Consider the following 115343-nt stretch of genomic DNA (forward strand, 5'->3'; position numbering starts at 1 on the left):
TGTAGGAGCTGCGGCACGCTGCGATCTTTTGATCCTGTTCTTCCAAAATCAAAAGATCGCAGCCTCGTTGCACTCGACAGCTCCTACCTGGATGGGTATCGGGCAAGCGGCACGCTCTCCTGTAGGAGCTGCGGCACGCTGCGATCTTTTGATCCTGTTCTTCCAAGATCAAAAGATCGCAGCCTCGTTGCACTCGACAGCTCCTACCTGGATGGGTGTCGGGCAAGCGGCACGCTCTCCTGTAGGAGCTGCGGCACGCTGCGATCTTTTGATCCTGTTCTTCCAAAATCAAAAGATCGCAGCCTCGTTGCACTCGACAGCTCCTACCTGGATGGGTGTCGGGCAAGCGGCACGCTCTTCTGTAGGAGCTGCGGCACGCTGCGATCTTTTGATCCTGTTCTTCCAAAATCAAAAGATCGCAGCCTCGTTGCACTCGACAGCTCCTGCAGGGTTGGGTGTCGGGCAAGCGGCACGGTCTACTGTAGGAGCTGCGGCACGCTGCGATCTTTTGATCCTGTTCTTCCAAGATCAAAAGATCGCAGCCTCGTTGCACTCGACAGCTCCTGCAGGGTTGGGTGTCGGGCAAGCGGCACGGTCTTCTGTAGGAGCTGCGGCACGCTGCGATCTTTTGATCCTGTTCTTCCAAAATCAAAAGATCGCAGCCTCGTTGCACTCGACAGCTCCTACCGGGGCTGTGCCGGGCGATGGGGAAATCCGCGTTTTGCCTCCCGCCTGACAGTTGTTCTCATTCGCTAATTTTTCCGGTCTGGATTCGTTTTATAGGGACGACGTGCCTTTGTGCTTCCTGCCTACTGATCCGGATGCTAAGAAATGAATGCTGAAGACTCCTTGAAACTCGCTCGCCGGTTTATCGGGTTGCCCCTGGAAAAGCGCCAGATGTTTCTGGCCGCCCTGAGTAAGGAAGGGGTGGATTTTTCCCGGTTCCCGATACCCGCCGGTGTCGAGGTCGAGGATCGTCAGGCGTTGTCCTACGCCCAGCAGCGCATGTGGTTTCTCTGGCAGCTGGATCAGCACAGCGGCGCGTACAACTTGCCCGGCGCGGTGCGGCTCAAGGGGCGTTTGAACAAGGCAGCGGTGGAGCAGGCGTTCGAAAGCCTGGTGGCGCGCCACGAAACCCTGCGCACCGTGTTCGAGCGCCAGGCCGATGATCGCTTGCAACAAGTGCCGGCCAGCGTGCCATTGCGCGTCGAGCAGATTGATCTGCGCGATCTGCCGCAAGCAGCCCGTGAGCAGGCGGTGCTGCGCGAGGTCGAGGCGCAATCCGTGTTGCCGTTCGATCTGGCGCAAGGGCCGTTGCTGCGGGTCAAGTTGCTGCAACTCGCCGAGCAGGAACACGTCCTCCTGCTGACCCTGCACCACATCGTTTCCGATGGCTGGTCGATGAACGTCCTGATCGACGAGTTCACCCATTGCTACGACGCCCATGATGCTGGCGCCGAGCCGCAACTGCCGGCGCTGCCGATCCAGTACAGCGACTATGCCCTGTGGCAGCGCCGCTGGCTGGAAGCGGGCGAGCAGGCGCGGCAACTGCAATACTGGCAGGCGCGTCTGGGTGACGAGCATCCAGTGCTGGAACTGCCGACCGATCACTCGCGCCCGGCCATGCCAAGCTATCGCGGCACCCGCCATGAATTCGCCCTCGACCCTGAACTGGCAGAGCAACTGCGCAGCACCGCGCGCCAACACAACGTCACCTTGTTCATGTTGCTGCTCGGCGCCTTCAACGTGTTGCTGCATCGCTATACCGGGCAAAACGATATCCGCGTCGGCGTGCCCATCGCCAACCGTAACCGCGCGGAAGTCGAAGGACTGATCGGCTTCTTCGTCAACACCCAAGTGCTGCGCACCGAACTGGATGGCCAGACCCGCGTCGATGAATTGCTACGCGCGATCAAAGACACTGCGCTGGGGGCGCAGGCGCATCAGGATCTGCCGTTCGAGCGTCTGGTCGAAGCGCTCAAGCTTGAGCGCAGCCTCAGCCACACGCCGCTGTTCCAGGTGATGTACAACCATCAGCCGCAAGTCGCCGATATGTCTGCGCTGACCACCGCCTCCGGCCTGCAGCTGAGTGCGCTGGACTGGCAGAGCCGCACCACCCAGTTCGACCTGACGCTCGATACCTATGAGCAGGGCGGCAAGCTGCGTGCGGCATTGACCTACGCCAGCGACCTGTTCGACGCCGCGACCATCGAGCGCATGGCGCGGCACTGGACGCGCCTGTTGCAGGCGATGGTCGGCGATGCTTCTCAGCGTATCGGCGAACTGCCGCTGCTCGATGCCGACGAAGTGCGAGTGCTGGTCCACGACTGGAACAACACCGCGCAAAACTACCCGACCGAACACTGCATGCACCAGTTGATCGAGGCGCAGGCACTGCGCACGCCGGACGCCACGGCGCTGGTGTTCGGCAACGTCGAATTGAGTTACGCGCAACTGGAGGCGCGGGCCAATCAATTGGCCAATCTGTTGCGCGAGCAAGGCGTCGGCCCGGATGTGCTGGTGGGCATTTCGCTCGAGCGCTCGATTGAAATGGTCGTCGGCCTGTTGGCGATCCACAAGGCCGGCGGCGCCTACGTGCCGCTCGACCCGGAATACCCGCAGGAACGCCTGGCCTACATGATCGAAGACAGCGCGATTGCCTTGCTGTTGACCCAGAGCAGTCTGCTCGAACGCTTGCCGACCCAAGGCGTAAGCGTCATCACCCTCGATCAGGACGGCGACTGGCTGGAGCGCTACAGCGATGCGCGTCCAGCGGTAGCGATGGACAGCCTCAACCTCGCTTATGTGATTTACACCTCCGGCTCGACCGGCAAACCGAAAGGCGCCGGCAACAGCCATGCGGCGCTGGTCAACCGTTTGTGCTGGATGCAGCAAGCGTACGGCCTGGATCACCGCGATGCGGTGCTGCAAAAGACTCCGTTCAGTTTCGACGTGTCGGTCTGGGAGTTCTTCTGGCCGCTGATGAGCGGTGCCCGTCTGGTGGTAGCGGCGCCGGGCGAACACCGTGAACCGGCGCGCCTGATCGAGACCATCGGCCGTCATCAAATCACCACGCTGCACTTTGTGCCGTCGATGCTCCAGGCGTTCATTCATGAGCCGGGCGTCGAGGCGTGCAGTAGCCTCAAACGCATCGTTTGCAGTGGTGAAGCATTGCCGCTCGACGCGCAGTTGCAGGTGTTCGCCAAACTGCCGAACGCCGGTTTGTACAACCTCTACGGGCCGACCGAAGCGGCCATCGACGTCACCCACTGGACGTGCGTCGACGAAGGCGCCGACAGCGTGCCGATCGGCGAACCGATCGGCAACCTGCGCACTCACGTGCTGGACGCGCAATTGCGCCCGGTGCCGGCCGGTGTTGCCGGTGAGTTGTACCTCGGCGGTGCCGGTCTGGCGCGCAGTTACCACCGTCGCCCGGCGCTGACCGCCGAGCGTTTTGTGCCGTGCCCGTTCCACGACGGCGCGCGCCTCTATCGCACCGGTGACCGTGTGCGCCAGCGTGCCGACGGCGTGATCGAATACCTCGGTCGTCTCGATCATCAGGTCAAGCTGCGCGGCCTGCGCATCGAACTCGGTGAAATCGAAACCTGCCTGACCCAGCATCCGCTGGTTCGTGAAGCGGTGGTGCTGGTGCAGGGCGGCAAGCATCTGGTGGCGTATCTGGTGCTGGAAGGTGCCGAGCCCGAGGCGCAATGGCAGCAGACCCTGAAAGCCTGGCTGCTCGGCAGCCTGCCGGAATTCATGGTGCCGACCTACCTGATGCCACTGGCCAAATTGCCGGTAACCGCCAACGGCAAACTCGACCGCCGCGCCTTGCCCGAGCCGGAAGCGGCGGTGCAACAAGCGTTCGTCGAACCGCAGGACGCGATGCAGACCGCCCTCGCGGCGATCTGGCAGCAGGTGCTGGGCGCCGAGCGCATTGGCGTGGAAGACAACTTCTTCGAGCTGGGCGGCGATTCGATCATCTCGATTCAAGTGGTCAGCCGTGCCCGTCAGGCCGGGATTCGTCTCAGCCCACGGGATCTGTTCCAGTACCAGACCGTGCGCAGCCTTGCGCTGGTCGCCAGCTTCGAACAGCAGACCACGCAGGATCAGGCGCCAGCCACGGGTGCGGTATTGCTGACGCCGGTGCAGCATTATTTCTTCGAGCAGCCGATGGCGGTGCGTGGGCACTGGAACCAATCGCTGTTGCTGACGCCACGGCAGACGTTGCAGGCGCCATTGCTCGAGCGTGCGCTGAGCCAATTGCTCAATCAGCACGATGCCTTGCGTCTGCGTTTCAACCAGGACGCACAAGGCTGGCAGCAAACCTATGCCGACGTCGTCAGCGAGTCCGGTCTGTGGCTGCGTCAGGCTGATGGTGAGGAGGCGCTCGCCGGGTTGTGCGATGCAGCCCAGCGCAGCCTCGATTTGCACAACGGTCCATTGTTGCGGGCAATGCTGGTGGAGATGGCCGACAACACTCAACGCCTGTTGCTGGTGATTCATCACCTGGCGGTGGACGGCGTGTCGTGGCGGTTGTTGCTGGAAGATCTGCAACAGGCTTACACGCAACTGGAAAGCGGCGGCGGTGTGGTGCTGCCGGCGCGCACCAGCGCCTATCAGGCCTGGGCCGAACGCTTGCACGAGTACGCGCCGCAACTGCACGCAGAATTGCCGTACTGGCAGCAACAAGCGGCGCGCGCCGAACTGCCGTGCGAGCGTGCGCAAGGCAGTCTGGAAAATCGTTTCGGACAGAAAATCGAAGTGCGCCTCGACAGCGAGTCGACGCGGCAGTTGCTGCAAAGCGCCCCGGCGGCGTATCGCACGCAGGTCAACGATTTGCTCCTGACCGCACTGGCGCGGGTGATCTGCCGCTGGAGCGGACAGCCTTCGACCTTGATTCAACTGGAAGGCCACGGTCGCGAAGACCTGTTTGATGACCTCGACCTGACCCGCACGGTGGGCTGGTTCACCAGCCTGTTCCCGGTCAGCCTGCAACCGGCCGAAACGCTGGCGGCGTCGATCAAGGCGATCAAGGAACAACTGCGCGGGGTACCGGGCAAAGGCCTCGGTTACGGCTTGTTGCGTTATCTCGGTGAACCGGCGGCGCAACAGGCGCTGGCAGCGCTGACACCGCCGCGCATCACCTTCAACTACCTCGGCCAGTTCGATCGCCAGTTCGACGAGGCAGCCCTCTGGGAGCCGGCCCGCGAGCGCAGCGGCACGGCGCAGGATGAGCGCGCGCCGCTGGCCAACTGGCTGACCGTGGAAGGCCAGGTGTATGGCGGCGAACTGGCGCTGCAATGGGGCTTCAGCGAGCAGATGTTCGATGCCGCAACGATTGCGCAGTTGGCCGCTGCCTACACCGCTGAACTGAAATCGTTGATCGAACATTGCTGCGCGACGCCGGCCGGCCAGGCCACGCCGTCCGACTTCCCGTTGGCGCAGGTCAGCCAGCAGCAGCTCGATGAACTGCCGCTGAGCCTGGCGGCTGTCGAGGATCTCTACCCGCTGTCGCCGATGCAGCAGGGCATGTTGTTCCACACTCTGTACGAGCCGCAGGTCGGTGCGTACATCAACCAGTTGCGCCTGGATATCCACGGCCTCGACCTGACGCGTTTCACCCAGGCATGGCAAGCGGCGCTGGCGCGGCATGACATTTTGCGCAGCAGTTTCCACTGGCTGGGTTTGCACAGCGCGCATCAGGCGATCCATCGTCAGGTCGAGCTGCAATTGCAGGTGCTCGAGCAGGCCGACGCCGACCTAGATGCGCTGGCCGACGCCGAGCGTGAGCGCGGTTTCGAGTTGAGCGCAGCGCCACTGTTTCGTCTGCAACTGGTGCGCACCGATGCGGATGCCTGGCACCTGATCTACACCAGCCATCACATCCTCATGGACGGCTGGAGCAACGCGCAATTGCTCGCCGAAGTGATCCAGCATTACGCCGGCCACGCGCCGGGCAAACCGCTGGGCCAATACCGCGACTACCTCGGCTGGCTGCAACAGCAATCGACGAGTGCCGGCGAGCAGTTCTGGAAGGCTGCGCTGGCGCCGCTGGACACGCCGACCCTGCTCGCCGAAGCGCTGCGTCCGCCGGTCGACGGCCACGGCAGTGATGAGCTGCGAGTATCACTCGACGAACAGACCACCCGTGCTCTGGCGGATTTCGCCCGCCAGCAGAAAGTCACCCTCAACACCGTGATGCAAGCGGCGTGGGGGCTGATGCTGCAACGTTACACCGGTCAGGATTGCGTGGCGTTCGGCGCCACGGTCGCCGGGCGTTCGGCGGCATTGCCGGGCATCGAGCAGCAATTGGGCCTGTTCATCAACACCTTGCCGATGGTCTGCGGCGCTTCGCCGGAGCAGTCGTTGGGCCAGTGGCTGGGCGAACTGCAAGCCTTGAACCTGAGCATGCGCGAGTTCGAACACGTGCCGCTCTACGATATTCAGGGTTGGGCCGGTCAACAGGGCACGGCGCTATTCGACAGCCTGCTGGTGTTCGAAAACTTCCCGGTGGCCGAAGCGCTCAAGCGTGGAGCCCCGGCCGGTCTGTCGTTCGGCGAGATGCACAACCACGAGCGCACCAACTATCCGCTGACCCTCGGCATCGAACTGGCGGCGGGCCTGAGCCTGGAATTCAGCTACGACGCCGCGCGCTTCAGCGCTGCACAAATCGCCCAACTGAGCGGCAACCTGCAACACCTGCTGGCGCAAATGGTCGCGACGCCGGACATCCGTCTGGGCGCCTTGCAACTGCTCGATGACGCTGGCCGCGCCGCCGTGTTGGCGGCCAGTCAGCCGCTGAACCTGCATCTGCGCAGTGACGCGCTGGTGCATCAGCGCTTCGCCGCGCAGGCCGCCGCCACCCCGCATGCGTTGGCCTTGCAGGTCGGTGCGCAGCAACTGAGTTACGCTGAGCTGAACGCCCAGGCCAACCGTCTGGCCCATCGTCTGCTGGCGCAGGGCGTGACGGCGGGGCAGCGTGTCGGTCTGGCGATGCGCCGTGGCCCGCAACTGATCGTCAGCCTGCTGGCGGTGCTCAAGAGTGGCGCGGCGTACGTGCCGCTCGACCCGAAATACCCGGCCGAACGTCTCGCCTACATGATCGACGACAGCCGTCTCGACCTGTTGCTGTGCGAAGCCGGTCTGCTCACCGATCTGCCGTTGCCGGATAGCCTGGCGCGCCTGAACATGGTTGATCTGGACGCTGAACTGGCTGGCTATTGCGACAGTGATCCGCACAACACAGCGGTGCCCGCCGACCTCGCGTATGTGATCTACACCTCCGGTTCCACCGGCCAGCCGAAAGGCGTGGCGATCGATCATGGCGCCTTGCGCGAGTTCTGCCAGACCGCCGCCGAATATTCGGCGCTGACCGCCGAAGACCGCGTGTTGCAATTCGCGACCTTCAGCTTCGACGGTTTTGTCGAGCAGTGCTACCCGCCGCTGTGTGTCGGCGCGGCGCTGATCATGCGCGGCGACGATCCATGGGACGCCGGGCAAATGGCCGCGGAAATCGTCGCGCACAACGTCACTCTGGCGGACTTGCCGGCGGCTTACTGGTACTTGCTGGCGCGCGAATGCGCCAATGGCACGGTGACCAGTCTCGGCCAGTTGCGTCAGGTCCACGTCGGTGGCGAGGCAATGTCGGTGGAAGGCTTGCGCCTGTGGCACGAAGCCGGTCAGGGCCATGTGCGCCTGATCAACACCTACGGCCCGACAGAAGCGACCGTGGTTTCCAGCGTGCACACTTGCCGCCTGGAAGATGCCAGCGACACCTTCGGCATTCCGATCGGTCAGGCCACCGCCGGCCGCGCGTTGTACGTGCTGGACGCGGCCGGTGAACTGTTGCCGGCCGGCGGCGTCGGCGAATTGTGCATTGGTGCACAGGCATGCCTGGCGCAAAGCTACTTCGATCGTCCGGCGCTGACTGCCGAACGCTTCCTGCCGGATCCGTTTGCCACGCAACCGGGCGCTCGCCTGTATCGCAGCGGCGACCTCGCGCGCTACAACGCGGCCGGTGCGCTGGAGTACGTCGGGCGTATCGACCATCAAGTGAAGATTCGCGGTTTCCGCATCGAAATGGGCGAAATCGAAGCCTGCCTGCAAGCCCTTGAACAGGTGCGCGAGGCAGCGGTGATTGCACAGGATGGCCCGGGCGGCGCGCAACTGGTGGCGTATGTGGTTGCCACGGACGCGGCGTTGTTCACGGCAGAAGCAACGCTGCAAGCGGCGTGGCTCGAACAACTGAAAAGCGTGCTGCGCCAGGCGCTGCCGGAATACATGGTGCCGGCGCATCTGTTGTTGCTGGCGGCGCTGCCGCTGAACAACAACGGCAAGCTCGATCGCAAGGCATTGCCGAAGGTCGATCTGCATCAAAGCCAATACGCCTACGTGGCGCCGCACACCGCGCTGCAACAAGACTTGGCAGCGATCTGGGAAGCGGTGCTGCAAGTGGCGCCGATCGGTCTCGCCGATCAGTTCTTCGAGCGCGGCGGCCACTCGTTGCTGGCGACCCAAGTGATTTCGCGGGTGCGCCATGAACTGAAACTCGACGTGCCCCTGCGCGTGTTGTTCGAACAGCCAAGCCTCGACGGTTTCGCCAAGGCTTGTGCCGAACTGCAAACCAGCCACACGCTGCCAATGGTTGCACTGCCGCGTGGTGAGCCGATGGCATTGTCCTTCGCTCAGGAACGCCAGTGGTTCCTCTGGCAGCTGGAGCCGGACAGTGCGGCGTATCACGTGCCGACCGCGCTGCATCTGCGCGGGACGCTGAACAGCGCCGCGCTGGATCAGGCCTTCCAGGCGCTGGTGGCGCGTCACGAATCGCTGCGCACGGTGTTTGTCGAAGAGTCGACGCAAACCCTGCAAGTGATTCGCCCGGCCGAACACCTGCTGATCGAGCGCGCAAGCTTCGACCCGCAGGCCAGCGAGGCGCAACTCAAGGCGCGGGTGGAAGCGGAAATCCAGCGCCCGTTCGATCTGCTCAACGGGCCGTTGCTGCGGGTGTTGTTGCTGGAACTGAGCAGCAGCCATCACGTCCTGGTCATCACTGCGCACCACATCATTTCCGATGGCTGGTCGATGCAGGTCATGGTCGATGAACTGGTGCGCCTGTACGGCGCGTTCAGCGAGGCCCGCGATGCACAACTGCCGGCGTTGCCGTTGCAGTACGCCGACTATGCCGTGTGGCAGCGTCAATGGATGAACGACGGCGAAAGCGCCCGCCAACTGGCCTACTGGCGCGAGCGCCTGGGTGGCGAGCAGCCGGTGCTGGAGTTGCCGTTCGACTTCCCGCGTCCGGCTCAGCAGAGTTTCCGTGGCGCGCGTTTCGACTTCGCGCTGCCAACCGATCTGGCGCAGGAACTCAATGCTCTGGCGCAACGTGAAGGCGTGACCTTGTTCATGCTCTTGCTGGCGTCGTTCCAGACCTTGCTGCAACGCTATAGCGGGCAGCGTGACATTCGTGTCGGCGTGCCGGTGGCCAACCGCAATCGCCTGGAAACCGAAGGCCTGATCGGCTTCTTCGTCAACACCCAAGTGCTGCGTGCCGAGATCGAACCGCAGCACGGTTTTGACCAATTGCTGCAGCAGGTTCGCCAGGCGGTGCTGGACGCGCAGGCTTATCAGGACCTGCCGTTCGAACAACTGGTGGATGCGGTACAACCGCAACGCAGCCTCAGCCACAGCCCATTGTTCCAGGTGCTGTTCAATCACCAGAACCTTGAGCGTCAGCCAAGCTTGCTTGCGGATTTGCACATCGAAGGCATCGCCTGGGACAGTGCGGCGGCGCAGTTCGACCTGACGCTGGACACCGCAGAAGTGCAAGGCGGGTTGGCCGCATCGCTGACTTACGCCACCGATCTGTTCAAGCGCGAGACCGTCGAGCAGCTGTCGCGGCACTGGCTCAATGTGTTGCGCGCGGTCAGCCGCCAGGCATCGCAGTGCATCGGCGATCTGCCGCTGCTTGACAACGCCGAGCAGCAACTGATCATGGCCGACTGGAACAGCCATGAACTGCCAGAATCGACCGATCACACTCTGCAGGCGCTGGTCGAGGCGCAAGTTGCGGCCACGCCGGATGCGTTGGCGATGATCTTCGGCGAACAACAGTTGAGCTATCGGCAGTTGAACAACCGCGCCAATCGCCTCGCGCTGCAATTGCGCGACTATGGCGTGGGCGCCGAAGTGCGCGTTGGCGTGGCGCTGCCCCGTTCGACGGAGATGATTGTCGCCTTGCTCGCCGTGCTCAAGGCCGGCGGCACCTACGTGCCACTCGATCCGAGCTACCCGGCCGAGCGTCTGAGCTACATGCTCGAAGACAGCCGCGCCGCGTTGTTGCTGGTGGGTGTCGATGGTGAATTGTCGTCGCTGGCGACGCCGGGCCTGCGCGTGCTGGCGGTGGCGCCGGAGGCGGATGATCTGCCGGACGTCGGCAATCTGCCGCCAGTGAGCGGCGCGGACAACCTCGCCTATGTGATTTACACCTCCGGCTCCACCGGCAAGCCCAAGGGCGTGGCGATCACCCATCGCAACGCTGCGGCACTGATCCAGTGGGCGCATGGCGTCTACAGCCAGGCCGATTTGCAAGGCGTGTTGGCATCGACCTCGATCTGCTTCGACCTGTCGGTGTGGGAACTGTTTGTCACCCTGGCCGGCGGCGGTTTCTTCGTTCTCGCGCAAAACGCGCTGGAGCTGCCGGATCTGCCGGCGCGCGATCGGGTCAGCCTGATCAACACCGTGCCGTCGGCGATTGCCGCGTTGCAACAGGCCGGGCAGATTCCGTCGAGCGTGCGCATCATCAACCTCGCCGGCGAACCGCTGAAACAGTCGCTGGTCGATGCTCTGTACGGTCAGCCGACGCTGCTGCATGTCTACGATTTGTATGGTCCGTCCGAAGACACCACGTACTCGACTTATGTGCGGCGTGAGGCCGGTGGTCAGGCCACGATCGGCCGGCCATTGGCGGGCACCGATAGTTTTGTCCTCGATGCGCGTCTGCAACCGGTGCCGCTGGGTGTGGTCGGTGAGTTGTACCTGGCCGGCGCCGGGCTTTCCCGGGGTTATCTGTTGCGCCCGGAATTGACCTGCGAGCGCTATGTGCCGAACCCGTTCAGCACCAGCGGTGAGCGGATGTACCGCACCGGTGACCTGGTGCGTTACCAGGCCGATGGCCAGATCGAGTACCTCGGTCGGGTCGACCATCAGATCAAGGTGCGCGGCTTCCGTATCGAGTTGGGTGAGATCGAAAAACGCCTGCTGGCGCACCACGCCGTACACGAAGCGGTGGTGGTGGCGCGCGACAGCGGCCATGGCACGCAATTGGTCGGTTACGTGGTCAGCGCCAGCCAACCGCAGGCAGCAGCGCTGGATCAGGAGCTGCGTGCATGGCTCAAGGAAACCCTGCCGGAATACATGCTGCCGGCGCAGTTGATGTTCCTTGAGCAACTGCCGCTGACACCGAACGGCAAGCTCGACCGCAAGGCGCTGCCGGAACCTGATTTCAACACTGCCCAAGCCAGCTATGTGGCGCCGCGCAATGCTGTGGAGCAGGCGCTGGTGGCGATCTGGCAAGACGTCCTCAAACTCACGCAAGTGGGCATCGGCGAAAACTTCTTCGAACTCGGCGGCGATTCCATCGTGTCGATTCAGGTGGTCAGCCGCGCACGTGCGGCGGGCATTCACTTCAGCGCCAAAGAGCTGTTCCAGCATCAGACCGTCGAGGATCTGGCGCGGGTCGCGCGGCAGTCGGAAGCGCTGGCCGTCATCGATCAAGGCCCGGTGCGTGGCGCGACGCCGCTGCTGCCGATCCAGCATGACTTCTTCGCCCAGGCGATTGTCGAGCGTTCGCACTGGAACCAGTCGCTGTTGTTGCGTCCGGCGCAGGCGTTAAATGCACTAGCGCTGGAGCAGGCCTTGCTGGCCTTGCTCGGACATCACGATGCCTTGCGTTTGGGTTTCGAAGCTTCGGCGCACGGCTGGGATGCCTTGCACCTGCCGCTGGACCCGCAAGCCAGTGTGCTCTGGCAAGCCGATGTCGCCGACGCGGCTGCGCTGGAGGCCTTGTGCGAAAAAGCCCAGCGCTCGCTGGACATCGAAAACGGGCCATTGCTGCGCGCGGTACTGGCGCATCTGGCGGATGGCTCGCAACGCCTGTTGCTGGTGATCCATCACCTGGCGGTCGACGGTGTTTCGTGGCGCATCCTGCTGGAAGATCTGCAAAGCGCCTACGGCCAGTCCGTGGCCGGGCAAACCGTGCAATTGCCGTTGAAGACCAGCGCTTTCAAAGTGTTCGCCGAGCGCATGCAAGCCTACGCCGTGACCGCGCCGTTGCAGGCCGAACTCGGTTATTGGAAAGAGCAGGGCGCACTGGCCGAGTTGCCGTGTGACAACCCTGACGGCAGCCTGGAAAACCGTCACGCGGTGATTGTCCAGAGCCGTCTCGACTCAACGTTGACCCGGCAACTGCTGCAAGACGCGCCGAGCGCCTATCGCACCCAGGTCAACGACCTGCTGCTGACCGCGCTGGCACGGGTGATCTGCCGCTGGAGCGGGCAACCGGCAACCTCGATTCAGCTCGAAGGCCATGGCCGCGAAGAGCTGTTCGACGACGTAGACCTGACCCGTACCGTCGGCTGGTTCACCAGTCTGTTCCCGTTGCGCCTGACCCCGCAAAGCGATCTCGGCGCCTCGATCAAGGCGATCAAGGAGCAACTGCGCGGCGTGCCGAACAAAGGCCTGGGCTTCGGTGCCCTGCGCCATTTGGGCGACAGCGCAACGCAAGCGGCACTCGGCGCAGTGGCGATGCCGCGCATCACCTTCAACTACCTCGGCCAGTTCGACAGCCAGTTCGACGAGCGCTCGCTGTTTGTCCCGGCCACGGAAAAATCCGGCGCCGAACAAAGCGACAGCGCGCCACTGAGCAACTGGCTGTCGCTCAACGGTCAGGTGTATGGCGGCGAGTTGAGTCTGGACTGGAGCTTCAGTCGCGAGATGTTCGACGAGGCGAGCATTCAGCGCCTGGCGGATGACTACACCAGCGAGCTGAGCTTGCTGGTCGAGCATTGCCTGCGCGGCGAACACGGCGGCTTCACACCGTCGGACTTCCCGCTGGCCGCGCTGCAGCAGGCGCAACTGGACGGTCTGGGCCTCAGCGCCCGTGACATCGAGGACATCTATCCGCTGTCGCCGATGCAGCAGGGCATGCTCTTCCACAGCTTGTTCGCGCAAGGCAGTGGCGACTACATCAACCAGATGCGCGTCAGCGTGCAGGGCCTGGATGTCGAGCGTTTCCGTGACGCCTGGCAAGCCACCGTGCAGGCGCATGCGGTGCTGCGCAGCGGTTTCCTCTGGACCAGTGAGCAAGAGCAACCGGTGCAAGTGGTGCAGCGCCATGCCGTGCTGCCATTCAGCGTGCACGACTGGCGCGGCCAGGCCGCACAGGCGCAGGCGCTGGAAGATCTGGCAAGTGCCGAACGCGAGCAGGGTTTTGTCTTGAGCGCGGCGCCGTTGTTGCGTCTGGTGCTGGTGCAGACGGCCGATGATTGCCATGAGCTGATCTACACCAGCCATCACATCCTGATGGACGGCTGGAGTAATTCGCAGCTGCTCGGTGAAGTGTTGCAACGCTACAGCGGCCAGGCCTTGCCAGGGCGTGTCGGCAGCTATCGCGATTACATCGGCTGGCTGCAACGCCAGGACGGCGCTGCGGCTGAAACCTTCTGGAAAGGCCAACTGAGCCTGCTTGACGAGCCAACCTTGCTGGCCCGCGTCTCGGCGGATCACACGCCGCTCGACAGCCACGGGCATGCCAACCACACCCAGTTGCTCGACAGCCAGCAGACCCGTGGCCTGAGCGAATTCGCCCGGCGCCAGAAGGTCACCGTCAACACCTTGGTGCAAGGTGCGTGGCTGTTGCTGTTGCAACGCTACACCGGGCAATCCGCCGTCGCCTTCGGTGCGACGGTGTCGGGGCGTCCGGCGGATTTGCCGGGTGTCGAGCAACAGATCGGTCTGTTCATCAACACCTTGCCGGTGATCGCTGCACCGCGTCCGGAGCAGGCGTTGGGTGCATGGCTGCAAGCCTTGCAGACGCAGAACCTGGCATTGCGCGAGTTTGAACACACGCCGTTGTTCGACATTCAGCGCTGGGCCGGGCAGGGCGGTGAAGGCCTGTTCGACAGCCTGTTGGTGTTCGAAAACTATCCGGTCTCCGAGGCTCTGGACAAGGGCGCGCCGCAAGGCATGCGCTTCGGTCAGGTGTCGAGCCACGAGCAGACCAACCTGCCGCTGACCGTGCTGGTGGACCTGGGCGATACGCTGTCGTTGCAGTTTGCCTATGCGCGCCAGCACTTCAGCGAGACGCTGATCGCGCAGATGGCCGAGCAGATGCAGCACCTGTTGCTGCAATTCAGCCAGGCGTCGACAGAGACATCGATCAGCCGCGTGCAACTGATGGATGCCGCGCAGCAGCAAGCGGTCTTGCAGGACTGGAATCGCCACAGCGCGGCCTTCGCGCAAACCGCCAGCCTGCATCAGTTGATCGAAGCGCAGGTGCAGCGCTCACCGCAAGCGATTGCCGTGACCCTCGACGAGCAGCAACTGACCTACGCCGAGCTGAACAGCCGCGCCAATCGCCTCGCCCATGCGTTGATCGCGCGTGGCGTTGGCCCGGACGTGCTGGTCGGTCTGGCAGCCGAGCGTTCGCTGCAGATGATTGTCGGCTTGCTGGCGATCCTCAAGGCGGGCGGCGCTTACCTGCCACTCGATCCGCAATACCCGGCCGAGCGTTTGCAATACATGGTCGAAGACAGCGGCATCAGCCTGCTGTTGATGCAGTCTGGGGTGCTGGCGCACGTGGACTTGCCGGCAGCGGTCGAGACCTTGCTGCTGGGCGAGGAACCGGCGGATTACCCGACCTGCGATCCACAGGTGACAGTCGACAGCGATAACCTCGCCTATGTGATTTACACCTCCGGTTCCACCGGTAAACCGAAGGGCACGCTGCTGGCGCATCAACAGGTGTTGCGCCTGTTCGCTGCCAGTGAGCATTGGTTCAATTTCGGCCCGCAGGACAGCTGGACGCTGTTCCATTCCTACGCGTTCGACTTTTCGGTCTGGGAAATTTTCGGGGCGCTGCTGCACGGCGGGCGTCTGGTGATCGTGCCGCACGCGGTCAGCCGTTCGCCGGAAGAGTTCTATGCCTTGCTCTGCCGCGAGCAGGTCACGGTGTTGAACCAGACGCCTTCGGCGTTCAAGCAACTGATGCAGGTGGCCACGGATGCGCGGCAGACCGCGCAACCGTCGCTGCGCTATGTGGTGTTCGGCGGTGAGGCGCTGGAAGTGAAGAGCCTGCGGCCATGGTTCGAGCGCTTCGGCGACAGCGCGCCGCAACTGATCAACATGTACGGCATCACCGAAACCACCGTACACGTCACCTACCGGCCGTTGTCACTGGCGGACTTGCACAACGAGGCGGGCAGCCCGTTGGGCGAGCCGATCCCGGACTTGTCCTGGTACGTGCTGGACACCGATCTGAATCCGGTGGCCAAGGGGTGCATCGGCGAACTGCACGTCAGCGGTGCCGGGCTGGCGCGCGGTTACCTCAACCGCGCCGACCTGAGTGCCTTGCGTTTTGTGCCGAACCCGTTCAGCGGCAATGGTGAGCGGCTGTATCGCACCGGCGACCTGGCGCGCTATTGCGCCGATGGCCGGATCGAGTACGCCGGACGCATCGACCATCAGGTGAAGATCCGTGGTTTCCGCATCGAGCTGGGCGAAATCGAAGCACAACTGCTGGCGGTGCCGGGCATCCGTCAGGCGGTGGTGCTCGATCAGCCGGGCGCCGGTGGCGTGCAACTGGTCGCCTACCTCGTGGCGACGCAGGCGGTAGAGCCAGCGGAGCAGGGGGCATGGCGCGATCAGGTGCGTCAGGCGCTGAAAGGCAATCTGCCGGATTACATGGTGCCGGCGCACTTGCTGCTGCTCGACAGCCTGCCACTGACGGCCAACGGCAAGCTCGACCGGCGGGCCTTGCCGCAGCCGGACGCGCACCTGTTGCAGGGCGCCTACGTGGCGCCGGTCAGCGCGTTGCAACAGCAGATCGCCGAAGTCTGGGGCGACGTGCTGAAACTCGAGCGGGTGAGCCTGACTGACAACTTCTTCGAACTCGGCGGCCATTCGTTGCTGGCGACCCAGGTGGTGCTGCGTTTGCGCGAAGTGCTGGGCTTTGAAATCCCGCTGGCGAGCCTGTTCGGCAGTGCCGATCTGGCCGCGTTCAGCGATGCCGTACAAGCCCTGCAACCCGATTTGCAGCCCGTTCATGATGTTTTGGCTAAATCCTTGGAGGCTCTCAATCGTTTATCAGCAGATGAACTTGAAAAACTGATTTCCTAAGAGGACCACGGCATGCAGCAGTTGATTGAATCGGTAGGCGCGCTTTCTCCCGAGAAACGCAAGGCGCTGGCGATTCTACTGGGCAAACAGGGGGTCAATCTCTACGGCATCGCCCCGGTTTTCCGGCGTGGTGACGCAGAGCCCCTGTTGCTTTCCTATGCTCAGGAGCGGCAGTGGTTCCTCTGGCAAATGGAGCCGCACAGTGCGGCTTATCACATCCCCACCGCCCTGCGTTTGCGCGGGGCGCTGGATCTGCCGGCGTTGCAGGCCAGCTTCGCGGCGCTGATCGAGCGTCACGAAAGCCTGCGCACCGGCTTCGCCCTCGATGAGCAGGGCAAGGCGTTGCAGGTTATCCACGCACCTTTCGCACTGGCTTTGCCGGTGCAGGATGTCCAGGGGATTGATGAGAAGGCGTTGAAAGCGCTGATCCAGACGGAAATCGCCGAGCCGTTCGACTTGCTCCAGGGCCCGCTGCTGCGGGTTCGGGTGCTGCGTCTGGGGGCCGAAGAACATGTGCTGGTGGCGGTGCAGCACCACATCGTTTCCGACGGCGTATCGATGCAGGTGATGATCGATGAGCTGATCCAGTTGTACGCCGGCCGCCGTCGCGGTCAGGCGACAGCGCTGGCGCCGTTGCCGATTCAGTACGCCGACTACGCACTGTGGCAACGCAGCTGGATGGAGGCGGGCGAGCGCGAACGGCAACTGGCTTACTGGACCGAACGTCTCGGCGGCGAGGCCTCGGTGCTGGAATTGCCGCTGGATCATCCGCGTCCGGCGAGCCAGAGTTTCCGTGGCGCGAGCCTCGACATCAGCCTGCCCGTTGCCATCAGCAAAGGTTTGCAGGACGTCGCGCGGCGCGAAGGCGTGACCTTGTTCATGCTGTTGCTGGCGTCGTTCCAGACCTTGCTGCATCGCTACAGCGGCCAGAATGACATTCGCGTCGGCGTGCCGATTGCCAACCGCAACCGCAAAGAGACCGAAGGCCTGATCGGCTTCTTCGTCAACACGCAGGTGTTGCGCGCCGAACTCGACGAGCAAATGCCTTTCAACCAATTGCTGCAACAGGTCAAACAGCATGCCCTTGGCGCGCAGGCGCATCAGGACTTGCCGTTCGAGCAACTGGTCGAAGCGCTCGCGCCGACCCGCAGCCTCAGCCGCAGCTCGCTGTTCCAGGTGATGTTCAACCATCAGACCGCCGCAGCGGCCGAGCAGCAATCGGTGCAGATGCCTGGGCTGAGTGTCGAGCCGGTGAGCTGGGACAGTCACACCGCACCGTTCGACCTGACGCTGGACACCTACGAGTCCGCCGCTGGCCTCAGCGCTTCGCTGGTCTACGCCACCGATCTGTTCGATGCGGCGACCATCACGCGCATGGCCGCTCACTGGCAAAGCCTGCTGGCCGCCATCGTCGCTCGCAGCGATCAGCGCATCGGTGAATTGGCGATGCTCGGCGGCGATGAATTTGCCCGACTGCAACAGAGCAATGCACTGGTGGAACTGGATCGGCTGCCGGTGCACGAACGTTTTGCGCGCATGGCGCAGGCACAACCGCAAGCGCTGGCCGTGCGGTGCGCCGATCAGCAACTGACCTTCGCCGAACTCGACGCCGAGGCCAATCGCCTCGCCCAGCGCCTGCAACTGGACGGCGTGGGGCCAGAAGTGCGCATCGGCATCGCCTTGCCGCGCAGCCCGCAAATGCTTGTAGCAATGCTCGCGGTGCTCAAGGCCGGTGGCGCTTATGTGCCGTTGGACGCCAGTTATCCGCGCGAGCGTCTGGCTTATCTGATGGCGGATTCGGGCATCGCCCTGTTGCTGAGCGATTCGACGCTGATCGGCCAATTGCCGCTGCCGGAGGGTTTGCCGAGCCTGTGCCTCGATACGCTCGACACCGCTGAATTCGCGGACACCGCGCCTGCCGTTGCAGTGCACGAACACAGTCTCGCCTATGTGATTTACACCTCGGGTTCGACTGGTCAGCCGAAAGGCGTTTGCGTAGCCCATGGCCCGCTGGCGATGCATTGCCAGGCGATCGGTCAGCGCTACGCGATGACGGCGGATGACTGCGAGCTGCATTTCATGTCGTTCGCCTTCGACGGTGCGCATGAGCGCTGGCTGACCCCGCTGACCCACGGTTCCAGCCTGTTGCTGCGTGACGACAGCCTGTGGACAGCCGAGCAGACCTACCGCGCCATGCAGCGTCACGGCGTGACCGTGGTGGCGTTTCCGCCGGCCTATCTGCAACAGTTGGCCGAGTTCGCCGAAATCGCAGGCAACCCGCCCAAGGTGCGCATCTACTGCTTCGGCGGCGATGCGGTGCCCAATGACAGCTTTGAACGGGTGCGTCGCGCCCTGGCACCGCAACACATCATCAATGGCTACGGCCCGACCGAAACCGTGGTCACGCCGCTGTTGTGGAAGGCTGACCGTGACACCCGTTGCGGCGCGGCCTATGCGCCGATCGGTGAACGTGTCGGCGAGCGCAGCACTTGGGTGCTCAGTGCCGAACTCAACCCGCTGCCGCAAGGCGTGGCCGGCGAGTTGTACCTCGGTGGCTACGGCGTGGCACGCGGGTATCTGGATCGTCCGGCGCTGACCGCCGAGCGCTTCGTTCCCGATCCGTTCGGCGCGCCCGGTGCGCGCCTGTACCGCAGTGGCGATCAGGTGCGCCTGCGCGCCGATGGCGTATTCGATTATCAAGGTCGCGTCGACAATCAGGTCAAGGTGCGTGGCTTCCGTATCGAGCTGGGTGAAATCGAAGCGCGGCTGATGGCGCTCGACTCGGTGCGCGAAGCGGTGGTGCTGGCTCAGGACGGTGCGAACGGCGCACAACTGGTCGGCTACATCGTTGCCGCGCAACCGGTCGAGGCGGCGCAACACGGCGCTTGGCGCGAGCAGATTCGTGCCAGCCTCAAACACAGCCTGCCGGACTACATGGTTCCGGCGTACCTGATGGTGCTGGAACACATTCCGCTGACGCCGAACGGCAAGGTCGACCGCAAGGGTTTGCCGAAACCCGAAGCCAGCCTGATGCAGCAGGACTATGTCGCGCCGCTCACCGGACTGGAGCAGCAAACCGCGCAGATCTGGGCCGAAGTGCTCAAGCTCGATCGCGTTGGCATGACCGACAACTTCTTCGAACTCGGCGGCCACTCGCTGCTGGTGACTCAAGTGCTGTCGCGGGTGCGCCAGACGTTGCAACTCGACGTGCCACTCAAGGCGCTGTTCGAACACAGCACGCTGGGTGGTTTCTGTGGCCATCTGGCGCAGGCTGCGAATGCCGCGCAGCAACCGCCATTGGTCGCGCTGGAACGTGGCGCGCCGCTGGTGCTGTCGTACGCGCAGGAGCGTCAGTGGTTCCTCTGGCACATGGATCGGCACAGTTCGGCCTACCACATTCCGAGCGCGCTGCGCCTGCACGGGCCGCTCGACCGGCAAGCGCTGCAACGCAGTTTCGACACGCTGATCGCCCGCCACGAGAGCCTGCGTACACGCTTCCTGCAAGAGGCCGACGGCACCCGTCAGTTGATTCTGGCGCCGTTCAGCCTGCCGATCGAATCGCGCACCCTCGCCGCCGACAGCGATGACGCCGCGCTCAAGTCACAGGTCGAAGCCGAAATCCGCCGGCCGTTCGACTTGCAGGAAGAGCCGCTGCTGCGCGCGACCTTGCTGCAACTGAGCGCCGAGGATCATGTGCTGGTGCTGATCCAGCACCACATCGTTTCCGATGGCTGGTCGATGCAGTTGATGGTCGATGAACTGATTCGCCTGTACGCCGCCTTCAGCCGGGGTGAACAGCTGAGCCTGCCGGCGCTGCCGATCCAGTACGCCGACTATGCCGTGTGGCAGCGGCGCTGGATGGAGGCGGGCGAGCGCGAGCGCCAACTCGATTACTGGCTGACCCAATTGGGCGGCGAGCAACCGGTGCTGGAACTGCCGCTGGATCGTCCGCGCCCGGCCACCCAGAGTCTGCGTGGTGCACGTTTCGAACTGGCGCTGGACGCGCCGTTGAGTGAGGCGCTGAACAACGTCGCCCGCCGTGAAGGCGTGACACTGTTCATGCTGTTGCTGGCATCGTTCCAGACCTTGCTGCACCGCTACAGCGCGCAGGACGACATTCGTGTCGGCGTGCCGGTGGCCAACCGCACGCGGGTCGAGACCGAAGGGCTGATCGGCTTCTTCGTCAACACCCAAGTGCTGCGCGCCGATATCCACGGCGGCCTGCGTTTCAGCGAGCTGCTGCAACAGGTTCGCCAGACGGCGCTCGGTGCGCAGGATCATCAGGACTTGCCGTTCGAGCAACTGGTGGAAATGCTGCAACCGGAACGCAGCCTCAGCCGCAGCCCGCTGTTCCAGGTGATGTTCAACCACCAGGCCAAGGCCCGTCGCAGCACGGCATTGGCCGAGCTGGAGGGGTTGCAGATCCGCGAGGTCGACTGGGACAGCCTGATGGCGCAGTTCGACTTGACCCTCAATACCGAAGAATCCGCCGAGGGCATCTTCGCCTCGCTGGTCTATGCCGCCGACCTGTTCGACGCCTCGACCATTGCGCGGATGGCCGAACATTGGCAGGCGCTGTTGCGCAGCATCAGCGCGCAACCGCAGCAATTGATCGGTGAACTGTCGATGCTCGCGGCTGACGAGCGTCAGCACAGTATCGAAGACTGGAACCCGGCGCCGCAGACCTGGAACCCACAACAACCCCTGCACCGCTTGATCGAAGCGCAGGCGCAGCGCACGCCCGAGGCGGTTGCCGTGACGTTCGGCGAGCAGCATCTGAGCTACGGCGAACTCAATCGCCGCGCCAATCGCCTGGCCCATGAACTGATTGGCCGTGGCGTTGGCGCCGACGTGCTGGTCGGCCTCGCCACCGAGCGTTCGCTGGAGCTGATCGTCGGCCTGCTGGCGATCCTCAAGGCTGGTGGCGCCTATCTGCCGCTGGATCCTCAGTACCCGGCCGACCGTTTGCAATACATGATCGAGGACAGCGGCATTCGCCTGTTGTTGAGCGGTGCCGGGGTGCTCGATCACGTCGCCATCGACGCGCAGGTCAGCCATCTGCCGCTCGGCGATGACTATGCTGCGCAAGCGCAAAGCGATCCGCAGATTGCGCTCGACACCGCCAATCTGGCTTACGTGATCTACACCTCCGGCTCGACCGGCAAGCCCAAGGGCACGCTGCTCAGCCACGCCAACGCGTTACGCCTGTTCGAAGCCACCGAGGGCTGGTTCAACTTCGGCGCCGATGATTGCTGGACGCTGTTTCATTCCTACGCGTTCGATTTCTCCGTTTGGGAAATCTTCGGCGCGCTGCTGCATGGCGGTCGTCTGGTCATCGTGCCGCAGGACGTCAGCCGTTCGCCGCAAGAGTTCTTTGCCTTGCTCTGCGCCGAACGCGTCACGGTACTGAACCAGACGCCGTCGGCGTTCAAGCAGCTGATGCAGGTGGCGTGCGCGGCCGCGCCCGCGCTGCAACCGTCGCTGCGCTACGTGGTGTTCGGTGGCGAAGCGTTGGAGGTGAAGAGCCTGCGCCCATGGTTCGAGCGCTTCGGCGACCGCGCGCCGCAACTGGTCAACATGTACGGCATCACCGAAACCACCGTGCACGTCAGTTACCGGCCGCTGTCGCTGGCCGACCTCGACAATGCCGCCGGCAGCCCGTTGGGCGCGCCGATTGCCGACCTGGCGTGGTACGTGCTGGATGCCGACCTCAACCCGGTCGCACGCGGCTGCATCGGTGAGCTGTACGTTGCCGGCGCCGGTCTGGCCCGTGGTTACCTCAACCGCAGCGACCTCAGTGCCCTGCGTTTTGTCCCCAACCCGTTCAGCGCCGAGGGTGCGCGCCTGTATCGCACCGGCGACCTGGCGCGCTACTGCACCGACGGCCGCATCGAATACATCGGGCGCATCGACCATCAAGTGAAGATTCGTGGTTTCCGTATCGAACTCGGTGAAATCGAAGCACGCCTGCTGGCATTGCCCGAAGTGCGTCAGGCGGTGGTGCTCGATCAGCCGGGCGTCGGTGGCGTGCAACTGGTGGCGTACATCGTCGCTGCGCAAGCGCCCGATCCGCTGGAACAGGCTGCCTGGCGCGAGCAGGTGCGCCTGCGGCTGCGCCAGGATCTGCCGGACTACATGGTTCCCGCGCATCTGTTGCTGCTTGAGCAATTGCCGCTGACCGCCAACGGCAAGCTCGATCGCAAGGCGCTGCCGACGGCCGACGCCAACCTGTTGCAACACGCCTATGTGGCGCCGGTCAGTGACCTCGAAAAACAGGTCGCGGCGATCTGGGGCGATGTGCTCAAACTCGATCAGGTCGGCTTGACCGACAACTTCTTTGAACTGGGAGGTCACTCCCTGCTGGTGATAAACATTGTGTCGCGCATTCAACTTGAACTCGGTATGACGCTGCTCCCGCAAACCATTTTCCAGTACCCGGTACTGGCGGATCTGGTGGCGCAATTGCAAGGTAATGGTGAACAGGTCACGGCCTCGAAACTGAGCTTGCTCGAAGACCTGCTCGACGAAATGGAGGACGCGTGAATGGACATTAACGTCGCCACGCGGATTGCCCGCCGCTTCATCACTCTGCCGCTGGAAAAGCGCAAGGAATACCTCGGCAAAATGCTCGCCGAGGGCGTGTCCCCGGCCAATCTGCCGATTCCCGAAGTGCAGTCGGCATTCGCTAGCCTCGGTTTGTCGTACGCTCAGGAGCGCCAGTGGTTTCTCTGGCAACTGGAGCCGGGCAGCGCCGCCTATCACATTCCCATGGCCCTGCGCCTGCGCGGCCAACTCGATGTCGCCGCGCTACAACGCAGCTTCGACAGCCTGATCGAGCGACACCAGACGCTGCGCACGGTGTTCGTGCATGACGGCCAGCGCCCGCAGCAGGAAATCCGCGCCAACGCGGCACTGACCATCGTTGAGCAAAGCCTTGCCGCCGACACCGCGGATGGCGTGCTGCAACAGCTGATCGAAAGCGAGATCCAGCAGCCGTTCGATCTCGCCGAAGGGCCATTGTTGCGGGTGAAATTGCTGCACCTGGGCGCCGATGACCATGTGCTGATCCTGATCCAGCACCACATTGTTTCCGATGGCTGGTCGATGCGCGTGATGGTCGATGAGCTGATCGCGCTGTACGCCGGTTTCAGCAGTGGCACTGCTACCGAATTGGCAGCCTTGCCGATCCAGTACGCCGACTACGCCTTGTGGCAACGCAGCTGGATGGAAGCGGGTGAGCGGGAGCGGCAACTGGCTTACTGGCTCGAGCAACTGGGTGGCGAACAACCGGTGCTGGAACTGCCTCAGGACCGCGCGCGGCCGGCGCTGCAAAGTTATCGCGGCGCGCGTCTCGACCTGGAGTTCGATGAGGCGTTGAACCAGGGTTTGCAAGCCATCGCCCGGCGTGAAGGGGTGACCCTGTTCATGGTGTTGCTGGCGGCGTTCCAGACCTTTCTGCACCGCTACAGCGGCCAGGCCGATATTCGCGTCGGCGTGCCCAATGCCAACCGTAACCGCACCGAAACCGAAGGCTTGATCGGCTACTTCGTCAACACCCAGGTGATGCGTGCGCAACTTGATCCGCGCCTGCCGTTCAATGCGTTGTTGCAGCAGGTCAAACAGGCGGCGATGGGTGCGCAAGCCCATCAGGAACTGCCTTTCGAACAATTGGTGGAAGCCCTGGCGCCAGAACGCAGCCTGAGCCGCAGCCCGTTGTTCCAGGTGATGTTCAACCACCAGACGGCCAGTCGTCAGCAAGGCGCCAACGCTTCGCTGGCGCAGTTGCAGGTCGAACCGATGAGCTGGGACACCCATCAGGCGCAACTTGACCTGACCCTGGAAACCCACGAGTCGGCAGACGGCCTCGGTGCGTCGCTGATCTACGCCACCGACCTGTTCGACGCCGCGACCATCGCGCGCATGGGCGAGCATCTGTTGGCGCTGTTGCAGGCCATCGTCGCGCAGCCGCAGCAAGCCATTGGCGAACTGCCGATGCTCACCGCGCAAGAGCGTCAGGCGATTCTGCTCGGCTGGAATGACACGGCGGTGGATTACCCGCTGACCACCAGCGTGCAGCAGTTGATCGAAGCCCAAGTGGCGAAAACGCCGGATGCACCGGCACTGGCCTTCGGTGAAACACGCCTGAGCTACGCGCAACTCAACGCCCGCGCCAATCGCCTCGCGCATCGCTTGATCGAGAGCGGCGTCGGCCCGGAGTCGCTGGTCGGCATCGCGGTGGAGCGTTCGATCGAAATGGTCGTCGGCCTGCTGGCCGTGCTCAAGGCCGGTGGCGCCTACGTACCGCTGGATCCGGAATATCCGCCGGAGCGCCTGCGCTACATGCTCAAAGACAGCGGCGTGAAGTTGCTGCTGACCCAAGCGGCGCTGCTCGACAGCCTGCCGCTGAGCGAGCAGGTTCAGACCCTGGCGCTGGATAGCCTCGGCGATCTGCAAGATTATCCCGCGACCGATCCACAGGTTGCCGTGGATGCGGAAAACCTCGCCTACGTGATTTACACCTCGGGCTCGACCGGCAAACCCAAGGGTGCCGGCAACCGTCATGCGGCGCTGACCAACCGTTTGTGCTGGATGCAACAAGCCTATCAATTGGGCGCCGGTGACACGGTGCTGCAAAAGACCCCGTTCAGCTTTGACGTCTCGGTCTGGGAATTTTTCTGGCCGCTGATGACCGGTGCGCGCCTGGTGGTTGCCGCTCCCGGCGATCACCGTGATCCGGCGACGCTGGTGGCGCTGATCAATCGCGAGCAGGTCACCACGCTGCACTTTGTCCCGTCGATGTTGCAGGCCTTCCTGCAGGATGAGCAGGTCGCGACCTGCGGCAGCCTCAAACGCATCGTTTGCAGCGGTGAAGCGTTGCCCGCCGACGCGCAGTTGCAGGTGTTCGCCAAGCTGCCGCAGGCCGGGCTGTTCAATCTCTATGGCCCGACGGAAGCGGCCATCGACGTGACCCACTGGACCTGTGTCGAAGAAGGCCGCGACAGCGTGCCGATCGGTGAACCGATTGCCAATCTGGCCTGCTACATCCTTGACGACGAACTGCAACCGGTGCCGGTCGGTGTGCTCGGCGAGCTGTACCTCGCCGGTGTCGGCCTGGCCCGTGGTTATCACCAGCGTCCGGCGTTGACCGCCGAACGTTTTGCCGTCAGCCCGTATGGCCATGGCGAGCGCATCTATCGCACCGGCGACCTGGCACGCTACCGCGACAACGGCGTGATCGAATACGCCGGGCGCATCGACCATCAGGTCAAGCTGCGCGGCTTGCGTATCGAAATGGGCGAGATCGAAGCGCGCCTGCTCGAACACCCGGCCGTGCGTGAAGCGGTGGTGCTGGTGATCGACGGCAAGCAGTTGGTGGCTTATGTCGTCCTTGCCGAAGAAAGCGCCGACTGGCGTCAGAACCTCGCTGCGCATGTGCAGCAGCAATTGCCCGAATACATGGTGCCGACACAATGGCTGGCGCTGGCGCAAATGCCGCTCAGCCCCAATGGCAAACTCGACCGCAAGGCCTTGCCGAAACCCGACGCCAGCGTCGCGCAGCAGCAATATCAGGCACCGGGCAATGCCATGGAACAGCGACTGGCGGACATCTGGCAGTCAGTGCTGGGCCTGGAACAAATCGGTGTCAGCGATAATTTCTTCGCCCTCGGCGGCGATTCGATCATCTCGATCCAGGTGGTCAGCCGTGCCCGTCAGGCCGGGCTGCACTTCACTCCCAAGGACTTGTTCCAGCACCAGACCATTCGCGGTCTAGCCAGCGTCGCGACCGTGGGTGACGGCGGTGTGCGCATCGACCAGAACCCGGTGACCGGCAGCACGCCGCTGTTGCCGTTCCAGCAGCTGTTTTTTGAGACCGACATTCCCCAGCGTCAGCACTGGAACCAGTCGTTGCTGCTCAAGCCTGCGCAAGCCTTGCACGGCGCTACGCTGGAGCAGGCGTTGCAAGCGCTGGTCCGCCACCATGACGCGTTGCGCCTGACGTTCACGCAGAACGCCGATGGCTGGAGCGCCGCACACCGCGCCGTCGAGCCGCAGCAGACGCTGTTGTGGCAGACCGCGCTGAACAGCGCCGATGAAGTCGAAGCCGCGTGCGAAGAGGCACAGCGCAGCCTCGATCTGCACAACGGTCCGCTGTTGCGCGGCATGTTGTTGAGCCTCGCCGATGGCAGCCAGCGTCTGTTGCTGGTGATCCATCACCTGGCCGTCGACGGTGTGTCGTGGCGCGTTCTGCTCGAAGACCTGCAAGACGCCTACCGGCAGTTGCAGGACGGCCAGCCGCTGAAGTTGCCGGCCAAGACCAGCGCCTTCAAGCACTGGGCCGAAGGCTTGCAGGCGCACACCACCAACCTTGCCGGCGAACTGGATTTCTGGCGCGGACAATTGCTCGACGCACCGCAGGATTTGCCTCGCGACAATGCCGATGGCCGTCTCGCCAACAATCAGGCCTTGAGCGTGCGCACGCAGCTCGACAAGGCGCTGACGCGCAAACTGCTGCAACAGGCCCCGGCGGCCTATCGCACCCAGGTCAACGACTTGCTGCTGACCGCGCTGGCGCGGGTGATCTGCCGCTGGACCGGCGACACTTCGGCGCTGATCCAGCTGGAAGGGCATGGCCGTGAAGAGTTGATCGACGGCATCGATCTGAGCCGCACCGTGGGCTGGTTCACCAGCCTCTATCCGGTGCGCCTGACGCCACAAACGGCGCTGGCCGACGCGATCAAACAGGTCAAGGAGCAACTGCGCGCCATCCCCAACAAAGGCCTGGGTTTCGGTGCCTTGCGTTATCTCGGCGATGATGCCAGCCGCGCTGCATTGGCGGCGGTGCCGCAGGCACGTATCACGTTCAACTACCTCGGCCAGTTCGACAGCCAGTTCGACGAAGCGGCGCTGTTCGTCCCGGCAGCGGAAAGCGCCGGTCGCGAGCAAAGTCCGCTGGCGCCACTGAGCAACTGGCTGGAAGTCAGCGGTCAGGTGTACGGTGCCGAGTTGAAGCTGAGCTGGACCTTCAGCCGCGAAATGTTCAACGAAGCGACTATCCAGCAGTTGGCCGATGACTACGCTGTCGAGCTGACGGCGCTGGTCGAGCATTGCTGTGCGCCGGGCAACCACGGCATCACGCCGTCGGACTTCCCGCTGGCGACCCTGACCCAGGTGCAACTCGACGGACTGCCGCTGGCGGTGGCCGATATCGAGGACATCTATCCACTGTCGCCGATGCAGCAGGGCATGTTGTTCCACACCCTGTCCGATGACGGCGATGACCTGTACATCAACCAAATCAACCTGCCGGTCGATGGCATGGACCCGGAGCGCTTCCGTCGTGCCTGGCAACATGTGATCGGTCGCCATGCGATTCTGCGCACGTCGTTCCACTGGCAGGGCGGCCAGACGTCGCCGATCCAGGTCGTTCAGCATCACGCCGAGGTCGATCTGCAAGTGCTCGACTGGCGTGGCCAGGACATCGGCGAGCAGCGTCTGGCCGAGCGTGCCCGCGAAGAGCGTGCGCGTGGTTTCGAACTGCACCGCGTGCCGTTGCAGCGTTTGCTGTTGATCCGCACCGGGGAAGACAGCCACCAACTGATCTGGACCAGCCACCACATCCTCATGGACGGCTGGAGCAGTTCGCAGCTGTTCGGCGAAGTGCTGCAGCATTACGCCAGTGGTGAGGTGGTCGGTGACAGCGGCCGCTACCGTGACTTCATCGAGTGGCTGCAAAGCCAGGATCAGGATCGCCTCGAGCAGTTCTGGCGCGGCCATCTGCAAACCCTCGCCGAGCCGACGGCGCTGAGTCAGGCGATGCACCCGCGTCACGTCGCCACGACGGCGGGCCACGCAGCGCTGTACACCAAATGGGATGAACAGCAGACCCGCCGTCTGCAACAACATTGCCGCGCCCACGGGATGACCGCCAACACGCTGATCCAGGGCGCATGGCTGCTGGTGCTGCAACGCTACACCGGACAAAGCAGCGTGGCCTTTGGCGCCACGGTGGCGGGGCGTCCGGAAGGCCTGGCAAATGCCGACAGCATGCTCGGCCTGTTCATCAACACCTTGCCGGTGATCCAGACCCTGCAACCGGCGCAGCGCCTCAGCGACTGGCTCGCCCAGTTGCAGGCCTACAACCTCGATTTGCGTGACCACGCCCACGCACCGCTGGCGGATATCCAGCGCTGGTCGGGGCAGGGCGGACAGATGCTGTTCGACAGCATCATCGTCTTCGAGAACTACCCGATCGACCGTCGCCTGGAAGAGGCCAAGGGCGGTTTGCGGTTCGGCAGTTCGGCCAGCCATGACGTGACCAACTTCCCGATGGACCTGGCGGTGCATCTCAACGAAGAGCTGTCCATCGAGTACCTGTTCCTGCGCGATTGCTTTAGTGTCGAAGCGGTGGAGCGGATTCGCGAAACCATGGAAATCACCCTGCAAGCGATGCTCGACACGCCGCACGAATACCTCGGCAACCTGCAACGCCTGGCGCCGCAGCAATGGCAAGCCTTGCAGCAGTGGGGCGCGGAACCGGCGCCAAGCGACCAGCGTGAATGGCTGCCGCTGATAATTGCCGAACACGCGCGGATTCGTCCGCAGGCCAACGCCGTGGAGTGCGCGGGCGAGCACTTGAGCTACGCCGAACTGGAGGCGCGAGCGAATCGTCTGGCGCACCATTTGATCGCCAACGGCGCCGGCCCGGAAGTGTTGATCGGCGTCGCGCTGGAGCGTTCGCTGGACATGCTCGTGGCGTTGCTGGCGGTGTTCAAGAGCGGTGCTGCCTATGTGCCGCTGGACATCGATTACCCGCGCGATCGCCTCGCGTTCATGATCGAAGACTCGGGCATGAGCCTGATGATCAGTCGTGGCGAGTTGTCCGCACGCCTGCCGTTGCCGCAAGACTTGCCACGGGTTGACCTCGATAACTTCGACGCCGATGCCTACGCGGCCACGGCGCCACAGGTGCAGGTCAACGAAGATACCCTCGCGTATCTGATCTACACCTCGGGTTCCACCGGTTTGCCGAAAGGTGTCGCGGTCACCCATGGCCCGCTGAGCATGCATTGCCAGGCGATCTGCCAACTGTATGAAATGGATCACAGCAGCCGTGAGTTGCACTTCATGTCGTTCGCCTTCGACGGCGCCCACGAGCGCTGGCTGACCACCCTGGCGTTCGGCGGCACGCTGGTGCTGCGCGACAACGAGTTGTGGACACCGGAGCAGACCTGTCATGCCTTGCAGACGCGGTCGATCGACATCGCCTGTTTCCCGCCGGCCTACCTCAAGCAAGTGGCCGAGTACGTGCAGGCCAGCGGTTTGACCGCGCCCAAGGTGCGCATTTATTGCCTGGGTGGCGATGCGGTGCCGGAGCAGACCCTGCAACAGGTGCGCAGCATTCTCCAGCCGCAATTCATCACCAACGGCTATGGGCCGACCGAAACCGTGGTCACGCCGATGCTGTGGAAAGCCGCCAACGACGAACCGTGCGCGGCGGCGTATGCGCCGATCGGCCGGGTGGTCGGTCAGCGCTCGCTATGGGTGCTGGACGATGATCTGAATCCGCTGCCGGCCGGTTTGTCCGGGCAATTGCACATCGGCGGTTACGGGGTTGCCCGTGGTTATCACGGTCGGCCGGCAGTGACGGCGGAACGCTTCGTGCCGGACCCGTTCGGTGCGCCGGGCAGTCGCCTGTATCGCAGCGGCGATCTGGTGCGCCTGCGCGAAAGCGGGGTGATGGATTACGTCGGCCGCGCCGACCATCAGGTCAAGGTGCGTGGGTTCCGTATCGAACTCGGCGAAATCGAAGCCTGCCTGCGTTTGCAGGAAGACGTCACGGATGCGGTGGTCATTGCCCGCGACGGCGTGTCCGGCAAGCAACTGATCGGTTATGTGGTGGCTGACTGCGCTGACGAAGCGCGATTGATCGAACGCCTGAAGACCGAGCTGCGTGCGCGGTTGCCGGACTACATGGTGCCGGCGCAGATCATGTGCCTGACGCGCATGCCGATTTCGCCCAACGGCAAGCTCGACCGCAAGGCCTTGCCGGAGCCGCAGTTCCAGGTCGAACAATACGTGGCACCGCGCACCGAAGAAGAAGCCTTGCTCGCGCAGATCTGGGCCGAGGTGTTGCAGGTCGAGCTAGTTGGTTTGAGCGATAACTTCTTCGAACTGGGGGGCGACTCGATTCTCAGCCTGCAAGTGATCTCGCGGGCGCGTAACCATCCGCAACTCAAGCTCGATCTGAAACTGCGTGATCTGATGCGTTACCAGACCATCGGCAATCTGTTCGATCAGCAGGTGGTCAACCGTGCGGCCGAGGAACAGACGCAAGTAGTGCGCGAAGGTGCGTTCCCGCTGATCCCGATCCAGCAGTGGTTCTTCGACGAAGAAATGAACGCGCCGCACCACTTCAACCAGGCGTTGATTCTGCGCTCGCGGCAGGCCCTCGATGCGGTCGCGCTGGAAAAGACCCTGATGGCCATGCTGATGCAGCACGATGCCTTGCGCCTGCGTTTTGTCCGTGAGGGCGGGGTCTGGACCCAGCATTACCAGAGCCTGGATGATTGCCGTCAGCAGGCGCAGCAAGCGCCATTGTTGTGGGTGCATCAAGTCGCCGACAAGGATGAGCTGGAAGTGCTCGCCAACCAGGCGCAACGCAGTCTGAATCTGGGCGAGGGGCCGCTGGTGCGCGGTTTGCTGGCGACCTTGCCGGACGGCGAGGCGCGGCTGTTGCTGGTGATCCATCACTTGGTCATCGATGGTGTGTCGTGGCGGGTGCTGTTGCAGGATCTGCAAACCGCTTACGACGCGTATTGCCTCGGCGAGGAGCCGCAGTTGCCGGTGCGCACCAGCAGCTTCCGCGACTGGGCGGAACACCTCAGTGCACACACCCGCACGTTGATCGACGAAGAGCTGGATTACTGGCTGCAAACGCTCGATCAACCGGGCAAGGAAATGCGCTGCGACAACCCGCGCGGCAAGAATCTGGTACGCCATCGTGCCGAAGCGGTGATGAACCTCGACGAGACGTTCACCGCCAGCCTGCTCAAACAGGCGCCGGCGGTGTATCAAACGCAGATCAACGATCTGTTGCTGACCGCATTGGGTCGCGTGCTGTGCCGCTGGAACGATGATCCGTCGGTGCTGGTGCAACTCGAAGGGCATGGTCGTGAAGACCTTTTCGAAGACCTCGATCTGAGCCGCACCATGGGCTGGTTCACCACGATGTTCCCGGTGCGCCTGGCGCCTGGCCACGACACTGACATGGGCGAGGCGATCGTTACGGTGCGCGATCAGTTGCAGAACCTGCCGAACAAGGGCGTCGGCTACGGTGCCTTGCGACACATGGCCGGTGCACCGCTGGGGCAGCGTCTGGCGGCATTGCCGCAGGCGCGGGTGACGTTCAACTACCTCGGGCAGTTCGACCAGAGCTTCGACGAGCAGGCGTTGCTGGTGCCGGCCGATGACAACATCGGTGACAGCTACGACATGGACGCCGGGATGGCCAACTGGCTGGAGCTGGTCGGGCAGGTGTACAACGGACGGTTGGCGTTCCGCTGCATCTACAGCACCCGCCGTTACCGCACCAGCACCGTCGAACGCTTGATGGCGGATTACCAGAACGAGTTGCAAGCCTTGATCGACCACTGCCTGGCGCAGCCGGTCTGAGCCTTTTTCAACCTTCGATAGAGGTGCGGCCCATGGGCCGCACCAGGATGTCCTTCATGTCTTTGAATCCGGAAATCGGTGCGTTTCTCGACTTGGTCGAGGCCAACCAGACAGGCGATGCCCAGGCCTTTCACCAGCAGACGCCGGAGCAGGCGCGACAAGCCTTCGAGCAGTCGTCGACGCGGATGCGCTGGCAAGTGCCGGGCGTTGCCTCCCGTGACCTCAGTTACCCGACGCGCGACGGTGAGTCGCTGGCCGCGCGCATCTATACCCCGAGCACCGCCAGCACTGAACCGCTGCCGGTAATGGTGTTCCTCCACGGCGGCGGTTTCGTTGTCGGCAGTCTCGATTCCCACGATGGCATTTGCCGCGAATTTTGCCAGCGCACGCCGTGTGCGGTGGTGGCGGTGGAGTATCGCCGCGCGCCTGAATACAAGTTCCCTACCGCGCTGCACGATGCGGCCGATGCACTGGCCTGGCTGGCCATACAGGCAGCGGCATTGAACCTCGACACCACGCGGCTGGCGCTGGCCGGCGACAGCGTTGGCGCGACGTTGGCCACCGTGCTGGCGATCGAGGCGGCGGCGGATCCGCAGAGGCTGCAACCGTGCCTGCAATTGCTCTGCTACCCGGTGACCGATGCGTCGCGCAGCAGTGAATCGCGCGAGCTGCTCAGCGAAGGTTATCTGCTGGAGAGTCCGACGCTGGAGTGGTTCTACGAGCATTACGCGCGTACCCCGCAGGATCGCCGCGACTGGCGTTTCTCGCCGCTGCTGGCGCCGGACTTGCGCGGCATTGCTCCGGTGCATCTGGCGCTCGCTGGGTTTGATCCGTTGATCGACGAAGGTCATGCCTACGCACAACGTCTGGAAACCAGTGGTGTGGTCGTGCAGTGCAAGGAATACACCGGACTGGTGCACGACTTCCTGCGGATGCCGATGGTCACCGGCGAGATTGAAAGCGTCTATCAGGAACTCAGCGAAGTGCTGCGCCAGGCGTTGTACCCGGCGAGCTGATCGACCATGGCAACGCACAAGGCCGGAACGGGGCAACCTGTTCCGGCCTTTTTTCGGCCCCCGAAAATCCTGTAGGAACTGCGGCACGCTGCGATCTTTTGACTCTAAGTATCAAGATCAAAAGATCGCAGCCTCGTTTCACTCGACAGCTCCTACAGGGGTGGGGGAGGGCATGCATTGTGGGTGGCTCATGTAGGAGCTGCGGCACGCTGCGATCTTTTGATTTTTAGCGGGTGGATCAAAAGATCGCAGCCTCGTTGCACTCGACAGCTCCTACAGTCCTACAGTCGTGCAGTCGTGCAGTCGTGCAGTCGTGCAGGGGGCGGTGAATTTTGGGCATAAAAAAACGCACCGTCAGACGGTGCGTTTTTTACGGCCGGGTACAGGGATCAGAAGCTGTACTTGAGGCTGGTCATGAAGTTGCGTGGTGCGCCGTAGATGCCGTCGTAGTAGACCATCGAGTAGTACTCGCGATCGAACAGGTTGTTTACGTTGATCGAGGCACTCAGGTTCTTGTTGATGTCGTAACGCGCCATCAGGTTGGTGATCGCGTAGCTGCCCTGCTCGTAGTAGTGCAGGTCTTCGCCGATCTTCGACTGCCAGTTCACGCCACCGCCGACGGTGATCTTGTCGAGCACGCCAGGCAGGCGATACGAGGTGAAGGTCTTGAGCATGTGACGTGGCGCGTTGGTGACAATGCGCTGGTCTTCGGCGTTGGTGGTGACGCTGTAGGCGTAACCGGCAGATGCCTGCCAGCCTTCAGCCAATTCGCCGTTCATCTCGAACTCGACGCCCTTGGTCTCGGTGCTTTGTTCCAGGCGATAAGCCTGGGTGTCCGACATCCATACGGCCAGGTTGTCCTGTTCAAGCTTGAACAGGGCCAGGCTGGTGTTGAGTTTCTCGTCGAAGAAGGTGCCCTTGACGCCCACTTCGTAGCCCTTGCCTTCGGTCGGCGCCAGGGACTTGTTGTTGATGTCGCGAACGTAGGACGCTTGCGGGTTGAAGATCTTGGTGTAGCTGGCGTACAGCGACCAGTTCTCGTCGAGGTCATACACCACGCCGGTGTACGGCGTGAAGATCCCGGTTTCGCGTTCCTTCACCGTGCTCGCATCACCGACGTAAGGCTTGGTGTCGGTGTCACGTTTCCAGTCGGTCAGACGACCGCCGAGGATGAAGGTCAGGTCGTCGGTGACGTGGAAGCGCGAGGTCATGTAAGTGCCGAACTGCTTCTCTTCCATGTGGCCCTTGCTGACCACCGGGGTGTCCGGTTTTGGCGAGTTGCCATTCCAGGTGTTGATGTCCGGAACGTTGAAGCTGTAGTCGCGCAGCCAGTCGCCGTAGCTTGGCGTGGCTTCCTTGTAGTTGGTCGCGGTGACACCGAGGATCAGCTCGTGCTCGCGACCGAACAGCGAGAACGGACCGGTGAAGTAGGCGTCGATGTTGTCCTGACGTGGCGTACCCGACCAGCGCACTGGCAGCAGGCCGGTGCCGGAACCGTTGGCCTGGTCGACGGTGCCGGTGGCGACCGCATAGAGTTGGTCAAACTTGTTTTCGGTGTGACCGTATTCGATCTTGCCGCTCCAGCCGTTATCGAACTGGTGCTCGACCGAGGTGAAGAAGTTGGTTTGATCGTGGTCGTTGTACGACCAGTCCGGCGAGGTATTCAGTGAACGACGGATGTGCGACTTGTCGCCGTTGGTGAAGTACGACGAGTAGCCGCCGCGCATTGGCGAGTCGACCTGGGTTTTCTGGTAGCTGAAGCCGACGGTCAGCAGGGTGGCTTCGCTGAGGTCGAATTCGGTGATGCCGTAGATCAGCTGCGAATCCTGCTTGAAGCGATCGACCCACGAGCCCTGGGTCTTGTAGTCCACCACCAGACGACCGCGCACGTTGCCGGATTCGGTCAGCGGGCCGGACACGTCCATGCCGGTGCCGTAGCGATCCCAGTTGCCGGCTTCAGCGGTGACGCTGGCCTGCGCTTCGGCAGTCGGGCGTTTGCGGATCAGGTTGATCGTCGCCGACGGGTTGCCCAGGCCGCTGATCAGACCGGTGGCGCCGCGAACGACTTCCACGCGGTCGTACATCGCGGTGCTTTGGGTGTAGTTGTCCAGACGGGTCGACGTCGGTACGCCGTCCACTTCGAAGTTCTGGATCTGCGAGCCGCGCGACCAGTAAGTGTCGTTCTCGGTGCCCATGCCGTTGCGGGTCACGGCGATGCCGGCAGTGGCGTCGAGCACGTCGGTCAGGTTGGTCAGCTTCTGGTCGTCCAGGCGCTGACGGGTGATGACGGTCACCGACTGCGGGGTTTCACGCGGCGTCAGGTTCAGCCGCGTCGAGCTACTGGAAGAATAAGTGGTGTACAGCCCGGTGCCTTCGGTCTGCGACCCCGGCGCCTTGCCGGAGATCGAGATCGCGCCCAACTGCATGGCATCGCCGGCAGCGCCGGTGATTGGCGTCAAGGACACGGTATTCCCGGTGATCTGATACGTCAGGCCGCTCCCCAGCAGCAAGTCGTGCAACGCTTGTTCAGGCTCGAGATTGCCCGACACCGCGTTGGATTTCAGACCCTGAAGCATTTCCGGGCTGTAGATCATCTGCAAGTTGGCTTGCTGACCCAATTGCTGCAAGGCGCTGGACAGCGGCTGAGCCGGGATGTTGACGTTGGTCGGTGCGGCGAGCACCTCACCAGCGCCCAACAGCAGCAAGGTCGTCAGCAGGGCGCGAGGCAGGACTGCCTGGCGCTGGGTCTGCTTCTGGATCGCCGTTGCCAGGGGTGCGCGGGACAAAGATGGGCTGTGCATTACTTCAAATGCTCCTGAGATGCGTGTGCAGTTTTGTAGTTAATGATAATTAGACGCAACAACCCGTAAAAACCGGAAAAATAAATCCCGCACTCTGCGAAAAAAACGTCTATCGCGAGAGGCGGGATTGTTTTTGCTGCGGTATTTCTCCGTCAGGCGGGTGCCAGTTCCGTCATGACGCGGCCGGCTTCCATGCGCACCAACTGGTCGGCAACGTCGAAATAGCGGTCATCGTGGGAGATCACGATGATGGTTTTGCCCAGACGCTTGAGGTCAGGCAGCAGCTCGGTGTAGAAAATCCGGCGGAAGGTCGGGTCCTGATCCGCCGCCCATTCATCGAACACCAGCACCGGACGCTCTTCCAGCCAGGCGTTGACCAGCGCCAGGCGTTTGCGCTGTCCGGTGGAGAGATCGGTGGTGGTGAAATTGCCGTCCTGCACGCTGACCTTGTGCGCGATTTCCAGGCGTTGCAGGTACTTGTTGGCGTCTTCGGGGATATGCGTATCGCCTTGCACGACATCGTCGAACAGGTAGTAGTCGGCGAAAATCGTCGTGAACAACTGGCGGTAATCGTCGCGCGTCTCGGCGTTCACGCTCGCGCCGTTGAGGCGAATTTCGCCTTGTTGCGGCGGGTACAGGCCCAGCAGCAATTTGATCAGGGTGGTCTTGCCGCAGCCGTTTTCACCGACGATGAAAATGATCTCGCCCTGTTCGATCGTCAGGTTCACCGGGCCGAGACGGAACGGCTCGCTGCCGGGTACGGCAGGGAAGGCGTAGCTGACGTCCTTGAGTTCCAGACGGCTGACGGCCGGGGCTTTCTGACCCTGATCGTCGAGCAGCAGATGCGGTTCCGGTGAAGAGAACTGCTCGGACAACTCGGCAATCCGGCGGAAGGCGATTTGCGCGCGGCTGACAATCGGCAGGGTGCCGACCAGATGTTCCAGCGGCCCTTTCATGTACAGCAGCACCAGGACGAAGCCGCTCATGACGGTTTTGTCGGCGCTCGGCCAATAGGTCTGCAGGGCCAGCGCGAGGCCGATGACCACGAAGAACAGCATCGAGCCAAAGGTCTTGGCGATCACGAAGGTATTGATCGAGCGGATCTGCGTGCGGCAGATGAATTCGGCAGTGGCCTTGATGCCCGAAACGAACATGCGCTGGCGACGTGGCCGGTGGATACGCAGTTCCTTGGCACCTTCGGCGATGGCGTTGTAGTGCTTTTGCAGTTCGTCCTCGGCGTCACGTGCGGCCATGAAACCCTGAATGCCGCGACCCTGGGCGAAGTACTGGATGCCCGTGCCGATGATGATCGCGACGACCATGATCAAAAACATCGGCCACGACAACATCGCCAGGTAGCCCATGCAACCGAGGGTCACGGTCAGCGAGATCGCCAGCGGCGCGAAGGCGAAGGCGAAGTCGCTGATGGTGTCGACGTCGTGGGTCAGCACCGGGATCAGCCGATGGCTGCGATAGCGCTCGATCTGTTCGATTGGCGCCGACAGCACTTTCTCGCCGAGTTGTTTGCGCAGGGTGGCGATGATGTGTTGGCCGACGAAGTTGGTGCCGATGTCCGAGCAGATCGAACTGAGCAGTGCCAGCAGGCACAGACCGGCGAACAGGGCGACCACGCCTTGGGTCAGGCCGGCTTCGGAGTGCAGCGCCGAGTTGATCGTCGCCAGCAGCACCGTCACGCTGAGACCGCCGACCATGCCCAGCAGGATCGACAGTGTCACGACAAGCCTGAACGGCTTGAGCAGCGTGAACAATTCGTGGATGGCACCGCGTGAGGGCTGGGACATGGGGGAACAGTTCCTTGGGTCGTAAAGGCAGATACCCAATAGAACGTCTGGTCAGGCGGTTAATTTACACCGCCGCCGACTGGCGGCGCAGGTGCCGGGCTTGCCCGCGATGGTGGTGGGTCAACCGATGCAAATTTGTGAGACCGGACCTCATCGCTGGCAAGCCAGCTCCCACAGGGAGTGGTGGTGTATGGAGGATTGGGGGTTGGCGCAGAACCATTGTAGGAGTGAGCCTGCTCGCGATAGCGCAGTGTCATTCAGCGCTGATGTTGCCTGACACGACGCTATCGCGAGCAGGCTCACTCCTACAGGAGGATGGTGGTGTACGGAGGATTCGGGTTGGCGCAGAACCAGTGTGGGAGCGGGCTTGCCCGCGATGGCGGTGGGTCAGGCGATGCAAATTTGTGAGACCGGACCTCATCGCTGGCAAGCCAGCTCCCACAGGGAATGGTGGTGTATGGAGGATTGGGGGTTGGCGCAGAACCATTGTAGGAGTGAGCCTGCTCGCGATAGCGCAGTGTCATTCAGCGATGATGTTGACTGACACTGCGCCTTCGCGAGCAAGCCCGGCTCCCACAGGAATCATCGGGTTGTGGTTCAGAGGTCGCGCACTACGCGAAAGCCGATCCAGTCGCCGCGGGTCGATGGGTAGATGTTGTTGCGGTTGCCGGAGCGCGAAAACACCGGTGCTTCGCCCCAGTCGTTGCCACGAATGTTGTAGGACTCGCAGCCAGGCTCGACCCATGCACTGCCGTCAGTCGGGGCGCCGATGTAGTTGGTGTGTTCGCAATCGGCGATCCATTCGTAGACGTTGCCGTGCATGTCGTACATGCCAAAGGCGTTCGCCGGGTAGCTGCCCACCGGTGAGGTGAAGCTATAGCCGTCGGTTGGGCCATAGGTGTTGGCGTGCTTGGCGATGCTGTATTCGCCTTCTGCATCGAACGGGAACGGGAATGGCCCGGTCGAGCCGGCGCGGGCCGCGTATTCGCGTTGCGCCTCACTGACCATGCGGTAGTTCTGCCCGGTCTTTTTCGACAGCCACGCCACATAGGCCTGAACGTCGGCGAAGTCCATGCACACCGCCGGCTGGCGCGGTTCCTGTTTGTAGCGCGGTTTGCTCGCCACGCATTCGCGACCCGGGCGGGTATCGCCGTTGGCAATCTTCACCCCGGTTTCCTTGACGTAGCTGTCCCATTCGCCAGCCGTGACCTGGAAGCGGCTCATGGCAAACGCCTTGGCGAAAGTCACTTCGTGCATCGGGCCTTCGTCAGGTTCGCGACCGACTTCATCGTCCGGCGTGCCCATGGTGAATTTACCGGCCGGCAAGACCACCATTTCCGGGCAGTCCTTGCAGTCCTTGAACACCTTGCCCGCCGGCAATGGTTGGGCTGCGGCGGCGGTACCCGGCAGCAGGCCCGCGAGCAACGCAGTCAGGGCCAGCCCGGCGAGGACTTTGAAGGTCGGCAGATGGCGCGGTCGTTTGAGCATGTCACTGTTCATGAGTTATCTCGATCAAAGGGAAAGCAAAAGTCGTGAAGGTCACAGCTGCGTAACAAGCAGCGCCATGAACCGGTCAATTTCGGCCTCGCTGTTGAGCAGCCCCGGCGCGGTGCGTACCACCGGCCCGACGTCGCGTTCAACAGCGTCGACCACCACACGGTTCTTCATCAGGTAGGCAGCAATCTTGTCGCAGTCGCGATCCTTGACCCGGAAGAAGGTGAAACCGGCCGACAGTGCCGGGCTCAACGGGGTGACCAACTCGATCTGCGGGTGCTCCTGCAAGCGTTGCTTGAGGTAGCTGTTGAGCTGGTGAATACGCGCCTGCACCTCGGCCTTGCCCAGTTGCAGGTGCAACTTGAACGCTTCACTCAAGGCCCAGCGATGTTCGAAGGCGTGGTAGCCGCCAGGCGACATGCTCGTGGCGAAATCGGTGTCCTGGGAGAACGTCGGCGTGCTCGGCGTAACGTCCTTGAGTTGCTCGGAGCGGGCGCAAATAATCCCGGTGCCACGCGGGCCGAACATCCATTTGTGGGTGCCGGCGATAAAGAAGTCGCAGTGCATGTCCGGGAAGCTCAGGTCTTCGACGCCGAAACCATGCACGCCATCGACCACATAGAGAATGCGCTCCTTGTCGTCACGCTGGCGGTTGATCTCTTCGACCAGTTTGCCGATCTCGCCGATCGGCAGTTTGACGCCGCTGCCCGACTGCACCCAGGTCATGCCCAGCACGCGGGTGTTGGGACGAATGGCCTGGCGAATAGAGTTGAGCACTTCGTCCACCGAGACACTGTTGGCGTCCTTGAACAGGCTGATCTTGCGCACCTGCGTGCCTTCCTTCTTCACCCGGAAATCGAGGGTGAACTCGGTCGAATAATGCTCGTGGACCGTGGTGAGGATTTCCTGATCGGGGCGCACATGGATGCCGCCGTAAATGGCCGCAAGACCCTCGGTGGTGCTGCCGGTCAGGGCGATCTGCGCCGGCTTGGCTTGCAGGTAGCGACCGGCCCACTCACGCACATCGGCTTCATGCTTCCAGGTTTCTTCCAGATCCCAGTCCATCATCAGCCCTGGGTTGCGGTCGAGCGTGGCGCGGTGGCGGTCGATGGCTGCCTGCACCGGGCGTGGATGCGAAGTGATCAGGAAGTTGGAAAAATGCAGGTAATCCGGGTCCTGATTGAACAGCTGTCGCAGCTGCGCCCATTTGTCCTTCGCCAGCGGTTGTGCGGCTGTTGCGCTCGGCGCGGTCTGGGCCTGAGCATGCACGGCGGCGCCCAGCGGCAGGCTGGCAGCGAGAATGCCGGCCTGTTTGAGGAAGGTACGGCGGTCAGTCATGGGCGCGGTTCACTTGTGATCAGAAGGGAAGAATTCATCGGCTCGCCACCGGTTTGGCGGATTTCTGTACCTGATCCCAGACCCGCAAGAAGTTGCCGCCCCAGAGCTTGGCAATATCGGCTTCGGAGTAGCCGCGTTGCAGCAGTTCGGCGGTGACGTTGCGGATCTCGCCGACGTTCTCCCAGCCCTTGACGCCGCCGCCTTCGTTGAAGTCCGAGGCGATACCGACGTGGTCGATACCGATCTTGCGCACGGTGTAGTCGATCGCATCGCCGAGATCCTTGAGCGAGGCTTTCGGTTCTTCGTCGAGAATGCCGTACAGCTGACCGGCGTACTGACCGAACTTCTGTTCCGGCCACGCCGCGATGATCGGGTCGCCCGGCATCAATGCCATGGCCAGGTTCGGCAACGGCGGCAGATCAAAACGCGCGCGCAGGGCGTTGAGTTTGTCCTGCGTGGCCTGAGTCAGCGGGCGCAGGTAGGCGGAGAAACCGACCACTTGCACCACGCCGCCGCTTTGTTTGATCAGCTGCATTTCCTTGTCGCTGAGGTTGCGCGGGATATCCACCGACGCACGTGGCGCCGAGTGCGACGCGACCATCGGTGTGCGGCTCAGTTGCGCGACTTGCTCCAACGCCTTGGTCGACATCTGCGAGACATCGATGATCACTCCCAGATCGTTGAGGCGGTGCACGGCTTGCTTGCCGACATCGGACAAACCGTTGAGGGCGTCCGGCGAATCATTGAAAAACGGCAGCGGGCGCGACGAGTCGCTCCACTGGTTGTTGCCGATGTAGCTGAAACCGAACATGCGCATGCCGCGCGCAGCCCAGGTGTCGAGCAGGTTCAGGTCGTTGCCCAGCGGATAGGCGTTGAGCATGCTGATGAAGATGGCGAACTTGCCTTCGCCATGCAGACGACGGAAGTCATCGGGGGTGTAAGCAATCGCGACCTGATTGGGGAAGTCGCGGACCATCCCCGAGATGATTTTGTAACGCACTTCCTGCTGGTTGCGCGCTTCCTCGACAAAACCGTCGGTGGGTTTGTGCGGCGCGTTCGGGCCGTTCCACATTTCCGGCCAGCCGAAGATCGTCAACGCCGCGCCGGAGAGGCGACCGCGATTGGCCTTGGCCAGGTCGAACTGGCCGCTACCGTCCTTGTCGACTTCATTGCCAGCGGTGCCGAAGTCCAGCGGCACGGTGATGTGGCTGTCGAAGGAGAGCAGGCGATCCTGCAACTCATCGGCCTGTTTGAGCACCTTCGCCGGGTAGCCGGGATTGTCCCTGTACCAATAATCCCAGGCCGCAAAGCCTGCACCGGCGCTGATCGCCAGGGCCAGCGGCAGGCCGATGAATAGAGCCTTCTTCGAACGTGGTTTTGTCATTGCCATCTCAGTCAGTTCGCCGTCGAGGTACAGGCACAGGGGCCTTCGCTATCTGGAAAGAACGAGTGATTGGCCAGGGAATTTAGGTGCGCCGAAAAGATCCCCGCGTGTAGGCGCTGCCGCAGGCTGCGATCTTTTCAAGACCCCAACGTAAATTTGCCCGTGCAACAAACGTTCTAGCTTGGATAAAGCCTGCTTCATGGCTGACACAGGTAGGGCAATGAAGATTTCTCGACGATGGTTCATGGCAGGCCTGGCGCTGACCGGCGCTGCCGTGCCGGCCGCTATTTACGGGCATCGCGAATGGACCAGACCGGATCCGACGATCACTCCCGGCGAAGCCACGGTCGATCTGGCGGACACTGCCGGGCAACAATTGGCCAACGCCTTGCGCGGGGTCTGGAGCATTCGCTTTGAAGGGGCACAAATCGGCCTCGACGATTTGCCGCTGCAAGGGCTGGAACTGTTTCTGGATATTGCCCAGCGCGGACGCGGTCTGCGCGGCTACGTGGATACCGCGCAAAACCTGCGTGGCGACGCCGAACCGCGTTACCGGATCATCGGCGACCTGGTGCAGGCCAAACCGTCTGAGTTGTATTGGCGGCTGATCGACTCGCAGGCGGCCGACGGTGCGCCGACGTACGAGTTGGCCGTGGTCCTCGATGAAGTCTGGGCCGATTTCGGCAATGCCGGCAGTGGCACCCTCAGCGGGCGTATTTTGCGCCTTGATCGGCCGCTCGGCCTGCCGGAGCAGAACAACCGTTTTGTCGCGCACAAGCAATTGTTCCCCGAAGCGCGGCAACGCATCGGTCTTAATCCGACCTTGCTGGCCTGGCTGATCTCTCCCGAACATCGTCTGTTTCACCAGCTCTGGCATGCCTCGCGAGACAAATGGCACACCTTGCCCGAAGACAAGCGTGATGCCCTGCGCGGTATCGGCTGGCAGCCCGGCCCGCGTGACCAGGAGCGTGATGCGCGCGGACCGCGCAAGGATCGCAATGGCTCGGGCATCGACTTTTTCTTCATGCACCGGCACATGCTCGGGACGGCGCGTTCGATGCAGGCGCTGCCGTCATGGCCGCAATTCCCGATGCCGCAGCCGGCACTCGAACGCGATCGCCAGGGCTTCGCGCGTTATTTCGATAATCATGACGGCTACGCCTTGCCGCCCACTTGGCTGGCCAGCGATGACGCCGACTACACCCAGTGGGTCAGCGATATCAAAACCGCCGAGACCTATCACAGCAACTTCGAGGTCTGGGAGTCGCAATATCGCGACCCGCGTTATCTGGCGAAACTGACCCTCGGCCAGTTGGGCTCGGAGATGGAACTGGGTCTGCACGACTGGCTGCACATGCGCTGGGCGTCGGTGCCGCGCGATCCGTCGAACGGCCAGCCGGTGCCATTCGCGCGTGATCCGGCGGACTTTTCCGCACGTTGGTACGCGGCTGAAAACGACTTTCTCGGCGACCCGTTTTCCTCCCATGTGAACCCGGTGTTCTGGCATTTCCATGGCTGGATCGATGACCGCCTCGAAGACTGGTTCAAGGCGCATGAGCGTTTTCATCCGGGTGAAGTCAGCCGGCAGGAAGTCAACGGCGTGGCCTGGTTTGCGCCGGGGCGATGGGTCGAGGTCGATGATCCGTGGCTGGGGCCAGTCACGCACGGCTGCAGCACAGTGCCGGGATTGCAGGTCGGCAAGTCGATGGAAATGGACCCGGAAACCATGAAGCTGGCACTGCGCATCACCTTCAGCGAAGACGAAAAAGTCCTCGCCGGATTATTCCGCCGAGTGCCGAAACGGCCATGGTATGCGCGCCACCTCAAGGTAAAAACCCGCGAGACCTGATACATCCCTGTATGAAATGTAGGAACTGTAGGAACTGTAGGAACTGTAGGAGCTGTCGAGTGCAACGAGGCTGCGATCTTTTGATCTTGACTTAACCGCCAAGATCAAAAGATCGCAGCCTCGTTGCACTCGACAGCTCCTACAGGGGTTTGTGGTTGGGGTTTGTGGTTGGGGTTTTGTGGTTTGTGGTTGTGGGTTTGTAGTGCCTGGATTTTGGCTTAGAGGGTTTGCCAGCCGCCGCCCAAGGCTTTGTACAAGGCAATGCTCGCTTGCAGGCGTGACAGCCGCAGTTGCACGTTGAGGTCCTGCGCGGCATACAGCGTGCGCTGGGTTTCCAGCACGGTCAGCAAATCTTCGGCGCCGGCCTGATAGCGGCTCTGGGCGATGTCGAAAGCGGTCTGCGCCTGCTTGAGTTCTTCGGTCTGCCACTGGCGTTGTTCGTCGAGACCACGAATGCTGCTGAGGGCTTTTTCGACGTCGGCGAAGCCGTTGATGATCGCGCCCCGATAATCTTGCAGCAGTTCCTCCTGACGCGCGCTCGCCTTGTCGCGTTCGGCGCTCAGGCGACCGTTGTTGAAGATCGGCGCTACCAGCCCGGCCGTGAGGTTGTAGAAAGGGCTGCGCAGCATGTCGCTGAAACGGTCGGAGCCGGAACCCAGTTCGGCGCTGAGGGTGACGCTGGGCAGCATCTTTGCCCGGGCCACGGTGACGTCGGCGCGGGCGGCGGCCAGTTGCGCTTCGGCGCGGGCGATATCCGGGCGGCGGTTGAGCAACTCGCTGGGCACCCCGGCACCGATCACCGGCCATTGCAGTCGGGCAAAGTTTTCCTCGCTGACCGGCAGTTCCTGCACGGGGCGGCCGAGGAGGGCGGCGAGGCTGATTCTGGCGTCCCGCGCCTGTTGCTGGACCAACGGCAATTGCCGTTGCTGCGCCGCCACCAGACTCTTCTGTTGCGCCAGTTCCAGCGCGGTGGCGGAACCGGAATCAAAGCGCGTCTGCACCAATTTCAAAACGCTCAGTGCGTTGGTCAGATTGAGTTCGGCGATTCGGCTTTGCTCATTCAGCGACAGCGTTTGCGCGTAGCTGTTGGCGACACTGCTGAGCAGCGTCAGCTCCACCGTGGCCTGATCGAATTGGCTGGCACGCAAACTCGATTGTGCGCTGTCGCGGCTGGCGCGCTGGCCGCCCCAGAAGTCGATTTCGTAACTGGCATTGAGGTTGGCATCGAAGTAATCCACCGCCTTGTTGCTGCTGTCGGCGTCCAGTTGGCTATAGCCGCTGCCGCGCATTAATTTCTGGCGGTTGGCGTTCATTCCGGCCTTGACCTCCGGCAGCAGCGAGCCGCCGGCAATCACTGTCGTAGCCTGCGCCTGGCGAACCCGCGCGACGGCCGCCGCGAGGTCAAAACTGCCGGCGCGAGCCTGTTCGATCAAGCTATCGAGCTCTGGGCTGGCGAACTGCGTCCACCAGCGCACGTCGTTGCGGCTGGCATTGTCGCTGTGCGCTGTTTGCCAGCTGGCGGGAGGCTGCAGGCCGCTCTCCGGGCGCTGGGCGGGGCTGCCGCAAGCGCTGAGAAGCAGGCACACGGTCAAGAAGCTGAGACGCGGTTTCATAGATCGATCATTCACTGGTAAGGGCCGTGACCGGGTCGAGCCGGGCAGCTTTGCGAGCGGGCATGAAGCCGAAAACAACACCGGTGACCAATGCACAGCCGAAAGCGCCGAGCACAGCCATCAGGGAGAAAGCGACGGCGACTTCGCTGAGAATCAGCACACCGCCGACCAGCAGCGCCAAAGCGATACCGGCCAGCCCGCCGACCACCGACAGCATCACCGCTTCGGTGAGGAACTGGCGCAGGATGTCGCGTTGCCGCGCGCCGGTGGCCATGCGAATACCAATCTCGCGGGTGCGTTCGCGTACGGTCATCAGCATGATGTTCATCACGCCGATGCCGCCGACCAGCAGCGAGATGGCGGCAATCGAGCCGAGCATCAGCGACAGGGTGTTTTGCGTGCGCGCTTCGGCCTGGATCATCGCGGCGTTGTTGGTCAGCTCGTAATCGTGTTTGCCGTTGTGCAGGCGGCGCATCAGTTCGTCGATGGCCAGTTCAGCCTCTTTGACCTTGCGCGCGTCGCTGGCGGCGATCACCACATATTCCGGATTGTGCCCGCCGAGCAGGCGAATGGCGGCGGCGGAGTAGGGTACGGCGATACGGTTGTCGCTGTCCTGATCGCCGGAACTGGAGCCTTTTTCGGCGAGCACGCCGACCACCTGGAACGGCACGTTCTCGATCAGGATGTACTGGCCGATCGGGTTGCTGACGCCTTTGAGCAACTTGTCGCGAATCTTCGTGCCGATCACCGCCACTGCGGCGGCGTTGCGCTCGTCGGCGTCGGTAAAGTAGCTGCCCTGAATCACCGGCCAGTTGAAGATGCTCGGGAAATTGGTGTCGTTGCCGCCGACGTAGGCGCTCTGGTCGACGTTGCCAAAACGCACCGCCACCTCGGCACCGGCCACCGGCATGATCCGTTTGACTTGCGGCAGGGTCTTCAGCGCGGCGACGTCATCAAGGGTGATCACCCCGAGTGGCGTGCGCGGGTTGGGCGAAGCGCCGCTGAGGTAGAGCAGGTTCGAACCGAATGCGCCCATCTGCGCCATGACCTGGCGTTTGCTGCCTTCGCCGACGGCGAGCATCACCACCACCGACGCCACGCCGATGACGATGCCGAGCAACGTCAGCGCGGTACGGAAACGGTTGATCCACATCACCCGCCACGCGGCTTGCACGGCGTCGACCAGTTCGCCTTTCCAGGCGCCCGTGGCTTCGGCGCCTTCGCTGAGGCGTTTGCGCAGATCGACCGCCTGCAAGGCGCCGGGGTTGGCCGAGGTCTGCGCGTCGGGATTGTCGCGGGCGCTGTCGCTGATGATCAGCCCGTCGCGAATTTCGATGATGCGCTTGGCGCGGGCGGCGACTTCGCGGTCGTGGGTGATGAGAATGACCACGTGGCCCTGGCTCGCCAGCTCATCGAGCAGGGTCATGACCTCTTTGCCGCTGTGGCTGTCGAGGGCGCCGGTCGGTTCGTCGGCCAGAATAATGTGCCCGCCGTTCATCAGCGCCCGGGCGATCGACACCCGCTGCTGCTGACCGCCGGACAACTGGTGCGGTCGGTTGCCGGTGCGCTCGCCCAGACCGAGGCGTTGCAACAGCGCGGCCGCATGGGCGTGGCGCGTCGCCGCCGGAGTGCCGGCATAGATCGCCGGCATCTCGACGTTTTCCTGGGCCGAGCTCGACGGAATCAGGTGATAGCCCTGGAAAACAAAACCAAAGGCTTCGCGGCGCAGCCAGGCCAGTTCGTCGCTGCTCAGGTGCGCAACGTTTTCGCCGGCAAACAGGTATTCGCCCGAGGTCGGTCGGTCGAGGCAGCCGAGGATGTTCATCAGCGTCGATTTGCCGGAACCGGAGGCGCCGACGATCGCGACGAATTCCCCAGCGTGGATCGACAGGTCGATGCCGCGCAACACGTCAACTTTGGGGGTGTCCTGTCCGCCGTAGGATTTGCGGATGTCTTTGAGGTCGATCAGCGGCGTTTGCATTTAGCCTCCGCTTCCCTCTGCCGGACCGATCAACAGGTGATCGCCTTCCTTCAAGCCGTCGAGAATCTGCACCTGCAAGCGGTCGCTGAGACCGGTGCGCACCTGACGATGCTCGATGTCGCCGTTCTTCGCCACGACCCGCGCGGTTTGGTTACCGGCCACCTGACCTTCGTTGTGCAGTGCGGCGACCGGTGCGGTGAGTACGTCCTTGGCGTTGCCAGCGACAAAAAATACCTGGGTGGTCATTTCGGCCATCAGCGCGTTGTCGCTGTTTTCGACGTCGAGCAGGACTGTGTAGAGGACCACGCGGCCGCTGCCGCTCTTGCTCGTACTGTTCGGGCTGCCACCGCCCTGGCTGGTCTGGTCCAGCGGTTTCGGTGGCACCGGAAGGATCTGCCGCACGGTGCTGGCCCAGCGCCGACTGCCGCCGCTGAGGGTGGTGAAGTAGGCGTTCATGCCGGGTTTGACGTGGCCGATGTCGGCTTCGGACACTTCCGCCCAGACGGTCATGGGCGACAGTTTGGCAATGCGCAGGATCAGCGGGGTCTGCTGCTGGGCGTTGAGGGTCTGGCCTTCACGGGCGTCGATGTTGACCACGGTGCCGGACATCGGCGCGTAGATTCGGGTGTAACCGAGTTCGGCCTGATCGCTGCGCAGGCTGGCCTGGGCCTGGCGGATCTGCGCCTGGAACATGTCGATGCGCGCCTGGGTGGCTTTCAGTTCGGCGCGGGCGGTCTGCACGTCTTCTTCGCGGGTCGCGCCGCCGGCTGCCAGGTTCTGCTGGCGTTGATATTTCTGCTGCGCCAGCTCGTGCTGCGCGCGTTGCTCTTGCAGCTGGGCCTTGAGGTTCTCGATGGAAAACTGCCCGGCGTCGAGCTTGGCTTTCTGCGTCGACGGATCGATTTCCACCAACAGTTGGCCTTCCTTGACCACGTCGCCGACTTCCACATGGATCTTCTGGATCTGCCCCGACGCCTGCGCGCCGACATCCACGTAACGCCGTGGTTGCAGGGTGCCCAGCGCGGTCACGCTGCTTTCGATGTCGCCGCGACTGACTTGCACGGTGGTGAATTTGTCCCGGCCCGGCGGCATGATCTGCCAGGCGGCGTAGGCAACAACAGGAATCAGACAAAGGGCTACGAGCAGCGCGCGTCGGGCGGGGCGGGGACGTTTCATGCAGGGTTCCGGCCAGTGGAATTCGGCCCGTCGTTCAAGTGGCACGCAAAAAAAGGGGCGGCTGAACGCTGTCGCGGCAAGCGACAGACACGGGGAGCTGTCCTGTAAACGATGAAAGTCGCGGGGAATTTAAGCGGAGACACAGGATGTTACAGGTATAGAGCGGCATTATTTATCGGGCAAAGACAAACGCCACTTTAAATCTATATGAGAATTACTATAAATTACGCGCCTCAAGTTGCCACTATCGTGCTACTGCCCAAATCGCCATCGCGGATCGGGTTAAAAAGGACATAAACCGCAGCAGTCTTGCGGCCGGGAGTCATGTTGGAAAACTACTATCGCGAGTTGGTGTGTTTCCTTAACGCCAAACTCGGCAATCGCCAGATTGCCGAAGATGTGGTGCATGACGCCTATTTGCGTGTGCTGGAACGTTCCAGCGACACGCCGATCGAGCAGCCCCGGGCCTTTCTTTATCGCACGGCACTCAATCTGGTGATCGACGACCATCGGCGCAATGCCCTGCGTCAGGTCGAATCGCTGGAAGTGCTCGACAGCGAAGAACGCTATTTCACCCCGTCACCGCACAATACCCTCGATCATGGCCAGCGCCTGGAGATGCTCCAGCGGGCATTGGCCGAATTGTCTGCAGCCTGTCGCGAAAGTTTTTTGCTGCGCAAAATCGAAGGTTTGTCGCATCTGGAGATCGCCGAACACCTTGGTATCTCCAAGGCGCTGGTGGAAAAACACATCGTCAACGCGATGAAGCACTGCCGCCTGCGCATCAAACAATGGGATGCCCATTGAGCCGTCGCCGTTAAATTTTATTTCACTGTCCTCGTTCCTACTCAACAGACGACCTGCTGTCCTGCTCAAGGCCGGTCAGGTCACTTAGGCTCTCCTTGCCCCTTGTTGAGGGGTTCATCCAGAGGACACTGGAAATGACTCAGGCAATTGCATCGCCCATCGTTCACGACCTGATCGGCGTCGGTTTCGGCCCTTCGAACCTGGCGCTGGCCATCGCTCTGCAAGAGCGCGGCCCGACCCATGGCGAGCTGGATGTACTGTTCCTCGACAAGCAGGCTGACTACAGCTGGCACGGCAACACCCTGTCGACGCAAAGCGAGTTGCAGATTTCCTTCCTCAAGGATCTGGTGACCCTGCGCAATCCGACCAGCCCGTATTCGTTCGTCAACTATCTGAAATACCACGGCCGTCTGGTCGACTTCATCAACCTCGGCACCTTCTACCCGTGCCGCATGGAGTACAACGACTACCTGCGCTGGGTCGCCGGGCAGTTCACCGAGCAGAGCCGTTACGGCGAAGAAGTGCTGACCATCGAGCCGGTGCTGCACAACCATCAGGTTGAAGCGCTGCGCGTTATTTCCCGTGGCAGCGACGGCCACCAACATGTGCGCACGACCCGTTCGGTGGTGGTCAGCGCCGGCGGCACGCCGCGTATTCCGGAGGCGTTCAAGGCGCTGAAGGGTGACACCCGCGTGTTCCACCACTCGCAATACTTGTCGCAAATGGCCAAGCAACCATGCGTCAACAATCAGCCGATGAGCATTGCGATCATCGGTGGTGGGCAGAGCGCGGCGGAAGCGTTCATTGACCTCAACGATTCGTTCCCGTCGGTGCAGGTCGACATGATCCTGCGCGGCTCGGCACTCAAGCCTGCGGACGACAGCCCGTTTGTCAACGAAGTGTTCTCGCCGGAGTTCACCGACCTGGTGTTCCAGCAGAACAGCGCCGAGCGTGAGCGTCTGGTCAACGAGTACCACAACACCAACTACTCGGTGGTCGACATCGACCTGATCGAGCGCATCTACGGGATCTTCTATCGCCAGAAAGTCTCGGGTGTTGCCCGTCACGCGTTCCGCACCCTGACCACCGTTCAAAGCGCGACCGCGACCGAAAACGGTATCGAACTGGCCGTGCGCAATAACGCCACTGGCGAAGTCACCGTGCGCAACTACGATGCGGTGGTATTGGCTACCGGTTACGAGCGCCAGATGCACCGCAAACTGCTGGCGCCGCTGGAAGAATACCTCGGCGACTTCGAAGTGGATCGCAACTACAAACTGATCACCGACGAGCGCTGCAAGGCCGGCATCTACATGCAGGGCTTCTGCCAGGCCAGCCATGGTCTGAGCGACACGCTGCTGTCGGTGTTGCCGATCCGCGCGGACGAGATTGCCGGTTCGTTGTATGAACACGGCAAGAACCGTGGGCATCGGTCGATGGCGGATCTGTTGTTGGCGACTGCCAGCTAAAAGGCGAAAAGATCGCAGCCTTCGGCAGCTCCTACATCGAGATCGTTCCCACGCTCTGCGTGGGAATGCCTCAACGGACGCTCCGCGTTCGGCCTTCGATAGGGCGCGGAGCGTCCCAGGCTGCATTCCTTTGCTGCGCGTGGGAACGATCATCCTGAACCCTTCCTGAACACCCGCCACATTCCCCGACACACTGCCTGTTGCGGGTTTACTCTCCAGACATCGGGGCGTAAGCTTCGCGCGTTTTCATCAATAGCGGAGACCCACAGTGGGTACTTGTTCGAGTGACAGTTGTCGGCCGGTCTCGGTAACCGGCAGATTCTCGGCAAGATAACGCGCAGACTTTCTCTGTCGTTGTCTCGCCGTAAAAGCGAGCAGCGGCATCCCGTGCATGCCCCGTCCTGGGCCATGTCTGGACGTTCCTTCTCATCGACGCTGAACAGAGCGTGATTTCGACTGCACAGTCGTGATCGCAGCCCTATCGACACGCCTGTCTTTTCTGACCGGCGCGCCAGGCCTTGCCGTGCCGGTTTTTCCGGCGGCAGAGGCGCGGCCGTACCTGCTTGACGGTTTCCCGGCTGACCATAGGGGCAACAGCCATGAAACTTACGCTCAAGGAATTCTTCGCAGGTTTTCTGCGGACCCGCCACATCGCCCGACACTTCCGTCGCCTGGCGCTGCTGGAATCGATCAACGACACCACGGTCAGCCGTGAAGTCCCGCCCACGCTGGCCAACACCCTGGTCGATGCCGCGCATTGCGACAGCGGCGTGCTGCTGTCGTCATTGGGCACGCATTCCGATGGCCTGACCGATTTCGAAGTCGATGCGCTGCGTGCGCAATACGGCCTCAACGAAGTCGAACACGAGCAGCCGCTGCCATGGTGGATTCACCTGTGGCACTGCTACAAAAACCCGTTCAACCTGCTGCTGACCCTGTTGGCGGTGATCTCGTGGCTGACCGAAGACCTCAAGGCCGCTGTGGTGATTTTCTCCATGGTGGTGCTGTCGACGCTGCTGCGCTTCTGGCAGGAAAGCAAATCCAACCAGGCCGCTGACGCGCTGAAAGCCATGGTCAGCAACACCGCGACGGTGCTGCGCCGAGACGCGCCACGCAGCGAATTGCCGATCAAGCAATTGGTGCCGGGCGATCTGATCGTGCTCTCGGCCGGCGACATGATTCCTGCCGATTGCCGGGTACTCAGCGCCAAGGATCTGTTCGTCAGCCAAGCCGCAATGACCGGTGAATCAATGCCGGTCGAGAAGTTTCCGCGTCAGGCTGATCGCGACACGCGCAACCCGCTGGAGCTGGACAACATCCTGTTCATGGGTACCAACGTGGTGTCTGGCACGGCGGTGGCGGTGATTCTCACCACCGGCAACAGCACTTATTTCGGTGCGCTGGCCCAGCGCGTTGGCGCTACTGATCGCGGGGTGACGTCGTTCCAGCAAGGTGTCAACAAAGTCAGCTGGCTGTTGATCCGCTTCATGTTCGTCATGGCGCCGCTGGTGTTGTTCATCAACGGTTTCACCAAGGGCGACTGGACGGAAGCACTGCTGTTCGCGCTGTCGATTGCCGTCGGCCTGACCCCGGAAATGCTGCCGATGATCGTCACCTCGACGCTGGCCAAAGGCGCGGTGTTCCTGTCGCGCAAAAAAGTCATCGTCAAACGTCTCGATGCGATCCAGAACTTCGGTGCCATGGATGTGCTGTGCACCGACAAGACCGGCACGCTGACCCAGGACAAGATCTTCCTCGCGCGTAATGTCGACGTCTGGGGCGCCGATTCCGATGACGTGTTGGAAATGGCCTATCTCAACAGCTACTACCAGACCGGCCTGAAAAACCTGCTAGATGTCGCGGTGCTGGAACACGTGGAAATCCACCGCGAACTGAAAGTCGGCACGGCGTTTCGCAAGGTCGACGAGATCCCGTTCGACTTCAATCGTCGGCGCATGTCGGTGGTGGTCGAAGGGCGTGGCCAGCCACATCAGTTGATCTGCAAAGGTGCGGTAGAAGAAGTCTTGGCGGTGTGCAGCCGCGTGCGTCATGGCGAGGTCGATGAAGCCTTGAGCGATGAATTGCTGACCCGGATTCGTCAGGTCACCGCAGCATTCAACGCTGAAGGCTTACGCGTAGTGGCCGTGGCCGCACGCTCGATGCCTGAAGGTCGGGAAATCTACAGTCTGGCTGATGAAAATGAACTGACGCTGATCGGCTACGTGGCGTTTCTCGATCCACCGAAGGAAAGCACCGCACCAGCGCTCAAAGCCTTGGCCGAACATGGCGTGGCGGTGAAAGTGCTGACTGGTGATAACGAACTGGTGACGGCGAAGATCTGCCGCGAAGTCGGCCTCGCGCAACAAGGCCTGCTGTTGGGTAACGACGTCGAACGCATGAGCGATGCCGAACTGGCAGTGGCCGTGGAAACCACCAACGTCTTTGCCAAGCTGACGCCGTCGCACAAGGAACGCATCGTGCGCATCCTCAAAGGCAACGGTCACGTGGTCGGCTTCATGGGCGACGGTATCAACGACGCGCCAGCGCTGCGCACCGCCGACATTGGTATTTCCGTGGACAGCGCGGTGGACATCGCCAAGGAAGCGGCGGACATCATCCTTCTGGAAAAGAGCCTGATGGTGCTGGAGGAGGGCGTACTCGAAGGGCGGCGCACCTTCGCCAACATGCTCAAGTACATCAAGATGACCGCCAGTTCCAACTTCGGCAACGTGTTCTCGGTGCTGGTGGCGAGCGCGTTTATTCCGTTCCTGCCAATGCTGCCGATGCATCTGTTGGTGCAGAACCTGCTCTACGACATTTCGCAGATTGCGATTCCGTTCGATAACGTTGATGAGGAAATGCTGAAAAAACCGCAACGCTGGCAACCGGGCGACGTCGGGCGCTTCATGCTGTTCTTCGGCCCGATCAGTTCGATCTTCGACATCACCACGTTCGCCTTGATGTGGTACGTATTCGATGCCAACACCCCGGATCACCAGACGCTGTTTCAGTCCGGCTGGTTCGTGGTCGGGTTGCTGACCCAGACGCTGATCGTGCACATGATCCGCACGCCGAAGATTCCGTTCCTGCAAAGCCGCGCAGCCATGCCGCTGCTGGTGATGACCGGAATCATCATGGCGGTGGGGATCTTCCTGCCGATGGGGCCGCTGGCGCACTACTTCAAACTGCAGGCACTGCCGTCGCTGTACTTCGTGTTCCTGCCGGTGATCCTGCTGGCGTACATGGCGCTGACCCAGGCGGTGAAAGGCTTCTACATCCGCCGCTTCGGCTGGCAGTAATGCTGCCCCTGTAGGAGCTGCCGAAGGCTGCGATCTGTTGATGTTGTTTTTAAAAGACAAGATCAAAAGATCGCAGCCTGCGGCAGCTTTTACATAGATGGGTGTTTCAAGTGAATTTCAAGCAGGCCCGACGAAGGGTTTGTGTGTATTCAAGGAGATGACGATGCAAGCCATCAACAACCTCAACCTCGATTCGCTGCTCGACACCCTCGTCAGCCTCAGCGCCGCCTTCATTCTCGGCGGCCTGATCGGTTTCGAGCGCCAATACCGGCAACGCACCGCCGGCCTGCGCACCAACGTACTGGTCGCCGTCGGCGCGGCGATTTTCGTCGACATGGCCAACCGTCTCGCCGGTGCCGAAGGCGCAGTGCGCGTGGTTGCCTACGTGGTCTCCGGGATCGGCTTTCTCGGTGCCGGGGTGATCATGCGCGAAGAGGGCAACGTGCGCGGCCTCAACACCGCCGCGACTCTGTGGACTTCGGCGGCGGTCGGCGCCTGTGCCGGTGCCGACCTGCTCGCAGAAGCCGTGCTCGGCACGCTGTTCATCCTCGCTGCCAATACCTTGCTGCGGCCGATCGTCAACAACATCAACCGTCAGCCACTGGACGTGGTCTCGGCGGAAGTCACCAATATCGTCTACGTCATCGCCCGGCGCTCACAGCAAACCGCTGTGTTTGCCCTGCTCGAAGCGGAACTGGAGCGCAGCAACTACCCGGCCAGCGATGTCGATGTGCATGCGTTTGGCGCCGATGAAATCGAGATTGAAGCCACGCTGGCGACCACCTCGGTCGATGGCGATGAACTCGACGCACTGGTGGCGCGGATCTCGACGTCGGCATTGGTGGTGCAGGCGTTCTGGAGTCCGAGTACCACGGAATAAACCCTGAATCAGCGCCAATTTAGGAAATTTCCTACAAGTCCATAGGATTAATCTGTCAAAGCATTGCCTCATCCGACGCCACTATGCCGTTTCTCAGGTCTGCGCAGCGATGGATGAAAGATGACCTCACCCCGTGTTCTGGTACTGGAAAATCATGCGTTCGCACGCAGCGTGATGGTCAGGATGCTGCACCGTCTCGGTGTCCGTGATGTGTTGCAGGCCAGTGATGGCGAGCAGGCGCTGGTGCAGATGCATTTGTCGGGCGGGGTCGACATCGTGGTCTGCGATTTGCTCGATAAAGGCCTCGACTGCCTGGGGTTTCTTGGCCATGCCAGTGAAACCGGCATGGTCCGCGCCGTGATCCTCAGCAGCGAACTGCGCCCGGGCTTACAGCGTACGCTCGGGCAGATGGACACGCTGGCAGGCTTGCAGTTGCTGGGCGTCATTCAGCCGCCGGTACCTTTACGGGTTTTGCACCGGGCGTTGAATCGCTACCGGACACCGCATCCGGCGCTGAATGTGCGCGTGCCGCCAAGGGAATTGCCCAGCGAAGACGAGCTGCGTCGGGGACTGGCGCTGGGCGAGTTTCGTGCCTGGTTCCAGCCCAAGTTCTATCTGGCCAGCAACCAGGTCGCCGGCGCCGAAGCGCTGGTGCGCTGGGAACATCCGGCCAGCGGCGTGTTGTTGCCGGGCGAGTTTCTCGCCGCGCTGGTCGCCTATGACCTGATCAATCCGATGTTCAAGCAATTGCTCGAACAGGGCTTGTGCCTGCTGGGAATCCTGCGCCATCAGGGCCTGCACCTGGAACTGTCATTCAACCTGCATGCATCGCAACTGGCCGACCACGAGTTGGTCGGGCATATCCAGAGTGCATTGCAGCGTCACGGGTTTGCCGGCTCGGTCTTGCAGTTTGAACTGAGTGAAAACGGTTTGCTGGAAATGGCGCCCGGCACGCAAGAAAGCCTGTTGCGCCTGCGGTTGCTCGGTTGTGGTCTGGCCATCGACGATTTCGGTGCCGGCTTTTCTTCGCTGAAACTGCTTTGCCAGTTGCCCTTCAATCAACTCAAGTTCGACGCCGAACGGGTCCAGCATCTGTATCAGCCGTGTTGGCAAACCATGATCGCCACCACCCAAGCGCTGGCGCATTCGCTGGATATGCAACTGGTGATTGAAGGTGTCAGCAGCCGCTCGATGAAGGAAGCGCTGGTCGGCCTGGGCTGTGAGCTCGGCCAGGGTTTTCACCTCGCCCGGCCCATGACCGGGCATGATTTGCTGCAGTGGCTGACGTCCCGCGATCAACTGGATTGAGCCGCTACGCAAAGCGTGCGGAAAAGCCCAAGATAGTTCCTACACTGTGCGCAGTCTGGTGTATTTTTACGCCACGCTGCGGACCGTCATTCTTCGAGTTTCTTCCAGGCCATGGACGATTGCATTTCCGAGTCTTTCGGCGGGTCCTACAGGGGTTCATATGTTTAAAGCGTTGGTTGTAGACGATCACCCATTCATTCGCTCGTCGGTCAGGATGCTCCTGAAACTGGAGGGTTTCGAGGTGGTGGGCGAGGCCGACAACGGTGCCGACGCGGTGCAGTTGACGCGCGAGCTCACACCGGACTTGATCATCCTCGACATCGCCATGCCCAAACTCGACGGGCTGGAGGTGATCGGCCGCATCTGTGCGCTCGGTGTGAAAAGCAAGATTCTGGTGCTGACCTCGCAGTCGGCGTTGTTTTATTCAGCGCGCTGCATGAAGGCCGGCGCTGCGGGCTTCCTGTCCAAGACCAATGAACTGGATGAGTTGATCAAAGCGATCAAGGTCATCATGGATGGCTACACGTTCTTTCCCAATCTTTCGACCAGCAGTGTGCGCCGTAGTGATTCGCAGGCCAGCGATCTGGAATTGATCCAGAGCCTTTCCGACCGTGAGCTGACCATTCTGCAGCAATTGTCCAACGGTCTGACCAACAAGGAAATCGGCGAGGCGATGCTTCTGAGCAACAAGACGATCAGCACCTACAAGACGCGCCTGATCGAGAAACTCAACGTCAAGTCGGTGGTGTACCTCGCCGATTTTGCCAAACGCAATAATCTGATCTGAATGCGCCATTTCACTCGATGCTGGCTGCTGGGCCTGGCCGTTTTTGTCAACACGGCGCTGGCGGCGCCGGTGGAAACCCTGCATGTGCTCGGCCGTTCGACTGTCGACGGCTACAGTGTCCAACTCGATGCTCAGGACTGGTCCTGGCTGCGCAGCAAAGGCACGTTGCGCCTGGGTGCTTCGGCCCCCGATTATTCACCCTTCGCGATCACCAGCAACGGTAACGATTACGAAGGGCTGACGGCCGATTACGCACAGTTGCTCGGTCAATTGCTGAATATCCACATCGAAGTGCGCCACTATGCGTCGCGCTCCGAGGTGCTGGCGGCGTTGAAAAGCGGTGAGGTGGACATGCTGGGCACGTCCAACGGCTTCGAAGCCGCCGACCCGGATCTGGCGATGTCGCAGGCCTATGCCGACGATGTGCCGACGCTGGTGACGCGCGTCGGCGACAGTCAGAACCTGTCGCCGGACCTCGCCGGAAAACAGGTGGCGATGCTTTATCACTACCTGCCGCCCGAGCAGGTCAAGGCGTTCTACCCGCACGCCACTGTGCGGCTTTATCCTTCGACGCTGAGTGCCATCGGTGCCGTGGCGTTCGGCAGCGCCGACGTCTATCTCGGCGACTCGATCAGTGCCAATTACCTGATCAACAAGAACTACCTGAACAACGTGCAACTGGCCGACTTCTCGCAAATGGAGGTGCAGAACTTTGCCTTCGCGATGCCTCGCGGCAATGAGCGCTTGTTGCGCATTGTCAACGCCGCCCTGGAGAGTATTCCGCCTGGCGAGCGCATGACCATTCTGCGCCGCTGGAGTGCCGGCGGTGCGAGCATGCCCGGGCAGCAGGCGCTACATTTCAGTGTCAGCGAGCAACGCTGGATGGCGCAGCATCCGCGCTTGCGGGTGGCCATCGATGACAGCTTTCTGCCGCTGTCGTTTTACGGTCAGGACGGCGAATTTCGCGGGATCAGCGCCGATGTGCTGGCCAAGGTCGCGTTGCGCACCGGTCTGAAGTTCGATGTGCAGCGCGCGCAATCGGTGCCGGAGCTGCTTGAGCAAGTTCGCGGCAACCGTGCGGATCTATTGATTACCCTGACCCCGAGTGTCGAACGCGAGGACACCCTGCGCTTCACCCGGCCGTATCTGAGCACGCCGTTTGTGCTGGTCAGCCGCATCGATGCCAACAGCACCGGAACCCTCGATGATATGGTCGGCAAACGGCTGGCGGTGATTCGCGGCAATCCGGTGCGCGACATGCTGGTCGAGCAATATCCGCGGGTGACGCTGGTCGATGCCGACAACGCCCAGCAAGCCATGGCGATGGTCGCCAATGGCCAAGCCGAGGCGGCGGTGAATTCGCTGATCACTGCGCGCTACATGATTTCCCGGCAGTATCGCGAGCGGTTGCGCATCACCAGCACCGTCGGTACGCAGTCGGCGCAAGTGGCGTTTGCCACCGCGCGCGGGGCACTGGAGCTGTACTCGATCCTCGACAAAGCGCTGCTGAGCATTCCCCCGGAAGAGCTGGATGAAGTCACCAATCGCTGGCGCAGCGAAGTGGTAGTCGATGACAGTTACTGGCTGCGCAATCGCAGCGCGATCATTCAGGGCTTCGCCCTCGCAGCGGTCTTGTTGCTGCTGGCATTCGGCTGGATCGCCTATCTGCGGTTGCTGATGCGCAAGCGCCGGCAAGCGGAAATCGCCCTCAACGATCAACTCGAATTCATGCGCGTATTGATCGACGGCACGCCCCATCCGATCTACGTGCGTGACCGCGCCGGCAAGCTGCTGGTGTGCAACGAAGGCTACTTGCAGGTGTTCCAGGTCGAGCGTGAAGCGGTGATTGGCAAGACCGTGCTGGAAGGTGTTTTGGAGGATTTGGCGCAAGCCCAGGCCTATCACGATGACTACCTGCAAGTGATGAGCGAAGGCTTGCCGCGTGTGCAGGATCGTAGCCTGAGCATGGGCGACAGCGTGTTGACCATCTATCACTGGATGCTGCCGTATCGCGGCAGCGACGGTGAAGTCAGCGGCATGATCGGCGGCTGGATCGACGTCAGCGAGCGCCAGCGCCTGCTCGAAGCCCTGCGTGAGGCGAAGGAGGGCGCCGACGACGCCAACCGCGCCAAGACCACGTTCCTCGCCACCATGAGTCATGAAATCCGCACGCCGATGAACGCGGTGATCGGCATGCTCGAGCTGGCAATGAAGAAAGCCGAGCAGGGCATCATGGATCGCTTCGCCATTGAAGTCGCGTCCGGTGCTGCGCGTGGCCTGCTGGACCTGATTGGCGACATCCTCGATATCGCCCGCATCGAATCCGGGCGCCTGTCGTTGACGCCCGAGCGGGCCAACTTGCGCGAGCTGCTGGAGTCAGTGGTGCGCATCTTCGAAGGCCTGGCGCGGCAGAAACAGTTGCGCCTGGTACTGGAGCTGGACGCCGCGGCGAACCGCGATGTACTGGTCGATCCGCTGCGCTTCAAACAGGTGTTGTCGAACCTGTTGAGCAACGCCATCAAGTTCACCGAAAAAGGCCAGGTGCGCGTCAGTCTCAAGGTCAATCCGGGCAGTGACGATGAACGTCTGGCGGTGTTTTTGCGGGTCGAAGACACGGGCAGCGGCATCAGCGCCGAGGACCAGCAGCGCCTGTTCAGCCCGTTCACCCAGGCCAGCAACAACACGCAATCGGCGCGCAGCGGTTCCGGTCTGGGCTTGGTGATCAGCCGTACGTTATGCGAAATGATGGGCGGCCAGTTGCGTCTGCACAGCACGCAGGGGCAGGGCACGCAAATCGAAGTCGAAATGGCGTTGCCGACCTTGCCTGCGTTGATCGAGGTACCGGCGGAGGTCGCCGAACCGGCCGTTGCCCGGTATGCCTTGAACATTCTGGTGATCGACGATTACCCGGCCAACCGGCTGCTGTTGTCGCAGCAACTGAGCTACCTCGGGCACCGCGTCAAAGACGCCGAGGATGGTGCCCACGGTCTGCGTGCCTGGCGCAACGAGACCTTCGATGTGGTCATCACCGACTGCAACATGCCGATCATGAACGGCTATGAACTGGCGCAGGCCATTCGCGAAGAAGAGGCGGCAAAAGCACTGACGCCGTGCCTGATTCTCGGCTTCACCGCCAATGCGCAGCCGGAAGAGATCAGCCGTTGTCAGGCGGTCGGAATGGACGATTGCCTGTTCAAGCCGATCAGCCTCAAAGACCTCAATGCCCGGCTGGCGCAAGCCACGCCGCAGCCTGTTGCGGACATTGCGCAAGCAGCGGTTGCAGCGTCTGCCGATGACATCGATCTGAGCAGCCTTGAGCAATTGACCCGAGGCGATCCGGCGTCGATCAAAAGCCTGCTCGGCGATCTGGCCAGCAGCAATGACGACGACATGGCGCGGTTGCTGCGCCTGTTCACGCAGCATGATCTGCCGGGATTGGCGGATCTGGCGCATCGGGTCAAGGGCGGCGCGCGAATCATCAAGGCCGATGCCTTGATCAAAGCCTGCGAACAACTGGAAACCGCCTGCAACGGGCTGGATGCCGATCAACTGACTGGCGCAGTGGATGCCTTGCAGCAAGCCATGGAACGCTTGGCCGAACAGCTGCAACCGTTGCTCGTTTAAGACGGTTTACATTCAGTTGCTAGGAAATATCCTACACGGCGCAGGGAATGCCCCTACAGGAACCCCTCACCCAAAAGACCAAGATTACTTCGTCGCCCAGGCAGATGGCTGGTCACACACGATGCATTCCGCGTCGGACAACCATCCAGACTTTCGCGACAGGTTCGTATCTTACTTTTGGAGTTGTCCCATGAATCGCAAAGCTCTCGCCATCGCCGTACTGGTTTCCGCGTCCGGCGTTCAATTCGCCAACGCTGCCGACGGCACCATCAACTTCAACGGTGAACTGGTCAACCAGACCTGCACCATCGCCGTTGATGGCGTGGTTTCGCCAGCCGTTGCGACCGTGACCCTGCCAACCATTTCTACCGGCTTGCTGACCGCCGCAGGCCAGGTTGAAGGCCAGACCGGTTTCAACATCCAGCTGACCAACTGCGTCGGCACCGCCACCACGGCGGCGGCGTTCTTCAACTCCGGTGCAAGCGTTGACCCGATCAGCGGCAACCTGAAGAACATGACCGGTTCGGCGAACAACGTGCAACTGCAACTGGTCGACCAGCAGGGCGGTGCAGTGATACAGGCGGGTAACACCAACCAGATCGCCAACACCACCCGCAACACCATTGATGGCACTGGCGCGGCCAACATGCCGTACGCCGTGCAGTACTTCGCCACTGGCGCGACCACGCCGGGCACCGTGGTCAGCTCCGTGACCTACAACGTCGATTACCAGTAAGCCGATTTCACGATGACGCGCCCGGCCAGGGGGGGCAACGGCGTGTCAACGTGTGGGCAAAGAGGTGCGCATGGGTTTTTCAGGTGTTATTCGAGTCGGCGCAATACTGATGCTTTCCACGCTGATATATTCGCAAGCCAAGGCCGGTGTGGTGATCACCGGGACGCGTCTGGTCTATCCGGCGAGTCAGAAAGAAGTCACCGTCAAATTGAACAACAACGGTGCCCGTCCGGTGCTGGTGCAATCGTGGGTCGATGACGGCGATTTGCAGTCCAGTCCAACCAGTTCCAAGGCGCCGTTTGTGCTGTCGCCACCGGTCTCGCGCATCGACCCGAGCAAGGGCCAGAGCCTGCGTCTGATGTTCACCGGGGCGGCGCTGCCGAGCAGCAAAGAGTCGGTGTTCTGGCTCAACGTGCTGGAGATTCCGCCGAAGGCCGATGGCCCGACGGACATGAACGTGCTGCAGATGGCCTTTCGTTCGCGGATCAAGATTTTCTACCGCCCCGACGGCCTGCCGGGCAATGCCAATGACGCGCCGCAGCAAGTGCAGTGGAAAGTCGTCGCGGCGGACAAGGGTTATGCCTTGCAAGCGTTCAACCCGACGGCGTTTCACGTATCGCAGGTCGAGCTGGCGCTGACGCTCGGCAGCCAACGTTTCGACAGTGAAAATGGCATGGTCGGCCCGGGTGAAAGCAAAACCTTCGCCTTGCCATCGCTGAAGTCGATGCCCGCTGCCGGCGCTCAAGTCGAGTTCAATGCGATCAACGACTACGGCGCGCTGCTGCCGATCAAACAACCGCTCAAGCCCTGATCTTTCCGCGAACGTTTTAGCGCACGAGTAACCTATGAAAACTCTTCCACGCCTGGGGGCGCGCCCACAGGCTCGCCCTCGCTTTGCCTTGAATCCCGTGGCCGCTCTGGTGCTCCAGGCGCTGACCGGGGTTTCTGCGGTGTTTGCGGCCCAGGCGGCGTTTGCCGAAGACGTGCAGTTCAACGACGCGTTCCTCCCCGAGGATTCGCAGACTCTGGATCTCACCGCCTACCAGCAGGGCAACCCGGTGTTGCCCGGCGAGTACCGCGCCGACGTCGCGGTCAACGGCAAACTGGTGACCCGTCAAGACATCCGCATCAATGCCGACGCCGATGGCAGCCACCCGACCGTGTGTTTCAGTCGCGGCGTGCTGGAGTTGATCGGCGTAGATTTCCGCCGGTTGTCTGCCGAAGCTACGGCCAGCGTGGAGAGCGGTGCTTCGTGCCTCGACATCGCGCAGTTGATCGAAGGCGCGACGGCGATGTTTTCGCCGTCCACTCAGCAATTGGATATCAGCCTTCCGCAGGTCGCCCTGCGTCGCGATGCCCGTGGTTACGTCAGCCCTGAACTGTGGGATCGTGGTGTGACGGCTGGCACCCTGAGCTACAACTTCAACGCCAACCACAACAAGACCGACACCGGCAATTACGACTCGGCCTACCTCGGTCTGAACGCCGGGCTGAACCTTGGTGACTGGCGTCTGCGCCACAACGGCTCGGCCAGTTGGGACAAATTCAACGGCCAGGATTATCAAGTCCTCAACACCTACGCCCAACGCGACATCACCTCGCTCAAGAGCCAGTTGACCCTCGGCGAAGCCAACACCAGTGGGGAGATTTTCGACACCCTGGCGTATCGCGGTGTGCAACTGGGCACTGACGATCGCATGTTGCCCGAATCCCAACGCGGTTATGCGCCGGTGATCCGTGGCATTGCCCGCACCAGTGCGCGGGTGGCAGTGCGTCAGGCCGGTAATCTGTTGTATGAAACCACGGTGGCGCCGGGCGCCTTCGTCATCGATGACCTGTACTCGACCGGATATGGCGGCGACCTCGACGTCACTGTTTACGAAGCCGATGGCAGTGAGCAGAGCTTTATCGTGCCGTTCGCTTCTACCGCGCAGTTGTTGCGTCCGGGCACCTCGCGTTTCAGCGTCACTGCCGGTGAAACCCGCAACAACTACATCGACAGCCAGGCCAAGCTGTTTCAGGGCACCTACCAGCGTGGTCTGAACAATATTTTTACCGGTTATGGCGGTGCGCAAGTCAGTGACAACTATCGCTCGGCCCTCGGCGGCCTGGCGTTCAGCACGCCGCTCGGTGCGGTGGCAGTAGACGTCACGCAGGCGCAGACCGACCTGAAAAGCGGCACTGTCAGCGGCCAGAGTGCACGCCTGAGCTACAGCAAGAATATCCTCGAAACCGGCAGTAACTTTGCCGTGGCGGCGACACGGTTTTCCACGCAAAACTACCTCGATTTCAGCAACGCCGTGCAACTCATCGATGCCGAGCAAAAGGGCCTCGACACCAGCCTGTTCGGGCGTCCGCGCAGTCGTCTGTCTTTGACTGCCAACCAGAGTCTGGGCGACTGGGGCCAGGTCGCGTTCAACGGTTTTACCCAGAACTACTGGAACCTGCCGGGCAGCGATGTGCAGTACCAGTTCAGCTACAACAAGCAGGTCGGTTCGGTCAGCTATGGCGTCAGCGCCAACCGTGCGCGCAGCGGTGTCGGCGAGATGGAAAACAGTCTGCTGTTCACGGTGAGCATGCCGCTCGAATTCGGCTCCTCGGTCAACCGTCCGCAGCTGTCGGCGCGGGTCATGCGTGACACCGACGGCAACTACAGCGAGCAGGCGACCCTCAGTGGTACCGCCGGTGCGGACCGCCAATACAACTATGGCGTGACTGCCGGCCACGAAGGTGCAAGTCGCACCAACAGTACCTCGGTCAACGGCCAGTACATCGGCCCGAAAGCCATTGTTGGCGCGACCGTCAGCCGCGGTGCGGGTTACGACAGCCTGTCGCTGAATGCCAGCGGCAGCGTGGTCGCGCACCCGAACGGCGTGACGCTGACGCCCTATCGCGGCGAAACCATGGCGGTGATCACTGCCGAGGGGGCCGAGGGCGCGAAAGTCGTCGGCTTCCCCGGTTTGAAACTCGACAGCCGTGGCAACGCGGTGGTGCCGTACTTGCGTCCGTACGAATTGAACGAAGTGGCCATCGATCCGCTGGGCACGTCGCTCGACGTCGAGTTGAGCGAAACCAGCCAGCAAGTCGCGCCGCGCGCCGGTGCCGTGGTGGCGCTCAAGTACGGCACGCAAAACGGTCAGGCAGTGTTGCTCAACGTCACGCTGGACGATGGCAGTGCGCTGCCGTTCGGTGCCGGTGTGGTCGATGACCGTGGCGTGTCGGTGGGCGTGGTCGGGCAGGGCGGCCAGCTCTACGCCCGGGTCAAGGAAGACGCGCGCCGGCTGTTGATCAGTTGGGGTAGCCAGGCCGGGCAGCAATGTGCGCTGGCGTTGCCGGCGGGCAAAAGTGCGGGCAAGTCACTGCGTCAGGTGGACGTGGTGTGCTCGGTGAATCATTCAGACAATCGCGTTGCTTCTGTGAACAGCGCACAGGGGTACAAGTGATGAAAGTACTGCGCGTGGTCAAGGCAAATGCTGTGGTGTTGGGTTTGTCATTGCTGGCAGGGACGGCGTGGGCCGATTGCAACTATGCCGATGGCGGCCCGGTAATCCGTACGATGCCTTTGTTGGGTGGCAATATCACCGTAGGCCGCGATGTTCCGCTGGGGGCTGAGGTCTATCGGCAGACGTTCAATATCGCCACTGCGGCGCATTTGAGCTGCGCGCCTGGCTTGTATAACGTGCAGACCCGCCGCGAACTGCCGGTCAGGCCGCTGCCGCTTTCGGCCTGGGCCGGATCGCCGTGGGGCGGCAATGTCTATCAGAGCGGCGTGCCTGGCATCGGGGTGGCGGTCTGGTATTCGGGTACGGCAATGCCCTTCAACTCCGACGCGATCAACTGCGGTAATGGCACGGCTTATTGCGTGTACACCCTGCAGAACACCCTGGCTTACGACATGTCATTCATCAAGATTGGCGACGTGTCACCGGGCACTATCCAGGGCTCGCAATTGCCGACGACCAGCCAGAGCCGGGTCAGCAGCAACACGGTCGAAGTGATGCGGATCAGTGTTTCCGGCAGCATCAACATCGTCTCGCGCACTTGCCAGACACCAGACGTCTCGGTGCCGATGGGCACGCACATGCTCAACGAGTTTTCCGGCAAAAACACATTCACCCAGTGGCAGGATTTCTCCATCGCCCTGAACAATTGCCCGGCATTCAACGGCTACTACCAGAACACCGGCCCGCGCTGGGCCAGTGACGGTACATCGAGCAACCTCGACTCACGCAAAAATAACGTGCTGCAAGTGCGCCTCGACCCGACCCGCACGGCGATCACTCCCAACCTCGGCATCATGAGCCTGAACCCGAGCGCGCCTGGCGCAGACCCGGCCGCCACTGGCGTCGGCCTGCAAATCGCCGACAGCCATGGCACGCCATTGCCACTGGCGACTTTACGCGCCAGCGGCATCACGCCGCGCGCGGTCGAGGGCGCCAGCTACACCATCCCGTTGAAGGCCCGCTACATCCAGACCGGCGACAGCATTACCGCCGGCCCGGCCAATGCCACGGCGACTTTCACCATCAATTACTACTGATCCACCGACTTGTTTGAGCGCCACCCGTGCGGGCCTATAGATCAATAACGACCGGGCCCGGACTTCACTATCAGGAGTGTTAGATGAGTATTCAACGTGTGTCTTCGCGCGCGCGCCAGTCGGCGTGCCTGTTGATCATGGCCGGGGCCTTGAGCGCCTGCGCCAGTGCGCCGATTCCGGAGCAGCAGATCAGCTTGTCCAAGGACGCGGTCAACCGTGCGGTCGCGGCTGAGGCGACCCAGTATGCACCGCTGGAAATGAAGGCAGCGCAAGACAAGATGTTCCAGATGGAACGCGCCCTCGGCGAGAAAAATTACCCGCAAGCGAAAGTGCTTGCCGAGCAGATCGAAGCCGACGCCAACCTCGCCGAGCGGAAATCCCGCGCAGTGAAGTGGCAGAAACAACTGACCGACGCGCGTAGCGGCATCCAGGTGCTCAAGCAGGAAATGCTGCAAGACCCGGTCACCGGTTTCAACCCGCCTGCCAACGCGCAATAAGGATCTGTCCATGCCCAATTTCAAACTGTTGCCTGTTGCTTCGCTGTTTGCCGTGATGCTCGCCGGGTGCGCTACACCACCAGAGAATCCGCAACTGCTGCAAGCTCGCGCGCAATTCTCGGTGCTCCAGCAAAAGCCTGAATCCAACACGTTGGCGGCGATTGAAACCAAGTCTGCATTCAGCGCACTGAACGCCGCCGACCAGGCTTCGCTGAAGGATCGCCAAGCGCCGCAGATCGATCAGCTGGCGTATCTGGCCAGTCAGAAAATCGCCCTAGCCGAGCAGACCATCGTCGGTCGTCAGGCTGAGGCGGGGCTGAAGAAAATCGACGCTGAGCGCACTCAGGTGCAACTCGATGTGCGCACCCAGCAGTTGAAAGCGCTGCAAGCGATGAAGGCGCAGAAAACCCAGCGCGGTGAAGTCGTCACTTTCGGCGATGTGCTGTTCGACACCGGCAAGGCCGATCTCAAGTACGGCAGCCTGCGCAATTTTGAACAACTGGCGCAGTACCTGACGGCCAACCCGGAGCGCAAGGTACGCATCGAAGGGTTCACTGACGATGTCGGCAGCGACGATTTCAATCAGCGTCTGTCGGAGCGTCGCGCCGATGCAGTCGCCTTTGCGCTCACGCAAATGGGCATCGGCGCTGACCGATTGATCACCAAGGGCTACGGCAAGCAGTTCCCGGTTGCCGACAATGGCAATCCCCGTTCCCGTCAGCTCAACCGGCGGGTGGAAGTGATCATCTCCTACGGTTCAAACGTGGTCGGCGCACGCGGCTGATGAACGAACAAGCGAGCCTGCAACGGGTTCGCTTTTCTGCGTGAAGGCTCGGGTCAAGACCGATCAGAGCGATTAGGAAATTTCCTACACATACAAGGAAAAGTCCTACTCAAAAAATCCCGCCGCTTATCTAAATTGCCGGTTCCCCGAGTGCGAACCGGTTCCTTCAGAGGTTCGAACTCAACTCGATTTACGCCGTTGCCCATTGAGGCGCCCGTGAGGTTCAGTTGATGAAAAGCCGTTTCCCGATGTTCCAGCGCACACCGGTTGCCGTCGCCGTGGCGTTGCTGATGCCCCTGCACGCCAGCGCCTACACGGCCTCAGTCAACAGTGGGGCAGTGGTATACGACGAAAGCGTCACCACGGGCATTCAATCGATTGGTACCAACGGCACCGCCCACCGCACTACCGTCAGCGGCAGTGGTTCACAGAATGTGTTCCAGAACGGTAAGAGCTACGGCACCCTGGTCGACGGTGCGACGCAAAACGTTTCCAGTGGCATCAGCCATGGCACGGTGGTCAATAACGGCGGCACACAGGTGGTCAACACCAGTGGTATCGCCAATGACACCGTACTCGATGCCAGTCAGCAAACCGTCACGCGGTCCACGGCCAACCGCACGTTGATCAACGCCGGCAGTGTGCAGACGCTGGATGTCCTGGCCATAGCCAACGACACTCAGGTCGGGCCTGCCGGCGTGCAGAACCTGAGCAACATGGCGGTGGCCAACAGCAGTGTGATCAATGCCGGGGGCGAGCAGACCCTGCGTCGGGGCCTGCTCGGTGGCGCAGTGGCCAATGGCACGCAAATCCAGGGCGGCACGCAAAGCGTGTACGACACCGGCACGGCCAACAACAGCACGGTCGGCAACGGTGGCCAGGTCAATCTGTACAGCGGCGCGCAAGCCAATGGCCTGGTGGCGCAGGCGGGCGGTACCGTCAACGTCATGGAAAACGGGGTGAAAACCGTTGACTCGTTGACTCTCGACGGCGGGCGGCTGGCGTTTGCGCCGAGCAGCGACGGCAGCTTCAAGACGTTTACCGTCAATGCCCTGTCCGGCAGCGGCAGTATTTTGATGAACACCGACATCGCCAATCAACGCGACGACTTGCTGATCGTCCAAGGCGCCGGCCTCGCCAGCGGTGATCACACCTTGATCGTGGGCGATACCGGGCACGAACCGGTCACTGCCGATGGTCGCTTGCGGTTGGTCGACACTAACGGTGGCAGTGCTAAGTTCGGACTCTACGGTGGGCATGTCGATGCCGGCGCCTTTCGCTACACCTTGCAGCAACAGGGTGATGACTGGGTGTTGGCGAGCAGCGGTGCCATTCCGCTTGAGCCAGTCGACCCGGTCAAACCCGTGGATCCGGCCGAGCCGCTTGAGCCGGTGGTTCCGGTGGTTCCGGTGACGCCACCACGGCCGATTGATCCGGCGCCCGAGCATCTCTCCAAAGGTGCCAACGCCGCCATCGCCGCCCACACCGCTGGTGCCAACCTGTGGGGCGCGCAGATGAACGCTTTGGTCAAACGCCTTGGCGAACTGCGCATGGGCAAGGATGACGGCGGTGTCTGGACCCGCGCCATCGGCAAGCGTTTCGACGTCAGCGAGCGCTCCAGTCGCGCCTACACCCAAGACGTCAGCGGTCTGGAAATCGGCGCCGACAAGGCTTTTAGCGTCGACAGCGGCAAGGTCTACGTCGGTGGCATGCTCGGTTCGGCACGCTCCGACCTGGACTTCGGCGAAGGCGCCAGGGGCGACATCGACAGCCGGATGTTCGGCATCTACGCCACGTATCTCAACGACAATGGCGTGTATGTCGACAGCGTTCTGAAGTACAGCCGCTTCGACACCGATATCAAAACGCCGAGCAATCTGGGCCAGGCGGTAAAGGGCTCCTACAGCACCAACGGGATTGGCGCGGACATCGAAGTCGGCAAGCGTATCGATTTGCAGGATGGCTGGTTCGTCGAGCCGCAAGTGGAACTCACCGCAACCCGCACCCAAGGTGCGAGCTACACCGCCAGCAACGGTCTGCGGGTCAAGTCCGACAACCTCGACTCACTGCAAAGCCGGGTTGGCTCGCTGTTCGGTCGCAGCCTGCAACTGGGCAATGGCATGCAGGTCCAGCCGTATGTCAAAGCGTCCTACATCACCGAGCATGCGGGCAGCAGCAAAGTCGAGGTCAACGGCAACAAGCTTGATGCCCGCTTGCCGGGTAATCGGGTGGAGCTGGGCTTCGGTGGTGTCTTGCAAGTCAGTGAGAAGAGCAAGATCGCGCTGGATGCCGAATACGCCAAAGGCAACGGTATCGAGCAACCGTTCGGGGTGAGTCTCGGTTATCGCTACCTCTGGTAAACACATCAAGCCACGTCGGATTGTTCCGGCGTGGCTTTTTGCTTTGCGGTCATCCAGAACGTTCCGCTGGTTTTTTCAGACTTGTCTTACATGCCGCGCAGCATTTTTTGGTTAGCGTGTGGCCTGTTGCCTTCCGAGCAACAACCTTTTTCCTATAACTGCGAAACCCATGTCCTACAAATGCTGGCGAATCCTGATTGCCGAAGAACTGCCCACGCTGCAGTCCAGAATCGGCAAATCCCTGAATGAACTGGGTTACTGCGCGCTGACGCCGGTGCGTTCGTTTCGTGAACTACTGGGCGTGACCCAGTACTCGCACGAGCCGTTCGAGCACTTTGACCTGATGCTGATCAACGGTGAACTGATGGCCGCCGCCGGCATCGATCCGGTGCGGTTTTTTCAGAGCTGTGCGCAGATTCGTCACGGCGTGATTTATGACGCGCGCCGAGGCCAGGCCTGGGCCGAGCCGATCTATACCACTGCGCGCCGTCATTTGAGCCTGATCCGTACGCCGGATCGGCAAACCCTTGGCCCTCTGCTGGAGCAACTCGATGTTTAGACGATCTCCCGCACTGCCGTTGCGCGTGCTGGTACTGGAAGACCATGCCTTCCAGCGCTCGGTGGCGGTCAACATGCTGCGCACCCTCGGTTGCGAGGAAGTCTTCGAGGCGAGTGACGGCGCCCAGGCATTGGCATTGCTGCAAACCCTAGGCACGGTCGACGTGGCCTTGTGCGATTTGCAAATGGAAGGGATGGACGGCCTGGAGTTTCTCCAGCGGGTCGGTGCCACGGGGCAGGTCAAGTCCGTGATCATCAGCAGTTCGCTGTCGGCGGACTTGCGGCGGGCCGTGCATCAGATGGTCGCGTTGCTCGGGCTGGAACTGCTCGGGGATGTCGGCAAGCCGCTGCATGGGCAAGTACTGGCGGAGCTGCTCGACAAGTTCGTCCACCGCCCGGCACTGCCGCAGGCACCCGCCGCAGTGATCACGCTGGCCAGCGAAGCGGCAGTGCGTCAGGCGCTGGCTGCACAGCAGTTGCACGCCTGGTATCAACCCAAATTCAATTTGCACACCGGTGAGGTGTGTGGCGTTGAGGTGCTGTGCCGCTGGCTGCACCCGACGCAGGGGATTATTTCCCCGGCGCTGTTCATGCCGGTGCTGGAGCGTTGCGGTTTGCTCGACCCGTTACTGTTTGCGCAGTTGGATCAGGCCTTGGCCGTGCAGCGCAGTGCCCGTGAGCAGGGCTTTGCCTTGAACATGGCGTTCAACCTGCAAGCGGTGCAACTGGCCAGCGGTGAGCTGACTTTGAGACTGCGCAGCCTGTTGGCGCGACATGCCACTTCGGGTGCGAGCCTGACGTTCGAACTGACCGAAAGCGGCCTGCTCGAAGCGCCGGCCACCAGCCTCGAAACCTTGGTACGTCTGCGCATGATGGGTTGCCGCTTGTCGATCGACGACTTCGGCGCCGGGTTTTCCTCGTTACAGCGCCTGTGCCAATTGCCGTTCAACGAAATCAAGCTCGACGCTGACTTCATTCGCAACCTCGAACATGAACCGCGCTGCCGGGCCGCGATCAGCAGCACGCTGGCGCTGGGCGAAACCCTCGGTATGAGCGTGGTGATTGAGGGCATCGAGACCGACGCCCAGCGCCGCGAACTGTTGGCGCTGGGCTGCACGCAAGGGCAGGGCTACTGGTACGCGCGACCAATGTCCGGGGCGGATTTGCTCGACTGGCTGCAACAGCGCAACGCTCGGAAAACCGCGGATGAATGACCTTTTCTTTCGGAAAGATCCTACAGATCCCTTCACACGGCTTGCGTAATCTTGCCTCACCCAGAAACCCATCCTACCGGGAGATCGACCATGATCAATAAAGCCCTGCGCATCCTCATCGCCGACCCGCAGCATTTTCACCGGATGAAAATCGAGCGACTGTTCAATGGCCTCGACTACTACCGTGTAGCGCCGGTGCAAACCCTCGCCGAGCTGCTGACGCTGGTCGATTATGGTTGTGAACCGTTCGATGTGGTGGTGATCAACGCCGAGCTGGCGGCCGGTTCGCTGGACCTGCTGGGGTTTTTCCTCGACAACCCGCAGGTGCGTCATGCCTTGATCTACAACGAGCCATCGGCGCCTGTGCAGACGACGCCCGGTTTTGCTCAGGACAACGTGCAGATCAGTCACGCGACATTGCCGCAGGCCCCAGCAATCAAACATCTGATGGCCCTGGTCGATGTGCCCAAGGACCTCGCTCCACGCCGGTGGGATCGAACGCCAAGCCTGCAACGTCAAGCTTGAGCATAGAATTTTGCCAGTCGCAACTGTCAGATCTGACAGCTAGATTCACCCCCATTCCCATGCAACAGTCACTGCGCAGCTTATCTGTGCGCAGCGCGCGGCCATGCGGCGCCATCGTCATGCTATTGCAGCGGGAGAGGTCATGAAGTCAGCGTTGATCGTCGATGATCATCCGGTGGTGCGCGCCGCCGTCAGAATCGTGCTGCAAAGCGAAGGCTTCAAGGAGATCCACGAGGCGTCGAATGGCAACGAGGTGGTGCCGCTGATCCGTGAGCATGCGCCAAAGCTGGTGATACTCGATCTGCGTCTGCCGGCCCTCGACGGGCTGGACGTGTTGGCCCGGATCCGCGCCAATGCGCTTGATTGCCGGATACTGGTGTTCACCTCGCATGATCCGCTGTTCTATCAGGAACGCTGCCTGCGCGCCGGGGCTACGGCGTTCGTCACCAAAACCAATCACTTGCAGCAATTGCACAAAGCCATTCAGGCGGTGATGTCGGGCTACACCTATTTTTCGGCATTGGCCGACAGCACCGGCACGCTGACGCCGTTGCTGACCACTGAAAAACAGATGATCGATCAATTGTCCGACCGTGAGTTGAGCATCTTCGTGCAATTGGGCCAAGGCGCGTCGAACAAGGCAATTGCCATAAACATGAACCTGAGCCACAAGACCGTCAGTACCTATAAAACCCGCCTGATGAAAAAACTGGGTGTGAGTTCGGCGGTGCACCTGCGCGATTTTGCCAAACGTAATCACTTGATCTGAGAGATCGCGCATGAATGTCCGGCGCTGGAGTTTGACCGTGTGGCTGTTGCTGGCGATGCCTTGTCTGGCCAGCGAAACACCGCAGGTGCTGGAAGTGCTGACGCGCACCCGCCTGGAGCATGTCCAGCTGCGCCTGGATGATCAGGATCGGCAGTGGTTGCGCCAGCATCCGCTGTTGCGCATCGGCATTTCCGGACCGGATTACCCGCCGTTCGAAATCACCCGCAATCAACTGGACCTTGAAGGCCTGACCGCCGATTACGCCGATCTGCTCGCGCAATTGCTCGGTCTGCGCATCGAAGTGCAGCGCTACGCGCGTCGGGACGCGGTGATGGCTGCGCTCAAGCGCGGCGAGATCGACCTGCTGGGTACCTCGAACAGTTTCGAGACTGCCGATCCCGAAGTGATTCTGTCGCGTGGCTATGCTGAAGACCAGCCGATGCTGGTGATCCGGCTCGATGAGTCGCTGCCGGCAGATCTGGCTGGCAAGCGCATCGCCATGGTCGAGGACTACTTACCGGCATCGAGCGTGCAGGCGTTCTATCCCGAGGCCAGCGTGCAACGCTACGCCTCGGCCATGGATGCCTTGGGCGCAGTGGCGTTCGGCGCGGATGACGTCTACCTCGGCGACCTCATCAGCGCCAATTATCTGATCAACACCAATTACCGCAACGACCTGCAACTGGCCGGCCCGTCGGGGCTTGATGCCAGCCCGTTCGGTTTTGCCTTGCTGCGCAGCGATGCCCCTCTCAAGCGCCTGGTCGACAAGGCACTGCTGGCGATTCCGCTGGAGCGGCGCCAGCTCATCGAACAACGCTGGAGTGCCGGTCGCGCCGAAATGACCGCGCAAGCGCGGATCCGTCTGAGCGCCAGTGAGCAGCGTTGGCTGACCGCGCATCCGGTCATACGGGTCGGTGCCGTCGAAGATTTTGCGCCGCTGACATTCTTTGATGCGGACAATCGTTTTCGCGGGCTTTCTGCGCAACTGCTGAGCCTGATCGCCCAGCGCAGTGGCCTCAACTTCGAAATTGTGCGCGGTGGCTCGCTGGATCGGCAGATCGAGCAACTCAAGGCTGGCGAACTCGATGTCTTGCCGGTGGTGACGCCGAGCAGCGAGCGCGAGCTGGAACTGCGCTTCACCCGGGCTTACCTGAACAATCCATTCGTGCTGATCAGTGCGACGAGCGCGCAGAGCCCACGCCGTCTCGACGATCTCGCGGGCAAGCGCCTGGCGATTTACCGTGGTCATCCATTGCGTGCTTATCTGCTGGAGCGCGTGCCGCAGTTGCGCCTGGTCGAGGTCAAGAGCCCGGCCGAGGGCATGGCGTTGATCGACAAGGGCCAGGTCGATGCGACGGTGAGTTCCTTGGTGGTCGCGCGTTATCTGATCGATCGCTACTACCCTGCACGTTTGCGCATTCTCGGCACGGTGGGCGATCAACCGGCACGTATCGCCTTGGCCACGGCGCCGCAGGCACCGGCGCTGCATTCCATTCTGAACAAAGCGTTGTTGAGCATCGCCCCGCAGGAAATGGACGACCTGATCGAGCGCTGGAGCCATGACGTGGTGGCGGACGACAGTTATTGGTTACGCCATCGGCGCGCAATCATTCAGGGCTTCGCTGTCGCTGCCGGTCTGCTGCTGTTTGCGCTCGGCTGGATCGCCTTCCAGCGCTGGCAGATTCGTCAACGCCAGCGATGGTTGGGGCAATTGCAGGAAGCCAAGGAGGCCGCCGACGACGCCAACCGGGCCAAGACGACCTTTCTCGCCACCATGAGCCATGAAATCCGCACGCCGATGAATGCCCTGATCGGCATGCTCGAACTGGCTTTGAAGCGCGCCGACGAGGGCATCACCGACCGTCTGGCGATCCAGGTTGCATCCGGTGCCGGTCAGCAATTGCTGGCGTTGATCGGCGACATTCTCGATATTGCGCGCATCGAGTCGGGGCACCTGTCCATTAACCCCGAACGGGCCAATCTGCGCGAGCTGGTGGCCTCGGTGTGCCGGGTATTCGAAGGGCTGGCGCGGCAGAAACGCTTGCTCTGGCACCTTGATCTGGATGCGCACAGCGACGTCGATGTGTTGATCGATCCGACCCGTTTCAAACAGGTGCTGTCGAATCTGTTGAACAACGCGATCAAGTTCACTGAAGAGGGCGAAATCAGTCTGCGTTTGCAGGTGTCCGCAATGGCCCCCGAGCAATTGACGGTGCGCGTCGTCATCGAAGACAGCGGTATCGGTATCAGCGAGCAGGACAGGCAACGCTTGTTCAGCCCGTTTGTTCAGGTCGGCAACTCTTCGCAAGCGGTGCGTAGCGGTTCCGGGTTGGGTCTGGTGATCAGCCGCAGTCTGTGCGAAATGATGGCCGGCACTTTGCGGCTCGACAGCGTGCCGGGCGAGGGCACGCGGGTTGAAGTCAGCTTGCAGTTGCCGATGCTGACGGCGCGTGTGCCGGATGCTGAAGTGGCGCAAACGCTAGACACTCCGAGGCGTTCGCTGCACGTGCTGGTGGTCGACGATCATCCGGTGAACCGCTTGCTGTTGTGCTGGCAACTGAGCGAACTCGGCCACCGTACGGTCGACACCGAGGACGGTGATCAAGGCCTGGAATGCTGGCGCGCGCAGCCGTTCGATGTGGTCATCAGCGACTGCAATATGCCCCGGCGTAACGGTTATGAACTCGCGCAGGCCATCCGTGAAGAAGAGTCGGCAATTGGCCGTAGACCCTGTCTGATCATCGGGTTTACCGCCAATGCACAGGTCGAGGAAAAACGCCGTTGCCTACAGGCCGGTATGGACGACTGCCTGTTCAAACCGATTCGTCTGGATGATCTGGATCTGGCTTTGAATGGCGCAGGCGATTGTCCCGGTGAGGTTGAACCGAGCGCAGCAGAGCCGCTGAAAGAGATCGATCTGAGCACCCTGGAACACATGACCGGTAACGATCACGCGCTGATCCAGCGTTTGCGCGAAGAAGTCTTGAGCAGTCTGCTGCATGATCTGCAGCGTCTGGAAAGTCTGCGTCCGATACAGGATCGCGCAGGGTTACGCGACCTTGCGCACCACATCAAGGGTGGTGCGCAAATGGTCGGCGCAGCTCGGTTGGTGTCGGCCTGCGCGAAACTTGAACAAGCCTGTCGAGAGACTGAAACAGAGCCAGTCGCCACGGCGACCAACGCCGTGCGCGATGCCATGGACAGCCTCGCGCAGCGGCTGCAGGGCTGATCAGTCCCAGGCCGGCGCAATGCCTTTCGGGCTGGTCAGGCGATGGCCGCGATCCAGCGAGGCAATCAGCGCCATGTCCGCGTCGCTCAAGGTCAGCGCGCTGGCGCCGAGGTTGCTTTGCAGGTTGGCGCGTTTGGTCGACGACGGAATCACCGCGTAACCCGATTGCATGGCCCACGCCAACGTCACTTGCGCCGCGGTGGCGTGCAGGCGTTCGGCGATCTGCCGGATCAGCGGATCCTGCAACACTTCACCGTACGCGAGGGTCATGTACGAGGTGATGTGGATGCCCTGGCTTTCGGCGAACTCTACGACTTTGCGGTTTTGCAGGTACGGGTGCAGCTCGATCTGGTTGGTCGCAATGTGCTCTGCGCCGACCGCGGCGATTGCTTGTTTCATCAGGTCGATGGTGAAGTTGGAAACGCCGATCTGCCGGGTCAGGCCCATGCGCTTGGCCTCCAGCAGCGCGCCCATGAATTCTGCGACGGGCACCTGATCTTCCGGCGATGGCCAGTGAATCAGCGTCAGGTCAAGGTAGTCGGTTTGCAGCTTTTGCAGGCTTTCCTTGAGGCTGTCGATCAGGCGGTCCTTGGCGAAGTTGGCGATCCAGATCTTGCTGGTGATGAACAACTCTTCGCGCGGGACGCCGCTGGCGGCAATCGCCTGGCCGACGTCGGCTTCGTTTTCGTAGATTTGCGCGGTGTCGATGACCCGGTAGCCGAGTTCAAGGGCGGTGCTGACCGAGTCGATGACGACCTGGCCTTGCAGGCGGAACGTGCCGAGGCCGAAAGCGGGAACAGACATGAGAACTCCAGGGTTGCAGTGGGAATGGGGTCGAGTATCCGCGTCTGCATCCGTGAGAAAAACCGCTGGTGGGGCAAAGCAGTGTTGAGCAGAAGTCATGAATCAATCCTGGATTCTGTGTTGTCTGGACTGGCCTCATCGCGAGCAGGCTCACTCCTACAGAAGATCTGTGGCGCTCAAAGTCCCTTGTAAGAGTGAGCCTGCTCGCGATGGGCGCACCGCCGATTCAGGCAATGTCGCTGTGGGCAAACTCCTCGCCGAGAAAATCAATCAACGTGCGCACTGACGGCAACAACCCGCGCCGCGACGGAAAGATCGCATGCACCACCCCACATTTCGGTGCCCACCCCGGAATCAACTCCACCACCCGCCCGGCGGCAATGTCGTCACGCACAACGACACTTGGCAAATGCGCCACACCCACCCCGGCAATCACCGCCTGACGCAAGGCGATCAAATCATCGGTGACCATTCGCGGCGTATGGCGGATCAGCGCGGTGTTGTCGTTCGGCCCCAACAACTCCCACTGATACTCACGCTGCGCCGCGCCCCAATGCAGGCTTGGTAAACCATTGAGGTCAGCAGGCGAGGGCGGTGACGACAGGCGTTCGACAAACTGCGGGCTGCCGACCACCGATTGCATGCTGTTACCGAGTACCTTCATGACCATGTCGGTGTTTTCCAATGGCGGAAAACGTACCCGCAGAGCAATGTCGAAACCTTCGTGCAGCAGGTCGACGCGACGGTTGGTGCTCTCGATAAACAGTTCCACCAGCGGATACTTGAGCAAATAGCGGGTGAGCATCGGCCCGACCCACGAGTTGAGCAGCGCCGTCGGGCAACTCAGGCGCACCAGCCCTTGCGGCTCGGAGCGATTGCGTTCGATCAGCTCGGCGGCACTCTCGGCTTCGATGCGCATGGCCAGGCAGCGCTGGTAATACGCCTGGCCGATTTCAGTCAGCGAACAATGGCGGCTGGTGCGATGCAGCAGGCGCACGCCGAGGCGCTCTTCCAGCTCGGAAATACGCCGGCTGAGTTTCGATTTGGGCATGTCGAGCGCGCGCCCGGCGGCGGCGAAGCCATGATGTTCGACCACTTGGGTGAAGTAGTAGAGGGTGTTGAGGTCTTCCACCATCGTTCTCCATATAGAACGCTAAGGCTGGTTTTTGCAGTCTAGTGCATTAATGGCTACGGATTTAAGCTTAATCCATCGCATCACTCACCCCCATTGGAGACCACCATGAAAAATATCATCGGTATCTATACCAGCCCGCGCGGCCATTGGGTCGGCGATGGTTTCCCGGTTCGCACGCTGTTTTCCTACGACAACCTCGGCAAACACATCAGCCCGTTCCTGCTGCTCGATCACGCCGGCCCTGCCGATTTCACCCCGACCACCGAACGGCGTGGCGTTGGTCAGCATCCACACCGCGGTTTCGAAACCGTGACTATTGTTTATGAAGGCGAAGTGCAGCACCGCGACTCGACCGGCAGTGGCGGCACCATCGGTCCGGGCGACGTGCAGTGGATGACCGCCGCTTCGGGGATCCTCCATGAGGAGTTTCACTCGGAGAACTTCGCCAGAACCGGCGGCAAACTGGAAATGGTCCAGTTGTGGGTCAACCTGCCGGCCAAGGACAAAATGGCCGCGCCGGGCTACCAGACCATCCTCGACAGCGACATCCCGAGCATCGCGCTCAAGGACAACGCCGGCAGCCTGCGCCTGATCGCCGGTGAGTTCGATGGCCACACCGGGCCGTCGCGCACTTTCACCCCGATTGACGTGTGGGACCTGCGCCTCAACGCCGGCAAGTTGCTGACGCTGGATCTGCACGAAGGGCGCAATACCGCGCTGGTGGTGTTGAAAGGCTCGGTGCAGGTCAACGGTCTGGAGTCGGTACGCGAAGGGCAGTTGGCGCTGTTCGAACGTGGCGGCAAGCAACTGACCCTCGAAGCCAGCCAGGATGCCGTGGTGTTGCTGCTCAGCGGCGAGCCAATCGATGAGCCGATCGTCGGTCACGGCCCGTTCGTGATGAACAGCGAGCAGGAAATCCACCAGGCCTTCGCCGACTTCCAGTCCGGCCGCTTCGGCCAGATGCACGCTTAACGCACAACCACTCCGCTCTACACAGGACGCGTAGGCCGGTTCGCAGGCCAGGGATGGCTGTCGCCTATAGAAAAGAGGAAACGCACATGAACACTGTCAATGCAGCGAACTTCGACGGCCAGAAACCGACCATCGATGCCAGCGACGCAGCGATGCTGCTGATCGACCACCAGAGCGGTCTGTTCCAGATCGTCAAGGACATGGACGTGCCGCAACTGCGCGCCAATGCCATCGCGCTGGCCAAAGCGGCGACCCTGTTGAAGATGCCGGTGATTACCACCGCTTCCGTGCCGCAAGGGCCGAACGGGCCATTGATCCCGGAGATTCACCAAGCCGCACCGCATGCGCAATACGTCGCGCGCAAAGGCGAAATCAATGCCTGGGACAACCCGGAATTTCATGCGGCGGTCAAAGCCACCGGCAAGAAAACCCTGGTCATTGCCGGCACGTTGACCAGCGTCTGCCTGGCGTTCCCGTCCATCGCTGCGGTGCATGAAGGCTACAAAGTGTTCGCCGTGGTCGATGCGTCCGGTAATCACTCGAAACTGGCCACTGATCTGACCGTTGCCCGTTTGGCCCAGGCCGGGGTGGTGCCGATCGACATCATGGCTACGCTTTCCGAGCTGCAAGGCTCGTGGAACCGTCCCGATGCCGAGCAGTGGGCGGCCGTCTACGCCCAGGCCATGCCGCATTATCAGTTGCTGATCGAGAGCTACCTCAAGGCTCAGCAAGTCGCGAACGAACACGAAGTGCTGGATTCGCAGCGCTGATCGAGTCTCCTGGGGCCGACCACCGGTCGGCCTCTATCACCCGCGAGGATTACTGCAATGACCACTCAATACAAACGTCTGGACAAGAACAACGCTGCCGTTCTGCTGGTCGATCACCAGGCGGGCCTGCTGTCGCTGGTGCGCGACATTGACCCGGACAAGTTCAAGAACAACGTGCTGGCGCTGGCCGATCTGGCCAAGTACTTCAAGCTGCCGACCATCCTTACCACCAGTTTTGAAACCGGCCCCAATGGCCCGCTGGTGCCTGAGCTCAAGGCACTCTTCCCGGATGCGCCGTACATCGCTCGCCCGGGGCAGATCAACGCCTGGGACAACGAAGATTTCGTCAAGGCAATCAAGGCCACCGGCAAGAAGCAGCTGATCATCGCCGGCGTGGTCACCGAAGTCTGCGTGGCGTTCCCGGCGCTGTCGGCACTCGAAGAAGGCTTCGATGTGTTCGTGGTCACCGATGCCTCCGGCACGTTCAACGAACTGACCCGCGATTCGGCGTGGAACCGCATGTCGATGGCCGGCGCGCAACTGATGACCTGGTTCGGCCTGGCGTGCGAGTTGCACCGCGACTGGCGCAACGACATCGAAGGCCTGGGCACGCTGTTCTCCAACCACATCCCGGATTACCGCAACCTGTTCACCAGCTACAACAGCCTGACCAACGACAAATAACCAATTCCCTGTAGGGGCTGCCGCAGGCTGCGATCTTTTGATGTTGTTTTTAAAGATCAAAAGATCGCAGCCTGCGGCAGCTCCTACAGGGCGGTGTGGTGTTTTTGCGGGCGTGCCCGTCCGGCGAAATCAATTGCTCCTACACTGTTCCAATCTGTGCGATCTTCTCGCGATTGGCCCTCGTCGGAGTTGTTTGATGCTGTCTCTGCTGACTGAACATCCGTTGTTTTGCGCGTTGATCCTGATCCTCCTCGATCTGGGGCTGTGGCGCCTGATCAGTTCCCGTGGCAGCGAGTGGAAACTGCTGGTGCGCGTGCTGATTTTCAGCCTGTTCAGCATCCTGCTGTTCAACGAAGGCCTCAACCCGATGGAGCCCGCGCCGTGGGCCGATAACGTGCCGTTGCACCTGGCGGCGACGGGGTTGCAGATCGGCTGGTGGCTGTTCGGCGCGCGCACCCTGACGGTATTGATCGGTGCGGTGATGATGCAACGGGTCGGCCACACCGGTCGGCTGTTGCAGGATCTGCTCGGCGCAGTGATCTTCCTCATCGCGATCATTGCTGCACTGGCCTATGTGCTCGACCTGCCGGTCAAAGGGGTGCTGGCGACGTCCGGCGCGCTGGCGATCATCGTTGGTCTGGCCTTGCAGAGCACCTTGAGCGACGTGTTTTCCGGGATCGTCCTCAACACCACCAAGCCCTATCAACTGGATGACTGGATTTCCATCGATGGCACCGAGGGCCGGGTCACCGACATCGACTGGCGCGCCACGCGCCTGCAAACCAGCCAGGGCAGCATGGCGGTGATTCCCAATTCGCTGGCGGCCAAGGCCAAGATCATCAACTTCAGTCGACCGAGCAATATGTTCGGCGTCTCGGTCAGCGTGCAGGTCAGCCCGCACGCTCGGCCCAATTCGGTGATCGATGCGCTGGAGCGGGCGATGCAGGGATGCCGGCAATTGCTCGACACGCCGGCGCCGAGTGTGGCGCTGAAAAGCTCCGACAGCGGCGGTGCGGAATACGAGATCAGCGGCTTTGTCGCCTCGATGGGCGAAAAACGCGTGGTGCGCAATCAGCTGTTCGACCTGGCTTACCGGCACTTGCAGGCGTCCGGGTTCAATCTGCTGTCGAGCGATGAAAGCGTTGCCCCCACCAACCTGTCGCGGCCGCGCGCGCTGCTCGACAGTTCGCCGATTTTCTCGACGTTGCGTCAGGAAGAGAAAGACACCTTCAGCCAGAACATGACGCTTAAAACCTTTCGCGCCGGCGAGACGATTCTCGAGGCGGGCGAGGTCAGCGATCATTTGTTCATCATCGAATCCGGCGTGGTATCGGTGACCTTGATTCGTCACGGTGCGCCGTTCGAGTCCGGGCGCATGGGGCCTGGCGAGGTCATCGGTGAAGCGGGCATTCTTTCCGACTCGTCGGTGCCGGCAACGTTTGCCGCGAAAACCTTCTGTGCGTTGTACCGCATCGAAAAGACCTACCTCAAACCGTGTCTGGATGCGCGTCACGACATCAACGATGCGATGAAGGCCTTGCTCGATTACCGCTTGCACAAGGCCCAGGCCCTGACGGCGGACGTGCCGGCGGTGGTGGCCAAGAAGGGCTTTTTGCAATGGCTGCGCAATCAGGTCTGAATGCTTGCGGGTAGCGGACAAACGGCTGGTCTACTCGTCTTCCGGGAGATTGGCTATTTGTCCGGCGGCGTTGCAGGACTACTTTAGATCCCACATTCACAGCCCCCCGGAATACTGCCATGAAAGCTCGTACCGATTTCTACACCGCTTCCCCGGACGCCCTGAAAGCGATGATCGCCCTGGAAACTGCGGTGTCGAAACTGCCACTGGAAAAGACCCTGATCGAACTGGTCAAGTTGCGCGCTTCGCAGATCAACGGCTGCGCATTCTGCATCGACATGCACACGGCCGACGCGATCAAGGGCGGTGAAACGCCACGCCGTCTGTTCGCGGTCACCGCATGGCGTGAAGCGCCGTTCTTCAGCGACCGCGAACGCGCCGCGCTGCTGTGGACCGAGTCGCTGACGCAACTGAGCCTGACCCACGCCCCGGATGAAGATTACGAAGTGGTCGCCGCGCAGTTCTCACCAAAAGAAATGGTCGACCTGACCGTCGCGATCAGCACCATCAACAGCTGGAACCGCCTGGCCGTAGGCTTCCGCAAAACCCCACAGGCCTAAAGCAAACACTCACCCCTGTAGGAGCTGCCGCAGGCTGCGATCTGTTGATTTTGTGTTTAAAAGACAAGATCAAAAGATCGCAGCCTGCGGCAGCTCCTACAGGGGGAATGTGGTGATGTCGGGATCGGGATCAGTGGGCGTCGGCACTCGGCGCGGCCGGTGGTTGCACCTTGCGCATCAAGGGCACCATCGCCGTGGCGATGACGAAGCACACCATGATCATCAGGAAGGTGTCGCCGTAGGTCTGCGTTTGCGCCTCGCGGTAGGTCAGCAGCCATAACTGGTGAAGGCTCGCGGTGACACCGACGTCACCGCTCTGGCCCAGCGTCGCGAGGTTGCCACCGACCTGCGCCAGCCATTGATTCAGCGCCTCATTGCTACTGTTCAAATGTTCGGCCAACCGGGTGAAGTGCAGGTTGGTGCGGTCATTGAGAATGGTCGCGCACGCCGCAATACCGATCGCCCCACCGAGATTGCGCATCAGGTTGAACAGCCCCGAGGCATGCTTGAGCCGCGCCGGTGCCAACCCGCCCAAGGTCAATGTTACCGCCGGCGGCACCGCCAGTTGCTGGGCAATCCCGCGCAACGCCTGCGGCAGCATCAGTTGTCCCGCGCCCCAATCATGGGTGATCGGGCTGAACTCCCACATCGACACGGCAAACAGGCCCAGACCGACCATCATGATCCAGCGCAAATCCACGCGATTGGCGAGAAAGGCGTACAGCGGAATCGCCATGATCTGGAACACCCCGGTGGAGAAAACCGCCAGACCAATGTCCAGTGCGCTGTAGCCACGCACCCGCCCGAGAAACAACGGCGTCAGGTAAATCGTCGCGAACAGCCCGATGCCGGTGACGAACGAGAAGAAGCAGCCGAGGGCGAAGTTGCGATCCTTGAGCGCGCGCAGATCAACGATCGGATTGGCCACGTGCAAGGTCCGGCCAATAAACGCCAATCCGGCCAGGCCACTGATCCACGCAGTGGTGAGGATGGTCTGGTCGCTGAACCAGTTCCAGCGCGGGCCTTCTTCGAGGGTGTATTCCAGGCAGCCGAGAAACAGCGCGAGAAACACCATGCTCAGATAATCCGCGCCCTTGAGCAACGACAGTTCCGGCTGGTCGATCTTCACCAGCATCGGCACCGCCACGGCGACGAAAATCCCCGGCACCAGGTTGATGTAGAACAGCCAGTGCCACGAGGAAATATCGGTGATCCAGCCGCCGATCACCGGGCCCATGGTCGGCGCCAGGGAAGCGACCGCGCCGATGGTCGCCGCAGCGATCACGCGTTGTTTGCCAGTGAAGAAAAAGAACGCCGTGGTGAACACCAGCGGAATCATCGAACCGCCGAGAAAACCTTGCAGCGCGCGGAAGGCGATCATGCTCTGGATGTTCCAGGCGATGCCGCAGAGCAGGCTGGCGAGGGTGAAACCGACCGCCGAGGCGCAGAACAGCCAGCGCGTCGAGAACACCCGCGAGAGCCAGCCCGACAAGGGGATCACGATGATTTCGGCAATCAGGTAACTGGTCTGCACCCACGCGGTTTCGTCGGTGCCGGCGGACAGTCCGCCGCCGATATCGCGCAACGAGGCCGAGACGATCTGGATGTCCAGCAACGCGATGAACATGCCGATGCACATGGTTGCGAAGGCGAGCACTTTGGTCGCGGTCGCCATGTCCGCCGCGTTGAACGGTTGCGCCGGGGCGGTGAGGCTGGCGGTGCTCATGGCGCGACGGCCACGGCGCTGGTTTCCGGCTGAGCGCGGGTATCGACTTCAGCGGTGACCGACAGGCCTGGACGCAAATGCCCGAGGACGCCGTCAGCCGGATCAAGGAGGATCCGCACCGGTACACGCTGGACGATTTTGGTGAAGTTGCCGGTGGCATTTTCCGGCGGCAGCACACTGAATTGCGAACCGGTGGCAGGGGCGAGGCTGTCGAGGCGACCGTGGAATTCCTGCCCCGACAGCACGTCGGCGCGGATGCTCACGCGTTGCCCGGGCTTCATCCGCGCCAGTTGGTCTTCCTTGAAATTGGCATCGACCCACAAGCCGCTAGCCGGGACTACTGACAGTTGCTGCGAACCGGCCTGCGCATAGGCGCCCACCCGCGCGCGGCGATTGCCGATCACGCCGTCGACCGGTGCACGCAATTCGGTATAGCCGAGGTTCAACTGCGCCAGATCGCGTTCGGCGCGGGCTTGTTGGAGGGCGGCGCGGGCCTGTTGTTTCTGGGTGTCGATGACCGCGAGTTGGCGTTGCGCGGCGAGCAGTTCGGCCTGGGCGCGGGCGCTCAGGGCTTGCGCGGTCTTGAAGGTGGCGTCGGCGCGTTGCGCGCTTTCCACCGACACCGCGTTGGTGGTCACCAGGCGTTTGTAGCGCGCGTTGTCATCGCGTGAACGCGCGGTTTCGGCGCCCGCTGCATCAATGCCGGCGCGGGCCTGGCCGATCACTGCTTGCTGCAGTTGTTCGGTGGCGTCGAGGTTGGCCAGCAGCGCTTCTTCGGCGGCGACGGCGCCTTCAGTCTTGGCGAGGTTGGCGCGATAGTCGCGGGCGTCGAGGCGAATCAATACATCGCCGGCCTTCACGTGCTGGTTATCGCTGACCAGCACTTCATCGATGTAACCGGCGACTTTCGGGCCGATTACCGTGACGTCGCCTCCGATATAGGCATCGTCGGTTTCCTCGAGAAAGCGCCCGGCACCCCACCAATGCACGGCGTATACGGCGGCGAAGATCAGCGCGAGCAAGCCGACGCCGGGCAGCAGCAAGCGTTTAAGCAAGGGCGGTTTGGTCTTAACCACAACAGGTTCGAGGGTGGGCATGCTGGTCATGGCGGATTACCTGATCAATCGGGTCGTTATTACGGCTGTAATATGACGTAGGTAATATTTAGTGGCAAATTATTTCTGACGCCGATCGTCAGTTGCTCATTTGAGCCAGTGGCCCGGTGTACTGCCAGTCATGACTTTGAAGAAGGCGATAAAGGCGCTGTCGCTGGCAAAACCCGATTCAAAAGCGCAGTAGCTCAGGCTGCGCCCGGTGGCGAGCAATTCCATCGCGCGCATCAAGCGCCACTGTTGGCGCCATTGCTGATAGCTCATGCCGGTTTCACGCTGGAAGATTCTCCCGATGGTGCGGCTGCTCGCGCCGATCTGCTGCTCCAGCACTTGCAGCTCCGGTGGCAGTCGTTCGGGCGTTTTCAGCAGGGGTGCCAGGCGCTTGTCCGCGGGTAATGGCAACAACATCGGTTGCTGCGTCGCTTCAGCGATTTCGCTCAGGTACAGGCCGAGCAGGTGGGCGAATTTGCCTTGCTGCCAATCCGTGGCGAAATCCGCCAGCGCCATTGGTTCCAGTACGGCGCGCAACAAAGGGCTGACTTCGATCACGCAGACTTGTTGCGGCAGCGTGGCGCACAGTTCGGGGATCAAGTAGATGGAGCGGTAATCGACACTCTGCTGCATCACCGCGCGATGGCTGACACCCGGTGGAATCCACGCAGCCCGCGACGGCGGCAGCAGACACAATTGCTGCGCCAGGGTAATTCGCGTGCAGCCTTGTCGCGTGTACAGCAGTTGCCCGCGTTGATGACGGTGCAGACCGGAATCGTGATCGCCCAAGGTCGAGGCGATACCGATCACCGGCGCAGGAAGCCGATCAGCGTCAAAGGTTGCATGGGCGTCTAGCCAGGCCATGGGTTGTCCGATTTCAGCGATAAGTTGGCGGGATTTTGATAGTACGCCAGTCTTCGATTCTTAAACTCCTCGGCGGTTAACTGGAGGAGTGAAGAAGGATGAACAGCAGATATTTCTTATGGCTGGCGATTGCGCTGCTGATGTTCCCGCAGATCGCACAAACCCTGTACAGCCCGGCACTCGGTGATATCGGACGCGTGTTCGATGTCGGCCCGCAAGCGGCGGCGCAGACGTTGTCGGTGTATTTCCTCGCGTTTGCCGTGGGTGTGGTGGTGTGGGGACGTCTGTGCGATCGCATCGGTCGACGCCCGGCGATGCTCGCGGGCCTGGCGATCTATGCCGCTGCTACGCTGTTCGGCCTGCGGGTCAGCAGTTTCAACGGCTTGTTGCTGGCGCAAATGTTGGCGGGATTCGGTGCGGCGGTCGGTTCGGTGGTGACGCAAACCGTGCTGCGTGATCGCTTCCAGGGCGCAGAGCTGGCCCAGATGTTTTCCCTGGTGGGCATTGCGCTGGCGGCCAGTCCCGCGCTCGGTCTGTTCAGCGGCGCCAGTCTGGTACAGGCCTTCGGATATCGCGGTGTGCTTGGTGCGCTGTTGCTGGTGGCGACGCTGCTGTGGCTATGGAGTCTTTACGCCTTGCCGGAAACCCGGCCGCAGCCATCACCTCAGGTGTGCCTGTGGCAAACCCTGCGATGCATGCTCTGTGACCCTGGCATCTGGCGCTCGGCACTGTGGATCGCATCGTTCAACGTTGCGCTGTTCAGTTATTACAGCCTTGGCCCGTTTATTTTTCAGCGGCTGGGCCTGAGCGCAGAGTGGTTCGGCTACAGCGGTGTGATCCTGGCACTGGGTTCAGGGATTGGCGCAGGGTGCAGCAAGCGTTTGTTACAGACAGGCGTTGCCACGCTGGCGTTGATCCGCCTCGCAGGTGTCAGCACTTTGCTCGGTGGGATGGGGGTCTGGTGGCTGCAGGACAGCGCCCTGTTCGTGCTGCCGATGTTGCTGGTGGTGTTGGCGTTCGGCATGGCGATCCCCAATATTCTGGGGATGGCATTGGTCAATTACGCGGATCGATCGGGTACCGCCGGGGCGCTGTTGGGGCTGCTGTATTACCTGCTGATCGGCGTCGGATTGCTGCTCGCGGGCGCCGCTCAAGCCCTCGGGGAAACCCTGATAGCGTGTAGCGCCGTAGTGTTGCTGCTGACGATAAAGCCAGGCAAAGCAATTGTTTAAGAAGTGTAAGCGCTGTAGGAAGCGTCTTGCATTTGTGTAGGAGGGCTCCGACTATCACGATTATTGATAGGGTGGCATTACGCCATTTGATGATCGCAAGGATGTTGCGTGCCGTTTTCGTTTTGCGCTGTTTTTCGTCGTCGTTCCACGCGTTGCCCGCTGTTGTCGGCCTTTGTGTTGAGTGTCTGTGCCTCCTCGATTGAAGCTGCCGAACCTGTCGCGCCGGGCCAGGAAGTGTTGCGCCAGCAACAACAGCAACAGCGCGATCTGCAACAACTGCAACTGGAACAACGCAAGCGTCAGCTGGAGCGTGGCGCGTTCGGGCCGGCGCCAGCGACCCCGGCGGTCGCGCCAACCGTTACCCCTGATGAACGTTGCTGGCCGTTGAGCGGCACGCGCATCGGTGGCGTCACGCTGATCGACAGCGACAAACTCAACGCCCGCATCAAGCCGTTGCTGGCGCCATGCATGGGCGTCGGGCAGATCAATCATTTGCTCGCGACCATCACCGCGATCTACGTCGAAAAGGGCTACATCGCCAGTCGTCCGTATCTGCTCAGCGCTCCGGCGGCGGGGCAGTCGCTGGATATTCGGATTGATGAAGGCTATATCGAGTCCATCGAACTGGCCGATCAGAGCCTGCCGGTGTCTCTTGGCGGCGCGTTCCCGAACATGCTCGGCGAACCGCTGAACCTGCGCGATCTGGAGCAGGGCCTCGATCAACTGAATCGCCTGCGCTCGGTCGACCTCACCGCCGACATCGCCCCCGGCAGCCAGCCTGGCGCCTCGCGAATCATTCTGCGTACACGCAGCGCCACGCCATCGCGCTGGGCCTTGAACGCCGGTATCGACAACCTCGGCAGCGCCAGCACCGGGCGCGATCGCGACAGCGTCAGCCTGAGCCTCGACAGCCCGCTGGAACTGAATGATTTGTTGAGCCTCAGCGCCAGCGACACGCTCAATCAGGGCGACCGCTACAGCCGCAACGCCAGCCTCTATTACGCAATTCCTTACGGTTACTGGACCTACAGCGCGTTCGCCAGCCATGCCGAATATCGCGCGCCGTTCAAGTTGCCCAGCGTGACCTTTCACAGCCGCGGCATCACCGATCAGGTCAGCCTGCGCGCCGACCGGGTGTTATGGCGCGACCAAAGTCGCCAGCTCAGCGCCAACCTGCAATTGGCGCACAAGGACGTCGACAGCTACCTGGAAAATGTCCGGTTGGGTATTCAGAGCCCGACGCTGACCGTGGCCGAGGCTGGGCTCAATCTGTTCTGGCTCGACCGCGCCGTGTGGAACCTCGACATCAACTACGCCCAGGGTTTGCGCTGGTTCGGTGCCGATGACGATTCGCAACATCAGATCAACAACTTGCCCAAGGCACAGTTTCGCAAGTACCGCGCCGGCCTCAGCCAGTGGCGCAACGGTCAGTTCGGCGCGCAGGCGTGGCAGTGGCAGAGTCAGCTCAACGTGCAGTACAGCCCGGACCCGTTGCCGGCCATCGAACAGTTGCTCGGCACCGACGATTCGGCCGTGCGCGGTTATCGCGTCAGCAGTGCGTCGGGCGCCAGCGGTGCGGTCTGGCGCAATACCCTGCGCCTGCCGCTGCGCAGTGAATGGCCGGTGCAGATCACCCCGCGAATCGGCCTCGACAACGGCTGGATCAAAGCCGATCACGGCGCCCAAGGGCAACGCCTCAGTGGCGCCAGCGTCGGTCTGAATCTCGGCTGGAAAAACCTGCAAGTGGACGTCGATTACCAGCGCGCCCTCAACACCCCCGACGGTCTGCAGCACGAGCCGCAAACCTGGCTGATGCGTGTCGGGGTGCAGATATGACTGCAACCTGAATCGATAACGCAGTGAACAAAACAGCCGTCGGATCTGAGCGCGTCAGCCACGGCCAAGATTAAAACGCGCGACGTGATGCCGTACTCACATGGAGACGTTTTTATGCCAGCACACACCTTTGCATTTCATCTTTCCCCTCGGGGCAAATTGCGCTGGGCGATCGCCAGCCTGTTCCTCGCCGTGCACCTGCCGAACGCGATGGCCGGCGGTGTCGTGGTTGCACCGGGGCCCGGCGGCACCGCGCAATTGCAAACCCAGGGCGGTGTGCCCATCGTCAACATCGTCGCGCCGAATGGTTCGGGCCTGTCGCACAACCAGTTCCTCGACTACAACGTCGACCGTCAGGGCCTGGTGCTGAACAATGCCTTGCAGGCCGGACAATCGCAGCTCGCCGGGCAACTGGCGGCCAACCCGCAACTGCAAGGCCAGGCCGCGCGCGTGATCCTCAACGAAGTGATCAGCCGCAACCCGTCGGCGATCAATGGCGCGCAGGAAATCTTCGGCCGTGCCGCCGATTACGTGCTGGCCAACCCCAACGGCATTTCGGTGAATGGCGGCAGTTTCATCAACACGCCGAACGCCAACCTGGTGGTCGGTCGTCCGGAATTGACCGACGGCAAACTGCAAGCCCTGAGCACCCGCGACGCCAGCGGCCAGTTGCAGATCCAAAGCGGTGGCCTGCGTAACGCTGAGGGCTCGATCAACCTGATCGCCCCGCGTATCGATAGCCAGGGCGCGATCAGTGCTCGCGATAGCCTCAACCTCACGGTTGGACGCAATCAGGTCGATTACGCCAGTGGCCAGGTGAAAAACGTGGACCCGGCGGGCAATACCGCCGACGGTCGCATCGACGCCAGCCTGTTCGGTGCCATGCAGGCCGGGCGTATCAACATCGTCAGCACCGCTGAAGGTGCCGGCGTGCGCGTGGGTGCGGTGCAGGTCGCCGGGCGCGATGGCGTGCAGATTCGCTCCGCCGGCGACCTCACGGTCAGCGGTGCAGCGGTCGCCAACAGCCTCGACATCACCCGCGCCGACATCCGCAGCAGCCAGGGCGATGTCGGCCTGCACAGCGGCAAAGACCTGACCCTGGCCGCCACCGATGTCAGCGGCCGCGACGTGATTGCCGAGGCCAAACGCAACCTGACCCTGACCACCGTTGAAAGCCGCAAGCTTCAGGAAAAGCGCGAAAACTGGAACAACAGCACCATCGGCATCACTTGGGAAACCTACGACCGCACCCAGACCGATAGCGAAACCCGCCAGCATGGCAGCCAGATCGTTGCCAGCCGCGACGCCAAATTGTCGTCCGGCAAAGACACCGAACTGAAAGCCGCCAAAGTCGAAGCTGCAAAAAATCTCAGCGTGCAAAGCGGCGGCGATCTGCGCCTGAGCGCTGCCACCGAAAGCCATACCCAGACCGATCAGGGCAACCATCGCAAGCATCTGTGGAAAGCTGACTGGAACAGCAGCAGCGAAGAGCAGCGCAGCGTCACCAGTCAGTTGAAGGCCGGCAATATCGCCCTGCAAACCGCCGCGTTGTTGCGCTCCGAAGGCGCTGAAATGACCAGCACCGGCGACCTGCAACTCGCCGGTAAACAAGTGGAAATCACCACGGCCACGCGGACCAATCGCAGCAGCGACAATCGTTATTCCGGTGACCTCGTCGGCGGTGGTTTCTTCGGCAAGACCGGCGATGCCGACAAGGGCCAGACCCAGCATCAGGGCAGCAAGATCAACGCCGCCGGCAAGCTGATCGTCAAGGCAGACGAGGTGCGCATCAGCGGCAGTCAAGTGCGCGGCGGCAGCGACGCCAGTGTGATCAGCGACAAGGGTTCGCTGGTGATTGATGGCGTACAGGACACCACGCACAGCAACAACCATGACAAAGACAGCAAGTTCTTTGGCATCAGCAAAGACGAGTCGCGGCAGAACAGCCAGGACAGCACCACGCTGCGCAGCGAACTGGTGTCCGACAGCAACCTCAAGCTCAAGAGCGCCAAAGACCTCGAAGTGGCAGGCTCGACGGTCAAGGCGGGCGGGGCGCTGACGGCCGACGCGGCGGGGGATGTCAACGTGCATTCCGCGCAGAACACTCACGACAGCAGCGCGACCACTGAAACGCGTGGCTTCGATGCCTACGCCAAAGAGCAGACGCCAGAGCAGTATCGTGCCGGCATTCACTACGAAGACAAACAGCAAACCGTGACCAGCAACGACGTCACCCAGCAAGGCTCCAGCCTCAGCGGCGGCAGCGTGCAGGTGAAGGCGGGCGGTGACGTCACGCTCAAAGGCACGGAGGTGAAATCCACGGCGGGTGACACCACACTGAGCGGCAAGAACGTTTCGTTGCTGGCCGAACAGGACAGCCACCAAACAAGCTCTGACACGTCCAGCACCGGCGGCGGTTTCTACTACACCGGCGGTCTCGATCGCGCGGGCAGCGGCGTCGATTTCGCCCACAGCAGCGTGCAAGACTCGACCAGCAAAACCACGGCGCAAACCACTCAAGTGCAGAGCAGCGGTGGTCTGCACATCAATGCCGACAAACTCGCCACCGAAGGCGCGCAACTGAAGGCTGGCAACGGTCTGCAGGTTGTCGCCAACGAAGTCGACAACCGCGCGGCCAGCAACAGCGACAGCAGCACGCACGCCGAGAGCAACTGGTCGGCGGACATCGGCGCCAACGTCGAGTACAAAGACATCGCCCGACCGATTGCCGGTGTCGTCAAGGAGGTCTTGAATGGCAAGGTTCCGGACAAGGAGGCGCTGAGTAATCTCGGTCAGCCGAATGTCGGTATCGACGTCGCGGTCGGTCATGGCAGCGCGACTAAAACCGAGCAGACCAGCAACGCCGTGGTCAGCCGTTTTGATGGCGGCAACGTCGCGGTGAAAGTCGCCGGCACATTGCATGACCAAGGCAGCCAGTACAACGCCAGCGCCGGCACAGTGAACATCAGCGCCGACAGACTGGTCGCCGATGCTGCCAGCAACACCCACAGCAGCACCGATAACGCCGTGGATGCCAAGGTCGATGTGCGCGTCTACACCAAGACCGGTGAAGACGTAAATGTCGCCGGCAGTGGCGCGGGTGGCAGTCGCACCTCCAGCAAAGACAGTTCCACTGCGGTGGTCGGCGGTTATGCCGGCAGCCAGGGCGTAAACATCAACACCGCGGGCGATGCGCAATTCGCCGGCAGCCGTTTCGACGGCGGTAAGGGTGGCATGAACATCCACACCGGCGGTGATCTCGCACTGAATCAGGCCACTGATCGCCAGCACAGCAGCGACAGCAGCCTGCGTGGCAATGGCTCGCTGACGGTCGGCACCTTGCCGGGCACCGACGGCACCAACGTCGACCTCGGCGCCGGGTTCCAACTCGATCAAACCGGCAAGCAAACCACTGACACTCAGGCGCACGTGGCAAGTATCAGCGGCAACGGCGTGCAGTTGAGCAGCGGCGGCAATCAGACCCAGCAAGGCACGAAAATCGACAGCACTGGCGCCATCGATTTACACGCCGACGGCAAACTCGATCTGCAAGCGGCCAGCGACACCCACACCGCCATCGGCAGCAATCTCGGCGGTGGCTTGAAGGGCGGTGGCAGCAAAACCAGCGGCGAGAAGAGCAGTGATCAGGGCGCTAACCTGAGCGCCAACTTCAACACCGGTCGAGTCAACGAGAACGCGCAAACCCTGACGGGCGGCCAGCTCAACGCCCAAGGCGCAATCGCCTTGAGCGGCGATTCGGTGCACCTGCAAGGCACGCAAGTCAGTGCGCCAAACGTCAGCATCGACGCGCAGAAGGGCGGTTACGTGCAGCAGTCGGCGCAGTCCACCGATAACCGCAACAACTGGAACGTCGCGCTGAACGCCGGCGGCAACCTGAGCAAAAGCACGCCCACCGCTGCTGACGAAAAGGCCAGCAGCGATCACGGTTTCAATGCCGGGGCCAAGGTCGCTGTCGATTATCAGCAAGGCACCTCGCAGCAGAACAGCCAGATCAAGGCTGACACGGTGCTGCTGAACAGTGCGGGTGACGCACAACTGGCGGGCGCGCGCATCGACGCGAACCATGTCAGCGGCAAGGTCGCCGGTGGTCTCACCGTCGAGAGCCGTCAGGACTCGCAAACCCAGGCCAAGGTCGATGTTGATCTGGGCCTGACCGCGAAGAAAACCCCAGCCGATGACAAAGGAAAACTTGCCGGTACCGACTACAAACCGACGCTGAAAGCGCAGGGCGAATACGCGCACAAGGACAGCGTTGCGCAGGCTTCCGGCATCAGCGCCAGCCAAGGGGTAAACCTTGCCGTCGGCGGCGCCACGCAATTGACCGGCGCGCGGATCACCTCGTCAGAAGCAAAGGTCGATCTCGGCGCTTCGAAGGTCAGCAGCAGCGACCTGAACAACCGTGACTACGGCGTCAAAGCCGGCCTCGACCTGCCGCAAAAAACCGAGGAAAACGCACCGAAGGTTTCCCTTGAAAACGGCAACCTGAAAATCGGCCCGGTCACCCTCAGCGGTCATCTGGACAGCCAGACCCTGCAAGCGGGCATCGACGAAAAAGGCTGATCCCCAGCGCAAAACCCTGTAGGAGCGAGCCTGCTCGCGAAGGCGTCCATTCAGTCAGCGAAATGCCTGACTGATGTGGCGCTTTTGCGAGCAGGCTTGCTCACATTGACGATTCAAGAAACACACTAAGTGGCACGATATAGAAGGTCCACCGGATCAAATTTTCAGATAAGGAATGTTCGATGAGCTCAAGGATCGATTGGCGGCAGGACGTACTGCCGGTCATTAAAATGCTTTTCAATTGGTTGAGGGCTAAACCCAGCAGAAGCCTCATCAGCCTTGGAACACTGTTTTGGGCACCCGGAATACTTGATTACATGGTGTTCACGGCGCAAGTACGGCGCGCATACCTGGATCACGCACCGTGGCCTGTGGTGCCGGACGACATAGGTATCTCAAGAATTATCGGATTGATTTTCATCGGACTGGGCGTCGCAATGATTCTGTTCGAATGGTGGCAGCCCCATTCGGTCAAAGCCCGCCGGTTGAAAAGTCGCAAAGCTCACGGACAGGCTCAACTGCAAACGGCGCTTTATCAGACGTTCGCGTCAATGACTGATGTACCTTTGCAGCGCAGTTTTCAGCAAGCCTGGGGGCCAATCAATGCAGACCCCAAGCAGATTCGTAATGTTCTGGGCACTGACAAGGGCAATTTTGGCAAGGCGGTGGAGCGGTACGTTCGAGGCCTTGCACTGGTCAAAACCGACGGAAACTGGTTTTCAGTGTCTTCATGGACGGTCGCCGGATTCTGGATCTGGTTTGTTTTCATTGTGCTTTCCATAGTTGTATTCGGATCGTGTTTGTTCCTGCTGCTGATGTCTTTCATTTTTGCAGACCCTCCTGTTCTGTCCGTCCATAACCAATGGACATTGGGTGTAATTGGTTTTTTAGTGGGTTATGCAGTTTTCGTCTTCGCAGACTTGATGGCTGAGCACGGAAGTGCGCTCAGACTTGCTCGTATGACGCCATAAGAACCAAGCAATTTCAGGATTCCATCCCGGGGTTTTTTATTGAGGAGGCTGACTTTATCGGCTTCCCAAGGAATCCATTGCTTCGCCTTAATAGGAAGCATTACTATTCACGCCCCTTTCCTCAGCACGCCGCCCATACCCCCATGCGTCCCCGCAGACCCGGCTTTTTCGAGCATTACGAAGAGTTGATCGGCACCTGGACTCGTCGCCTGCGCAATCGCGCGCAGGCCGAGGATCTGGCGCACGACACCTTTGTGCGGGTGCTCGAGTCGGATTCGGCGGCGGTGCAGCAGCCTCGGGCGTATTTGCATCAGACCGCGCGAAATATCGCCGTCGATGGTTATCGGCGCGAGGATCGGCGGGGCGCCATGGAGTCGGAGGCAATCGATCACGGTGCGTCGTCGTCTGGCGACCCGGAGCATTACATGCATGCGATCCAGCTGGCCGATTCCATCGAGCGCGCGCTGTCCGAGCTGCCGGTCAATTGCCGGAAGATTTTTGTCTGGCAGAAGATCGAAGGCCTGACCCAGGCGGAAATCGCCGAACGCCTGGGACTGTCCAAGAACATGGTCGAAAAGTATATGATCCGCACCCTGCGGCATCTGCGTGATCGACTGGACGGGTTGCAATCGTGATGGGGTGTGCCGTTGAAAAGATCGCAGCCTTCGGCAGCTCCTACAGGGTGATCTGTGTGTTTATATTCCCGGCCGGACAGGACATTCCATGATGGATATTCGTGATTGCGCGTGCGGGCAAACAACGGTGCGCGATGATGCGGCGCGCTGGTTTGTGCGTTTGCAGGAGCCGGTCATCAGTGCCGACGAGCAGCAGCGCTTCGACGCCTGGCTGAACGAACATCCGCAACACCGTGACGAATTTCAGTTGCTTCAGGGGCTGTGGACGGCCGCTGATCTACTGCCGGCGCCACGCCTCAAAGCCTTGGTTGAAACTCCACCGGCGCGCCGCGAACGACGTCCGTTGTTACGTTATGCCGTGGCCGCGAGTGTGGTGGCAATGGCGCTCGGCCTCGGTCTGTTCAGCGGTTTGAATCATCCGGGCGGTTACAGCGCCGAGTTCGCCACGGCGTTGGGCGAGCGCAAACACGTGGCGTTGCCGGACGGTTCGGTGATCGATCTGAACAGCCGCAGCCGCTTGCAGGTGCGCTTTGAAAAAGATCGCCGATTGATCGAATTGAGCGAAGGCGAGGCGATGTTCAGCGTTGAACACGACACCTCGCGACCGTTCGTGGTCGAGGCCGGCAGCGGCAAGATCACGGTCACCGGCACACGTTTCGATGTGCGTCGAGACGTGACGCAAACCCGCGTGGCAGTGGAGCAGGGCACGGTGAAAGTGCAGGGACGCAATGCCCCGGACCATCAATTCATCAGTCTGACCGCCGGCCTCGGCAGCTTTATCGATGCACAAGGCAATGTCGCGGCAGCCTATGCGGTCAACCCGGCAGAGCTGACCGCGTGGCGCAGCGGCAAACTGGTGTTCAATAACGCCAGCCTCAGCGAAGTGGCGGCCGAAGTGTCGCGTTATCGCGAGAAACCGTTGACCGTCAGTAACCCCGCCGTGGCCAGCCTGCGCCTGACCAGCGTGTTCAAATCCGACAACACCGAAGCCTTGCTCAAAGCCCTGCCGAGCATCCTGCCGGTGGCTGTTCGCACGCATGCCGATGGCAGTCAGGAAATAATTTCAAAATAAAATTCAGGTTTTTTTCGAGTTCATCGTCTTCCTGTTCAACTGCAACTGGTTTGCATTAACAGCCGCACACTCTTGCGATCCACAGGACTACGTTCGACGTGAAAAACACCACTGCCAACAACAAAAAATCCCCTTGGTTGCCGCTGGCCCTCGCGCTCGCGGTCAATGCTGCGATGCCGCTGGCGTTTGCCGGTGAATCGATTCATATCCGCGCCCAGCCGCTGGGCCAGGCCCTGAGCGAACTGGGCCAGCAAACCTCGCTACAAGTGTTTTTCAGTCCTGATCTGGTCGCCGGCAAACAGGCCCCGGCGGTCGAGGGCGACATCTCGCCGGAGCAGGCGCTGCGCCAGTTGCTGCAAGGCAGCGGCTTGGATTATCAGATCAACGAAGGTTCGGTAACCTTGTCGCCCGCAGCGTCCTCCGCCGCCAGCGACGGCCCGCTGGAACTCGGTGTGACTGACATCAAAGTGGTCGGTAACTGGCTCGGCGATGCCAACGCCGCCGTGGTGCAGAACCACCCTGGCGCGCGTACGGTGATTCGCCGCGAGGCGATGGTCGAGCAGGGCGCGATGAATGTCAGCGACGTGCTCAAGCGTGTGCCGGGCGTGCAGGTGCAGGACTCCAACGGCACCGGCGGCAGCGATATTTCCCTCAACGTCGGCGTGCGTGGCCTGACTTCGCGTCTGTCGCCACGCTCCACCGTGTTGATCGACGGCGTACCTGCCGCATTCGCCCCGTACGGCCAACCGCAATTGTCGATGGCACCGATTTCCTCGGGCAACCTTGACAGCATCGACGTCGTGCGCGGCGCCGGCTCGGTGCGTTACGGGCCGCAGAACGTCGGCGGCGTGATCAACTTTGTGACTCGTGCGATTCCGGAAAAAGCCACCGGTGAGATCGGCACCACGCTGGAAACCACGCAATACGGCGGCTGGAAACACATCGACACTGCGTTTCTCGGTGGCACCGCCGACAACGGCATGGGCGTGGCGCTGTTGTATTCCGGCGTCAACGGCAACGGTTATCGCGAGCGCAACAATGGCAACGACATCGACGACGTGCTGCTCAAGACTCACTGGGCGCCGACTGATCAGGACGATTTTAGCCTCAATTTCCACTACTACGACGCCAGCGCCGACATGCCCGGCGGCCTGACGCAGCAGCAGTACGACAACAAACCGTACGACTCGGTGCGCGACTACGACAACTTCAGCGGGCGCCGCAAAGACGTGTCGTTCAAGTGGATTCGGCAGATCGACGAGCGCACCCAGGCAGAGATTCTGACCTACTACACCGACAGTTTCCGAGGCAGCACCATCGCTGCGCGCGATCAGAAAACCCTCAGTTCCTATCCGCGTTCGTACTACACGCTGGGCATCGAACCACGGGTGTCGCGGGTGTTCGATGTCGGCCCGACCACGCAGGAAGTCAGCGTCGGTTATCGCTACTTGAAAGAAGCCATGCACGAGCAATCGAGCCGTCTGGCGCTGGTCAATAACGAGCCGGTGGTGACCAAGTCTTCTGACGGTCATGTGTTCCAGGATCGCACCGGTGGCACCGAGGCCAACTCGGTTTACATCGACAACAAAATCGACGTCGGCAACTGGACCATCACGCCGGGTGTGCGCTTTGAACACATCAGCACTGACTGGCACGATCGCGCCGTGCTCGACACCGCCGGCAAACGCGTGCCGGAGAAAAACCGCAGCATCGAAAGCAATGAACCGCTGCCGGCGCTGAGCGTGATGTATCACCTGTCGGATGCGTGGAAACTGTTTGCCAACTACGAAACCTCGTTCGGCAGCCTGCAGTATTTCCAGCTGGGTCAGGGCGGTTCGGGTGACAACACCGCCAACGGCCTCGAGCCGGAAAAGGCCAAGACCTACGAGATCGGCACGCGCTACAACGATGACGTGTGGGGCGGTGAAGTGACGCTGTTCTACATCGACTTCGATGACGAACTGCAATACATCAGCAATGACGTCGGCTGGACCAACCTCGGTGCGACCAAGCACCAGGGCCTTGAAGCGTCGGTGCATTACGACATGGCGGCGCTCGATCCGCGTCTGGATGGCCTGACCGCCAACGCCGGTTTCACTTACACCCGCGCGACGTATGAAGGCGAGATTCCGGGCTTCAAGGGCCGTGACCTGCCGTTCTATTCGCGTCAGGTGGCGACCGTCGGCTTGCGTTACGACATCAACCGCTGGACCTACAACATCGACGGTTTCGCTCAGTCGAAACAGCGTTCGCCGGGTACGGGGGTGAATGCCGATGGCAGCTTCAACGGCAACTACATCACCGAAGGCTCGGCGGACGGGCAGTACGGCGACATTCCCGGTTACGTGACCTGGAACGTGCGCGGTGGCTATGACTTCGGACCGCAGGTGTCGAACCTGAAGTTGGGCGCGGGGGTCAAGAACGTCTTCGACAAGCAGTACTTCACGCGTTCCAGCGATAACAATTCGGGGATGTATGTGGGGGCGCCGCGCACTTTCTTTGTGCAGGCTAGCGTCGGTTTCTAACTGATCGTTCCCACGCTCCGCGTGGGAATGCAGCCCGGGACGCTCTGCGTCCAAAAGCGGACGCGGAGCGTCCATTGAGGCATTCCCACGCAGAGCGTGGGAACGATCTCATGTAGGAGCTGCCGCAGGCTCGGGCCGCGATCGGACGATCTTTTGCTTCAGACCTTCAGGACTTTGCCGCCAATGGCCACAGCCACCAACAACAGCGCCATCAAGCCAAAGGCAAAGCTCAAACTGCTGGCATGCGCGACAAACCCGATCACCGCCGGCCCCGCCAGAATCCCCGCATAACCCAACGTGGTAATCGCCGGCACCGCGATGCTTTCCGGCATCACCGTCTGCTTGCCGACCGCCGTATACAACACCGGCACGATGTTCGAACAGCCGGCGCCAACCAGCGCATAACCGACCAGTGCCGCTTCCCAGCTCGGTGCAAAGGTTGCCAGAGACAATCCCGCCGCGGCCAACAGGCCGCCAAACAGAATGATCCGCGTGGCTCCCAACTGGCGGACGATGCGGTCGCCCATCAAGCGTCCCGCCGTCATGGTCAGGGCAAACGCGGCATAACCCAGTCCGGCGTACGCCGTGTCGATCCCTCGCTCCTGCGTCAGAAACACCGCGCTCCAGTCCAGCGCTGCGCCTTCGGTGAGAAAGACGATGAAGCACATGCCGCCGATAAACAGCACGATGCCATGCGGCACCGCAAACGCCGGCCCTGAACTTTCACTGCCGTAGGGCAACATGTGCGGCACGCACTTGAACAGCGCCGCGATCAGCACCACGACCACCACCAGCATTGCCGCCAATGGCGTCAAGCCAAGGCCGAGCAGGGCGCTGACACCGGCCGCGCCGACAATCCCGCCCAGGCTGAACAGACCGTGGAAGCCCGACATCATGTTTTTGCCACTGGCGCGTTCGACGATCACTGCTTGCAGGTTCACCGTCGAATCCACCGTGCCCAGACCTGCGCCGAACATGAACAGCGTGGCGATCAATGCGGGTATTGACGACACCGTCGCCAGCAACGGTAATGCCGCGCAGATCAGCAGCGTGCCGCCCGTTGCAACGCGCCGGCAACCGAAGCGCGTGGCCAGAATCCCCGCCAACGGCATGGCCAGAATCGAACCGACACCGAGGCATAACAACAACAAGCCCAACGTGCCCTCATCAAGTCCGGCGCGGGCCTTGGCATACGGCACCAGCGGCGCCCACGCGGCAATGCCGAGCCCGGCGATGAAAAAGGCGATGCGCGTGGACATCTGTTGCAGGCGTCCGGGGACGAAGGTGGCTTGGGCGTTGAGGCTGGTCATATCGGTCCTTGGCAAAAAACTTCGCGTCCCCGAAGGACAGTGATTCGGCGACGAGGTTCGATCGCTCGTCATTCGAGGAAGCACAGACAACATCGTACCCTGTAGGAGTGAGCCTGCTCGCGATAGCGTCGTGTCAGTCGATATTTTTTGTCTGACACACCGCTATCGCGAGCAGGCTCACTCCTACATTAGATGGCGGTTTACAGTGAGTTTCTTCTGCAACAGGGATAAAGGGTGATGACACAGTTCTACGATGCACGGGGCAATATCTACGGCGTGGTTTCGCCCGCAGCACTGCGTCAGGCGGGCATTGATCTGCCTGCAAAAGCTGCCGAATGTGCGTCCTCCCGCCAGTCCTGGAGCGCAGCGGCCATCAAGCTCTGCTGCGACTGGCCCGAGGGCCAGCGCCCACCGAACAGAAAATCCCACCGCAGCGACGGCCTGCTGATCGGCCCGTTCCAGACCTCGCCGCCGTTCGATGTACTGATCGTCAACACCGACGGTACCCTTGCCGAGCGCAGTGGCAACGGTCTGACGATTTTCTCTCAGGCACTGACCGAACAGGGATTGCTGCCGGAGGCGGGCGCGTTGTTGCGCGTTCATCACGACAAAGGTGAGGCGGTGGCAACCTCGGTGAAACCTGCCGAAGTTGAAGGTGTGCAAGGTTTCTGGCTCGATCTCGGGCAAGCGGATTTCGGGCCGCGTGCGGTGGGTGCGCAGAACGTTGAAAGTATCGATTTCAATGGACGAGAAGTCAGCAGGGTTCAGCCGTTGGCGGCACTTGATCCCGGCTGGGAACACAGCCAATTCGTGCGCATTGGCAATCCGCATTGTGTAACGCTGCTCAGTGACGCAGCGGCGTTGCCAAGGAATGAACAGATGCGTGAATCGCCACTGAGCGAAGGCTTGACCCAAATTGCCTACGCCATACCTGCCGGTGCCGGAGATCCATGCCCGGCAGGCGTCAATCTGCAATGGGCGGTTCGTGAGTCTGCGCAGCGAATCATCGCGCGAGTATTCGAACGCGGCGAAGGGCCGACGGCTTCATCCGGCACCAGCGCCAGTGCGGTGGCCTGTGCGGCATGGCGGGTAGGTTGGGTCGCGGCGGGGGAAGTGCAGGTGGTCATGCCCGGCGGCACGGCACCGATTCTGCTGGAGGAAATCGACGGTGAGCGGGTGCGCGTCAGATTGTTTGGTACGGCGCGGTTGATCGGCTGAATTCGAAACCGCCATCGCTGGCAAGCCAGGCTCCCACAGGGTTTTGTGCTGAACACAAAAACTCGGTATGCCAATAATCCACTGTAGGAGTGAGCCTGCTCGCGATAGCAGGCTACCCTTCAAATCATATGCTGCCTGACTCACCGCAATCGCGAGCAGGCTCACTCCTACAAGGGCTCATAGGTGGACACGAATCATGTGTTCATCCCAAAACCCTGTGGGAGCCTGGCTTGCCAGCGATGGGGCCGGCAAATTCACCTCGTCAGTGAGCCTTGAACAACGTCACCGACACCACCTGATCACCCTGCACCGTCAACCGCAGCAATGCTCGAGGCGATGGCTCATCCTCAAAACACTCAACAATCACCGCATCTGCCGAACTGGCCTGCAACGTCAGCTGCCGCGCATGTTTCAACAGGCGTTTCACCGCAGCACTCACAGGAGTCGGCGCGTGTCCGGCGCGCACCTGTTCACAAAACGCCAACGCCACCTCTCGCGGCGTCGGTGCAGGCGGTGATGCCAGCCCGGCCTCGTCGAACAGCCGATTGAGTTGTTCCGCCGCACTCACCGCCCGAGGAAACCCCGCGAATGCCGAGGCTTGCAACAGCACTTCGGTCATTTCACCGGGCGCCAACCCCGAAGCCAGTCCTGTCTTGAGGTGCACACTCAATGGCGGGCCGACCATGCCTGACGCAACGATTGCGGCAAACGAAACCGCTTCCCTCAAGCGCGGGTCGAGGCCAGGGCGGGCGTGCAAATGCCCATAGACCACGCCAACCGCCAATTCACCCAGCGCGGGCACGGTGTGAAACAGCGCATCGAGGCGTGCGCCGCCGTCGGCTACAAGTTCGGTAAACGTCTGTCGGCCTTCGTGGTACAGCGAGGCCATGGGTGAGGGGGGGTGGTTCATTGGGAAATCCTCAAGAAAATGAGGATGGCGGCTGATCAACTACGCACGAACTTCAGCATGAAGGAGCATCCATCGCAGGGGTTGCCGGCGTCATTGCGACGCCGGTTTCTTCACCTTAGACGAACTCCACCACCGGCATCTGCCGTTTCATCAGCACTTTGCCGCCGCGAATCGAATACAACGGCAAACCCTGACTGCGGATCACCTCATAATCACTGTCCGCCGACAGAATCAGCAGGTTCGCCGGGCGCCCCTGTTCCAGCCCATAACGCTCGCCCAGATGCATCGCTTTGGCGCTGTTGTCGGTGACCAGGTCGAGCGCACTTTGCAGGTTGCGATAGCCGAGCATGTGGCAGATGTGCAGCCCGGCCTCAAGCACCCGCAGGATGTTGCCGTTGCCCAGCGGATACCACGGATCGACGATCGAGTCCTGGCCAAAACACACGTTCATTCCGGCTTCGAGCAACTCGTTCACCCGCGTTACGCCACGGCGTTTCGGGAAGTTGTCGAAGCGTCCTTGCAGGTGAATGCTTTCGGTCGGGCAGGAGACAAAACTGATCCCGGAATGCCCGAGCAGACGGAACAGTTTGGCGCAGTAGGCATTGTCGTAAGAACCCATCGCCGTGGTGTGGCTGGCGGTGACGAGGGCGCCCATGTCGCGGCTGCGGGCTTCTTCGGCGAGCACTTCGAGAAAGCGTGAATGCGGGTCGTCGGTCTCGTCGCAATGCACGTCGACCAGGCAACCGGTGCGCTCGGCCAAGTCCATCAAAAACTTCACCGAACTGACGCCCTGATCGCGGGTGTACTCGAAATGCGGAATCCCGCCGACCACGTCCGCGCCCATGCGGATCGACTCTTCCATCAACTCGCGGCCATTGCGGAACGACTCGATGCCTTCCTGCGGGAACGCGACGATTTGCAGGTCGATGAGGTGACGGCTTTCCTCGCGCACTTCGAGCATCGCTTTCAGCGCGGTGAGTTGCGGGTCAGTGACGTCGACGTGAGTGCGAACATGCTGAATGCCGTGCGCGGCCAGGGTCTGAATGGTTTTTTTGGCGCGGGTCTTGGTGTCTTCTTCGGTGATGGTGACCTTGCGCTCGCCCCAGCATTCGATGCCTTCAAACAGCGTGCCGCTCATGTTCCAGCGTGGTTCGCCGGCGGTGAGGGTGGCGTCGAGGTGAATGTGCGGCTCGACGAAGGGCGGCACCACCAGATTGCCGCCGGCGTCGAGATCATCCGGGCCAAGGGTGGGCGCTTCGGTCTGCCGGGCGATGCTGCGGATCAGGCCGTCTTCAAGGTGCAATTCGTGCAAACCTTCCTGGTTGCGCAAACGGGCGTTGATGATGTGCATCAGGCGAATCCTTTTTTATAGGTCTTGTAGTGGCGCGGCCGCGCTGCGAGCGCCGAGCACGCCGGTGACGATGACATACGTTAACGCGGCAGCGGCGATGCCTACCAGCGGCGCAACCCATGGCGAGCTGAACGCCGCGACCGTGCCGACCGCGTAAGCCCCCAGGCCCGGCCAGTTGAACGCCGGCAGCCGTGCGTCGGCGAGGCGCGGATATCGCCCGCGCCAGCGGTAGAAAAAGTCGGCCATGATCACCCCGCCAATCGGCGGAATCACCGTGCCGAGCAGAATCAGGTACGGCACCAGCATGTCGTACATGCCGAGCAACGCGAGCAGCGTACCGATCACCGCGCCGGCCAAGGTCACGGTCTTGCGCCGACCGGTGCGCAGCAGGTTGCAACCGGCGACGGCGAAGTTGTAGATGGTGTTGTCCTGAGTGCTCCAGATGTTCAACAACAGCATGGCCATCGCGGCCATGGCAAAACCCTGCAACAGCAGCACTTCAACCACGTCGGGTTGTTGATAGACGATGGCACCGTACGCGCCGATCAGCACCATCAGGCCATTGCCGATGAAAAACCCGATCAGGCTGGCCAGCACCGCAACGCGCGCCGAACGCGAGAAACGCGTCCAGTTGGTCGCCTGAGTGGCGCCGCTGACGAAGGTGCCGAACACCAAGGTGATCGCGGTTGACCAGTCCAGCGAACCGCTCGGGACCACGCTGAGCAAGCCTTCGAAACCGCCGACTTTCACCGTCGCCACCCACATCGATAGCATCAGCAGCAACATCATTGCTGGTACGGCGATGTACGAGAGAATTTCCAGTCCGCGATAGCCGACATACGCCGTGGCGCAAAACATCAGGCCGAACAGCACCATCAAACCGAGCACCGTGCCCTCATCGAGATCAAAGTATTTGCCGAGTACCACCGCAGCCGTGGCAGTGCCCCAGGCGTACCAGCCGATTTGAGTGAAACCGAGGATCAGGTCGCTGAGTTTGCTGCCGACTTCGCCGAAGCAGAAGCGTCCCATCAACACCGAATTGAGGCCGCTCTTGAAGGCGATGTAACCGAGACCTGCGGCGTACATACCCAGCAGCAGATTGCCGACGATGATCACCGCCATCATCTCGCCGAAACTGAACGCCACGCCGAGCTTGCCGCCGGCAAACATGGTCGCGGTGAAAAACGTGAAGCCCAGTAACACCATCGCCGTCGAGGCCAGGCCTTTGCGCGCGTGCATGGGGACTTCGCTGAGGGGGTAATCGTTGCCGGGAGCGTTCTGCGTCATGGGGCGGTCCTTGCTGAGAAAGAGAAGACGCGGAGAAGGGTTGCAGTGGTCGTGCCATGTTCCGGTTGGCGCGGGTTATGTATAGACGAGTCGCGTGGATTAGCGCGAAATCGGTGCACCCGAACACACCAAAGCCCAATGTAGGAGCTGCCGAAGGCTGCGATCCTTTGATTTTGTTTTTTAGAAGCAAGATCAAAAGATCGCAGCCTTCGGCAGCTCCTACAGGGGATTTGTGGTGGGTTAGAGGAAACGCATCAGGGCTGCGACGATGGCTTCGGGGGCGTCTTCCTGGACGAGGTGGCCGGCGTTGGGAATCGGGTGGAATTGTGATCCCGGGATCATCTGCTGCAACGCCCGGCCACGCTCGATGGGAATCCACTGATCGTCTTCGCCCCAGAGAATCTGTACCGGGCAGCGGATGCTCGGATACAACGGTTGTGCCTCACGGGTATAGCGCTCATCCATCTGCGCAATCTGTCGATAAAACGCCGCTTGCCCGGGATCGCCCAGCCATGGCTCAACGTAGGGCGCGAGTTCGTCGTCGGGAATCTCCCGATGAATCGCCCCGCGAATGTAGGTCGGCACAATGGCGCGCTGGATGTAATCGGGCAGGCCACTGAACGCCGCTTCATGCTGACGCACATGTTGCACGAACGGCGAGCCCCATGGCGTCAGCGCCACCGGATCGATCAGCGTCAGGCTGCGGTAATCCTTGCCATTGAGCAGGTGCGTGCGCAGCGCCGTGGCACCACCAAAGTCGTGGGCGACGACGTCGGGGCAATCCAGATTCCAGTGATCGAGCAGTTGTGCCAGCAGCACGTTCTGCACACCGAGGGATACATCGGTGTCCGGTTGCGCAGAGCGTCCATAACCGAGCAGATCGAAGTAATGCACGCGGTGCGTGCTGAAGAAGTGCGGGACAATCCGGTGCCACACGTACGACGAAAACGGCGTGCCATGCACGAACACCAGCGGCGGTCCGTCGCCGCGCACGGCGTAACGTACCTGTTGCCCGTTGAAGTCAAAGACCTGATCCAGCAGCCAGTCCGTCATGGGCCTGTCCTCTTGGCGGGTGGGAGCCAAAAAGCATAGGCGTAAAAAAACAGCCGTGAAGGCTGTTCTTGAACCGTCCCCCTGTAGGAGCTGCCGCAGGCTGCGATCTTTTGATCTTGTTTTTTAAAGGGGCCAGATCAAAAGATCGCAGCCTTCGGCAGCTCCTACAGGGGGATTTGCGGGTTATTCGCCGCGATAGATGCAGCCGCTGGTGCACGTCTCGTGAATACGGATCGCGCTCAGTTCCGGCAGCAGTGGCTTCAATTCATTCCAGATGAATTTCGCCAGCACTTCACTGGTCGGGTTTTCCAGGCCAGGAATATCGTTCAGGTAGTTGTGGTCCAGACGCTCGTACAACGGCTTGAAGATCGCCTTGATTTCAGAGAAATCACGGATCCAGCCAGTGTGCGGATCGAGGTCGCCGCTGAGGTGAATCGCCACTTTGAACGAGTGACCGTGCAGACGCCCGCACTTGTGGCCGTCCGGGACGTGCGGCAAGCGGTGGGCGGATTCGAAAGTAAATTCCTTGAAGATTTCCACGGTATTTTCGGCTCTGTTCAGATGGTGTTCGCCGCAGCGATTCGGGCAGGCGGCGAGTTTACCAGCTTGTGTTTGGCCGTGCTGACTAAAGGGTCAGCAAGCGCTCGGCGAGGCGACCATTGGCAGTCAGTTCAAGGAACTCGTCGCCGAGGCGGCGGCTTTCGTCCATCGCCGCGTGCCAGTATTTCTGCCGGCTCGGCGCATCGCCCATGAAGCGTTTGAAGTCATTTCGGTCGGGCAGTTTGCCGTAGGGCAGGCGCGCAAGGTATTCCTTCGAGGGCGCGAGCAACAGCACGTCCTGCAAACGTTGCACCGAGGCCTTGCGCCACGGCAGGGTCTTGTCGAACCAGCCGGGAATCACCCGGTCGGTGAAGTGCGGATAGAGCACGATGCCATCGCCGCTGTAGGGCAGGTCGAGGTGATAATCGAGCAAGCCACCGTCGCGAAAGGTGCCGGCACCAGCGCCCGGCAGATCACGCACGCCTTCCATGACCATCGGGATCGAACCCGAGGCCAACAGTGCCTGACGCAGGTTAGCGGCATTCAGGGCGACGAAACGCGAAGGGAAATCGTTGAGTGCGTTGACCGGTGGCGCCAGGCGCGGATCGTGGATGATCAGTCGCTCGAAGTGCCGCGACAGCCGTGCACGCCCACGCAGGTTATCGGCGATCACCGAACCCAATGCCAGCCCGAGGCGACCGCGATGGTCGTCGGCCAGGCGGCCCTGGCTTTTTACCACCATGATGTTCAGGCGGTAATCGGCGTTGCTGAGGATGCTCGCGTCGCGGCCGTCGAGCAGGTCATTGAGCATGCGCTGCGAGCTCTGACTGATCTCGGCCATGGTCACGCCCTTATTGAAATTCTGCTCGGCATAGAGCTGGCCGAGACGGCGAATCCCTTCAGCGGCATCCGGCAGACAAGCACTCGCAAAACGCCAGGAGCCGACCGACGCACCGATTAGCGAACGCTCGCGTGGTGCGGCCGGCAGCCATTCACCGAACAACGCCAGATCCAGCCCCTGAATCCCCAACGCCTTCGGCCCACCGGCCGCGCCGGGCAGGGTGCCGACGTCGGCGGCGTGCAAGCCTTGCGCGCGAATCCGCGCCATGGCGCGCGGGCCGGCCTTGAGGGTGAGGGCGGGGAACTTGATGTGGATGGCAGTCATACCGGTCTCGATCGTTAGCAAGCGAACAATTATAAGCACATGTTACAAAATCCTGCAGGAGCTGCCGCAGGCTGCGATCTTTTGATTGTTTTTAAAAGACAAGATCAAAAGATCGCAGCCTGCGGCAGCTCCTGCATTGGGCGCGTGGGTGCTGAGCAATGATGGCAATTCAGTTTCAGTTAAGTTCAAATCGCTAAGGTGCCCGCCGTATGCAACACATAAAAATACGGAGACACCCATGAAAACCCTGACTGCCCTGTCCATTGCCTCGATCGTCGGCCTCACCGCCAGCCTCGCCCACGCGCGTGATCTGGGTCCCGATGAAGCCCTGCGTCTGCGTGACGCTGGTACTATCGTGTCCTTCGAGAAGCTCAACGCGACCGCGCTGGCCAGGCACCCGGGCGCGACCATCACCGACACCGAGCTGGAAGAGCAGTACGGCAAGTACATTTACCAGATCGAAGTGCGTGATCGGCAGGGGCTGGAATGGGATCTGGAATTGGACGCGGTCAGCGGGCAAGTGCTCAAGAATCATCAGGATACGTAATGAAGGTTAATGTTCGCGCCACCAGCCGCACTGCGCTGGCGCTTGTGATTTTCTGCTCGGCGGCGCTGGCCCGCGACCTCGGTCCGGACGAAGCGCTCAATCTGCGCAAGCAGGGCGTGATCCTGCCGCTGGAGCAAGTGCTGCAACAAGCCATGGATCGCTACCCTGGCGCGAAACTGCTGGAGGTCGAGCTGGAAGAAAAGCACGACGTCTACATTTATGAAGTCGAGTTGCTGACGGTCGAAGGCGTGGCCCGCGAGCTGCACCTGAGGGCCGATACCGGCGAACTTGTGAAAGACAAGGAAGATTGACCGATGCGTTTGCTTCTGGTGGAAGACCATGTGCCGCTGGCCGACGAATTGCTCGCCGCCCTGCAACGCAAAGGCTACGCAGTCGATTGGCTGGCTGACGGCCGCGACGCGCTGTATCAGGGCCGCAGCGAGCCGTATGACCTGATCATTCTCGACCTTGGCCTGCCCGGCGTACCTGGGCTTGAGGTGCTGGCGCAATGGCGCGCTGGCGGTCTGGCGATCCCGGTGTTGATCCTCACCGCGCGCGATTCCTGGGCCGAGCGCATCGAAGGGCTGAAGGCCGGTGCCGACGATTACCTGACCAAACCGTTCCACCCTGAAGAGTTGCAGTTGCGCATTCAGTCGCTGTTACGCCGCTCCAAGGGCCAGGCCAATCAGCCGACGCTGAAGGCTGCCGGACTGCATCTGGATGAAGGTCGCCAGTGCGTCGTTCGCGATGGCGCCGACATCCAGCTGACCGCTGCCGAATTCCGCCTGCTGCGCTATTTCATGCTGCACCCCGAGCAGATCCTGTCGAAAAGTCACCTCGCCGAACACCTCTACGACGGTGAAACCGAGCGTGACTCCAACGTCCTCGAAGTCCACGTCAATCACCTGCGCCGCAAGCTCGGCAAAAGCGTGATCGAAACCCGTCGCGGCCAAGGTTACCTGTTCGGCGGGCAAGCTTCGTGAGGTCGATCCAGCGCCGCTTGAGCCTGGGGTTGATCAGCGTCATGGTGATCGTCGGCCTGGTGCTGGCGCAAACCAGTTTGTGGCTGTTTGAAATGGGTTTGCAGCGCTACCTCGAAGCCGGGTTGCGCAACGACAGCGAAAGCCTGCTGGTGGCGCTGGTTCGTGGCCCGCAAGGCCTGCAACTGGATGAGCGGCATTTGTCGCCAGCCTATCAGCGGCCGTTTTCCGGGCATTATTTCCGTATCGATTTTGCCGACAGCCATTGGCGTTCGCGCTCGATGTGGGATCAGGATCTGCCGTTACTTGAACATCCCGGATTGCACAGCAACCTGCAACTGGGGCCGGACGGCCAGCAGTTGTTGGTGCTGCGTTCGGACTATCGGCGCCTGGGCCAGTCGATCTCGATCAGCGTCGCGCAGGATTACACGCCGGTTAACGAGAGCTTCCAGCGCATGCGTCAGATCGGCCTCGGCCTGGGTCTGGCGGCTTTGTTGTTGATTCTGTTCTTGCAGCGCTTGACCGTGCGACGCGCCTTGCGCCCACTGGAAAAGGCGCGCGAACAGATCGCGCAATTGCAGCAGGGCCAGCGTTCGCAACTGGACGATCAGGTGCCGGTGGAGCTGGAGCCGTTGGTGGCGCAGATCAACCATTTGCTCGCGCACACCGAAGACAGCCTCAAGCGTTCACGCAATGCCTTGGGCAATCTCGGCCATGCGCTGAAAACGCCGTTGGCGGTGTTGTTGAGTCTGGCCTCCAGCGAGAAACTCGATGCCCACCCCGAGCTGCGCAAATTGCTCAAGGAACAGCTGGAGCAGGTGCAGCAGCGGCTCAATCGTGAACTTAATCGTGCACGTTTGTCCGGTGATGCGCTGCCGGGTGCGCTGTTTGATTGTGATGCCGAGTTGCCGGGGTTGCTGGCGACGCTGAACATGATTCATGGCGAGCATCTGGCGTTGAGTTATGTCGCGCCGGCAGGGCTGCAATTGCCGTGGGATCGGGAGGATTTGCTGGAACTGCTGGGCAACCTGCTGGACAACGCCTGCAAATGGGCGGATGCCGAGGTGCGTTTAAGCGTGATCGAGCGTACGGATGGCTATGCGCTGAGTGTGGAAGATGATGGCCCGGGGATTCCCGAAGAGCAGCGCTCAGAGGTGTTCAGTCGCGGCACGCGGCTGGATGAGCAGACTCACGGGCATGGTCTGGGATTGGGGATTGTGCGCGATATCGTCGACACGTGGGGCGGCACATTGTCGTTGCAGGAAAGCGAGTGGGGCGGCCTGAAAGTGCTGATCAACCTGCCCAAACGCTAACCGCCAAATCACCCCTGTAGGAGCTGCCGCAGGCTGCGATCTTTTGATCTTTAAAGCGAGATCAAAAGATCGCAGCCTCGTTGCACTCGACAGCTCCTACATGTCGTGCATATCGTGTGGGTCAGACGCGGAACTGGTCCATGAGGCTCTGCTGCTGATTCGCCAGGCTGTTCAGCGACTGGCTGACCCGCGCCGATTCATTTGCCTGACCGGACAATGACTCCGTCACATCACGAATCGTCGCCACGTTGTTATTGATCTCTTCGGCCACCGCGCTTTGCTCTTCAGCGGCGCTGGCAATCTGCAGGTTCATGTCGCTGATCACCGTCACCGCATCGCCGATCTGGCGCAGTGCAGTCACCGCCTGGCCAACCTGTTCGACACTGCCCTGGGCCTGACGATGGCTGTTGCCCATCGAACCGACCACATCCTGCGTGCCGCTCTGCAATTGCTCGATCACCTGACGGGTTTCTTCCACCGACTCTTGCGTACGGCGGGCGAGGTTACGGACTTCATCCGCGACCACGGCAAAACCACGTCCGGCTTCACCGGCACGCGCCGCTTCGATCGCGGCGTTGAGCGCCAGCAGGTTGGTCTGCTCGGCAATGGCGCGGATGGTTTCCAGCACCGCGCCGATTTTTTCGCTGTTGGCCGCCAGCCCTTCGACCTGCACCATGGCCGCGCTCATGTCGGCGGCGAGGGTGTCGATACTGGCGGTGGTGCGATCAATCATGGTCAGGCCCTGGCGGGTGGCGCGATCGGCATCCTTGGCGGCTTCGGCTGCTTGCGCGGCACTGCGCGCAACGTCTTGCGCCGTCGCACTCATCTCGTGAGAAGCGGTGGCGACCTGATCGACCTGACGGTATTGCTGCTCCATACCGGCGCTGGTCTGCGCGGCGATGGCCGAGGACTGATCGGCAGTGTTACGGGCATCCTGCACCGAGCGTTTCACCTCGGCGATGATCGGCTGCAACTTGTCGAGGAAACGGTTGAACCAGCCGGCCAACTGGCCGAGTTCGTCCTTTTTGTCATAGGCCAGACGGCGGGTCAGATCGCCTTCGCCACTGGCGATGTCTTCGAGCATGTGCGCCACGCCGAGGATCGGCTTGGTCACGCTGCGCGCCATCAGCCACACCAGCAACAGGCCGATCAATGCGGCCAGCACGCCAAGGCTGAGCTCGATCAACGTGCCGGAATTATTGCTCGCGTCCAGTTGTTGCTTAAGCGCTTCGGCACGGCTGACCAGGACTTTCTCCGGTACATCGAGCAACACGCCCCACGACGGGCCACCCGGAATCGGCTGGAACGGCGACAGCACTTTCAGCTGACCGTTGCTGTGCAGGCTGCTGACACTGCTGCTGGACGCCAGTTTGCTCAGCAGCTCAGCACCGCTGACCTTGTCGACGGCATCCAGACGCTGGCTCAATTTGCTCGCGTCCGGGCTGTACCCGGCGAGCAGGCCGGCAGGGCTGACGATGCTCACGGCGGTCTGGCCGTCATAGAGCTTTTTGCTTGCGCCCTGGCTGATCGCTTGCAGGCTGTTGAGGTTGATGTCGACCGACAGCGAGGCGATGACTTTGCCGTTGACCATCAGCGGGAAGACGATGCTGGTCATCAGCACGTTCTGGCCATCGATCACATAGAAGTACGGTTCGATCACGCACGGCTTGAGCGTCGTGCGCGGGCAGGTGAACCAGGCATTGGCGGCCTGACCGCTGGGGCCGGTGCTGGTGTCGGCCATGTCGCTTTCCGGCAGCGCCATCGAGGTGACTTTGCCCGGGGTCGGTTGCGACCAGTACAGGGCGAAACGGCCCTTATCGTTGCTGCCCAGTTCGGCCTGGCCGGCAAACAGTTCGTCCTTGCCGTCCAGCGCGTTGGCTTCGAATACCAGCGACAGGCCGAGCAAGTCCGGGTTGGCTTGCAGTGCGGACTTGACCTGACGGGTCATGTCTTCGCGCAGGTCGAAGGCATCGAGGAAGCGCTTCTCGGCCTGCTCGCGCAGGAACAGCACCTGCCGCGAGAAACCGTGACCGTATTGATAGGCGTCCATGAATTGCTGACGAATGCCGGCGGCCTGCACTTCGCCTTGCGACTCGATGCGCGCCTGCGCCGACTCGGTGAGCATCTCCATGCTGGAGGCTTTCACCAGTGCGGAACTGTGCTCCATGCGGTACAGCGAAAGACCCACCAACAGGGTCACGATACCGGCCAGGCAGAGGCCGGCGAGCAGGGTGATTTTCCACTGGATGGAAAGTTGTCTGAGCGACATGGAGACGTCCTTATTCGATAAATATCTGAGACTTTGCACTGTAACGGCCGCGTTTCGGCTTTCTTTATCCCTGAAACACAATATGACCAATTGCCGCACTGCTCGATGCGAATACTCTGTTGCACTGCTATTCCTGTGGCGAGGGGGCTTGCCCCCGTTGGGTGACGAAGCCGCCCCCGCGTTCATTCAGCGAAACCTCGTTGTCTGGTTTTACGACTGCTTCGCAGCCGGACGGGGGCAAGCCCCCTCGCCACAGGGGGTGGGTACAGCTTTGGATGTTTTGACAGCGCCGCCACTCTGCGGCACAGTGCGCGCCCTTCTAATAAGACCCTCTTTGCAAATCCGCCGGTAATCCGTTGGCGGACTCATCCTGTCTGGCGGTCGGTTTTCCACCGCAGTGTTTTTTGAGGTAGTGAAATGAATGCAGTCATAGCGGCGGTCGGCGTCATGCTGGTGCTCAGCCTGTCCCGCGTGCACGTGGTGATCGCCCTGATCGTGGGCGCGCTGGTCGGTGGTTTGACCGGTGGCCTGGGCATCGACGCCACGCTCAAGGCGTTCAACAGTGGTCTGGGCGGCGGGGCGACCGTGGCGTTGTCCTACGCGTTGCTCGGCGCTTTCGCCGTGGCGATTGCCAAGTCCGGCCTGGCCCATGCGCTGGCCGACAAGGCCCTGGCGATGGTCGATCGCCAGCATTCGAGCGGCGGCGACAGCGTCAAATGGCTGCTGATCGGTCTGCTGTGGGTGGTGGCGATCGCTTCGCAGAATATTCTGCCGATCCATATCGCCTTCATTCCGCTGCTGGTGCCGCCGCTTTTATATGTACTGACCAAGCTGCAACTCGATCGCCGTTTGATCGCCTGTGTGATGACATTCGGTCTGATCACTCCGTACATGTTCCTCCCGGTAGGCTTCGGTAACATCTTTCTCAATGAGATTTTGTTGGCCAATGTTGCGCGCAGCGGCGTCGACATCAGTGGCATCAATGTCACCCACGCTATGGGCATCCCGGCGTTGGGCATGGTCTTCGGGTTGGCGATGGCGTTCGTCAGCTATCGAAAACGGCGCGTCTACGACCTGGCGAAGATCGAGCAGGTCGAGCAAGTGGCGGTGCAGTACAACCCGATGAGCCTGATGATTGCCGGTGTGGCGATTGCCGCCGCGTTCATTGTGCAACTGTTGCTGGACTCGATGATTATCGGGGCGCTGGTCGGGTTCCTGATCTTCTCGGTGTCGGGCATTGTGAAGTGGCGCGAGACGGATGACCTGTTCACCGAAGGCATGAAGATGATGGCGATGATCGGCTTCATCATGATCGCCGCGTCCGGTTTTGCCGAAGTGATGAAGGCGACCGGAGAGGTGCAGACGCTGGTCGAGTCGTCGGCGTCGTGGATCAATCACAGCAAGGGCATCGGCGCGCTGTTGATGTTGCTGGTCGGGTTGCTGGTGACCATGGGCATCGGTTCGTCGTTTTCCACCGTGCCGATTCTGGCGGCGATTTTTGTGCCGCTGTGCGTGCAACTGGGCTTCAGCCCGATCGCTATCGTGTGCATCGTCGGTACCGCCGGTGCGTTGGGAGACGCCGGTTCACCGGCCTCGGATTCGACCCTCGGCCCGACCTCTGGCTTGAACATCGACGGTCAGCATCACCACATCTGGGACACCGTAGTGCCGACGTTCCTGCATTACAATCTGCCGCTGCTGGCGTTCGGCTGGGTGGCCGCGATGGTGTTGTGATTTAGCCTCTGAAGATCAAAAGATCGCAGCCTTCGGCAGCTCCTACATTGATCTCTGTAGGAACTGCCGAAGGCTGCGATCTTTTTTTGCGGGTTCAACTTTTGCTTTTGCGTGCCGTTAAAGCCTTTAACCACGCCAATAAAACCAAAAGAGTGAGCCCCACAATGCGCCTGAGCCTCAAGGCTAAAGTCCTCTCCCTCGCCGTTCTTCCGGTATTGCTCTTTGCGCTGGTCATCAGTCTGACCACACTGTTCATCCTCCAGGAACAGGCGCACACAGAGGTCGAGCAGACCCGCGAACGCTTGCTCGGCGATGCCAAAGCGACCCTGCAAAGTTACGTCGCCGTCGCCATGACCACGATCAAACCGCTGTACGACGCTGCTGCTCCCGGTGATGCCGAGGCGCGCGCGCAGGCGATCAAATTGCTCTCGGGCATTCGTTACGGCAAGGACGGTTACTTCTTCGGCTACGACTCCGAGACCGTGCGCCTGTTCAAGGCCAACGACCCCGAAGGCGTGGGCAAAAGCTTCAAGGACAATCGCGACCCGAACGGCGTCTACGTCAACCGTGGTCTGGTAAGTGTGGCGAAGGACGGCACGCACTATCTGCAATACAGCTCGCCGCTGCCGGGCAATGCGCAGGTGTTGGTG

63 protein-coding genes and 3 pseudogenes (1 of these 66 running past the window's edge) are annotated in these 115343 nt (G+C 61.6%); 44 read left to right on the forward strand and 22 right to left on the reverse strand.

Translation table 11 applies throughout. From position 1 onward, the window contains the following. From ACIPZE_RS02435 to ACIPZE_RS02455, 5 genes and pseudogenes are all read left to right on the forward strand, one after another. A partial coding sequence (locus tag ACIPZE_RS02435) for a hypothetical protein (RefSeq protein WP_400771072.1) occupies nucleotides 1–736 on the forward strand: 736 nt, incomplete at its 5' end. Nucleotides 737–831: 95 nt separating this feature from the next. Next, on the forward strand, nucleotides 832–16395 hold the full coding sequence (locus ACIPZE_RS02440; protein WP_400771075.1) for a non-ribosomal peptide synthetase: 15564 nt from the start codon (nucleotides 832–834) through the stop codon (nucleotides 16393–16395). Nucleotides 16396–16518: 123 nt separating this feature from the next. Further along, a pseudogene (locus tag ACIPZE_RS02445) lies at nucleotides 16519–22938 on the forward strand (amino acid adenylation domain-containing protein); the annotation flags it as partial. Beyond that, on the forward strand, nucleotides 22939–32067 hold the full coding sequence (locus ACIPZE_RS02450) for an amino acid adenylation domain-containing protein (protein ID WP_400771078.1): 9129 nt from the start codon (nucleotides 22939–22941) through the stop codon (nucleotides 32065–32067). A 56-nt stretch (nucleotides 32068–32123) separates the two neighbouring features. Continuing rightward, on the forward strand, nucleotides 32124–33083 hold the full coding sequence (locus ACIPZE_RS02455) for an alpha/beta hydrolase fold domain-containing protein (RefSeq protein ID WP_400771081.1): 960 nt from the start codon (nucleotides 32124–32126) through the stop codon (nucleotides 33081–33083). 389 nt (nucleotides 33084–33472) lie between these two features. On the opposite strand, the gene ACIPZE_RS02460 is transcribed toward ACIPZE_RS02455, so the two are convergent. The 5 genes from ACIPZE_RS02460 to pvdM all read right to left on the reverse strand — a co-directional run bounded on the left by ACIPZE_RS02460 (nucleotide 33473) and on the right by pvdM (nucleotide 41902). Continuing rightward, entirely contained in the window at nucleotides 33473–35884 is a 2412-nt protein-coding gene (locus ACIPZE_RS02460) for a TonB-dependent siderophore receptor (protein ID WP_129391629.1), read from the reverse strand. A 152-nt stretch (nucleotides 35885–36036) separates the two neighbouring features. Further along, on the reverse strand, nucleotides 36037–37686 hold the full coding sequence (locus ACIPZE_RS02465; RefSeq protein ID WP_283437073.1) for a cyclic peptide export ABC transporter: 1650 nt from the start codon (nucleotides 37684–37686) through the stop codon (nucleotides 36037–36039). 597 nt (nucleotides 37687–38283) lie between these two features. Then, nucleotides 38284–39186, reverse strand: coding sequence for a formylglycine-generating enzyme family protein (locus tag ACIPZE_RS02470; RefSeq protein WP_400771085.1), 903 nt, complete (start codon nucleotides 39184–39186; stop codon nucleotides 38284–38286). Nucleotides 39187–39225: 39 nt separating this feature from the next. Then, nucleotides 39226–40518: an aminotransferase class V-fold PLP-dependent enzyme gene (locus tag ACIPZE_RS02475; protein ID WP_283437071.1), complete on the reverse strand. Its 1293-nt coding sequence runs from the start codon at nucleotides 40516–40518 to the stop codon at nucleotides 39226–39228. Between the two features lie 34 nt (nucleotides 40519–40552). After that, nucleotides 40553–41902, reverse strand: a complete 1350-nt coding sequence (gene pvdM / locus ACIPZE_RS02480; protein ID WP_400771090.1) for a pyoverdine-tailoring dipeptidase-like protein PvdM — start codon at nucleotides 41900–41902, stop codon at nucleotides 40553–40555. A 220-nt stretch (nucleotides 41903–42122) separates the two neighbouring features. Here pvdM and ACIPZE_RS02485 point away from each other — a divergent pair, with 220 nt between their 5' ends. After that, on the forward strand, nucleotides 42123–43751 hold the full coding sequence (locus tag ACIPZE_RS02485; RefSeq protein WP_283437069.1) for a PvdJ/PvdD/PvdP-like protein: 1629 nt from the start codon (nucleotides 42123–42125) through the stop codon (nucleotides 43749–43751). A gap of 218 nt (nucleotides 43752–43969) precedes the next feature. On the opposite strand, the gene ACIPZE_RS02490 is transcribed toward ACIPZE_RS02485, so the two are convergent. The 3 genes from ACIPZE_RS02490 to ACIPZE_RS02500 are packed head-to-tail and all read right to left on the reverse strand — an operon-like array spanning nucleotide 43970 to nucleotide 48521. Beyond that, nucleotides 43970–45364 (reverse strand): efflux transporter outer membrane subunit, encoded by a 1395-nt coding sequence (locus ACIPZE_RS02490; protein ID WP_400771093.1) that lies wholly within the window; start codon nucleotides 45362–45364, stop codon nucleotides 43970–43972. A 7-nt stretch (nucleotides 45365–45371) separates the two neighbouring features. Further along, nucleotides 45372–47345 (reverse strand): MacB family efflux pump subunit, encoded by a 1974-nt coding sequence (locus ACIPZE_RS02495; RefSeq protein WP_400771096.1) that lies wholly within the window; start codon nucleotides 47343–47345, stop codon nucleotides 45372–45374. Further along, nucleotides 47346–48521: an efflux RND transporter periplasmic adaptor subunit gene (locus ACIPZE_RS02500; protein WP_283437066.1), complete on the reverse strand. Its 1176-nt coding sequence runs from the start codon at nucleotides 48519–48521 to the stop codon at nucleotides 47346–47348. A 324-nt stretch (nucleotides 48522–48845) separates the two neighbouring features. Between ACIPZE_RS02500 and ACIPZE_RS02505 the strand changes: the two genes are divergently transcribed. The 19 genes from ACIPZE_RS02505 to ACIPZE_RS02595 all read left to right on the forward strand — a co-directional run bounded on the left by ACIPZE_RS02505 (nucleotide 48846) and on the right by ACIPZE_RS02595 (nucleotide 75907). Next, nucleotides 48846–49328 (forward strand): sigma-70 family RNA polymerase sigma factor, encoded by a 483-nt coding sequence (locus ACIPZE_RS02505; RefSeq protein ID WP_129391655.1) that lies wholly within the window; start codon nucleotides 48846–48848, stop codon nucleotides 49326–49328. Between the two features lie 134 nt (nucleotides 49329–49462). Next, a complete protein-coding gene (locus ACIPZE_RS02510; protein WP_129391658.1) occupies nucleotides 49463–50797 on the forward strand; it encodes a lysine N(6)-hydroxylase/L-ornithine N(5)-oxygenase family protein in 1335 nt (444 codons plus the stop codon). A 599-nt stretch (nucleotides 50798–51396) separates the two neighbouring features. Further along, the gene (gene mgtA / locus ACIPZE_RS02515) at nucleotides 51397–54096 is read left to right on the forward strand and encodes a magnesium-translocating P-type ATPase (protein WP_283437064.1); all 2700 of its coding nucleotides are present in this window, start codon (nucleotides 51397–51399) and stop codon (nucleotides 54094–54096) included. A gap of 163 nt (nucleotides 54097–54259) precedes the next feature. Next, a complete protein-coding gene (locus tag ACIPZE_RS02520; protein ID WP_007913384.1) occupies nucleotides 54260–54976 on the forward strand; it encodes an MgtC/SapB family protein in 717 nt (238 codons plus the stop codon). Between the two features lie 120 nt (nucleotides 54977–55096). Next, nucleotides 55097–56284, forward strand: coding sequence for an EAL domain-containing protein (locus ACIPZE_RS02525; protein ID WP_400771101.1), 1188 nt, complete (start codon nucleotides 55097–55099; stop codon nucleotides 56282–56284). A gap of 160 nt (nucleotides 56285–56444) precedes the next feature. Beyond that, complete coding sequence (locus tag ACIPZE_RS02530) at nucleotides 56445–57071, forward strand: response regulator transcription factor (RefSeq protein WP_129391667.1); 627 nt, start codon at nucleotides 56445–56447, stop codon at nucleotides 57069–57071. Next, nucleotides 57072–60695, forward strand: coding sequence for a transporter substrate-binding domain-containing protein (locus ACIPZE_RS02535; protein ID WP_400771104.1), 3624 nt, complete (start codon nucleotides 57072–57074; stop codon nucleotides 60693–60695). It begins immediately after the preceding gene. 190 nt (nucleotides 60696–60885) lie between these two features. Beyond that, entirely contained in the window at nucleotides 60886–61431 is a 546-nt protein-coding gene (locus ACIPZE_RS02540) for a fimbrial protein (RefSeq protein ID WP_400771107.1), read from the forward strand. A 70-nt stretch (nucleotides 61432–61501) separates the two neighbouring features. Further along, nucleotides 61502–62242 carry a molecular chaperone gene (locus ACIPZE_RS02545; protein ID WP_400771110.1) on the forward strand — a complete coding sequence of 247 codons (741 nt, stop codon included), beginning with the start codon at nucleotides 61502–61504 and terminating at the stop codon, nucleotides 62240–62242. A 34-nt stretch (nucleotides 62243–62276) separates the two neighbouring features. Further along, nucleotides 62277–64874, forward strand: a complete 2598-nt coding sequence (locus tag ACIPZE_RS02550) for a fimbria/pilus outer membrane usher protein (protein ID WP_400771113.1) — start codon at nucleotides 62277–62279, stop codon at nucleotides 64872–64874. Next, nucleotides 64874–65971: a fimbrial protein gene (locus ACIPZE_RS02555; RefSeq protein ID WP_400771115.1), complete on the forward strand. Its 1098-nt coding sequence runs from the start codon at nucleotides 64874–64876 to the stop codon at nucleotides 65969–65971. The genes ACIPZE_RS02550 and ACIPZE_RS02555 overlap by 1 nt, the downstream gene beginning before the upstream one ends. A gap of 83 nt (nucleotides 65972–66054) precedes the next feature. Beyond that, nucleotides 66055–66468, forward strand: coding sequence for a DUF4398 domain-containing protein (locus ACIPZE_RS02560; RefSeq protein WP_400771118.1), 414 nt, complete (start codon nucleotides 66055–66057; stop codon nucleotides 66466–66468). Nucleotides 66469–66478: 10 nt separating this feature from the next. Then, nucleotides 66479–67252: an OmpA family protein gene (locus ACIPZE_RS02565; RefSeq protein ID WP_400771121.1), complete on the forward strand. Its 774-nt coding sequence runs from the start codon at nucleotides 66479–66481 to the stop codon at nucleotides 67250–67252. A 230-nt stretch (nucleotides 67253–67482) separates the two neighbouring features. After that, nucleotides 67483–69612, forward strand: a complete 2130-nt coding sequence (locus tag ACIPZE_RS02570; protein ID WP_400771124.1) for an autotransporter outer membrane beta-barrel domain-containing protein — start codon at nucleotides 67483–67485, stop codon at nucleotides 69610–69612. Between the two features lie 169 nt (nucleotides 69613–69781). Next, nucleotides 69782–70171, forward strand: coding sequence for a hypothetical protein (locus ACIPZE_RS02575; RefSeq protein WP_129391688.1), 390 nt, complete (start codon nucleotides 69782–69784; stop codon nucleotides 70169–70171). Continuing rightward, on the forward strand, nucleotides 70164–71384 hold the full coding sequence (locus ACIPZE_RS02580; RefSeq protein WP_283437052.1) for an EAL domain-containing protein: 1221 nt from the start codon (nucleotides 70164–70166) through the stop codon (nucleotides 71382–71384). The genes ACIPZE_RS02575 and ACIPZE_RS02580 overlap by 8 nt, the downstream gene beginning before the upstream one ends. Before the next feature lie 90 nt (nucleotides 71385–71474). Next, a complete protein-coding gene (locus ACIPZE_RS02585) occupies nucleotides 71475–71909 on the forward strand; it encodes a chemotaxis protein CheY (RefSeq protein ID WP_283437051.1) in 435 nt (144 codons plus the stop codon). 142 nt (nucleotides 71910–72051) lie between these two features. Continuing rightward, nucleotides 72052–72678, forward strand: a complete 627-nt coding sequence (locus ACIPZE_RS02590; protein WP_283437050.1) for a response regulator transcription factor — start codon at nucleotides 72052–72054, stop codon at nucleotides 72676–72678. 10 nt (nucleotides 72679–72688) lie between these two features. Next, nucleotides 72689–75907, forward strand: a complete 3219-nt coding sequence (locus tag ACIPZE_RS02595) for a transporter substrate-binding domain-containing protein (RefSeq protein WP_400771129.1) — start codon at nucleotides 72689–72691, stop codon at nucleotides 75905–75907. Here the strand turns inward: ACIPZE_RS02595 and dkgB are convergent, their stop codons facing one another. Then, complete coding sequence (gene dkgB / locus ACIPZE_RS02600; protein WP_283437048.1) at nucleotides 75908–76711, reverse strand: 2,5-didehydrogluconate reductase DkgB; 804 nt, start codon at nucleotides 76709–76711, stop codon at nucleotides 75908–75910. Between the two features lie 226 nt (nucleotides 76712–76937). Further along, complete coding sequence (locus ACIPZE_RS02605) at nucleotides 76938–77846, reverse strand: LysR substrate-binding domain-containing protein (protein ID WP_283437047.1); 909 nt, start codon at nucleotides 77844–77846, stop codon at nucleotides 76938–76940. A 105-nt stretch (nucleotides 77847–77951) separates the two neighbouring features. On the opposite strand from ACIPZE_RS02605, the gene ACIPZE_RS02610 reads away from it, so the two are divergent. From ACIPZE_RS02610 to ACIPZE_RS02630, 5 genes are all read left to right on the forward strand, one after another. Further along, nucleotides 77952–78818, forward strand: a complete 867-nt coding sequence (locus ACIPZE_RS02610) for a pirin family protein (RefSeq protein WP_400771134.1) — start codon at nucleotides 77952–77954, stop codon at nucleotides 78816–78818. Nucleotides 78819–78904: 86 nt separating this feature from the next. After that, nucleotides 78905–79588 carry an isochorismatase family protein gene (locus ACIPZE_RS02615; RefSeq protein WP_283437045.1) on the forward strand — a complete coding sequence of 228 codons (684 nt, stop codon included), beginning with the start codon at nucleotides 78905–78907 and terminating at the stop codon, nucleotides 79586–79588. Between the two features lie 57 nt (nucleotides 79589–79645). Beyond that, complete coding sequence (gene ycaC, locus ACIPZE_RS02620) at nucleotides 79646–80272, forward strand: isochorismate family cysteine hydrolase YcaC (RefSeq protein WP_129391715.1); 627 nt, start codon at nucleotides 79646–79648, stop codon at nucleotides 80270–80272. Nucleotides 80273–80468: 196 nt separating this feature from the next. Continuing rightward, the gene (locus ACIPZE_RS02625) at nucleotides 80469–81911 is read left to right on the forward strand and encodes a mechanosensitive ion channel family protein (protein ID WP_129391718.1); all 1443 of its coding nucleotides are present in this window, start codon (nucleotides 80469–80471) and stop codon (nucleotides 81909–81911) included. 119 nt (nucleotides 81912–82030) lie between these two features. After that, nucleotides 82031–82471 (forward strand): carboxymuconolactone decarboxylase family protein, encoded by a 441-nt coding sequence (locus tag ACIPZE_RS02630; protein ID WP_400771138.1) that lies wholly within the window; start codon nucleotides 82031–82033, stop codon nucleotides 82469–82471. 130 nt (nucleotides 82472–82601) lie between these two features. Here ACIPZE_RS02630 and ACIPZE_RS02635 read toward each other — a convergent pair whose 3' ends face one another. The 3 genes from ACIPZE_RS02635 to ACIPZE_RS02645 form a co-directional block, all read right to left on the reverse strand. Next, entirely contained in the window at nucleotides 82602–84197 is a 1596-nt protein-coding gene (locus tag ACIPZE_RS02635) for a DHA2 family efflux MFS transporter permease subunit (protein ID WP_400771141.1), read from the reverse strand. Next, a complete protein-coding gene (locus ACIPZE_RS02640; protein WP_400771143.1) occupies nucleotides 84194–85303 on the reverse strand; it encodes an HlyD family secretion protein in 1110 nt (369 codons plus the stop codon). Before ACIPZE_RS02640 ends, ACIPZE_RS02635 begins: the two co-directional genes overlap by 4 nt. A 96-nt stretch (nucleotides 85304–85399) precedes the next feature. Continuing rightward, complete coding sequence (locus tag ACIPZE_RS02645) at nucleotides 85400–86164, reverse strand: AraC family transcriptional regulator (RefSeq protein WP_400771145.1); 765 nt, start codon at nucleotides 86162–86164, stop codon at nucleotides 85400–85402. A 98-nt stretch (nucleotides 86165–86262) separates the two neighbouring features. Between ACIPZE_RS02645 and ACIPZE_RS02650 the strand changes: the two genes are divergently transcribed. From ACIPZE_RS02650 to ACIPZE_RS02680, 7 genes are all read left to right on the forward strand, one after another. Next, nucleotides 86263–87396, forward strand: a complete 1134-nt coding sequence (locus ACIPZE_RS02650; RefSeq protein WP_400771148.1) for an MFS transporter — start codon at nucleotides 86263–86265, stop codon at nucleotides 87394–87396. A 108-nt stretch (nucleotides 87397–87504) separates the two neighbouring features. Beyond that, entirely contained in the window at nucleotides 87505–89232 is a 1728-nt protein-coding gene (locus ACIPZE_RS02655; RefSeq protein WP_400771151.1) for a ShlB/FhaC/HecB family hemolysin secretion/activation protein, read from the forward strand. A gap of 114 nt (nucleotides 89233–89346) precedes the next feature. After that, nucleotides 89347–93813, forward strand: coding sequence for a hemagglutinin repeat-containing protein (locus ACIPZE_RS02660; RefSeq protein WP_400771154.1), 4467 nt, complete (start codon nucleotides 89347–89349; stop codon nucleotides 93811–93813). A 182-nt stretch (nucleotides 93814–93995) separates the two neighbouring features. Then, nucleotides 93996–94784, forward strand: a complete 789-nt coding sequence (locus ACIPZE_RS02665; RefSeq protein WP_400771157.1) for a hypothetical protein — start codon at nucleotides 93996–93998, stop codon at nucleotides 94782–94784. A 143-nt stretch (nucleotides 94785–94927) separates the two neighbouring features. Beyond that, the gene (locus ACIPZE_RS02670; RefSeq protein ID WP_129391738.1) at nucleotides 94928–95419 is read left to right on the forward strand and encodes a sigma-70 family RNA polymerase sigma factor; all 492 of its coding nucleotides are present in this window, start codon (nucleotides 94928–94930) and stop codon (nucleotides 95417–95419) included. An 88-nt stretch (nucleotides 95420–95507) separates the two neighbouring features. Further along, the gene (locus tag ACIPZE_RS02675) at nucleotides 95508–96491 is read left to right on the forward strand and encodes a FecR family protein (protein WP_400771159.1); all 984 of its coding nucleotides are present in this window, start codon (nucleotides 95508–95510) and stop codon (nucleotides 96489–96491) included. 98 nt (nucleotides 96492–96589) lie between these two features. Next, nucleotides 96590–99016: a TonB-dependent siderophore receptor gene (locus tag ACIPZE_RS02680; protein WP_400771161.1), complete on the forward strand. Its 2427-nt coding sequence runs from the start codon at nucleotides 96590–96592 to the stop codon at nucleotides 99014–99016. 158 nt (nucleotides 99017–99174) lie between these two features. Here ACIPZE_RS02680 and ACIPZE_RS02685 read toward each other — a convergent pair whose 3' ends face one another. After that, on the reverse strand, nucleotides 99175–100326 hold the full coding sequence (locus tag ACIPZE_RS02685) for an MFS transporter (protein ID WP_400771163.1): 1152 nt from the start codon (nucleotides 100324–100326) through the stop codon (nucleotides 99175–99177). 237 nt (nucleotides 100327–100563) lie between these two features. Between ACIPZE_RS02685 and ACIPZE_RS02690 the strand changes: the two genes are divergently transcribed. Next, a complete protein-coding gene (locus ACIPZE_RS02690) occupies nucleotides 100564–101544 on the forward strand; it encodes a diaminopimelate epimerase (protein ID WP_400771166.1) in 981 nt (326 codons plus the stop codon). 262 nt (nucleotides 101545–101806) lie between these two features. Here ACIPZE_RS02690 and ACIPZE_RS02695 read toward each other — a convergent pair whose 3' ends face one another. The 6 genes from ACIPZE_RS02695 to ACIPZE_RS02720 form a co-directional block, all read right to left on the reverse strand. Then, entirely contained in the window at nucleotides 101807–102454 is a 648-nt protein-coding gene (locus ACIPZE_RS02695) for a carboxymuconolactone decarboxylase family protein (protein WP_400771167.1), read from the reverse strand. A gap of 115 nt (nucleotides 102455–102569) precedes the next feature. Further along, entirely contained in the window at nucleotides 102570–103805 is a 1236-nt protein-coding gene (gene codA / locus ACIPZE_RS02700) for a cytosine deaminase (protein WP_400771170.1), read from the reverse strand. A 15-nt stretch (nucleotides 103806–103820) separates the two neighbouring features. Then, nucleotides 103821–105092: a cytosine permease gene (gene codB, locus ACIPZE_RS02705; protein ID WP_400771172.1), complete on the reverse strand. Its 1272-nt coding sequence runs from the start codon at nucleotides 105090–105092 to the stop codon at nucleotides 103821–103823. A gap of 240 nt (nucleotides 105093–105332) precedes the next feature. Beyond that, on the reverse strand, nucleotides 105333–106145 hold the full coding sequence (locus ACIPZE_RS02710) for an alpha/beta fold hydrolase (RefSeq protein WP_400771175.1): 813 nt from the start codon (nucleotides 106143–106145) through the stop codon (nucleotides 105333–105335). Between the two features lie 183 nt (nucleotides 106146–106328). After that, nucleotides 106329–106685, reverse strand: a complete 357-nt coding sequence (queD, locus tag ACIPZE_RS02715; protein WP_007955941.1) for a 6-carboxytetrahydropterin synthase QueD — start codon at nucleotides 106683–106685, stop codon at nucleotides 106329–106331. Between the two features lie 85 nt (nucleotides 106686–106770). Then, nucleotides 106771–107850 (reverse strand): patatin-like phospholipase family protein, encoded by a 1080-nt coding sequence (locus ACIPZE_RS02720; protein ID WP_400771177.1) that lies wholly within the window; start codon nucleotides 107848–107850, stop codon nucleotides 106771–106773. 238 nt (nucleotides 107851–108088) lie between these two features. Between ACIPZE_RS02720 and ACIPZE_RS02725 the strand changes: the two genes are divergently transcribed. From ACIPZE_RS02725 to ACIPZE_RS02740, 4 genes are read left to right on the forward strand one after another with little or no spacing between them, the layout of a single operon-like run. Further along, a complete protein-coding gene (locus ACIPZE_RS02725) occupies nucleotides 108089–108397 on the forward strand; it encodes a PepSY domain-containing protein (protein WP_129391765.1) in 309 nt (102 codons plus the stop codon). Then, nucleotides 108397–108708, forward strand: a complete 312-nt coding sequence (locus ACIPZE_RS02730; protein WP_129391768.1) for a PepSY domain-containing protein — start codon at nucleotides 108397–108399, stop codon at nucleotides 108706–108708. Before ACIPZE_RS02725 ends, ACIPZE_RS02730 begins: the two co-directional genes overlap by 1 nt. A 3-nt stretch (nucleotides 108709–108711) precedes the next feature. Then, nucleotides 108712–109380, forward strand: coding sequence for a response regulator transcription factor (locus tag ACIPZE_RS02735; protein WP_400771181.1), 669 nt, complete (start codon nucleotides 108712–108714; stop codon nucleotides 109378–109380). Beyond that, nucleotides 109377–110690: a sensor histidine kinase gene (locus tag ACIPZE_RS02740; protein WP_400771184.1), complete on the forward strand. Its 1314-nt coding sequence runs from the start codon at nucleotides 109377–109379 to the stop codon at nucleotides 110688–110690. Before ACIPZE_RS02735 ends, ACIPZE_RS02740 begins: the two co-directional genes overlap by 4 nt. Nucleotides 110691–110811: 121 nt before the next feature. Here ACIPZE_RS02740 and ACIPZE_RS02745 read toward each other — a convergent pair whose 3' ends face one another. Together ACIPZE_RS02745 and ACIPZE_RS02750 are read right to left on the reverse strand one after the other, a co-directional pair. Then, on the reverse strand, nucleotides 110812–111567 hold the full coding sequence (locus ACIPZE_RS02745) for a methyl-accepting chemotaxis protein (protein WP_400771507.1): 756 nt from the start codon (nucleotides 111565–111567) through the stop codon (nucleotides 110812–110814). 102 nt (nucleotides 111568–111669) lie between these two features. Beyond that, nucleotides 111670–113145: pseudogene (locus ACIPZE_RS02750) on the reverse strand (HAMP domain-containing protein); the annotation flags it as partial. A gap of 231 nt (nucleotides 113146–113376) precedes the next feature. Between ACIPZE_RS02750 and ACIPZE_RS02755 the strand changes: the two are divergent. Both ACIPZE_RS02755 and ACIPZE_RS02760 read left to right on the forward strand, forming a co-directional pair. Then, nucleotides 113377–114693 carry a Na+/H+ antiporter family protein gene (locus ACIPZE_RS02755; RefSeq protein WP_129391781.1) on the forward strand — a complete coding sequence of 439 codons (1317 nt, stop codon included), beginning with the start codon at nucleotides 113377–113379 and terminating at the stop codon, nucleotides 114691–114693. 164 nt (nucleotides 114694–114857) lie between these two features. Next, a pseudogene (locus ACIPZE_RS02760) lies at nucleotides 114858–115343 on the forward strand (cache domain-containing protein) (its annotated part continues 339 nt past the right edge of the window); the annotation flags it as partial.

This window comes from Pseudomonas sp. NPDC089741, from assembly GCF_044748825.1.
Taxonomy (GTDB): Bacteria; Pseudomonadota; Gammaproteobacteria; order Pseudomonadales; family Pseudomonadaceae; genus Aquipseudomonas; species Aquipseudomonas helmanticensis.

Coding starts and splice junctions, on each gene's coding strand:
- ACIPZE_RS02440 (WP_400771075.1), top strand. CDS start 832: ATGAATGCTGAAGACTCCTTGAAACTCGCTCGCCGGTTTATCGGGTTG.
- ACIPZE_RS02450 (WP_400771078.1), top strand. CDS start 22,939: ATGGACATTAACGTCGCCACGCGGATTGCCCGCCGCTTCATCACTCTG.
- ACIPZE_RS02455 (WP_400771081.1), top strand. CDS start 32,124: ATGTCTTTGAATCCGGAAATCGGTGCGTTTCTCGACTTGGTCGAGGCC.
- ACIPZE_RS02460 (WP_129391629.1), bottom strand. CDS start 35,884: ATGCACAGCCCATCTTTGTCCCGCGCACCCCTGGCAACGGCGATCCAG.
- ACIPZE_RS02465 (WP_283437073.1), bottom strand. CDS start 37,686: ATGTCCCAGCCCTCACGCGGTGCCATCCACGAATTGTTCACGCTGCTC.
- ACIPZE_RS02470 (WP_400771085.1), bottom strand. CDS start 39,186: ATGAACAGTGACATGCTCAAACGACCGCGCCATCTGCCGACCTTCAAA.
- ACIPZE_RS02475 (WP_283437071.1), bottom strand. CDS start 40,518: ATGACTGACCGCCGTACCTTCCTCAAACAGGCCGGCATTCTCGCTGCC.
- pvdM (WP_400771090.1), bottom strand. CDS start 41,902: ATGACAAAACCACGTTCGAAGAAGGCTCTATTCATCGGCCTGCCGCTG.
- ACIPZE_RS02485 (WP_283437069.1), top strand. CDS start 42,123: ATGAAGATTTCTCGACGATGGTTCATGGCAGGCCTGGCGCTGACCGGC.
- ACIPZE_RS02490 (WP_400771093.1), bottom strand. CDS start 45,364: ATGAAACCGCGTCTCAGCTTCTTGACCGTGTGCCTGCTTCTCAGCGCT.
- ACIPZE_RS02495 (WP_400771096.1), bottom strand. CDS start 47,345: ATGCAAACGCCGCTGATCGACCTCAAAGACATCCGCAAATCCTACGGC.
- ACIPZE_RS02500 (WP_283437066.1), bottom strand. CDS start 48,521: ATGAAACGTCCCCGCCCCGCCCGACGCGCGCTGCTCGTAGCCCTTTGT.
- ACIPZE_RS02505 (WP_129391655.1), top strand. CDS start 48,846: ATGTTGGAAAACTACTATCGCGAGTTGGTGTGTTTCCTTAACGCCAAA.
- ACIPZE_RS02510 (WP_129391658.1), top strand. CDS start 49,463: ATGACTCAGGCAATTGCATCGCCCATCGTTCACGACCTGATCGGCGTC.
- mgtA (WP_283437064.1), top strand. CDS start 51,397: ATGAAACTTACGCTCAAGGAATTCTTCGCAGGTTTTCTGCGGACCCGC.
- ACIPZE_RS02520 (WP_007913384.1), top strand. CDS start 54,260: ATGCAAGCCATCAACAACCTCAACCTCGATTCGCTGCTCGACACCCTC.
- ACIPZE_RS02525 (WP_400771101.1), top strand. CDS start 55,097: ATGACCTCACCCCGTGTTCTGGTACTGGAAAATCATGCGTTCGCACGC.
- ACIPZE_RS02530 (WP_129391667.1), top strand. CDS start 56,445: ATGTTTAAAGCGTTGGTTGTAGACGATCACCCATTCATTCGCTCGTCG.
- ACIPZE_RS02535 (WP_400771104.1), top strand. CDS start 57,072: ATGCGCCATTTCACTCGATGCTGGCTGCTGGGCCTGGCCGTTTTTGTC.
- ACIPZE_RS02540 (WP_400771107.1), top strand. CDS start 60,886: ATGAATCGCAAAGCTCTCGCCATCGCCGTACTGGTTTCCGCGTCCGGC.
- ACIPZE_RS02545 (WP_400771110.1), top strand. CDS start 61,502: ATGGGTTTTTCAGGTGTTATTCGAGTCGGCGCAATACTGATGCTTTCC.
- ACIPZE_RS02550 (WP_400771113.1), top strand. CDS start 62,277: ATGAAAACTCTTCCACGCCTGGGGGCGCGCCCACAGGCTCGCCCTCGC.
- ACIPZE_RS02555 (WP_400771115.1), top strand. CDS start 64,874: ATGAAAGTACTGCGCGTGGTCAAGGCAAATGCTGTGGTGTTGGGTTTG.
- ACIPZE_RS02560 (WP_400771118.1), top strand. CDS start 66,055: ATGAGTATTCAACGTGTGTCTTCGCGCGCGCGCCAGTCGGCGTGCCTG.
- ACIPZE_RS02565 (WP_400771121.1), top strand. CDS start 66,479: ATGCCCAATTTCAAACTGTTGCCTGTTGCTTCGCTGTTTGCCGTGATG.
- ACIPZE_RS02570 (WP_400771124.1), top strand. CDS start 67,483: ATGAAAAGCCGTTTCCCGATGTTCCAGCGCACACCGGTTGCCGTCGCC.
- ACIPZE_RS02575 (WP_129391688.1), top strand. CDS start 69,782: ATGTCCTACAAATGCTGGCGAATCCTGATTGCCGAAGAACTGCCCACG.
- ACIPZE_RS02580 (WP_283437052.1), top strand. CDS start 70,164: ATGTTTAGACGATCTCCCGCACTGCCGTTGCGCGTGCTGGTACTGGAA.
- ACIPZE_RS02585 (WP_283437051.1), top strand. CDS start 71,475: ATGATCAATAAAGCCCTGCGCATCCTCATCGCCGACCCGCAGCATTTT.
- ACIPZE_RS02590 (WP_283437050.1), top strand. CDS start 72,052: ATGAAGTCAGCGTTGATCGTCGATGATCATCCGGTGGTGCGCGCCGCC.
- ACIPZE_RS02595 (WP_400771129.1), top strand. CDS start 72,689: ATGAATGTCCGGCGCTGGAGTTTGACCGTGTGGCTGTTGCTGGCGATG.
- dkgB (WP_283437048.1), bottom strand. CDS start 76,711: ATGTCTGTTCCCGCTTTCGGCCTCGGCACGTTCCGCCTGCAAGGCCAG.
- ACIPZE_RS02605 (WP_283437047.1), bottom strand. CDS start 77,846: ATGGTGGAAGACCTCAACACCCTCTACTACTTCACCCAAGTGGTCGAA.
- ACIPZE_RS02610 (WP_400771134.1), top strand. CDS start 77,952: ATGAAAAATATCATCGGTATCTATACCAGCCCGCGCGGCCATTGGGTC.
- ACIPZE_RS02615 (WP_283437045.1), top strand. CDS start 78,905: ATGAACACTGTCAATGCAGCGAACTTCGACGGCCAGAAACCGACCATC.
- ycaC (WP_129391715.1), top strand. CDS start 79,646: ATGACCACTCAATACAAACGTCTGGACAAGAACAACGCTGCCGTTCTG.
- ACIPZE_RS02625 (WP_129391718.1), top strand. CDS start 80,469: ATGCTGTCTCTGCTGACTGAACATCCGTTGTTTTGCGCGTTGATCCTG.
- ACIPZE_RS02630 (WP_400771138.1), top strand. CDS start 82,031: ATGAAAGCTCGTACCGATTTCTACACCGCTTCCCCGGACGCCCTGAAA.
- ACIPZE_RS02635 (WP_400771141.1), bottom strand. CDS start 84,197: ATGAGCACCGCCAGCCTCACCGCCCCGGCGCAACCGTTCAACGCGGCG.
- ACIPZE_RS02640 (WP_400771143.1), bottom strand. CDS start 85,303: ATGACCAGCATGCCCACCCTCGAACCTGTTGTGGTTAAGACCAAACCG.
- ACIPZE_RS02645 (WP_400771145.1), bottom strand. CDS start 86,164: ATGGCCTGGCTAGACGCCCATGCAACCTTTGACGCTGATCGGCTTCCT.
- ACIPZE_RS02650 (WP_400771148.1), top strand. CDS start 86,263: ATGAACAGCAGATATTTCTTATGGCTGGCGATTGCGCTGCTGATGTTC.
- ACIPZE_RS02660 (WP_400771154.1), top strand. CDS start 89,347: ATGCCAGCACACACCTTTGCATTTCATCTTTCCCCTCGGGGCAAATTG.
- ACIPZE_RS02665 (WP_400771157.1), top strand. CDS start 93,996: ATGAGCTCAAGGATCGATTGGCGGCAGGACGTACTGCCGGTCATTAAA.
- ACIPZE_RS02670 (WP_129391738.1), top strand. CDS start 94,928: ATGCGTCCCCGCAGACCCGGCTTTTTCGAGCATTACGAAGAGTTGATC.
- ACIPZE_RS02675 (WP_400771159.1), top strand. CDS start 95,508: ATGATGGATATTCGTGATTGCGCGTGCGGGCAAACAACGGTGCGCGAT.
- ACIPZE_RS02685 (WP_400771163.1), bottom strand. CDS start 100,326: ATGACCAGCCTCAACGCCCAAGCCACCTTCGTCCCCGGACGCCTGCAA.
- ACIPZE_RS02690 (WP_400771166.1), top strand. CDS start 100,564: ATGACACAGTTCTACGATGCACGGGGCAATATCTACGGCGTGGTTTCG.
- ACIPZE_RS02695 (WP_400771167.1), bottom strand. CDS start 102,454: ATGAACCACCCCCCCTCACCCATGGCCTCGCTGTACCACGAAGGCCGA.
- codA (WP_400771170.1), bottom strand. CDS start 103,805: ATGCACATCATCAACGCCCGTTTGCGCAACCAGGAAGGTTTGCACGAA.
- codB (WP_400771172.1), bottom strand. CDS start 105,092: ATGACGCAGAACGCTCCCGGCAACGATTACCCCCTCAGCGAAGTCCCC.
- ACIPZE_RS02710 (WP_400771175.1), bottom strand. CDS start 106,145: ATGACGGACTGGCTGCTGGATCAGGTCTTTGACTTCAACGGGCAACAG.
- ACIPZE_RS02720 (WP_400771177.1), bottom strand. CDS start 107,850: ATGACTGCCATCCACATCAAGTTCCCCGCCCTCACCCTCAAGGCCGGC.
- ACIPZE_RS02725 (WP_129391765.1), top strand. CDS start 108,089: ATGAAAACCCTGACTGCCCTGTCCATTGCCTCGATCGTCGGCCTCACC.
- ACIPZE_RS02730 (WP_129391768.1), top strand. CDS start 108,397: ATGAAGGTTAATGTTCGCGCCACCAGCCGCACTGCGCTGGCGCTTGTG.
- ACIPZE_RS02735 (WP_400771181.1), top strand. CDS start 108,712: ATGCGTTTGCTTCTGGTGGAAGACCATGTGCCGCTGGCCGACGAATTG.
- ACIPZE_RS02745 (WP_400771507.1), bottom strand. CDS start 111,567: ATGGAGCAGCAATACCGTCAGGTCGATCAGGTCGCCACCGCTTCTCAC.
- ACIPZE_RS02755 (WP_129391781.1), top strand. CDS start 113,377: ATGAATGCAGTCATAGCGGCGGTCGGCGTCATGCTGGTGCTCAGCCTG.